Here is a 115,343-nt window from a genome sequence, read left to right on the forward strand (position 1 = left end):
TGCCGATCCGGGTCTTCAGGGTCCGGCTGCGGATGCCGTTGCGACTGTCTGTGCGTTCGTCAGAACGCTCATACGGCGCAGCCCGAAGCTGTTCCTGAGACTCCGCCTTCAGGATGCTGTTGAGACTGTTGGTGAGCAGTGTCCGGAACGCTTCATCGCGATCCACGGAAAGTAATTGTAGAATTTCCTCCTGATTCAATGTAATATTGAGTTGAGCCATCGTGTTCTCCTTCCTTGGTATTAATGGTGATTTTGGTCGATTTTCATTATACCTAAAGGTCGAGCACCTGGCTCTTTTTAATTTTTCAATTTACACCATTATACGGACGCCGCCATTGCGTAGGTGCGATTCTGCGAAAAAGTACGTTTTCGCACCCTGCCGAATCAGTTTCGAATGGATTAATCCCAGATATTTCCCTGAATCCGCATAATTATACAAAAACGCTTGACAGTATGCGTGCAACGGAGAAATCGATCTGTTTGCCGAAGACGTCGATCGGTTCCCTCTCGGCTGATCGGATAGTTATTCAATGAACGGTATATTGTTCGGAGACCGGCGGGTGCGGAAATGGCATTTTCGTTCCATTTGGCACCTGCGGCCGGGACTGAAATAGATTAATCGGGATCTTTTTTCGTTTTCGCACCCTGCCCGGCGCATTTTAGGTGCGAATCAGGGAAAATGGGGGATTTCGCACCTTCCATCAATATACAACCATGATTCGTATACAAAACGATTAATTACAGCCATTCACCAGTATTCAAATCACGACTTGTATACAGCATGCAAGCCAGCTCGTCACCCGACCGCAGAAATGTCGCCGACCGCAGCACCCGACCGCAGAAAAAAGGACTGACGCACTTAGTGCGACAGTCCCGATCACTTCCATTCAGGGCGGTTTTCCGGCCGCCCTCTTTGTTATTTTTTGTTCGATCTGCGCCAGATGCCCTGGTTCTCCGCCGCCCGGATCAGATCATCCCTGAGGTCCGGATGGGCGATACGGATCAGTTCTTCTGCCCGTTCCCAGGTGGACTTTCCGATCATGCAGGCAGCACCGTATTCTGTGACAATGTACTGAGTCTGGCTCCGGGGTGTGGTGACCACATCTCCCCCGCTGAAGTACGGCCGGATGTTTGAGTGACGCACTCCTTTTGAATCCACCCGGGAAGAGGTCATAGTGATGATGCTCTTTCCGTGCTCCGCCATGTAGGTGCCGGTGACGAAGTCCAGCTGTCCGCCGGCGCCGCTGATCTGACGGGTCCCGGCGGTCTCTGCAGACACCTGGCCGTAGAGGTCACAGGACACGCAGCCGTTGATGGACAGGAAGTCGTCGAAGGAGGCGATGACCTTCGGATTGTTCGTGTAGGACATGGAGGCGGAGTAGATGTTCCGCCGGTTATTGTCCACGAAATCATAGAGTGCCGGGGTGCCGTAGCAGATGCCGAATACACCCTTTCCATTGTCTGTTTTCTTCTTCCGGTCTGTGACGATGCCCGCTTCGTACAGCTTCAGATAGCCGTCGCTCATGAGTTCCGTGTGCATGCCCAGATCTCTGAGGTCAGAGTCGGCGATCAGCCCTCCCAGGGCATTCGGAATGCCGCCGATGCCCAGCTGCAGCGTCTGGCCGTCATGAAGGAACGGCATGATATTCTTTGCGATCGCCCGGTCCATGTCGTTCGGCTCGGAAGGAGACATGGACGCCGGTTTCTCGTGGCTTTCCACCACGGCATCCACTTCGGAAATGTGAATCCGGCCGCCGTTCAGTTCCGGTACATGGGGCAGACAGTCGTTGACCTCCAGAATGACGTACTTCGCCGCATCGATGATTTCCCGGTGTGCGCAGTTGGTCAGGGCCAGATTGAAGTATCCGTCCTCATCCGGTGTGCTGACAGCCACCATGGCCACATCGACCGGTGCCAGCCCTCTGTTGAAATAACTTCCGATGTCCCGGTAATTCATCGGAATGAAATAGGCCCGCCCCTGGTCCACGTAGTGGCGGTCGATGCCGCTGCAGTACCAGAGATTATATGTGAAACTCTCCTGCTCCGGGTCCTGCTCCACCACCTGAACCGGCTGCACGCTCAGGGAATTACGCACTTTCACATCCTTCAGCTCCCCTTTCCGGGCGGCCAGGGCCCGGTCCAGGGCAATCGGGAAGGATGCGACTTCACCGTATTCGACCCAGTCCCCGTCTTTCACGATTTTCACAGCTTCTTCCGCTGTCTTGCACTTTCTTCTGTATTCCTCTGCAAACATCCATTCCACTCCTCTCTGTATCACTCCGTGTAACAAATGATGAAAGCCGGCCGGGGTGACAGACCCCGGCCGGATGTTTCGTCCCAGAAAACTGCCCGGGCAGCGCCCGGCGTTCCGCTCCGTACTACTCCGCCAGCGCGGCAGCGATCTGATCTGCGATGCGGTTCAGTTCCTCTTCATTTTCTTCTGTCACGGAAGACTTCATGGTCAATGGCTCTTCATTCATGATTTCCATGCCGTTCATACAGCCCACCATCTCTGACATGAGTTTTCCGGAATTCGGCGCCCACGTGCCGTTCTGTGCCAGCCAGATCTTCCGGTTCTGCAGGTTGAGGCGCTTCATATCATCCAGGAAATTCTGCATCGGCGGGAAAATGTTCATGTTGTAGGTGACGGACAGCAGAACAACTGCACTGCAGCGGAACGCATCACTGATCAGGTAGGAAACATGGGTCTCCGTCGTATCACGAAGTGTGATGTCCGTGAGGCCTCTCTCATACAGTTTGCCCGCCAGAATATGGGCGGCGTTCTCCGTGTGGCCGTACATGGAGCCGTAAGCGATCAGAATGCCCTTTCCTTCCGGCGTATAGGTGGCCCACTTCGTGTACTTGTCCAGAAGCCAGTCAATATCAGATCTCCACACAACGCCGTGAAGCGGGCAGATCATCCTGATATCCAGTTTGGAGGCCTTCTTCAGGACGGCCATAACCTGCTTCCCGAATTTCCCTACAATATTCGTATAGTACCGGCGGTTTGCCTCTTCCCAGTCCCTTTCGTAGTTGACTTCATCGTTGAAGATCGCACCGTCCAGAGCCCGGAAGGATCCGAAAGCATCGGCACTGAAAAGAATGCCGTCGGTCTCATCGAAAGCCACCATCACTTCCGGCCAGTGAACCATCGGCGCCGTGTAGAATGCAATCGTGTGTCTGCCGAAATTCAGCTTATCCCCTTCTTTCACCACCAGGCTGTGTGTCACCCGGAATCCGTACTGTTCCATAAACTGGTGAGCCTTCGCCGTTCCCACCACAATGGCGTCCGGATAACGGAGCAACACTTCTCCCAGTGTCGCCGCATGATCCGGTTCCATATGATCCACCACGATATAGTCCAGCGTTCTTCCATTCAGAACATAGTCCAGATTCTCCAGGAACTGCTGCCCGATCTTCCAGTCACAGGTGTCGAACAGGACAGTCTTCTCGTCCAGCATCAGATAACTGTTGTAGGAAATCCCTTCCGGAATCGGATGAACCCCTTCGAAATATTGAAATGACTTGTCATTCCCGCCGATCCAGTACAGATCATCGGCAAGTTTGCGTGTGCAATGCATGAAATCTACTCCTCCCGGCCCGCGGCCGAAATCCCGCGGTTCACATACTCATATATGAATTATTACGCTTACATTATATTGACACCGGATAGATCCGTCAATTATAATATCATGGTTAGGTGTACGGAAGGAATTCGTATGCTGATATTTTGTTGCAAATGATGATTTTTTGAATTGGGAGAAGAGAAAATGGAAAAACAGAGCATCATCGATATCCTGACGGATGTGAAGGACGGCATTGACTATGAGAACGAGAAGAATCTGATCGACGACGAACTGCTGGATTCCTTCGATGTCGTGGCGATTGTCGGGGAACTGGACGAAACGTTCGATATTGAGATCACCATGGACGACATGATTCCGGAAAACTTCAATTCTGTCGATGCGATCTGTGCGCTGGTTCAGAAACTGCAGGAAGCGTAACCCCGCTTCCTGATCTTAAGAACACAGAGCCGCTATTTTCTATATAAATTACTGAAACACGAACGGGAGGATCTATGTCTTTTGTCTCCATTAAGTTCCTGCTTTTTCTCCTTGTGATTGTGTTTCTTTACTATCTGACACCGAAGAAATATCAGTGGATCACTCTTCTGGCAGCAAGCTACTGCTTCTATCTGTTCGGAGGAATCACCCCACTGATTTTTATTATTTCCACCACAACGACGATCTATCTGCTCGCCCGCTGGCTGCAGAAGATTGACGATGCCAGTACGAAAGAGACACGAAAAATTGCGAAGAAGAAAAAAAAGCGCGTACTTCTGCTGGGTGTGCTGATCAATTTCGGCATCCTGTTTATGCTGAAATACTACAATTTCGCAGCGAGCCAGATCAACGATATGTTCGATCTGTTCGACTTCCGCAAGGATGCGCCTCTGATGAACCTCGTCCTGCCGATGGGTATTTCATTCTACACTTTCCAGGCAGTGGGCTATCTGATCGATGTCTACCGGAAGAAATATCCGGCGGAGAAGAATTATCTGCGATTCGCTCTGTTCATTTCTTTCTTCCCGCAGATCATCCAGGGGCCGATTTCCCGGTACGACAATCTGGGGGAGAAACTGAAGAAACCGCACTACTTCAATTACACCACCCTGCTCCACGGTGCGGAACTCATGATGTGGGGTTTTTTCAAGAAGATGGTCATTGCCGACCGGATCGGCACACTGGTCTCTAATGTTTACGGAGATTACAGCAGCTACGACGGCACCCAGGTTCTGGTGGCCATGCTCATGTATTCTATCCAGATCTACACGGACTTCTCCGGCGGAATCGATGTTGCCCGGGGTGCCGCAGAGATGCTGGACATCGAACTGATCGAAAATTTCAACCGGCCGTACTTCGCCAACTCCGTTTCCGAACAGTGGCGCAGGTGGCACATGTCTCTCACGAACTGGATGAGAGATTATGTATTCTTTCCAATCACCCTTTCCAAGACTTCCACCAGGATCGGAAAATGGGCACGAAAGAATCTGCAGGGCAATTTACGGAAACAGCTGCCGTCTTACCTGCCCACCTTCATCGTTTTCACCATCATCGGCATCTGGCACGGCGCCGGCTGGGGGTACATTGTCTACGGCCTTTATAACTCCATCATGATCATTCTGGGTATGTTCTGTACTCCGCTGTTCGAAAAGATGATCCGGATTCTGCACATCCCGACGAAACATTTCCTCTGGAAATGCTTTCAGATCATCCGGACCTATTTCATCATGGCCTACGGCAGGTGTCTAGCCAGAGCAGCCACTGTGGGTACGGCGCTGCACATGTGGAAGCGTTCGCTGCACTGCTTCAACTTCAGCGACCTTGCGCATCGGGCCATCGGCATGGGGCTGGACGGGGACGACCTGAAGGTGTTCCTCTTCGCCTTCCTGGTGCTTTTCACCGCCAGCTGTATGCAGGAACGGGGCATCCGGATCCGGCAGGACATTCTGGACCGCAGTCTCCTGCTCCGCTGGGCTGTTCTGCTCCTCGGACTGGCATGCATCTTGATTTTCGGCGTATACGGCCCGGGATTCAATGCCGGAGAATTCATTTACCGGAATTTCTAAAGACAGAGGAGATGTAAAGGTACGATATGCTAAAAAAACTTATAGAAAAACGGGATCACTTCCGGGAGGAAGTATCCCGGAATCCCAACGCCTACTGGGGCCGGCGGCTGATCATTTTTCTGCTGATTGTCGGGCTGATGCTGTTCTATCTGGTCCGTGTCTTCGATATGAATGACACGAAACACAGTGAACAGGTCTTCCAGGCGTATTACAAACTGCCGAAAAATACGGTGGATGTGGTGTATACCGGATCCAGTGCCGCTTATCGCTATTACTCACCCTACATGGCCTGGGCTGAAACCGGCATCACCAGTTTCGATCTGAATTCGGCCTCCCAGCCGATCATTCTACAGGAGCCGATCATCAACGAAGCGCTGAAGACCCAGAAGCCGAAAGTGATTGTCATAGAAGTCCGGAACATCCTGAAAATACCAGATTCTATGACGGATACCGCTATCCGCCGGGTCACCGATGCGATGCACTGGTCCCGGAACCGCAACGCGGCAATCCGCAAGGCACTGAAATACTATCGCTATTCCAACAGCTATGACGCAGAAACGCTGGATAAGGCGTCCTATTATTTCCCGTTCCTGAAATATCACGGACGCTGGAACGATGACATCCACCTGAGCGACTGGAAGGCCGTCACGAAGCAGAATGCTTACATGGGTCAGGTGGTCGACTCCGCCCTTTCCTGGGTGGTGGACGATGTTAAGGTTCGGCAGTATGACGATTACACAGAACTGAACAGTATTCAGAAGAAGACCATCCGGGATCTGCTGAACTACTGCGACAGGCTGACGAAGCGCTCCAATGTGAAAATCCTGTTCGTCTCCTCCCCGTTCTCCGGATCCAAGGAGGATTACGGCCTGATCAATTCCACGGAAAAGATGATCACCGGCCGGGGATACACCTTCCTGAATTTCAACGACAGGAAATCCGGTCTGGCCAAGGCCATCGACGTGAATCAGAATACCGACTTCTGCGACGAACGCCACGCCAACATCATCGGTATGACGAAATTTTCGAATTACATGAGCCGTTACCTTCAGCAGCACTACAACCTGAAGGACCACCGGAACGACACCGGCTCCGCCTACGACACCTGGCGCAGCAAGTCGGAATCGTTCTATACCACAATTTCCCTGTGGGCCAGATCCGCAGGCTATGATGCAGTCAACCTACTGCAGCAGCGAAAGACCGACTCCGCCGAAATCCAAAAAACAAACCGCCTGATACAGAAACTTCTTTCCCATGTCCCGGAGCCGGATATGGAAATGGACGAAGGCTGATCCTCTTTCGTCTCGGGCGCACGGCAAAAAAACGGAATGGCCGCCGGAAAGCGGCCATTCCGATTTTTTTGTCCGGGAAAACGCCTACGCCCGGCGTTCCTTCTCTCTGGCAATCAGTTTCTTTCGCTGCAGCTTGCCGTTGTAAGTCCGGGGGATGGAATCAATCAGCTCCACCTCGGCGGGCTGCTTCGTGGCATCCATCGCCGTCTTGCAGTACTTCATGAAGTCCGCCCGCCGGAATTCCGGCGCCCCTTCTTCCATCTGCAGGAAAACCTTCGGAGCCTGTCCCTTCAGCGGATCATCCACCGGAATGCAGCAGCAGTCCTTCACATTAGGATAATGCCGTACCACTTCCTCCACCTCTTCCGGGGAAATCTTCACTCCGGAGCAGTTGATGACATCGTCCTGTCTTCCCAGGTAGTAGATCAGACCGTCCTCCCCTACATAGCAGAGATCATTGGTGTAAATATATCCGTCCTTCATCACAGAGGCTGTCAGCTCCGGATTTTTGAAATACCCCTTCATGTTCATCGCACCCTTGGAAGCCAAAAGGCCCGGGTTATCCTCTGTGGCATGAATTTCCCGGCGCTGATCATCGGTGAAGACAAAGGAAGTGTTGTGGGACGGGCGGCCGATGCATTTCGGCTTATCATCCGGGCTGTTGAAATTCAGCACACAGGAACGTCCGGATTCCGAAGAACCGTAGAAATCATACAGACGAACGTCCGGCAGAAGTTCTTTCAAGTGTTCCTTGTCCTCTTCCGGAAGGGCGGCGGAACCGATCTCCACATAGTCCAGCTGATCGTTGTACTCTGCGATTTTGTCCTTCGACAAGCGGAACAGCAGGCGCAGAATACTCGGGGACATATCGAATCCCGTCACATGGTAACGGTCCATCAGATCATAGACAATCTTGACGAACATGACGCCGTTCATCAGAACCATGCCGCTGCCGTTGAGAATCGAAGCGTATGCGGTGCGAAGACCGTGGGAATGGCTGAGAGGCATCGGAATGAATTCCACATTCTGTTCCTTCATCTCCACACCGTACCGCACATTTTCCGCACAGGCCACATTGTTCCGGTGGGTCAGCACGATCCCCTTGGACTTCCCGGTGGTGCCGGTGGAATACAGGATCTGGGACACCGCTTCCGGGTCCGGATACGGCAGTTTCGTCAGGTCCACGGCTCCGAAAGCCGCAGTTTTCTCCTCCGTCAGGGTCTCCGCCGCCAGTCTCTTCAGTTCCTTCCCGTTTCTCCAGCCCGGACGGCCTTCGTATTCTTTCTGGGTGAAATACAGCTTCGCCTCAGTGTCATCAATGATATCCGTTGCCCGGGCATCCGCCGCACCGCTTTCCAGCGGAACGAAAACGCCATGGGCCAGCTCAATGGCCAGGTACAGCGCCAGATAAGCCCGGTCCTGGGTGCATTCCACCACAACCGGGTCCCCTTCCTTCACCCCTTCTGCCCGGAGCATCTCCGACAGATAGTACACCATCTGCATCATCTCCCGGTACGTGGCGCTGCCCTTCGTGTCTGCAGCACACATGACATCCGGCCGCTCCATGGCCCATCCGGCCAGAAGCTCTACAATCGAATTCTGATTCATCATCCTACCCCTTTTCTCACTTATATGTATTCTGCGCCGCATCTCCAGCGTAACAGTACAGACACAAATTAGAACCCCACGATTGTACCAAAAATAGGCCGAAATGTAAAGAAACCCGTTCCTTCCGGGCCATGAGCTTCTGTCTGTACACAAAAACAGGGCACCAGCGGTGCCCTGTATCAACAGTTTGTTTCTGTATTCTCCGTCTTCCGTCGCTCTTAATCTTCCAGCATGACAGCGCCCTGATTGGCCGGCGCCACCATCTTCGAATAACGATAGAGCCACCCGTGGCGGATCTTCGGCTCATGAGGAACGAATTTCGCTCTGCGGGCCTGGAATTCCTCTTCAGAGACTCTGGCATTCACGGACTTGTTCGGGATATCGATTTCGATGATATCTCCTTCTTCCACCAGTCCGATGTTGCCGCCCATAGCCGCTTCCGGACAGGCGTGGCCGATGGACGCACCCCGGCTGGCTCCGCTGAATCTGCCGTCCGTGATCAGCGCCACAGACTTGTCCAGATTCATGCCTGCCAGAGCACTGGTCGGGTTCAGCATTTCCCGCATGCCCGGACCACCCTTCGGTCCCTCATAGCGGATGACCACCACATCCCCCGGGTTGATCTTTCCGGCGTAGATGTCGGCGATCGCCTCTTCCTCTCCGTCATAGACTCTGGCCGGACCGGTGTGCTGCAGCATTTCCGGCGCCACTGCACTCTGTTTCACCACACAGCCTTCCTGTGCGATATTCCCCCAGAGTACCGCCAGTCCGCCGGCTTCCATGAACGGATGGTCCAGTGTGCGGATCGCATCATTCCGGATCTTCTTTCCCTCGATGTTCTCTCCCAATGTCTTTCCGTTCACTGTCATGACGGCAGTGTCCAGCAGATCCCCCTTGGCCAGTTCTGCCATCACTGCCGGGATGCCGCCCGCCTGGTCCAGATCATTCATATGAGTCGGGCCCGCCGGAGCCAGGTGGCAGAGATTCGGAGTTCTCCCGCTGACTTCGTTGAACATCTTCAAATCCAGCTCAACTCCTGCCTCATGGGCAATCGCCAGCAGATGAAGTACCGTGTTCGTGGAGCAGCCCAGAGCCATATCGCAGGTCAGTGCGTTGCGGATCGATCTCTCGTTTACGATCTGCCGGGCTGTGATATTCTTCTCCACCATCTCCATGACAGCCATGCCGGCATGCTTCGCCAGCATCATTCTTCTTCCGGTGACCGCCGGAATAGTTCCGTTCCCCGGGAGTGCAATGCCGATTGCCTCGCAGAGGCAGTTCATGCTGTTGGCGGTATACATTCCGGAACAGGAACCGCAGCCCGGACAGACATTCTGCTCGAACTCCAGCAGACCGGCATCATCGATCAGACCGGCCTTCCGGGCGCCTACCGCTTCGAACATCTTGGACAGGGAAGTCTCTTCCCCGTTCACCAGCCCGGCCATCATCGGTCCGCCGGAGCAGACCACGGTCGGGATATCCAGACGCAGCGCACCCATCAGCATGCCCGGAACAATCTTGTCACAATTCGGCACCAGCACCAGTCCGTCGAACTGATGGGCATTGGCCATGGTTTCCACACTGTCGGCGATCAGTTCCCGGCTCGGCAGAGAATACTTCATGCCGATATGCCCCATGGCGATGCCGTCACATACGCCGATGGAAGGTACCATAATCGGTGTTCCCCCTGCCATCCGCACGCCGGCCTTCACGGCTTCTGTCACCTTATCCAGGTCCGCATGTCCCGGAACGATATCACTGTGTGCGGACACGACGCCGATCAGCGGACGTTCCAGTTCTTCCTTCGTATACCCCATTGCATAGAACAGGCTTCTGCCCGGAGCCCGTTCGATTCCTTTCGTTACATTATCACTTCTTCGTGCCATATATCATCCTTTCCGAAGTCCCGGGACTCCGCTCATCTTTCCTGCGGCCCATTCTGCCGCACTGCATTTATTCTGTATTCTATCATATCCCAAATGGAAATATAGAAACAGCCGGAGGCGAAATTTCCTTCCGCCTCCGGCTGCCGCACGTTCCGGGCGGCACAGAAATCCCCCGGAACATCTATGACGCAATCCGTATTATGTGGGAATGCTGATTAGTCATTCAGCCAGCTCATCATGCTTCTCAGCTCGTCGCCGACCTTGTGCATCGGATGGGAAGCCTCTACTCTTCTCATAGCGAGGAAGTGAGCCTTCTTTCCTGCATTGAACTCCTGCTTGAATTCGGAAGCGAATGTACCGTCCTGAATATCCTTCAGAACCTGCTTCATGGCTGCTCTGGATTCCTTCGTGATGATCTTCGGTCCCGTGATGTAATCACCATACTCTGCTGTATTGGAGATGGAGTATCTCATCATGCTGAAGCCCTTCGCATAGATCAGGTCTGTCAGCATCTTCATCTCGTGAACACACTCGAAGTACGCCATTTCCGGTGCATAACCCGCTTCTACCAGCGTTTCCCAGCCGGCCTTCATCAGCTCTGCAACACCGCCGCAGAGAACGGCCTGTTCGCCGAAGAGGTCCGTCTCGGTTTCTTCCTTGAATGTTGTCTCGATGATTCCGGATCTGCCTGCACCGATGCCGGAAGCATATGCCAGTGCGATTTCCTTCGCCTTACCTGTGGCATCCTGCTGCACCGCGATCAGACACGGAACGCCGGAACCCTGTGTATACTGCTCTCTTACGATGTGGCCCGGTCCCTTCGGTGCGATCATGATGACGTCCACATCTGCCGGCGGATTGATCAGCTGATAATGAATGTTGAAGCCATGGGCGAATGCCAGAGCGTTGCCTGCATGCAGGTGCTTCGCAATCTTCTCTTCGAAGAGCTGGTCCTGCAGTTCGTCCGGCGTCAGAATCATAACGATGTCACCGGCTTCTGCCGCATCTTCAATATCCATTACTTCCAAGCCGAAATCCTTCGCCTTCTGTTCGTGCTTGGATCCCGGTCTCAGGCCGACTACAACCTTCGCACCGGACTCTGTCAGGTTCATCGCATGGGCGTGACCCTGGGAACCGAATCCGATGATCGCAATTGTCTTTCCATCGAGTACACCAAAGTTGCAATCCTGATCATAATACTTCTTGATAGCCATTCTTCTACCTCTCTCCATTTTCCTGCGGACGGCCTGCCCGCATCTAAACGACACAATATGTTACACTATGGCGGCATCTGCTCCGGGCAGCCGGGGTAGCCGTCCCTGCCTGCGGCCGGATTCAGATGCTGTCCGCGGCCGGCAGACCTCCTGCCGGAACACGGCTCCCGTCCGGTGTACCCGGGCGTTCACTGTTTTCGCGAACGATGGTTCCATTATAACCGAGGTCAACAAATTGTCAACGTGTTTTTTATGTATTTTCACAAGTTTTGTTTATCTACATTGTTAACACGGTTTAAATTTTTTCTTAAATCCAATTCCCTTCTCTATTCCACCCCGTCTTCTCCCCACTCGCCTCCCGAAAATTTGTAAAAAATTTCCCGTTGACTTTCCTTCTCCCCTGGGTTATAGTGTCATCATAGTTTCAAGGAAACAACATTTTCGAACATTTCTTGTTCCGAATCACATGTCTGTTTCCCCGAAGCGCCTGCCGGAAGCGGCGGGCCATGCGATGACGGGAATAAACCGGCTCCCGCGAGATTCCAGAGAGCAGCCAGTTGCTGAGAGGCTGTATCCGCGCACCGGTGTCTCACCCCCGAGCATGTACACGAATGAAGTGGGATTCCTGCCGGCTCCTTCCGGCGCGAGTCCAAGAAGAGTGGTACCGCGGAACGCAATAGTTTTCGTCTCTTCCCCGATTGATTGAAATCGCCGGATGAGACATTTTTTTATGTCTCTGAGGCAGGACGGTCCTCCGGACCGTCTCGAAACATGAAACAGCGCAAGGAGAATGAACTATGAAGTATGACGTATCGATGAAAAACCACATTAAGTACAGACCCCAGTATTATCCGGTTTCTTCAGAATACACGGACTGGGTGAAGAAGGATCACATCGAAAAGGCCCCGTCCTGGTGCAGCGTTGATCTGCGGGACGGAAACCAGGCTCTGATCGTGCCGATGAGTCTTCAGGAAAAACTGGACTTCTTCACTTATCTGTGCCGGCTGGGTTTCAAGGAAATTGAAGTCGGATTCCCGGCGGCCTCGGAAACGGAATACGAATTCGTCCGCACATTGATTGAGAAAGATATGATTCCGGAAGACGTGAAGATTCAGGTCCTCACCCAGTCCAGAGAACACATCATCCGGAAGACTCTGGATTCTCTGGTGGGAGCGAAGCATGCGATCGTTCATCTGTACAACTCCACATCCTTCGCCCAGCGGCAGCAGGTGTTCCGCAGAAGCAAGGAAGAGATCACGAAGATTGCCACCGACGGCGCCCAGCTGATCAAGGAGATTGCGTCAGAAGAGATATATAAAGGAACGGATTTCCAATTCGAATACTCTCCGGAGAGTTTCACCGGAACGGAAATGGATTACGCAGCGGAGATCTGCAACGCCGTCATCGACATCTGGGAACCGACCCCGGATCATCCGGTGATCATCAACCTCCCGGCGACGGTGGAACTTTCCCTGCCCCATGTCTATGCCAATCAGATCTGTTACATGGACCGGAACCTCCACAGAAGAGACTCTGTCATCCTCTCCCTGCATCCGCATAACGACCGGGGCACCGGCGTCGCCTGCGCCGAGCTGGGCATGCTGGCCGGCGCCGACCGGGTGGAAGGAACCCTCTTCGGCAACGGCGAACGCACCGGCAACGTGGACATTATCACGCTGGCCATGAACATGTTCACCCACGGCGTGGATCCGAAGCTGGACTTCACGAATATGCCGCAGACAGTGGAGAAATACGAAGAGTATACGGACATGAAGGTCAGCCCGCGCCAGCCGTACGCCGGAGAACTGGTTTTCGCCGCCTTCTCCGGTTCCCATCAGGACGCCATCGCCAAGGGAATGAAGTTCCGTGAAGAAACCGATCCGAACCGCTGGACCGTTCCGTACCTGCCGATCGATCCCCACGACGTGGGAAGAGAATACGACGGTGATGTCATCCGCATCAACAGTCAGTCCGGCAAGGGCGGCGTAGCCTACCTGATCCAGAGAGATCACGGATTCGATATTCCGAAGGCCATGCGCTCCGAAGTGGGCTACATGATGAAGGACATCTCCGACCGGAACCACGAAGAGCTTTCTTCTGACAACATCTTCGAGATTTTCCGGAAATCCTATGTGAACTACTTCGCACCGCTGGACATCACCGATGCAGAATTCACCTACGGCTCCAGCCTGAAGGATGAAGGCAACCAGCAGCGGGTGAAAGTGGACATGCGGGTGGTCGTCGGCGGCAAGGAAGACGAGAACAAGGAAATATACAATCTGACCGGCACCGGCAACGGCCGGATGGACGCCGTCAGCAACGCACTGCAGAAAACGAAATACAACTTTAACTACAAGTTCATCACTTATTCCGAGCATGCACTGAGCCAGGATTCTAATTCCAAGGCTGCCGCATACATCTGCATCGAGGATACGAATGGCCGGGATTTCTGGGGTGTCGGCACCCACGACGACATCATCCTCGCCTCGGTGAATGCGCTGGTCAGCGCCATTAACCGGATGAACGATGAAGACCGGTTCATGAACTAACCAAAGGAGAAGTACCCATGGGAATGACAATGACACAAAAAATACTGGCTGCCCACGCCGGAATGGAAACCGTTACGGCGGGACAGCTGATCCAGGCGAAACTGGATATGGTGCTGGCCAACGACATCACCGGACCGGTATCCATCCATGCCTTTGAGGGGGCCGGATTCGATCAGGTCTTCGATAAGTCCCGGATCTCCCTGGTCATGGACCACTTCGCCCCGAACAAGGACATCAAGAGCGCCGAGCAGTGCAAGACCTGCCGCACCTTTGCGAAACGCTTCAACATCGACAACTTCTACGATGCGGGAGAAATGGGCATCGAACATGCCCTTCTTCCGGAGAAGGGCCTGGTGGCTTCCGGAGAAGCCATCATCGGCGCCGATTCCCACACCTGCACCTACGGTGCGCTGGGGGCCTTCTCCACCGGGGTCGGCTCCACAGATCTGGCGGCGGGCATCGCCACAGGAGAGGCCTGGTTCAAGGTTCCTACAGCGATCCGCTTCGAACTGACCGGCGAACTGCCGGAGCATGTATGCGGCAAGGATCTGATCCTCCACATCATCGGCATGATCGGCGTGGACGGAGCGCTGTACCGTTCCATGGAGTTCACCGGACCGGGAGTCAGCTCCCTCACCATGGATGACCGGTTCACCATCTGCAACATGGCCATCGAAGCCGGTGCGAAGAACGGCATCTTCCCGGTAGACGAGAAGACCATCGCCTACATGAACGGCCGTGTCCACCGGGATTACACCATCTACGAGGCGGATCCGGATGCGGAATACGACGAGACCTATACCATCGACCTTTCCACGATCCGGCCTACCGTGGCGTTCCCTCACCTGCCGGAAAACACGAAAACCATTGACGAGGCAAAGGGTGTGGCCGTCGACCAGGTGGTCATCGGTTCCTGCACCAACGGGCGCATCAGCGACATGGCCGCCGCCGCAGAAATTCTCCGGGGACGTCACATCAAGCGGGGCCTCCGGGCCATCGTCATTCCTGCCACCCAGGCCATTTACAAGGAATGCATTCACCGGGGCTACATCGATACCTTCATCGATGCCGGCTGCGTCGTCTCCACTCCGACCTGCGGTCCGTGCCTGGGCGGCTACATGGGCATCCTGGCCGAAGGCGAACGCTGCATCTCCACCACGAACCGCAACTTCGTGGGCCGCATGGGAGCGAAATCCTCTGAAGTCTACCTGGCCAGCCCGTGGGTGGCGGCGGCTTCTGCCCTCACCGGAGAAATCACTGATCCGGCGGAGGTGCTGTAGCAGCGACAAAAAACAGGCCGGACCTCCGTTCGGCCAGCTATATATAAAGGAAAGAAAGGAATTACATATGCAGCAGGCGAAAGGAACTGTCCTGAAATACGGGGACAATGTGGATACGGATGTCATCATTCCTGCCCGGTATCTGAATTCTTCCGATCCGGCGGAACTGGCATCTCACTGCATGGCGGATATCGACCAGTCTTTTCCTCAGAAAGTGAAACCGGGAGACATCATGGTAGGCGGAGAGAACTTCGGCTGCGGATCTTCCCGGGAACATGCGCCGATCGCCATCAAGGCATCCGGCATCAGTGTTGTCATCGCCTCCACCTTCGCGCGGATTTTCTATCGGAACGCCATCAATATCGGTCTTCCGATCATGGAGTCCCCGGAAGCCAGCCGGGGGATCCACGACGGGGATGAAGTCAGTGTGGATTTCGACAGCGGCGAGATCACCGATCTGACCACCGGCGAAACCTTCCGTGCCCATCCCTTCCCTCCGTTTATTCAGGAGATGATCGCAGAGGGCGGACTGCTCCGCAGTATTCAGAACCAGAAAGAAGGAAATCAGTAAATGAATTATACCATTGCAGTGATCCCGGGGGACGGCATCGGCCCGGAGGTCATGGAAGAGACAAAAAAAGTGCTGGAAGCGGTTGGCCGGAAATTCGGCCATCAGTTCGCCTTCCAAACCGTACTGGCCGGCGGTGCCGCCATTGACGCCTTCGGCGAGTGCCTGCCGCAGAATACGATTGATGTGGCAAAATCTGCTGACGCTGTTCTGCTGGGCGCCGTGGGCGGTCCGAAGTGGGATGCCCTTCCGGGGGAACAGCGGCCGGAGAAGGCTCTGCTCCGCCTGCGGAAAGAGCTGGGACTCTACGCAAATATCCGTCCTGCGAAAGTTTTCTCTGACCTGGCGGACGCCTCCCCTCTCCGTCCGGAAATCATCGGAAAGGGTCTGGACATCGTCATCGTCCGGGAACTCACCGGGGGTATCTACTTCGGAAAGCGGGGACACGTGGAAACAGAATTCGGTGAAGCCGCCTACGATGTGGAGCAGTACAGCGTGGGGGAGATCCGGCGGATTTCCAGAACCGCCTTCGAAATGGCACGGAAACGCCGGGGGATCGTCAGCAGCGTAGACAAGGCGAACGTTCTGGAAAGCTCCCGCCTCTGGCGGAAGACCGTGAATGAAGTGGCGGAGGACTATCCGGATGTGACGCTGAACCATTTCTATGTGGACAATGCCAGCATGCAGCTGATCCGGGATCCCCGCCAGTTTGACGTCATCCTGACCAGCAATCTGTTCGGAGACATCCTTTCTGACGAGGCCAGCCAGATCACCGGTTCCATCGGCATGCTGCCCTCTGCCAGTCTGACCGACGGCAACTTCGGCATGTATGAACCGGTGCACGGTTCCGCACCGGACATTGCAGGCACCGGGAAGGCCAATCCGCTGGCTACCATCCTGTCTGCCGCAATGATGCTTCGGTACACCCTGAATCTGCCGGAGGAGGCGGATGCCATAGAAAATGCGGTGGACCGTTTCCTGGCTGCCGGCTTCCGTACGGCGGATCTGTCCGGCGGAGCTCCGGATGCGCTTTCCACGAAGGAAACCGGTGGCCGGGTTGCCGCAATGATTTAGCAATCTCCTATTATTTGTTTCATGTTTCAATACAAAGCGGGCCGTCTGCGGGCGGCTCGTTTTGTATTTTGTATTTATTCGTATACATCTTCAAATTATTTTAATTTTTTTCGTTTTCTGCAACAATTTATGTTGACAGAACTAATTCGATGTCGTATATTATTGTTACAAAATATAAATCAAGCGGTGATTTTCCCATCACTGCAGGAAAGAGAGAGAAAGGAAGAGAACCATGGAAGAAATGTATGAAGGCTACGATTATCGCGAGAAGGAAGAGTGGGAAAGACTCGCTTACATTGGTTAGCGATATGGATGTTCCCATTGTAGTCTGCTCGAAGGAGAGGACCCGAAAACACATCCGTCAGAGGGACGGTGTGTCGAACGGGTTCTTTTTATTTTTTGTCTTCCCAGCTGCTCCCCTAAAAGCCGGAATATATTGAAATTACCCATTGTTTGCGTTAGAGTAGAATTGTGTGGTGTAAAGAAACAGAAAAAACATTGAAGGAGGCAACCATGGAAACTTACGGATTGGATCAGCTCGGCCTGAAACCGGCTGCAGTATATCGCAACCTCTCCCCTGCCATTCTGACCGAGAAGGCGCTGGAGCGGAAGGAAGGTATTCTGACAGACACCGGTGCCCTGGCAGTGAAGACAGGCGCATACACCGGCCGATCTCCGAAGGATAAGTTCATCGTGGATTCTGAAGGGGTTCACGATCTGATCGACTGGGGCAAGGTCAACGTGCCGACCACCCGGGAAACGTTCCGTGCGATCAAGGCAGAAATGATTCAGTACCTGGAAGGAAAGGACATCTTCCTGTTCGACGGATTTGCGGGTGCGGATCCGAAGTATACACGGAAATTCCGGGTGATCTGTGAGCTGGCATCCCAGGCGCTGTTCATCAACAATCTGCTCATCCGTCCGACGAAAGAAGAACTGGCATCCTACGGCGCAGCCGATTTCACCATGCTGGTGGCTCCGGGCTTCAAGTGCGATCCGAAGAAGTTCGGCATTCACTCCGAGGCGGCGATCATGATTGATTACGAAGCCCACGAGGTCATCATCGCAGGTTCCCAGTATTCCGGAGAAATCAAGAAGTCCGTCTTCTCTGTCATGAACTTCGTTCTGCCGGTGGAAGACAACATTCTGCCGATGCACTGCTCCGCCAACATGGACCCGGAGACGAAGGACACTGCCGTTTTCTTCGGCCTCTCCGGCACGGGAAAGACCACCCTGTCCGCTGATCCGAACCGGAAACTGATCGGTGACGACGAGCACGGCTGGTCGGATGACGGCATCTTCAATTTTGAGGGCGGCTGCTACGCAAAGTGCATCGACCTGAAGGAAGAGAACGAACCGGAAATTTTCCACGCCATCCGCTTCGGATCGGTTACGGAGAACGTAATCTACGATCCGGAAACCCGGAAACCGGATTACACGGACAAGTCCCTGACAGAAAACACCCGGGTCGGCTATCCGATCGAATATATCTCCAATGCGCAGATCCCGGGTTACGGCGGCATTCCGAAGGTGGTCATCTTCCTGACGGCGGACTCTTTCGGCGTTCTGCCTCCGATCTCCCGTCTGACCAGAAATGCGGCAATGTACCACTTCGTCACCGGTTTCACCGCCAAGGTTGCCGGAACGGAACGGGGAATTACCGAACCGGTTCCGACCTTCTCCACCCTGTTCGGGCAGCCGTTCATGCCGCTGAATGCTGCGAAATACGCCCAAATGCTGGGAGACCGGCTGGACAAGTACGGTACCCAGGTTTATCTGGTTAATACCGGCTGGTCCGGCGGCCCGTACGGCGTCGGCAGCCGGATGAAGCTGAAATACACCAGAGCCATGGTCTCTGCAGCGCTGAACGGCACACTGAAAGACGTGGAATTCGTTCACGATGACCGCTTCAACGTGGAAATCCCGACATCCTGCCCGGATGTGCCGTCTGACATCCTGAGTCCGCGGAATACATGGGCGGACAAGGACGCATATGACGCCCAGGCGAAGAAGCTGGCAGGGATGTTCGTGAAAAACTTCGCTGAGAAGTACCCGGATATGCCGGAAGAAATCGTGGATGCCGGTCCGAAGGCTGAATAAGAAACCGGGAGAAGACGAAGAATGACAGAACAGAAGAAGGTCAGACCGATTTCAGACCTGGATCAGCTGAATGTAACCAATTATTATTACGAAACCAGTCCCATGGTGTGCAGTAATGCCATGCTGTTCGACATAAGCAGCGGCCGTCTGACGAATCTGCGCGTCCAGAGCGGCTGCAACGGCAATCTTCAGGGAATCAGCCGACTCTCCGAAGGTATGCGGGTGGACGAGGTCATCACCCGCCTGGCGGGCATTTCCTGCGCCGGCCGCCCGGACTCCTGTCCGAACCAGCTTTCGGTGGCGCTCAGACAATGTCTGGAAGAACACGGATATGCCGTTCCGGATGTTCCGGCGCCCCAGGATATCCTGTCGGATCTGCGGGACACAATCTGAACCGGCGGCGATCGGCAGCGTAAACGAGAGGATCCCGCACCCGGTGCTTAACGCACGGGTGCGGGATCCTCTTTCAATTTCTTCAGTCTGTATATTGGGCGGCATGTGCGGATAGCGATACGCCGGAAACCAGAAAGACCGAGGCAGCGAAAGATTACGCTTCCTCTTCTTCCATTTCCTTCGCCACCTCGCGCATCCATTCCGAGATGCGGATGTGCTGCGGACATACTTTCTCACAGGAGTGGCAGCGGATGCAGTCGGAGGCCTTTCCGTATCCCTGGGCCAGATAGTTTTCGTAGTACTCTGTCTCCGGCGAGAACATATCCCAGGTGGCAATCTTCTTCGTATTGAACAAGTTGAAGTAATTCGGGATCAGAATGTTCTTCGGGCAATGGCTCGCCTCAACACAGTACCGGCATCCGGTGCACGGAATCGCCACCGTCGCCCGGATCATCTCCGCAGCCTTCCGGAGCAGATCCAGTTCCGCCTGCCCCAGTGGTTCGAAATGCTCCATAAATGCGGTATTATCTTCCACCTGCTCCAGAGTGCTCATGCCGGACAGAACAACCATGACATTCTCCAGGCTGGCAGCGAAACGAATCGCCCAGGATGACGGACTCCAGTCCGGATGCATCTCTGTCATCAGATCCTTCACGGCCTGCGGCGGATCCGCCAGTGTACCGCCCTTCACTGGCTCCATGACCACCACCGGCTTTCCGTGTCTGACGCAGACTTCGTAACACTTACGTGCCTGCACCCCTTCACTCTCCCAGTCCAGATAATTGATCTGCAGCTGGACGAATTCAAAGTACGGATTCTCCTCCAGAACCCGGTCCAGAAATTCCGGTGTATCGTGACAGGAGAAGCCCAGACAGCGGATCTCGCCGCTCTCCTTCTTCTTTCGGACGAAGTCAATGGCGCCGAACTTCTTCGCCTTCTCGTAATTCACATTGTTCATGTCATGCATCAGGTAGTAATCGAAGTAGTCCACATGGAGCTTCGCCTTCTGCTTCTCGAAAATTTCCGCAGGCTCCGCCTCGGAACGAAGCATCATATCCGGCATCTTCGAGGCGATGGTAAACTTCTCCCGGGGATAACGGTCGCTCACCGCCTTTCCCACCGCAGATTCACTGGCGAAGTTGTGATACATCCAGGCCGTGTCACAGTATGTGAATCCCTTCTCCAGAAACAGATCCACCATCTGCTCCACCCGCGCCATATCAATACTGGTCTTGTCATTCTCATCCAGAACCGGGAGACGCATGAACCCGAATCCGAGCTTCTTCTCTGGTTTCCTCATTTCGATTCCTTTCTGTTTTCTGTTTTCCCACCATAAAGCAGCGGTTCATCGGCAGCGGTTCGTCCCAGGGTGAATCCCCTGCCCGAAACCGAATGAACATCACTCACCACCACGAAAGCAGTCCGGTCGATGCTCTGAATCTGCTTTCGAATCGGTTCAATCTTCCCGTAGGGTACGATCGCCATAATGACCTTCAGATCGTGCCGCTTATACCCGGACTCTGCGTTCAGGAACGTCATGCCCACATCCTGCTGAACCAGGAGGGCCATACGGATATCTTCATATTTCTCTGAAAGAATGATCATCTGAGATTCCGAACGTCCGTATGTCAGCACCTTGTTTACCAGCAAATCGCCCAGCAGGATCACTATGATGCCGTAGACGGTCTTCATGACGGACTGGCTCATGACCGCCTGAATGATAATGACCGTGCAGTCACAGATGTACATAACCAGAGAGACCGGGACCTTGAAATACTTATAACAAATCACACCCAGAATGTCGAATCCGCCGCCGGATCCGCCGCCCCGCAGAACGAGTCCGCTTCCCACGCCCAGTATCACTGCGCCGATCACTGCGCTGAGCAGCGGATCCTTCCCCATCACATCAAACAGGTGAATATGCTGATAAAACTCCAGCATCAGCGGATAAAGCAGCGTCAGGATGAACGTCTTCATAATGAATTTCCGTCCCACCAGGATCCATCCCAGGATGAACAGGATCACATTCAATATCAGCACGATCACCGATAATTTAACCGGCAGTACACTCTCCAGAATGACGGACAGTCCGGTGACACCCCCTGCCGCAAAATGCTGCGGGATCACGAAAAATCCCATACAGGCTGCGCTGAGCGCACCGCCCACCACGATTTCCAGATACGGAAGCAGCGTTCCCAGCACGCCTGCCTTCTCTTGCGATTCTGTCATAATAACCCCCAATTGTTTCTTGTATACAAACGCCTCATGTATAACATGTTGTTTCGAACAAATTTATCTGACAAAACCAAGGATAAATTGGTTCGACTAAACAATTATACCAAACCAATCGGGGAATACAAGGGAAAATCTGCCGGTCTTCCTGCTTCACCGCACGGATTCCCTACGCCTGCCGGCGGATCTCCTGCTGCAGTTTCCGGCTTCCGGCCAGACTCCGAGCCTTCTCCAGCAGATTGCCCCGGCTGTTCCGGAGCTTATGGAAGAGACATTCATCCACCAGCAGTTCCCGGACGGCCCGGATTTCCTCTTCCCGTCCGATCCCGGCTTCGTCCCGCAGTTCCTCATCGGTCACTTCCAGATCACCCGCTTCAAACGGCACACCGGCCCTGAGCAGTGCATCCACCGCCTTCCGGCTGTCTCCCCGGCGGTATTCATTCATATGGGTCACTTCCCACACGGCCTGCGCCAGGTCATCCATATAGTAGTAGTCCGCAACCGAAGAGGAGCGGATGAACTGCTTCAGTTTCTTCTCATTCCGGATATGAATGAAATCGATGTAGTGATCCAGCGCCCAGGAAATCATATTCACTGCATCATCCGTCATATTACATGCCTCCAGCGTCTCCCGGATATGTGCCGGATCGAAGGGAAAGAGGAACACATTCAGCCGGAATCCGAGGTTGCGGTCCTTCAGTTCGTTGAAATTATCGATGATGGCGTAATATGTTTTCTTGTCCATCACCTTTCGGATCGGCATCAGACGGGGAAGGCAGAATCCCACGAATCCTTTCTTCTGCATATAGCGCAGGACATCGGAAGGGTTCCACTGGTCCAGCACCATCAGGATCTGGTCCATCCGCTCCTCTTCCGTCACTTCTCCCCACCGGTCTTCATTCTCATACCAGACCGTGAGCAGTTTCTCGTCCACCTGTCCGGTGTCTATGATCGAACGGATCATGACATGAAGCATATTCGCCGGAGGCAGTGTACGAAAATATTCACTGTCAGCGGTCGCCCGCCGGATGTTCTTCTCTGTCATTTTCTCCATCAGGAATCGCTCCTTCCTGCTCCGGATTTCTCCGCCCCGGACGGATCATCCTTCCCACTGCCTGCATCCTTTCCTTCCATCTGCCTCCGGATGTCCATGATGGCATCCAGCATTTCCGACGAACAGTTCTTCTTCACGATAATCAGTCCCTGATACCGGTCCTTCATCACATAGAAATTCGTCTCCGTCTCGATAATCCGGTAGATATCATTGTACTGAAACCGGGTGTCCCCCATGCTGGACTGCTGAGAGAAGTGATCTTCATACATACAGATGTGGGCCACCGGCTCCTGTTCCTGCTCGTCGAACTTCTTCCGCAGAACCCGGCGCTGCACATACTCCAGAAGCAGGGGCAGGACGACAGCGAGGCCCACCAGAATGCTGATCGTCCGGGCATCTCCGTATCCCCTGAGCTTCATCACCGAGACGAAAATGATGACCAGCGCCACCATGCCGCCCCGCTTCAGCCACACATGACTGATCCGGTTCTCCAGCATTGTGTAGTACCGGAGATATTCTTCGTAACTGTACACCGTGTCTGTTTCGAACAGTGGACTGCCCTCTTCTCTGCGCCGTTCCCGTTCCGTCTTCCGGGAAGACGGCTCATCCTGTTCGTAGCTCTCATACTCCCATGCATCGTCCGGCAGCATCTCACTGTCTCCCGGTGCATCCTCCTGCAGACTTTCCTGCATTCTGTTCTTCTCTTCCGTCATGATCGTGATCCGTTCCTTTCATTGCAGATTCTCATATCCCATTCATTCCGGACCGGTACATGAACCGGCCGAAACGACTCATGACCATTCTATCACAATGAAGGGAAAAAATCTTCACCCGCAGGACCATCTGCCGCTTTCACCGGCAGGTCATATCTTATATAATTCCCACCGGGCATCCTTCAGCAGGTATTTCAGTACGTACCGACGCTCCTGCCCCCGGATGCGGCTCTGACACTCATACCGGAATGCGTCTGTTCCGGCCGTCTTCCGCTCCTCCACCGAAAACACGTGTTCCACCGTTACTTCCACTGTCCGGTGATGTTCGTCCAGAAAGCGGAAACGAAACGGACAGGGTCTGTCGTTTACATTGAATACCGCAATCATATTCACCGGTTTCGCCACGACTTTCAATGTCAAGCCCCCCTTTCTGCTGATATTATACCGTCCTTTTCCGCACGATGCAAACATATGTTCTTCTTTTCGCAAAAAAACAGGGGGACGAAAGGAACTTGCATTCCTCCCATCTCCCTGTCGGGGTGGCGCTATTCGTAGTATATTCCTTCCCGCTTGGCGTAGTCTTTCGTAAATTCAATCAGTTCCTCTGCGATCCGCGGCAGCCGTCTCCCGGACTTCATCAGGTATCCGACACGGAAATACACCGGTTCTTCAAACGGACGATAGATCAGGCTGTCATCCGTCAGAGAAGAGGTTTCACATCCCGGATCCGCATTGACGCAGCTGACGAAGTTGGCCATCTTCACCATGTTGAACATGCAGATAATCTGCTCATGGAAAGAGACGATATTCGGGATAATGCCATGCCGGTCGAATTCCGCATCCATCACCTGCCGGATGAACGCCGTGTCATTCAGCATGGCCATGGGAACGCCCCGGAGCATATCAAATGAAATCTTGTCATACTTCGCCAGCGGATGATCCGGAGACATAATCAGACGGATCTCCACTTTCGTAATCGGAATCACCTGGTACTTCGTGCTGTCGATCTTCTCCGGCAGTGCATTATATACCAGATCCATCATCTCCGTGTCCAGCAGCTTCATCTGCACCTTCTGGGAGCCCTCCCGGATATAGACCGAGGCCTTCGGCCATTTCGACAGAAAGGTCTGGTAGATCTGAGGCAGAAGCTGGGTCGCCAGCGTCGGTGAAACACCCAGGTGCAGCTTATTATTTCCCGCCTCCGAATAAGCCTGCATGGCGTTCTCCGCATCCTGTACGCCGTTCAGGATGCGGTCCACATAGAACATGAACTTCTCACCCTCTATGGTGAAATCCACCCGTTTCGGACTTCGATTCACCAGCTTCACATCGAGTTCCTTCTCCAGCGCAGTCACCGCAGCGGAAATCGCAGGCTGGGAGACGAAACAAACCTCACTGGCTCTGGTGAAATTCTTATATCGATATACGGCCTGAAGGTATCGGAGCTGTTTCAACTCAAGCATTGCAGTTCTCCTTCCCATAAACACAACTTATATATTCCTATTGTACCACTTATCATTAGAACAATCAAAATAAATATGCTAAATCCCGACCGATTTCCGGCTGTATTTTTGTCATTCCAGGACAAAAATGGAAATGCCGTCTCCCGGCGCTGCCGAAAGGGACAAAACAAAACGGCAGCCTCACGAAGCGGTATTCCGCTTCACAAAGCTGCCGTCTGTCATAAAACGTTCGGAATTACTGCCCGATCCGCTCCACACGGAGAACATTCTCGATGGATTTCACATAACTGCTTTCCCGGATCTCCCGGATCGCCTCATCCAGCACGGTCTTCTCCACATCATAGGTGATGAAGATAATCGGCATGGATTCCCGGCTGCTGGACGGATTCGCCCGCTGGGTCATGGTTTCAATGCTGATGCGGTGGGCACCCAGGGTGGTGGCGATACTGCCCAGAACCCCCGGACGGTCGATCACGTTCATGCGGACGTAATACTGGTTCGCCCCCTCGCCGTCGAAGACAGCCCCGGCATCATAGCGCAGGTGCGGCTGAAGATCATAGGCTCCGCCCTTCTCGATCTTCCGGGCGATGCTGATCACATCCCCCATGACTGCGCTGCCGGTAGGAAGCGGGCCGGCGCCTTTTCCGTAGAACATCAGACTGTCCACGGCGCTGCCGGTGACATAGACTGCGTTGAATTCATTGTTGACACTGGCCAGCGGATGCTCCTGGGAGACCAGAGACGGCTCGACGTTGCAGGTCACGTGACCGTTCACGTTCTTCGCAGAGGCCAGAAGTTTCACCTTGTAGCCGAATTCCTTCGCGAATTCGATATCCACCTTGTCCACAGTGGTGATGCCCTTCGTCGGGATCTCCTCCGGACTGACGCCCACGCCAAACAGCAGGGAGATCAGAATGGACAGCTTATTCGCGGCATCCAGCCCCTCCACATCTGCCGTCGGGTCCGCTTCTGCGAAGCCCATCCGCTGGGCCTCCTTCAATACATCTTCATAGGAGGCGCCATTTTCGGCCATCTGTGTCAGGATGTAATTCGTAGTGCCGTTCAGGATGCCCAGCACCTCTGTGAATTCGTTGGAAACGAGGGCTGTGGTGATGGCGTTCAGAATCGGAATGCCGCCGCCCACACTGGCTTCGAAACGAAGAAGCACCTGGTTCTCCTGGGCCAGCTGCTGAAGCATCCGGCCATTCGCTGCGACTGCGGCCTTGTTCGCCGTCACCACATGCTTTCCGGCCCGGAGCGCATCCGCCATATAGGTCGTGGCAGGCTCGATGCCGCCGATCAGTTCAATCATGATATCGATATCCGGATCATCGATGATATCGTAGGCGTCGGTGACATATTTCTCCCGGGGAATGTCAATTCCTCTGTCCCGGTCCGGATGACGATTGAGGATTTTCACAATTTCGATGGAAAGTCCGGTGGTGTCTTCGATCTTCTTCCGGCCCATTTCCAGTGTCCGGTATGTTCCCTTCCCGATATTTCCGATGCCGAGCATGCCGACCTTGATTTTCCTCATTTCATTCCTCCCATCTATGTTATTCATACAAATCATAGTAAATACATTTGTTATTCTACCATAACATTCCCGGCCTCACAATAACGAAAAACCCGGCGCATCCGCACCGGGTCTGATTTTCTGTTCCGTTTTCTGATGCTCTGATCATCTGACCAGCGGCGCCACTGTGAAAACCTTGTGGCAGTTGCTGCAGCACCACGCACTCTCCATGGTTCCGACCAGATATTCTCCCTTCTTCTTCAGGCGGCTCTTCGGCTCCACTTCCGTTCCGTCCGGCACATCCAGTTTGAAGAATCCGCCGGAATTCGCTCCGGTTACATCGAGGCCCTTGAAACGGCCCTTCTTCATTTCCTCACCGCATAACGGACATTTCATAATATCTGCACCTCCCTGCTCTGTTCTGTTTTCCAATGACGACCGCAGCCGGAACACTCCGGCCCGCAAGGATATTATATCATGATTTTGGTTAGAAACCCATGAGTTTATCGATGATAGACTGCTTGTAATTCTCTCCCTGGGCCACTCTGTCCCAGATCTTCACATAGGCTGCCATATTCGTCGGCTTCACGCCGTTCTGCTCCAGCTGTTTCATGAACATCTTCTTCGGAATACCCATCTCCTGGTATTTGGCAAAAAGTTCCTTCTGCTTCCCGTTCATGTAACGCATGTAGATCACCAGGTAGACGAACCCGCCCAGGATCACGATCAGGCCGGCCCACCAGCCCAGGAACTTGATGCCCAGAACGAAGAGAACGACGACGATGACCGCCGCAGTGATATTAATAGCCAGCGTCTTCTTCCGGGACGGCATTTCCGGCATCTGCATGCGCGGATCGTTCTTCGCAATGTTCTGCTGGAACGCCTTCGTCGGTCTCCGGTAGAGCTGCTGGTTTCTTGGCATACGCTGTTTCTTCGACATTTATCATAACCTCCCTGTAGCCATATCTCTATGCCGGAACACGATTCCGGCTTTGCATCCATACCTTACAAGGATACCATACTTCCGGCCCCTCCCGCAATGAAAAAAAGCATATTCCCGGCTGCCGGGAATATGCGGAATTGCATTACAGCTCCGGTAAATACGGAAGCGGATCCACCAGCGTCCGGCCGCTGAACAGCCCGAAATGCAGGTGCGGACAGGTGGCAGTTCCGGTCTGGCCGCTCTTCCCGATCACCGTCCCCTGGGTGACCTTCTGTCCCTTCTTCACGCCGATAAGGCTCAGGTGCGCATACAGCGTGGACGTTCCGCCGTCGTGACGAATGACGACGCAGTATCCGTATCCGCCGCTCCAGCCGGCGGAAGTGACCACACCATCCTTCGCCGCAGCGATCGGCGTACCCATCCTGCAGTTGATATCGATTCCCTGGTGATAATGGGATCCGGCGCCGGTACGATAACCGAAGCGGGAGAGGATCCGGCCCGATACCGGCCAGATATATTCCTCGGAGCGGGTCTTCATATTCGCGGAGGCGGATGCGGTCACCCCGCCGTCCTCCGCAGCGGCAGTCACAGTCACCGTGTATTTCGTTGCCGGCTTCAGTCCGGTGAGTTTCACACTTGTCTTCCTGGAGGACTGCTCCGCCGCCAGTTCACCTTTCGAATCCACCGCCGTAACGGAATACCCCGTGCTGCCGGTGACAGAATTCCACTTCACAGACAGTGTGCTGCCGGTGGCAGCGGATTTCTTCACATAGCCGGTGGAAATATACCCGGACTCGGTCTCCTCTCCGTAGACTCTCCGGCCGTTCTTCACGGTATACGCCCGGACAGAGAACTTATACTTTCTGTTTAACGGTAATTCATTATAGTTAACTTCATGGCCGTCTTCTACTGTGATTTTCTCCTGCTCCGACGTCTGCTTCTGCGTCGCCGTAACCTCGTAGCCGTCGGCCTGCTTCGCCGGTTTCCAGGCAACACCGATCGCTTCGAACGAGATCCGGTCCGTCTCCACCGGGGAAACGTTCATCCCCTGCGCCGAAGACTCTGCGAAAGCCGGAGATGCCGAGACCAGCAGCACCGCAAATGTCAGGGCCGCCGCAGTGACCAGTGCGGATACGGCCCATTTCATAATGGAACCCATAGAACTAAATAACTCCCCTCCGCCCTGCACCACCGGGGCGATTGCACAAATCTTTTATTTCCTCACGATTTCTGAATCAGGAATTAAATTATCTTAATATTTATTATGATTCTATCACTTCGCCTCCAGGGAGTCAACAATAATTGAGGTAAGTGAACAGGCCTGCCGGCGATGCCGGCAGGCCTGTTTTCTTCATTTACCGGTTCCTTCCCGGTCTATTCCACATCCATATTATCCATCCTGCGGATTTTCCGTGTCGTTGTACGGACGAAATCCTCCCGGCGGACGATCACCTTCCGGATCCGCTTGTATACCGCCAGGCCCTGATTCAGGCTGCTGATCTGTTCTTCCATGAACCGATCCAGTTCTTCCTCCGACGGTTCATGGCCCAGCGCCTCCGCCACTGCTTCCTTCACCGGCAGCAGCTGAACACCCACAATTTCCTCTCCGTTTTCCTTATACGGGAAAACCATAGACTCGTCGATGTACGGGCTCTCGTTGATATAATCCTCAATCTCCTCCGGGTAAACATTCTCACCGGTTTTCGTGACAATGACATTCTTCTTCCGGCCGGTCAGATACAGCCAGCCCTGCGGATCCTGAAATCCCAGATCTCCGGTGTGCATCCATCCGTCCGGTTCCATGACCGCCGCCGTTTCCTCCGGCATATTGTAGTATCCCAGCATGACATTCGGTCCCCGGTACAGAATTTCACCGATTCCGCTTTCGTCCTGATCTACGATTTTCACTTCGCCGGTTTCCACCGGAACACCTACAGAACCGGCCTTGCGGTACCTTTCCCGTTTTGCACTCATAGGTGTCCCCGCAATCAGCGGCGTGCACTCCGTCATGCCGTACCCCTGCAGAACAGTAATGCCCCAGTCCTCGAACATCCGGAGCACATTCGGCGACAGGGCGGCAGCACCGGTGATGACGAGCCGGAGTTTTCCGCCCAGTCCGTTCAGAACCTGACGGAAAATCCGGCGGCTGAGATCGATGCCCACGGACTTCAGCCCCCGGTTCAGTTTGACGATGCGGGCGAACGCCTTCTCCTTGCCTTTCTTCCGGATACCGTGTTCCACCCGGTGATAAATCATCTCCAGAACCCGCGGCACCACAATCACCACGGTATTCTGTGCTTCCTTCATATTCTGGGAGATGTACTTCATTCCCTCACAGAACGCAGTGCTGGCTCCCCGGTACAGAACCAGCAGCATACCCAGTGTACATTCATAGGTGTGATGGATCGGAAGAATGGATAACGTTTTGTCTGATTCCAGAATGTAGGCGATCCGGCAGACATCCATGATATTCACCGTGATGTTCCGGTGACTCAGCATAACCCCCTTCGGATTCCCGGTGGTTCCAGAGGTAAACAGAATGACCGCCAGACCGTCCGGATCGACAGCCGCATCCCGGAAAGACCGGTCGCCGTTTTCCAGCAGCTTCTCTCCCTCCGCCAGCAGCGCTCTCCAGCTGTACACCGCCGCCCCGCCGTCCGTCCTGCCGGCATTCACTTTCTCTGCCAGGGCATCTGGATGAAGACGGGACACCGGGACTTCCGAAGGATCCAGACGATCACCGTAGAACTCCGTCACAATGACATTTCGGATGCCGTCCAGACCCGCCAGTTTCCCGCAATCCGCCTGATCACAGATGATTGTGCCGCATTCAGCGGTCCTGAGGAGGTTCCCGATCTCCGGTCCGGTCAGTTCCTTATCAATCGGCACCACGACGCCGGTGCCGTTGACCACCGCCAGGTAAGAAGCGATCCATTCATAGGCACCTCTCCCCATAACCGCAATCCGCTGTCCGCTGAGTCCCATTTCCCACAGTTTCGTGCCCAGAGCATCCACGTCATGGGCCAGCAGCGTGTAGGTAATCGCTTCATAGGCGGCACCCCGCTTCTGCTTCACCCAGAACGCAGGATTCTTTCCGTAGAGACGAACGCTGCCTTCCAGCATGTCCTTCAGCGTGGTGATTTCCCGGATATCCTTGTACCAGTAATGTTCAAACCGACTGCTCATTCTCTTCTATTCTCCCTCCCGCTCGATGCCATGGATTCTGGCATATTCATCCTGAATATAATTATGATGGAATTCGCCGATCATGAAATGACAGAGCGCCATGGCCGTGTCCATCACCTTATCCCCTGTGAGATCAAAGTCATAGGACTGTTCTGTATTCCGGAAAGTCTCTCCGTATGCCGCCAGCGCATGGTCCAGCGTGCCGAGGGCTTCATAGGTCTTCCGTTCTTTCCGGCTCAGCCCCTGTCTCCACAGTTTCTCCGCTGTGCGGATCGAAAGCACCAGGCAGATGGCAGCCGTCTGATCCTCCCGCAGCATCTCGCCGTACCGCTCTTCCCGGTAAAATTCCCTGAGCAGCTCGGTATATTCACTCTGCAGGCCGGCATAGCGCTCCAGAATTCCCTCCGCCCGTTCCCGACGGTGTTTCCCGAATACGTACCGTGTATACCACTGCATCCCCGCCATCTCGTAGGTGAATGCGATCCAGCTGAAGTACTCTGTCATGGCAAAAAGATAAATCTCCTTCCGTTCCAGTGAATCCTCACAGGTTTCCGGAAAGTCTTCCGACCGGACGAAATCTCTCACCCCTTCCAGCAGTCTGTGAAAAAAAGGTGCGAAGTCATGCTCCGTCTCCGCCTTTCGTGCTGTCATCTCTCTTTCCTCTGTCATACGCTGATCCTCTCCGGCCCGCAGCCTTCCGGCGATACACGGCCTTCCGGCGATACACGAAAAAAATCCACCGGTATACGGCGATACCGATGGACCTCTGATGCCTGATCTTTCGACTCTACATCCCTGTACCGTCTCAAATTATAGAATATTATTCTGACGGTTTCAACTACCGATTCAAAATAACGATCTGCTCGCAGATATCTGTCGTGATATTTTAACATCCGCCGCCCGACAACGTCAACTTGTGTTATAATGGGGCCCATGGAAAAAAAGCGACTTGGAACAACCGATCTGTACGTCACCCCTGTGGGTATGGGAACCCTGACCATGGGCTTCTCCCAGAAGAACCTCCCGGAGGAAGATGGAGCGGCCGTCATCGTCCATGCGGCGGCCCGGGGCATCAATTTCTTCGACACGGCCCAGTACTACGACACCTACCGCTACCTGGCCCCGGCGCTCCGGGAAATCCGCCGCCGGGGCATCCCGGAGCCTGTGATTTCATCCAAGACACTGGCGGAGGACTACGAGGGCACCAGAGATGCAGTGGAGGAATGTCTCCAGTCCCTGGACCGCTCCGCCGTTGACATCTTCCTGCTCCACGAAGTACGGGGGATGGATGATTTCCGGCGGCGTGAAGGCGCCTGGAAAGCCCTCCTGGATATGAAAGCGGAAGGGCTGATCCGGGCGGCGGGAATCTCAACCCATCACGTTGACGCCTGCCGGGGCATGGCCGAAGCAGCGGGCTGCGATGTCGTCTTCCCGCTGATCAACCTGACCGGCCTGGGCATCCGGACCCTGGATCCGGACGGCAGTGACCGGCCGGCGTCCCGGGAAGAAATGGAGGAGGCCATCCGTATCTGCCATGCCTGGGGCCGGGGCATTTTCACCATGAAGGCCTTCGGCGGCGGAAATCTCATCGAAGATTATGTCCGCTGTCTGGACTATGCCTCCGGCATACCGGGGAATCAGTCCGTTATGATCGGCATGGCGGATACAGCCCAGGTGGACACAGCACTCCGCTACTTCCAGGGAGAACTGGACCGGACCTACGTTCCGGATATCACCGGAAAACGTCTGATGGTGGATCAGTCCGACTGCGAAGGCTGCGGCACCTGCAAGGCCCGGTGCGTGAGCCACGCCATTCACTGGAATGAAAACGGACTGGCGGAAATCGATCAGAAGAAATGTGTTCACTGCGGCTACTGTGCGCCGGTCTGCCCGGTGCGGGCGATCATTTTCCTGTAAAACTGCGAGGTAATCATGTACATATTTATCCTGAACAGCGCCCTGCTGGGCATCGGCCTGGCCATGGACGCTTTCTCTGTCTCCCTGGCCAACGGACTGAACGAGCCAGGAATGAGGAAACGCCGCATGGCGGCCATCGCCGGTGTATACGCCTGGTTTCAGTTCATGATGCCCATGGCCGGCTGGTTCTGTGTCCGCCGCCTGGTGGCCTATTTCCGGATCTTCGAACACTGGATTCCCTGGATCGCACTGATCCTGCTGCTCTATATCGGCGGCAAAATGTTATGGACCGGCGTTCGTCACCGGGCCGGGGCCGAGGCGGAAGCCGAAGCCGCCGGAGGTCTCGGCGCCCTCACCCTTCTGATGCAGGGAATCGCCACCTCTATTGACGCCCTTTCCGTGGGATTCACCATCTCGAAATACGACGGCAGTACGGCATTTTCGGCTTCCGTGATCATCGCAGCCGTCACCTTCGCTGTCTGCATGGCAGGACTGTACCTGGGTAAGAAGATCGGCACTCGGCTTTCCGACAAAGCCTCCATGCTGGGCGGAATCATTCTGATCGCCATAGGGCTGGAAATTTTCATCCGGGGGATCTGATCCCGTCAGCCTTCGATGATCTTCCGGGTCTCCTCCTTCAGCGCTTCTGACGCCTCCCGGATATGTTCCTGGGCGAAAATGGCAGAAATGACGGAGATGCCGCAGATCCCGCTTCCCGCCAGTTCCCGCACGTTGTCCCTGGTGATTCCGCCGATGGCCACCACCGGAATTTTCACCGCAGCGCAGATTGCCCGGAGCGTCTCGAAATCCACCGACTCCGCATCCTTTTTCGATCCTGTAGGGAATACGGCGCCGACACCCAGATAATCGGCTCCTCTCTTTTCTGCCAGCAGCGCTTCTTCCACAGTGTGAGCCGAAACACCCAGAATCCGGTCTTCCCCGATGGCCTCACGGACTGCTCCCGCTTCCATATCACTCTGCCCTACATGAACGCCGTCAGCACCGGCGGCAAGGGCGATCTCCACATTGTCATCAATCACAAACGGAACCTGATACTTCCGGCAGAGTGCACCGATTTCCTTTGCCTCCGCCAGGAAATCATCGTACGCCATGGCCATGTCATCCTTCTCCCGGAGCTGGACGAAGGTCACGCCGCCTTTCAGTGCTTCCTCCACATCATCATACAGCCTTCTCCCGTTCAGCCAGTGCCGGTCAGTCACCGCATAGAGCAGCAGCGGATTCTCGACTCCTGTCTGATTCAGAATTGCCTTGTCCATCGTTATTACCTCCCGTAAACGTCAGAAAAGCGCAGTCCGATCCGGACTGCGCAGAAAATATTAATCTTCCCCGTTCCAGAAATCGGTATGATCTTTCAAACCGATGCTCGCCGCCAGGAAATGCGGGTTCTTGCCTTCCTTCTTCTGTCTCTGATAGTCGTTCAGACACTTTACAGATGTTCCTCCCAGAATCAGGATGGTCGGCATATTCGTTACAACCATGAGGCCCTGCATCATATCCGCCGTATCCCACACCAAGCCGGCACTGGCAACAGAACCAATGAAGACCAGTACCGTGGCGATCAGCCGGAACACCAGCAGTCCGCCGGCACTCATATCCCGGTTCAGGATGAAGTGAAGGCAGCCTTCACAGTATGAATAGTTGCCGATCAGCGTTGTAAATGCAAACAATGACATGGAGATCGCAATAAAAACCGGTCCGAAGGCTCCCAGCGTGGATGCGATGGAGGACTGTACATAGCCCGCCGCATCGGCCGTTCCGTCCGCTGCCAGGAACTTCGCCGCAGAAACATTCGTGCTCATGCACATGAAGGCTGTGGCGGTACAGATCAGCAGGGTATCAATAAAGACCGAAAGCATCTGGACCAGCCCCTGCTTCACCGGATGGGATACGTCGGCTGTGGCAGCCGCATTCGGAGCGGAACCCATACCGGCTTCGTTGGAATACAGACCTCTCTTCAGACCGAACATAAGGCAGGATCCGGTGAATCCGCCGAAAATCGCCTTGAAATCGAAGGCGTTGCGGAAAATAGACCCGAACATATGCGGGATATTTCCATAATTCATGAAAATCACGATCAGAGAAACCAGTACATAGGAAATACCCATGACCGGCACCAGGACCTTCGTCACATTCGTCAGCCGCTTCGCACCGCCGATAATGATCAGACCGAACAGCAGTGCCAGAACCACCCCGATGATCTTCGGCGTATTCTTGCCGTAGAACGAAAATACGGCGAACGTGGACTGCAGGTTGTAAGCCGCCAGCATGTTATATCCCACTGCATAAGTGCAGATGATCAGAACAGAAAACACCACGCCCAGCCATCTGGCGTGCAGCCCGTCCCGCATGTAATAAGCCGGGCCGCCGTAGCTGCTGCCGTCCTTGTTTCTGCGCTTATAGACCTGCGCCAGTGTGGACTCGATGAACGCACTGGACCCGCCGATAAAAGCAGTGACCCACATCCAGAAAATAGCCCCCGGGCCACCGCTGATCACCGCCGTCGCCACACCGATAATATTTCCGGTACCGACACGGGACGCTGTGGAAACCATCAGCGCACCGAAGGATGAAATGCCGTTTTCCGTCTTCGGCTTCTCCGCCACCACCCGGATGGTCTCTGCAAACATCCGGGCCTGCATCAGCCGGGTACGGATCGTGAAATAAAGCCCGCCGGCAATCAGAATCAGCGGCACCAGCCACGGCTGATACAGAAAACCGCTGATCGCCAGAATCACACTGTGAATTCCATTCATAATAATAAACTCCCTCTCGTTTTCGATGCGCAGGCAAAAGCATGCCGCATCTCTGAATAACATCAACCGCTTTATTCTACCATTCCGATAAAGTAATTGTCTACATACACTGAATTATTTATGGAAATATTAAAAAAAAACCGGCTGCTGCCCGAACAATGGGACCGGGGCGGCGGATTTGCTCAAGCGGGCGTATTTGGGCAGCGGGGAATGAACGGGATGGCTGCCCGTAGGTGCGGTCTGGACGAAATGCACAATTTCCCACTTGATAAACTCAAATTATCATCCGTCTTTCCGAATAAAAATTCAACCCCATCGGAATGACCGCCTCCACTTATCCATCGTGCGGATTATGACTGCAGGCATCTGTATATTATTCAACGTTATTGCATTATTATTCATCCTCCCGATAATGATCCTTGATTATTCAATTCAGTCCCCAACCGGCCGGGTGCGAAAACGGGATTTTTTGGCTTTCCGCACCCCTCACTGACACGCCTCCCCGCATCATTAACCAGAAACCGAAAAAAAGTGCGAAATCCGAAAAAAATCGAATTTCGCACCCGCCATGTATCCCGGCACCGTGTTACGGCACTGGCAGTATCCGGCACTAAGAGCCGGCGCATCCGTTCGACTGCACCCCCCCGGCCGTATCCGTCCGATTATTCGTCCCGGCCTGCCGTCCGCTTGGCTTCTGCCTTTCCCAGGAATTTTTCATTATCGATGATGAACCGCTCGTGGGTTCCCCGGCCGATGATCCCGGCTTCATCATATGCCTTCACGTCGAAGACCAGCTTCCGCCGGTCCACTTCCACCAGCTCCGATTCCACCCGGACTTTCATTCCCACCGGTGTGGCGGACAGATGGTCCACATTCATTTTCGTTCCCACCGTCCCCTGTCCTTCTTCCAGATACGGCTCCACGCTGGTGCTGGCTGCCTTCTCCATCTGTGCGATCATCTCCGGCGTGGCATAGACCGGAAGCAGCCCGCTTCCCACCCGATCTGCCGTCATTTCCTCAGTCACAGTCAGTTCAATTTCATTTTTAATTCCCGTTTCCATCAGAATCTTCCTTTCTGAAACCCGTCTAATAGTTCCTCCACCAGCGGACGAGCAGCCTCCGTCAGAGAATAACGTTCCCGCTTCAGGAGCCAGTTATAGATGGCGCCCCGCTCCAGATCGGCGAACAGCGCAATCAGTTCTTCCGCGGTCCGGTTCGTGCGGAACTCTCCGCTGGCAAGTCCCCGCTCGATCTGTTCCCGCACGAATTGAAAATACATCCGGTTCCGGTCCTGCAGACACTGATAGTGATCCGTCCGGATCTGTTCCGCAAACAACGATGCCATCAGGTTCGCCGGTACCTCCTCTTCAATCAGCCGGAACAGATACTGATTCGACCCCAGAAGAGCTTCCGAAGCGCTCATGTCCGGTGTCATCTCTGCCTGATATTCTTCATACGCATCGTCGAAAAGAACCGACAGCGTATTCAGCAGATCCGCCTTCCCGTCGAAATAGTGATAAAACGTGCCTTTCGAAACGCGGGACTCCTTCAAAATGTCCTCCACCGTGGTATTCTCATATCCGTTCTTCTGAAAAAGCCGCCACGCAGCATGTGAAAGTTTTGCTTTTTTTGATAATCTTCTGCGTCCCATGGGTATCCCTGCAATCTTGTCTGAAACTTAATTGAAACATCACATTGTAGATAATATCACAATCCAGAACGCAGTTCAAACTCGATTTTGTCCACAGACACAGAATTATGCCGGGTCCGCCTCCCCCTCGTGGAGGGTGTCAATGGTCGCCTGGATCCGGTCCTGCGGCAGGGGCTCTTCCATCAGGTCCCGCACCACTTCCGAGGCGATGATCAGCCCGACGACGCTGGGCACAAAAGCCGTGCTGCCCGGAGAAAGCCGAAGGCTTCCGGTTTCCCTGGCCTGCTCGGTCAGGTCCCCGCCCCGGCCCTGCTCCGTCAGATAGGCAGCTGTCAGTGGTTTTGCCGGCATCTCCTGGGAATAGACCACCTTCAGATGCTTCACGCCCCGTTTCCGGAGCTGCTGGCGCATCACCTTTGCCAGCGGGTCCACAGAGGTCCTGCTGATGTCCGCCACCTGGAACCGGGTGGGATCCAGCTTGTTCCCCGCCCCCATGGCGCTGATGATCGGGGTGCCTGCCGCCTTGCAGCGCATGACCAGTTCCAGCTTCGCCTGCACCGTATCCACGGCATCGATGACATAGTCATACTGGGTGAAATCGAAACGATCCGCCGTTTCCGGCAAAAAGAAACACTGATATTTCCGGACCGCACAGTCCGGATTGATGGACCGGATGCGTTCCTCCGCCACATCCACCTTCGCTCTTCCGATGGTGTCATGGGTGGCGATGATCTGGCGGTTCAGATTCGTCAGGGATACGGTGTCGTTGTCAATCAGGTCTATGGCGCCGATCCCGCTTCGGACCAGCGCTTCCATGGCGAATCCCCCCACGCCTCCAACACCGAACAGGGCCACCCGGGCGCCCTGAAAGCGCCGGATATTCTTCTCTCCGGCCACCAACTCCGTTCTCGTAAACTGATTCAGCATATTACTCTCCGAAATAACCTTTCATTATAGTATGTTTTCCGGACCATTATATCATGACTCCGGCTTTCTGAGCAGGATTTTTCGCACAACGCCGATGCCGATCCGGTACGGCAGCGGCCGCAGCGCCCGGTCCGCCTTCCGGAGCAGATCCCGGATGGGCAGTACCTGGGGACAGAGCTTCTCACACCTGCCGCAGCGGACGCAGCGGGATCCGAATCCCGGCTCCGCCGCCAGACCGATGGTCTGGGCATATTCATGCCGCCCTTCTTTCCGGCTCTCTGTGTACATGTGATTGTAACAGCGGAAAACCCCGGGGATGTCCACCCCCGAAGGACATGGCATGCAGTACCGGCATCCGGTGCACCCCACCTTCACATAAGCCCGGATCTCTTCCTTCAGTTTTTCGATAAATGCCTGATCCGATTCCGTGAAAAGCCCCGCCTCCGCTTCTGATGCCAGGCGGCAGTTCTCTTCCACCATCTCCACTGAATTCATGCCCGAAAGCACACAGGTGACCCCGGGCTGATCCCACAGCCAGAGCAGACCCCAGGCGGCGGCGCTTCTGCCGGAGGGGTGATTCCGTACCATTTCCCTGGCCTTCTCCGGCATCAGATTCACCAGTTTTCCGCCCCGGAGCGGTTCCATGATGATGACGGGAATACCCTTTGCCGCCGCCGCTTCCAGCCCTGCCCGGCCCGCCTGGGTGTGTTCGTCCAGGTAGTTGTACTGGATCTGACAAAAATCCCAGTCGTAGGCGTTCAAAATCCGGAGAAACATGTCCGTATTCCCGTGGAACGAAAACCCGATGTGGCGGATCTCGCCGGACTGCTTCTTCTCCTGAATCCATTCCTCGATACCGAAACGCCGGAGATTCTCCCACTGAGAATAGTCCGTCATCATGTGCATGAGATAATAATCGATGTGATCCGTCCGGAGCCGCTTCAGTTCCTCCCGGAAATCCTTCTCGATGGCGGCGCTGCTGCGGATCAGATACTGGGGCAGCTTGGTGGCGATATTCACCCGGTCCCGGATCCCCGTCTGTTCCAGAATGAGACCCAGTGCCTCTTCATTGCCCGGATAGACGTAGGCGGTATCGAAATAATTAACGCCCCGCTCTACGGCGCTCAGAATCTCCCGCCTGGCCTTGGCCAGGTCAATGGTCCCTCCGGTTTTCGTGAAACGCATACAGCCGTATCCCAGAACCGACAGCTTCTCTCCATCCCGGTTATATCGGTACTTCATCAGTTTTCGTTCTCTCCTTTCCTCAGGCGGTACAGCACCTTTCCATCCCGGCTCTCTTCTTTGACCCGCCCCGTATCCTCCAGATAGCGCACCAGACAGAAGACATTCCGCTGAAAAATCCGGATTTTCAGTTCCTGCTTCGTGCGGAGCTCCAGGGCACGCCACAGTGTATTCTGAATTTCTTCCAGCGTCAGCTCCCTCCCCCGGCGGGCCAGAACATCGTATAACTCCTCCGCCCGCCGGTGACGGTCACGGATGTTTTCCCGGGAGAGACGCAGGATCTCCGGACCCTGCACACACCCCCGGTGGGCCAGAATAACGGCAGGATAATTTCCCGCCGGAATACCCGCCTTCGTTTCCAGATCCACTGTCCAGCTGCGGGCCGTGGGCAGCTTCGCATGGGCCAGGAAATCCCGTTCCAGCATCGCATCGGCGGCGTAAAGCACCCCGTCGGGGGTGACATATCCCACCTGGTCCATGGTGTGGCCCGGCAAAGGGATCACCCGGAAGTCCGCTCCCCCGGCCCGGATAACGCTTCCGTTTTCTGCAGAGCCGGCACATTCATCAATCCCGGTGCATCCATCGTTTCCGTCAAACACACGGTCCGGCCGGATCTTCATGAATCCCAGATGTTCCCGGACCCATACCGGATTCATCTGCCAGTACGTCATAGCGATAATTTCCGGTTCCTCCAGCACCCCGGCAGTCTTCCTGCTCATAATGAGTTCGGTGCCGTATTTTTCCCGGAGCGCCAGATGATTTCCCACATGATCCGGATGATAGTGGGAGGTCAGTACCGCCAGAGGCTTCAGCCCGTTGGCATCCAGCATCTCCATCAGAGGCTCTGTGGACTTTCCATAGTACCCGGAATCCAGAAGAACCGCCTGTCCCGGTCCGGTGAGAACAACCGGCACAGACACATCCCCCTCCAGGTACCAGGTATTTCCCTTCACATGCCGCAGGGTGCCGGTTACGTTGCTGCACGAAAATTCTTCCACTGTCAGTCTCCTGTCTTTTTCCTGTCCCTCGTACTTCATTCCACAACGCCTTCTCCGGTTTTTATGCAGTACAGGTCCCTGCGGCGGGCAGAAAGAATCGGGAGCTGTCTGCGGATCTGATCTGCCATAGACAGATCGATGTCATGAATCATATACCCTTCCTGTTCTTCCATCTGGCCGACCACCCTGCCCCAGGGATCTGTCAGAATGCTGTGTCCCCAGGAAGTGTACCCGCTATCCGGGTTTCTGGCGTCTGAAGTGCCGATCATGAACACCTGATTGTCCACCGCCCGCATGCGGAAGGAAAGTTCCCAGTGAGCCGGCCCGGTAGTCATATTGAAAGCGCCGGGAACCAGAATCGCCTTCGCCCCGCAGTCCGCCTCGATCCGGGCCGCCTCCGCAAACCGGATGTCGAAGCAGATCAGCACGCCGATCCTGCCGAATTCCGTGTCAAACACCGTGAAATGATCCCCGGGAGTCAGAGTGGCGGATTCCCGGTATCCGTCCCCGTTTTCCAGGTAGATGTCAAACAGGTGGACCTTCCTGTGCTTCGCAATCTGCCGGCCCTCCCGATCGAAAACATAGGCGGTGTTATAGATCCGGCCGGCTTCATCCCGCTCCGGGACACTGCCCGCCGCCAGATACACATGATGGGCGGCGGCCAGGGCGCTGAGGCGCTGCCATGTCCTGCCGCCTTCCGGCTCCGCATAGGCCGGAAATTTCTCCGTCACATAGGGACAGGTGAACATCTCCCCCGCCGTCACCAGGTCCGGCTTCTCGGAAGCAGCCTGCTCCATCATCCTCTCCAGCCCGTCCAGGTTCTTTTCCGTTTCTTCCTGTACACTGAGCTGCAGCTGCGCTATTCTCATCGATCTTCACTCCTCTCCCATTATCGGAACATATCCGGCTTTTCTACCACTCATCATAGCATATCCCGGAATCGAAAGACCAGAAAACGGTCCGAACCGGAAAAATATCTTCCGGTCCGGACCGCTCTCGTGCCCTGTCCTCTCCATCTTATTTCGTAAACGCCAGAACGGCTTCTGCTGTTATCTCCTGCTGCTTCCGGGAAGAAATCCCGGCAGTGCCGTCCCCCTTCTGATGACCGTAATCCCCATATTCCCCGTGGTTTCCGCCCGGAATCACGATTTCTTTTGTCCTCTGGGGACGGTATTTCCCGGCCTTCTGGTACGCCGACATCCGCAGCACGCCGTCCCGGTTTCCCCGGATCGTGAGCAGCGGGCAGCGGATCGGCTTCGTCGGATAGGATGCCAGCAGAATCAGGCCCTTCACCTCCCGTTCATGGGATGCAGTGTATCCTGCTGCCACCACCCCGCCCAGGGAATGGCCCATCAGATACCAGTTCTGATAGCTGCGGGTTCTCCGGAACCGGTCCGCCGCATTCCGGTCGAAGAATGCAAGGCGCAGAGGCACATCGGCCAGGAAGCAGTCGGTTCCGCCCTTTGCAATGCGCTGAAGTAAGGGAGCGTAGGATGCGGCCTCCACCTTGGCACCGGGATAAAACACAACGGCATTTTCCTTCCCCGGGCCGTCGAAGAGCCATCCCCCTTTCGTCCGAGTGACGGTCACTTCTTCACCGCTCTTCATGGCACGTTTCGCCGCAGCACCGGCATGATAGTAACACTGCAGGTAACCCGCCGCACCAGCGGTCAGCACGGCGATCAGAATCAGTATGGCGATGCCGATCCGGTGTTTTTTCTTCATAAGTCGCCCTTTCCTTTCCCGTGGATCATATAGCTGCGGATCCGGACGCTTTTCGACTGCGGAAAATTATATGTTAAGAAAATGTGTAAACGATCAACGTATCTTTGACAGAATAATAATCAAAGTGTATACTGGACCACGGTGTTGATTTCGCTCCGTCAGATTCCTTTCGAGGCGAACCAAAGCCGAAAATCATACAGAATAGCCCTGGAGCTTATGGATACTTTCTTTACTATTTCATGTCATGCCATATGCCCCAGGGTTATTTTCTTTTCCGGCAGAGACGAAAATCCCCGGATCCGCCTGGGCGGATCCGGGGAACCGGTCAGTTCAATTATCGCTTCGGCTGAGAATTACTTCTCTGCCGCTGCCGCCTGCTGAGCCGCAACTTCCGCCGCGAAGTCATCCTGTCTCTTCTCGATGCCTTCACCGACTTCGTAACGAACCATCTCTGTCAGCTGGATTTCCTTGCCCAGGCCCTTCGCAGCCTCAGCGACATACTCCGCCACAGTCTGGTCACTGTTCTTCACGAACTTCTGGTCAACCAGGCAGACATCCTTCAGGACTGCCTTCATCTTGCCCGGGATGATTCTCTCAATCAGGTTCTCCGGCTTACCCTCGTTCAGGAGCTGCTGGATAGCGATTTCCTTCTCGTTCGCCAGCCATTCCGGATCAGCCTCATCCTCTGTCACATATCTCGGGCTCATGGAAGCAACCTGCATCGCCACGTCCTTACCGACAGTCTCGATCTCTGCTGCGGAAGCCTCAGTTTTCATGCCGACCAGAACACCGATCTGTCCGTGGTTGTGCAGGTAACCGGTGTACACAGTTCCCGGTGCAGCGCATCTCACGAATCTTCTGATGCTCAGCTTCTCACCGATCTTCGCGATCTTCTGAACCAGAGTCTCGCTGACGGTTTCGCCGTTTTCATACGGCAGCGCCATGAACGCATCCATGGACGGATCTTCGCATGTCAGAGCCAGCTCAGCCAGCTTCTCTACGAATTCAACGAATTCCGGGTTCTTCGCAACGAAGTCTGTCTCGGAGTTGACTTCCACTGCCGCTGCAACAGAGTGATCGTCGTTGAATGCAACTCTGACCAGACCTTCTGCCGCAATTCTGTCTGCCTTCTTCGTAGCCTTGGAGAGACCCTTCTCCCGGAGAACGTCCATCGCCTTATCGATGTCGCCGTCAGCCTCCTGCAGAGCCTTCTTGCAGTCCATCATGCCTGCACCGGTCTTGTCTCTCAGTTCCTTAACCTGTTTCGCTGAAATAGCCATTCTATTCCCTCCTGTGTTATGAAAAAAGAATATATTTCCGGATTTCAGAATTACTGCTCGTCTGCAGCAATTTCTTCGATGCTCTTCGGCGCTTCTGTGTCAGCCGCAGCCGCATTCGCATCTGCCTCGTCGAAGCTCTCGCCCTGGTTTCCTTCGATCACAGCGTCTGCCATCTTGGAAGCAATCAGCTTCACGGCTCTGATCGCATCATCGTTGGCCGGAATTGCGTAATCCACGTCATCCGGATCACAGTTCGTATCTACCATTCCCACAATTGGAATGCCCAGAATACGCGCTTCATGAACAGCAATCTTCTCCTTCTTCGGGTCAACGATGAACATTGCACCCGGCATGCCCTTCATGTCTCTGATGCCGCCCAGGTTCTTCTCCAGCTTATCATGCTCTTCCACGAGCTTCGTTACTTCCTTCTTGGAGAGCTTGTCGAAGGTACCGTTTTCCTTCATTTCTTCGATTTCCTTCAGACGGGCGATTCTCGTTGCAATCGTCTTATGATTCGTCAGCATACCGCCCAGCCATCTCTGGCTCACGTAATACTCACCGCATCTCTTCGCTTCGTCTTCGATCGCATGCTGAGCCTGCTTCTTCGTTCCTACGAACAGAATCGGCTTTCCGGCTTCCGCTGTCTCTCTCAGGAAGTTGTATGCCTCATCAATCATCTTCACTGTCTTCTGCAGGTCGATGATATAGATTCCGTTTCTCTCTGTGAAGATGTACTTCGCCATCTTCGGGTTCCATCTTCTCGTCTGGTGACCGAAATGTACACCGGCTTCCAGCAACTGCTTCATGGATACTACTGCCATAATTGATTCCTCCTGGTTTTCACTTCCACCCGGCCCCTGTCCGCATCAAACCGTCCTCCGACGGCACCTACTGCGAAACAGCCGGATGTGCTGTTTAGATCATGCTTCGTCTGCCCCATGCAAACGAACAGAGTTATTATACAGAAAACACCTGCGAAACGCAAGTGTTTTCTGTACTTCCCGGGATGATTTCAGGAACGGGAAAGTCCCCTGTCCGAAAGGACAGCGGAACCGGGTCCGCTGAGGAACTGTCCGGTCCGCTGGGGGACCCCTGTATATTCCCGGATATAGATGTTGAACCGCTGCCGGGTGCGGATATATGCATCCCGGCCCGGTACGGCCAGGGAACCGTCCCGGAACCAGACTGTCCCCTGTTCCATATGACTCACCTGGCCGAAATTGATGTACCATCCTGCCACCATCAGACAGAACCGGTCATCCAGATACCGTTCCAGTTCTTCCCTGCGGCAGTACATTCTGTACTCCCGGTTCTCCAGGATAATCCGGAAACAGTGTCCGTCCCGCCGGATCATAATGATGTCCGGCAGAGCGATCAGTCCGCTGAACCTGCGGGTGATCACCGGCAGATACCGCTCTTCTTCCGCCGGAACGAATCCGGGGAGGCCGCCGGATAATCCGCCGGTTCCCGCCCCCGACCTGCTTCTTTCTGTCCGTTCTGCTGCCGTCAATCTTCTCACCTCCGGTTTCCTGTCCTACTCCATTGTAGTCGCTGGGATCTGAAGATTGCAACAGAAAGCGTTCGTTGATTTCCCATGCTTCCGGGCGCTTTCCGGCGCCCTTCGCCGTTTTCCCGCCCGGGCCGGTCCCTTCCGACGGGACTTATCTGCAGGCCTTCAGAACGTTCTTCAGATACTCCCATGTGCGGGCAGTGGAAGAAATGGAAAGGTATTCGTTAAACGTGTGTACGTTCCGCATGTCCGGCCCCAGGGAAACTGCATCAATCTCTCCCAGTTTCTCCGCCCATTTGCCGCATTCCACGCCTGCATGGACGGCGCCGGATACCGGCTTCTCACCGTACTGCTTTTCGTAAACCTCGGTGCAGATGTCCAGCAGTCTGGAATTCGGATTGAACTCCCAGGCGCCGTATTCACCCTTCCGCTCCAGTGTGCCGCCAACCAGCTCTGTCATCAGCTGGATCTGATCGGCCAGGTGATCTCTCCTGGAATTCACCATGGAACGGGCCATGGAACCGGAATAGAACTCTTTCCCTTCCAGACGGAGGATTCCCATGGACACGGAGGTCTCCGGCATACCGCCCAGATCCAGGCTGGTCTGCTGTACCCCCAGCGGCAGAATGTTGAGGTAGGACAGAACCGTTTTCTGACTTTCCTCTGTCAGCGCTTCTTCCGTCACCTCTCCCTTCTTCTCCGTCAGGAAGACCATATCCGGATCAGCGGTACGGTATTCCGCACGTACCGTCTCCGTGATCTCCGCCACCGCCTGTTCGAACGCCTGCTCTTCTCCCTTCTTCACAACCAGTTCACCCACAACCTTGTTCATAATCGCATTGGTCACTTCACCGCCGGACAGGGTGACAATCCGGAACGCCGCTTTCCGGCCGGCTTCCATCAGAACCCGTGCGGTCAGATTCGCCGCATGGGCCCGCTCCATATGGATATCACTGCCGGAATGACCGCCCAGAAGTCCCTTCACTTCATAATGATAGCCGGTTCCGCTGACCGTTTCCCGGGCCGTCGGAATATGCGCATAGAGATCCACTGCGCCGGCACAGCCTACGGTCAGAATGCCTTCCTCTTCCGAATCCAGATTCAGGATCTTCTTCGTCTTCAGCTTGGATCCGTCCAGTCCTTCCGCACCCAGCATGCCGATCTCCTCATCCACGGTGAACACACATTCCAGCGGCGGATGCGGAATATCCTTTCCGTCCAGCACCGCCAGCATCATGGCCACTGCGATGCCGTCGTCCGCGCCCAGGGTAGTATTCTTCGCCCGGATCAGATCTCCGTCCACATAGAGCTCCAGCGGATCCTTCGTGAAATCATGATCCGAATCCTCCGTCTTCGCCGCAACCATGTCGATATGACCCTGCAGCATGACCGCATCCGCATCCTCATAGCCTTCCGTGCCATCGGCATAGATGATGACATTGTTGAGATCATCCTGATCGTACGTAAGACCGTGTTCCTTCGCGAAATTCACAATGTAATCGCTGATTTCCTTCGTGTGACGGGCGCACCTCGGAATATCACTGATCTCCTGGAAATACCGGAACACTTCCTGCGGTGCCTGCATGCTCACTTCACTCATGATTTTTCCTCCTGTAACTAATCTCCCGCAAGTCTCTCTGCATCTCTCAATTTGCGAGAGCACCCAAAAAAAACAACAACTTTTGAATATTGCGATATCTCTGCCTGCAATTCCACACCGGCAGGGATTCGCCGAAAAAAAACGAAATACCGGACGGGGCCGTTTCCGGCCCGCACCTGCATTCCGCTGTTTCGCCGATTTTCACAATCGATCGGATTTCTTCGGATTACTCCTCTGTTTCTGTGTCTTCTTCCGCCGCTTCTTCGATCACTTCCGCCGCATCCGCTTCCGGTTCTGCTGCTTCCGCCTTCGCCTTCTCGGCTTCCGCCCGCTCCGCATAAACCTGCTCCGCCGACTTATAGGAAATCAGATCTTCGCTGAGTTCCTGAGCCGCCATAGAGACCGGCCGCGGGGAAGGAATATGGGATGTCAGAAGCGGTTTCCCGTCGATCAGATCTCTGGAGCGCTTCGCTGCCAGAATGCACAGGGTGTACCGGCTGTCGACTTTCTTTCTCAGTTCGTTAATGGATGGATATAACATGAAATCGTCCCTTTCTATATCAATTCGTCGGTAAACGCACTACGGCCCCGGAAGCTCTCTATGCTTCCCCGTACTTCTCCCGGATCAGTGTGTGGAGATTCTCATCCACTCGGGCATGTTCCGCCCGCATGATCGCCCGAACCGTTTCCACGGCCTCTTCCAGGTCATCATTCACCACGCCGTAGTCATAGCGGTCAATGAACGTGAGCTCTCCCCGGGTCTTCGAAAGCCGCCTTTCGATGACTTCCGGTGCATCGGTGCCCCGGCCCGTCAGACGGCTTCTGAGCACCTCCATGGACGGCGGCAGAATGAAAATCAGCACCCCTTCCGGAAAAGCCTTCTTCACATTCAGGGCTCCCTGGATATCGATTTCCAGAATCACATCCTTTCCCTGGTTCAGCTTCTCCATGACCTTCGACTTCGGCGTGCCGTAGTAGTGATCATACACTTCGGCATATTCCAGGAAGCCTCCCGCTTCGATCTGCCGGCGGAACTCTTCCTTCGTGACAAAGAAATAATTCACACCGTCCTCTTCACCCGGTCTCGGCTCTCTGGTCGTCATGGAAATGGAAAGTGCCGTCCCCGACGGATCTGCCTGATCCATCACGGCGTTCACAATCGTGCCCTTTCCTGCGCCGGAAGGCCCGGAGATCACGAATAATTTTCCATTCTGCTTCTGCATGTCTGCCTGCTCCCGTATCAAATACACTCTTTCTCTGCTGCATCTTCCCGTCTCCGGACCAAATGCAGTCAACATTATACACCAACGAAATGTGACAGGCAACTATTCAATATTCTGCACCTGTTCCCGGATTTTCTCCACTTCCGCCTTCACCCGGAGCATCAGCTCCGTGATCGTCAGATCATTCGCCTTGGAACCGATGGTGTTGGCCTCCCGGTTCATCTCCTGCACCAGGAAATCCAGTTTCTTCCCTTCCGCTTCCGTCCCGCTTTCGATGATCGCCTTCATCTGATCCATATGACTCTTCAGCCGGGTCAGCTCCTCTGTGATATTACACTTATCCGCAAAGAAGGCGACTTCCACCGCCACCCGGTCCTCCGGCACCTCGATTTCGCTGTTTTCCATGAGATCCCGGATTCGTTCCGTGAGCCGCTCCCGGTATTCCTTCGGCACACTGTCGGAGCGCTTCTCGATCCGGGCCACCAGATCCTTCACCAGTTCTCCCCTGGCCAGAAGATCCTTCGCCAGCTTCCCGCCTTCCACGCCCCGCATCTCCTCCAGATGCCGTCCGGCCTCGTCCGCCGCATTCACCATAGCCCGGGTGATAGCCTCTTCATCCTCCACCTCCGGCACCTGCTGCATTACATCCGGGAAGCCTGCCAGAAGGTCCAGCGTGACCTCTCCGGACACACCGAATTCATCCTTCAGCGCAGTAAGATTCTCGATATACTGGGCCGCCGCCGGCCGGTTCAGCCGGATCTTCACGTCACTTTCCGTCAGATTCTCCACCGTCACGGAACAGTCCACCTTCCCCCGGCGGACATACTTCTTCAGCGCCTTCTTCATGGCCTCTTCCGCAAAAAGATACCGGCGCGGCATCTTCACGTTAATGTCGCAGTACCGGTGGTTCACCGATTTCACCTCGATGATCACATTCCGCTTTCCGTCACTGTATTCGCCCCGGCCGAATCCGGTCATACTTCTGATCATTCTGCTACTCCCATTCTTCTATCTCCGGCGGAGTTCCGGCTCCGCCCGGCATTTCCAAGGACACCGGGCCAATACCCGGAATTCACTCACTATTCTAACACATGAAACGGCCCTTTACAATTGACTGCCCCCGTTCCCATGGTATAATTATCTATCTGACAAAAAGCGACGGCACCGGCGGTCGGCCGTGCGCCCCGTTATTTTTTGTCGATCATGAAAGAAAAGGGGTATTATTATGGCTTTCGACGGAATCGTAACGGCCGCGGCCGCCCGGGAACTCCGGGACCGCATCCTGTACGGCCGCATCAGCAAGGTCTACCAGCCGGAATCAGACGAGCTGGTGCTGAACATATACACACAGAAAGGAAATGTCCGGGTCTACGCCACGGTGGACAGCGCCGCCGCCTGCATCCGGATCATTGACCAGAACCCGGTGAACCCGCCCCAGCCCCTGCCATTCTGCATGCTGCTCCGGAAGCACCTCCAGGGGGGCCGCATTGTGGCGGTGGAGCAGAAGGACTCGGAGCGGATCATCGAGATCACCCTGGAAACGCTGAATGAACTGGGATTCACGGTCTCGAAGAAATTGATTTTTGAGATCATGGGGAAGTACAGCAACATCATTCTGACGGATCTCGCCACGGGAAAAGTCGTGGACAGCATGAAACGGATCTCCATTGATATGGACCGGGCCCGGCAGATACTTCCGGGAAAGATCTATACCTATCCGCCGGCCCAGAACAAGATTCCGTTCCGGCAGGTCACCCCGGAGGAAGCCCGGGATTCCGGGGAAACCTGGAAGGCGGTTCTGTCCCGGATCGGCGGGATTTCCCCGGGTTTTGCCCGGGAACTGGTGTCCGCCGGGGACCGCTTCGAGAGACTGCAGGAAGCGGTGACTGCCGCAGACAGCGGCGACCTCGCGCCGGTGGTGTATGTGGACGACGAAGATACGCCGAAGGAGTTCTATTTCCAGCCGCTCCGGGAATATGAGGAAAGCTGCCGCCGCCTGGATTTCCCTACTCTGTCGGAGGCGGCAGGATACTATTTCGAACATAAGCGCAGCTCCAACCGGGCCCGGCAGAAGTCCCACGACCTGGTGCGGTCCGTGAGCACCAGGCTGGACAAGCTGTATCTGAAGAAGCAGCGTCTGGAGGAGGATCTTCTGCGGGCGGAGAATTCGGAGGATCTCCGTCTGTTCGGAGAACTATTGACAGCCAACATGCACCTGATGCATTCCGGCATGAAGGAAATCACCGTGACGAATTATTATAACGGGGAGGAAGTCACCATTCCGCTGGATCCCCGCTGGACGCCGAACAAGAACGCCCAGTCCTACTTCAAGCGCTACGGCAAGGCGAAGACGGCCATTCACGAGAAGAAGGCCCAGCTCACGGAGAATCAGGAAAACATCGATTATCTGGAATCGGTGCTCACCTACCTGAACAACACCAATGAGATCACGGACATCGAGGATCTCCGGACGGAGCTGGAGGACACCGGTTTCGTCCGGGCACGGAAGCAGTCCCACCGCCCGAAGAAGAAAAAATTCCGGGCGGACCCGCTGCATTACACCACCTCCGACGGCTTCCCGGTACTGGTGGGCCGGAATAACCGGGAGAACGACCAGCTGACCCTGCACACGGCATCCAGAACAGACTACTGGTTCCACACGAAGGATATCCCCGGTTCCCATGTCATTGTCCAGACCCAGGGACGGGAGATCACGGAAACTGCCATTTTCGAAGCGGCGGCACTGGCTGCCTACCATTCCAAGGCCCGGACTTCCGAGAATGTGCCGGTGGACTATGTGCAGGTGAAGCACGTGAAGAAGCCGAACGGGGCCAAGCCGGGGATGGTGATTTTCACAGATAACCGGACGGTGTATGTGAATCCGAAAGAACTGCCGGAGATGCCCCGTCCTTAGAAAACGTCCTGATCAGAACCTCCCGGCAGAACACGAAAAAAACAGGCACAACGCACCGCATCGTTCCGGATTTTCTGCGCAGCTCCCCTGGGGGCTGCGCAGGAAAACGGTCCGCCGGCAGTTGTGCCTGCTTTTTTATATTGTTTCAGTCATTTCCGGATCAGTTGAAAGCCTGCAGGGTCTGAACGTTGTCCGGCCGTTCGTTGTAAGCCTGCTGCTTCTTCGTGATTTCGTTGTATTTCTCCAGTTCGTTGATCCGGTCCCGGATGCCCATCATGCGCATGTCGGTGCCGGAGATGGTGGCGGCACATTCCGCCAGATCATCGGTGATGGCCTGAATCACTTCTTCCGAGAGACCTTTCTTGTACTTCATCTTGTGTTCCAGGCTGGCCCAGAAATCCATAGCGACGGTGCGGATCTGCACTTCCACCCGCATCGGCTTCTTCTCACTGGAGAAGAATACCGGAACCTGAACGATCATATGATAGCTGCGGTATCCGTTGGACTTCGGATTCCGGATATAATCCTTCACCCGGATCAGCGTGATGTCATCCTGCTGAACCAGCATTTTCGCCACCTTATAGATGTCATCGATGAACGGACAGATGACCCGGACGCCGGCCACATCGTTCAGATTCTCTTCGATGGAAGCCAGACTGATCTCATTCTCCTGCTTCAGCAGTTTCTGATAGATGCTCATCGGTTTCTTGCGGCGGGAAATAATGGATGAAATCGGGCTGTAATCCCTGGTCAGGGACAGCTCGTCATTCAGAATCTCCAGTTTCGTCCGGACTTCCCGGATCGCCGAATCGTACCGCATCATCAGCAGGTCGAAATTCTCCAGTTCCAGCAGGGCGTCTTCCGGATGCTTGGAAATAGTCTCCACCAGTCCCTCTGTTGCCTTCAGAACGGCATCCGGGTACGTCCCGGGTCCGGGTTTCTGTTCATCCCGGCGTGATGTTGTTTCGTTCATACTCAATCCTCTTTCCCTTCTGCCCGGCAGACGCACTCTGCGAAAAACCACGGAAATCCGGCTGTAATCTGCGGATTATTGCAGTCAGTCCGCTTCACCGCTTGCGTTCTGCCCACCTGTGTTTTATGCTCATCCATACAGCCGGGGCATCCCGCCCCGGTGCTGTAATCCTTTCCGAAGGAGGTCTGTTCATGAAGCGAAGATGTACTTTCTGCGGGAGCAGTGAAAACTGTACTCCCTTTCATCGGGGTGCCGTGTGCGCCCGGTGCCGGGCGGACATACTGCGCACGCCGCTCTGTGCCCTGCCCGACGCATCATCCCTTTTTTGTTCAGAAGTGCACAGCGTGCAGTCGGCCTACACAGATCATCAGACACATGAACCGGTCACCGCATCTCATGACGGGCCTTCTCCGGAGATCTGACCGGGAAAATCCGGGGATTTCCCCTCCCAGGGACCCGCCTATCGGACGCCGTATTTCATCCGGAGAAGGTCCAGTTCATGAAGGAACAGTTCCGGGGGATCTGCCCGGAATTCCAGATACTGTCCCGTCACCGGGTGCCGGAACCCCAGCACTGCGGCGTGAAGGAACTGTCCCTCCGCCCCGCTTCGGGTCTTCCGGGGCCCGTAGAGGGGGTCCCCCAGCAGCGGATGCCCGATATACGCCATGTGCACCCGGATCTGATGGGTTCTGCCCGTCTCCAGACGGCATTCCACCAGGGTGACCGGACCATACCGCTCCAGAACACGGAAATGGGTCACGGCACGCTTCGGGTTCTCTCCGTTCACCGCTCTTCTGAGCCGGTTCTTCGGATCTCTTCCCAGCGGCTGGTCCACGGTTCCTTCCTCCTCCCGGATGTTGTCCCTAACCAGGGCCAGATATCTTCGGGTGGTGGAGTGTTCCGCCAGCTGCCGGGCCAGAGATGCGTGGGCCTCATTCGTCTTCGCAGCCATCAGGAGTCCGCTGGTGTCCTTATCAATCCGGTGCACGATGCCCGGCCGGACCGGACCGTTGAGATCCGACAGCCGGTCTCCGCAGTGAAACAGAAGTGCATTCACCAGCGTACCGGTCATATTCCCGGCCCCCGGATGAACCACCATCCCACGAGGCTTGTTCACCACGATGACATCCTCATCTTCGTAATAGATGTCCAGCGGGATGTCCTCCGGCAGAACTGCCGCTTCTTCATAGGCCGGGACCGAAAGTTCCACCAGGTCATCCGGCTCCGCCTTCCGGTTTTTCTTCCACTCCACCTGACCGTTGACCCTGACCCGCCCGTCCCCCAGAAGGTTCTGGGCCATGGACCGGCTGACTCCCTCTGCCTGCTTCGGAATGATGACATCCAGTCTCTTTCCGGCGTTTTCCCCGTCCACACGGAAAGAAATCATTCTGTCCGCCCTTGCATTATCTTCCATGCTTCGGTCTGCCCTTCCCCGCACCGGCGGCTCTGTGATCCATCCGTTCGCCGAACAGTGCATAGATCAGGATCAGAATACAGCCTACCGTCACTGCGATGTCCGCCACGTTGAAGATCGGCGGGAAGATCCGGAATGAAAACATGTCCGTCACCTGGCCGAAGAGCGTCCGGTCAATCAGATTGCCGAAGCCCCCCGCCGCCACCAGGGTCAGGGCGTACTTCACCATCGGGTGCGTGTACCTGTGCAGAAATACGAACAGCATGATGCTGATGATGATCACCACCGGCACCGCCAGCAGCATCTTGTTGTTAGATGCGAACATGCCCAGCGCCGCCCCCCGGTTATTGATATAGGTAATCCGGAAGAAATCCCCGATCACGGAAACGGAGTCCCCCTGAACCATGGTGGAGCGGACCAGAATTTTCACTGCCTGGTCTGCCATGACCACGAGAATTGCAATAATCAGATAAACCATGATTATCCTTTCTTTTCGACGAAAGTGCGGGGTCCAAGGGCCCCGCACCGTTCCGCTTTTCGTCGTCGTTCTTATTTCAATCTGGAAAGGATCTCTTTCTCATCCACAACGATAGTCTTCGCCTTGTCGTCGAACGCCGGTTCCTTCCGCGGCGTTTCGGTCTGAGAAGGACGATAGGTTCCCACCTCTTCATCGATCTTCTTCAGGAAATCTTCCTCTTCGGATGCCGGCTCTTCACGCCGGCCGGCCGGTTCCTCGCCCCGGAAATCGAAATCCGTATGGCTCAGAGTGCTTCTGTCCATAACAATCGTGCGGGACAGGTCTTCCGGAATCTCCTCCGGTTCCCGGACACGGTTCATCACCTTCGTCCGGTCCATATCCTTTTTCGGATTCTCCGATTCCAGAGCCTTCTGCTCCGCCTTCGCCAGGATGTCCTCGGCATCCGGCAGATCTTTCAGCTCCCGCTCAAGAGAATCCAGAGAGTTGCTCTGTCCGCTGACAACGCCGCTGTGATTCAGCTCGCCCTCCAGATCACTGAAGAGATCATCCACATTGTCTTCCACCTTCTGCTGTTCCTTCTGCATGAAGTCCCGGAAATCCGCCTTAAATGTGCTGATCTTCCGCTGCAGCATTTCCGCTTCCCGGGTGAAGCTCTCTACCGAATCCTTCGCATTCCGGGTGATCGTCTGTGCGTCCAGCCGGGCGTTCTTGATAATGACCTCCGCCCGCTTCTCCGCACTTTCGGAGATGTCGCTCATCAGACGCTTCGCCTGTTCCAGTGTATTGGCCACAGACTGCTGGGTCTTCTTCGACTCCTCAATCTGCGCATTCAGCTGCTTGATCTCCGCAGCCATCTTCGCATTCTCATCCAGCTGTTTCTGGAAGTCGATCGTGATTTCATCCAGAAACTCATCCACTTCCCGCTTATTATAGCCGCGCATCGCATTGGAGAAGACCTTGTTCTGAATATCATTCGGTGTAACCATAGTACTGACCGATCCTTTCCCTCATCTCAACATTCGCTACAACGGCAGGAGCCAGATCAGACGGATCAAGACGCTCCGGATGAACTCGATTGCGATCATGGCCACCAGCAGGCTGAAATCGAACATGCCCGTGTTGATTCCCAGACGGCTCATCAGCTGCCGGAAGGGATTGATGATCGGTTCCGTAAGCTGTGCAATCAGATCCTTCGCCTTACCGACCGTGCTGTAATACGGCACGTTGACCCATGACAGAATCGCTCTGATGAAGAGCAGATAGACCAGAATCCGCGCAATCCACGCTACTGCCAATGTTAGTATACTTGCCAAAAAATATTACCTCCAAGGGTTGTCGTTTCCGTTCTTTGCCGGAACTTCTTCTCTGGCGAACTCGAAGTTTGCCTTTTCCGGCTGCTGACCGCCTGCAATGTCCACATTCTCCGGCGCAAAGATAAAGATGTTATTCGCAACCTTCTGGACATTGCCGTTCAGGGCGTAAGTCGCACCGCTGAGGAAATCGAAAATCTTCCGGGCCACTTCCGTCTCCAGACGTTCCAGGTTGATGATGACCGGCCTTCTGCTCTTCAGGCTGTCCACCAGTTTCGGGCACTCTTCAAACGTCTTCGGCTCAATCAGCAGAAGCTTGAAGGAACTGCTGTTCGTGGCGCCGAACCGTCTCTCCTGGGGCTTCGAAGAAGGCATGCCGCCCAGAGGACGTTTCTTCTCCGGTGCCGGAGCCGGACTTTCCGCCCGCCGTTCTTCCTTCTGGAGCTTCGTTTTCGCAGCGTTCACTTCATCTTCCGTTATTTCATCGTCATCGTAATCTTCGATCCCGATCAGCTTCTTCATGGATTCTCCAATGCTCATACATTTCCTCCCGGTATCACACGCTGGAATCTCGGTGATATTCTCTTCTGTGCTATAATTCCTCACGCCGGTAATCCCGGCTTCCGAAGATGGCCGTTCCCACGCGAACCATGTTGGAGCCCTCTTCTATTGCTACTTCGAAGTCATTCGTCATGCCCATACTGAGCCATCTGAAATCAATGCGGTCGGACGGCCCCTTCGCCTGCCAGCGGTCGAAAATCTCTTTCGCCGCCCGGAAGAACGGTCTCGTTTCTTCCGGTTCCGCTTCAAAAGGCGCGATGCACATCAGCCCCCTGACCCGGACATGGGGACAGGTTTCTGCGATTTCTTCAATCAGTCCGTCCACCTCCTGCGGATCCACGCCGAACTTACTGTCTTCATGGGCGGTATTCACCTGGATCAGAATATCCATCACCAGATCATTCTGTGCGGCCCGCTTATCGATTTCCCTGGCCAGATGAAGACTGTCCACCGAATGAATCAGCGCAACCTTCGTGATAATCTGACGCACCTTGTTCGTCTGCAGATGTCCGATCAGGTGCCAGGTTGCCGGCTTCACGTCATCATACTTCCGCAGAACCTCCTGCACCTTGTTTTCGGCAATATCCGTAATGCCGCAGTCAATCGCCTCGTTCATCTCCTCCGCTTCATGCAGCTTGGTTACGGCAATCAGCGTAACATCCTCCGGATCCCTGCCGCACCGTTCACAGGCGGCCCGGATCCGGGCTCTGACCTCTTCGATATTCGATTCTATTGACATACTGAAACTTCACACTCCCTGTAACTGATCTATGTTCACAGCAGACCGGCTCACGCCCGTCTCCTGATCTCATCATATGTTCCGATCGTCGGCACATAGTTCCCCTTCTCGTCCGAAAACGCCGAATTGGAAACCACCGACGTGGTGCCGTCCGTTGCGATGACATTCACCCGGACGAACTTGAAACTCCCGGTCTTCTGCTTCACATACACACCGGTATGGCCGTTCTTCTTCGCAATACTCCGGTTCTCCACCAGGAGTCCCGCAGAATCCGACGTGACGGCATTCACCTGCACTTTCCGTTTCGAAGCGAAGTCCGGATAGTAGTAATTCGTCCGCACAATCAGACGGGCATAGGAGCCGCTGCTCCGGATGCTGTACACTGTACCGCGCACCACATCCTCCCCGTCCAGATTCAGCTTGATCGCCTTCCCGGTCTGATACCGGTCCCGGTGATCCTCTGGCACGAAGCAGACTACATACCATTCCCCCCGGCTGCACAATTTGAAAACCGGGTCTCCCTTCTTCACATCTTTCGGGGAAAGTTTCGTAACATCGTCATTCGAAAGTCCCTCGTAGAAGGAACGGCTCTTCTTCGTCATGTTCTCCGGCGTCAGCACATACTCGTAACCGTCGGCGGTATAGCTGACCACTCCTTCCGTATCGGTGCGGTAGGAATCGGTCTCCTTCGCCTTCCCGTTCAGCCGGTCCAGGAGATCCTCGTAGGCGCTGTCCCGGTCCTCCGAACTGCTCCCGCTGCCGGTCATCTCCAAAATCTTCGTCCCCTTCCGGATCAGTTTCCCGTCCCGGATATACCGGTTTTCGGTGCCGCCGGACCCGGCCCGGTACACTTCCTCCGTCCGGACGATATATCCGTCCGCACTGTCGTAAATGCGGAGCCTTCCATATTTAACTGTATATGTGGAAGTCAGCGCTCCCGTCACCTGCGGCAGACCGTAAATCAGCACGATCAGCACGGCAACCGCCGCAACGTACAGAAACAACAGCTCTCTGCGTTTTTTCTTCATGGAAACCTCTCGAATAATTTTACATCATCTCTATTACTTTTTCCATGACTTTCTGTTCATCTTTATCCAATCCCCTGTGATTCTTCACAAATTCGTCAAACAGGTCCGGACGCTCCCGTTTCGTGAGCTTCAGAGACTCTTCGAACTTCCACAGATGAATCAGCCGGTGATTTCCGCTGACCAGAACTTCCGGTACTGCCATCCCCTCATATTCCCGGGGCTGGGTGTACTGGGGGTATTCCAGCAGTCCGGAGTACACGGATTCTTCCACGGCAGCCCCTTCCTTGGACAGTACCCCCGGCAGCAGACGGCTCACGGAATCGATCAGCACCATGGCCGCCGTTTCCCCGCCGGTGAGCACATAGTCACCGATGGACACCTCTTCGATGGGCCAGTGATCCAGAATCCGCTGGTCGATGCCCTCGTAATGACCGCACAGAATCACCAGTTCCTCCTCCTCTGCCAGTGAACGCACCAGCGCCGGGTCCAGTTTCCGACCCCGGGGAGACATATACAAAATCCGTTTCGATTCCGCATCCACGGACCTTAAGGCGTCGAAAACCGGCTGGGCCTGCATCAGCATGCCCTTTCCGCCGCCGAAGGGCGTATCGTCCACCCGCCGGCGCTTATCCGCGCTGTAATCCCGGATATTCACATAGTGAAACGAGAGGATCCCGCTTCGCTCCGCCCGGCCCAGAATACTGGCTCCCAGAACCGGCGGAAACATCTCCGGAAACAACGTCAGCACATGAAACTTCATTCCATCATCCCCTCTATCAGCGTCACCCGGATTTCCCGCTTTTCACCGTCGATGGAGCGGATGAACTCCTTCACCGCCGGCACCATGATCTCTCTTCCGCCGGCTAACTTCACCACATAAATATCCTGGGCCCGGTCTGTCAGTACATTGGACAGTGTGCCCAACACTTCCCCGTCCTCCTCATTCAGAACCGTCATTCCCAGCAGATCCCGGATATAGAAGGACCCGTCGGTAAGTTCCGGCAGTTCGGATGCCGGCATTTCCACCACGGCGCCCCGGAGATGCTCCGCCGCCGTCCGGTCATCCACGCCGCCCAGCTTCAGGACCGCCATATTCTTCTGATAACGCACATGTTCCAGGGGATAGGATTTCCCGGCGACCAGAATGGTCGAACGGTTTTCGAAAGTGCCCTTTGTCCCGGAATAACGGAAAACCCGGACCTCACCTCTAAGGCCCACCGCCGCCGTAACCTTCCCGAGCTCCACCATGTCCCCCCCATGCTCCGGGGAGCGCTTTCCTGTCAGATGCTCTCTCATATTCAAACTCCCGGGCCGTCGCCCTGCGGGGCAGACCTTCGCCCCGCCTTTGAAAAAAGAAAGGGTGCAGCTCGCCGCACCCCTCCATTCGTTATTCATGACCGTTATTCTTCCGATCCTTCGTACTGCTCGAACTCGTCCTCAGAAACGATCTCCACAGATACGGACTTCTTCTGCTTCGTCGCAGCGGCTTTGACCACCGTCCTCAGGGCCTTCGCGATCCTGCCCTTTTTGCCGATGACCTTGCCCATGTCATTACCTGCGACCTGAAGCTGAAGCACCTCTCCGTGACGGTCTCTTCCTTCTGTGACCCGGACGCTGTCCGGATCGTCCACGAGAGCCTTCGCAATGGTCTCAACTAATTCTGTCATCAACGTCACCGCCTTGGCTGCTTATTCGATCACGCCGGTCTTCTTGAAGATGGATCTGACTCTCTCTGTCGGCTGCGCACCCTTGGACAGCCATTCCTTCGCTTTCTCTGCATCTACCTTGATGTCGTTCGGCTCCACCATCGGGTTGAAGTATCCCAGCTCCTCGATGAATCTGCCGTTTCCGGCTGTTCTGGAATCTGCCACGATGATTCTGTAAAACGGCTTCTTGTGTGCACCCATTCTTCTCAGTCTGATCTTAACCATGATTATTTCCTCCTGTTACCTGTTCTGAATAAATTGTGAGTGATTCGTTTCGATTAAAACAGTCCCCGCAGCAGGCGGTTCTTCTTCATCGCCCCCGGCTTGGTAAACTGCTTGATCATTTTCCGCATTTCATTATATCTCTTGATCAGGTTATTCACCTGACTCACGGACTGTCCTGAGCCCGCTGCGATTCGTTTCCGCCTGCTGGCGTTCAGAATCGACGGGTCTTCCCGTTCAGCCTTGGTCATGGAATGAATGATGGCTTCCATCCTGACGAATTCCTGCTCGCCCTTCTCCACATCCTCGTCGCTGAACTGACCGGCCTGCACCCCCGGAAGCATTCCGATAATCTTCCCGATGCCGCCCATCTTCTTCACCTGATGCATCTGTTTCAGGAAGTCGTCCAGGGTGAACTGATTCTTCTTCAGTTTCCGGGCCAGTTCCTCAGCTTCCTTCTCGTCATAGGATCGCTCCGTCTCTTCGATGAGACTCAGCATGTCCCCCATGCCCAGGATTCTGCTGGCCATCCGGTCCGGGTGGAACGGCTCCAGTGCATCATATTTCTCTCCGGTACCCATGAACAGGATCGGTTTCCCGGTCACCTTCTTCGCCGAAAGGGCCGCGCCGCCCCGGGCGTCGCCGTCCATCTTCGTCATGATGATGCCGTCAATGCCAAGGCGCTCATTGAATCCCTTGGCTGCATTCACCGCGTCCTGACCGGTCAGAGCATCCACCGCCAGCAAAATCTGGTGCGGCTTCACGGCCTTCCGCATATCCGCCAGTTCCTGCATCAGCGTGTCATCGATCTGCAGCCGGCCGGCCGTATCGATGATCAGGATATTGCATCCCTTCCGCTCCGCCTCTTCCCGGGCTTTCACCGCAATGTCCACCGGATCCGGATTCTCCCGGTCGATATAGACCGGTGTCTTCACGGCCTTCGCCACCACTTCCAGCTGGTCGATCGCCGCCGGACGGTACACGTCACAGGCCGCCAGATACGGCTTCTTCCCGTTCTGCTTCAGCCAGTTCGCCAGCTTGCCGCAGGATGTGGTCTTACCGGTACCCTGCAGACCCACCATCATAATCGTGGTGAAACCGCTGGGTGAGTAGGTCAGCTTCGCACCGGCACCGCCCATGAGATCCACGAGCTGCTGGTTCACGATCTTGATAACCTGCTGTTCCGGCGTGAGGGATTTCGTGACTTCCTCCCCCATGCACTTCTCCTTCAGGTCTGCGACGAATTCCTTCACGACCTTGAAGTTTACATCCGCCTCCAGAAGGGCCAGTTTCACTTCCCGAAGAGCCTGGTCAATGTCCTTCTCCTCGAGAATTCCCTTCCCCTTCAATCCGCCGAATACACTCTGCAGTTTTTCGGATAAGCTTTCGAATGCCATTTCGTTCTCCTGCTCCGTCTTCTTCTCCGGCCACCTAACCGCTGATGACCGCCACCAGTTCCCGGATCTCCCGGAGCTTCTCATTCAGATCCGGATCATCTGTGCGTTCCCGCCCGATCTCCTCCGTCAGCGCCGCAATCCGCATCGCCGCCCTGCCGTTCTCCATGAAACGGGCCACCAGACCCAGCTTCGATTCATAGGCTTCCAGTTTCAGCTGTGCCTTCTGCAGCCTGTCATGCACCGCCGCCCGGGAGATGCCCTCCTGCTCGGCGATTTCCGCCAGGGACAGATTATCCTCGTTGTAGAGTTCTGTCACCCGCCGCATTTTCTCCGTGAGAAGATTTCCGTAGAAGTCGAACAGCAGACTTTCCTTCACGATGTCTTCCATCCTGCTGCTCCTTCCTTCTGACTGACAAAAAAAGACTGCACGTGCGTTCAGCGCACATCGGTTACTATACAAGAAAAGATGCGGGGTGTCAAGTAAATTTACTTAACACCCCGCAAAATCTTTCGGTTATCTTCTGCTGCTCTCCGGGCAGTCCTTTACTTCCGGATGTCCGACAGATAGGAAAGTGTGTAACTTCCGTTCTCTTCCAGCAGTTTCTCCAGAAGCGCCGCCTCGCTGCTCTTCTCATTTTCGCCGGAAACCCGGGATTTTCCGTCCTTCGTGACCTCCGCCTTTCCGGTGAGGTAATCTAGAATCCCGTAACTCACCGTCGGATGCAGGATCTCCATGGTTCTGACCCCCACCAGACCTCCGTTCTTCTTCATCTGCTTCTCCGCATCATCGTAGCTCAGAACGATGCCGTCCACCAGACCGTTGGCCTTCGCCTGTTTGGCGGTATAAACCCGGCCGTCCGCCAGTTTCCGGACATCACTGACCGGCATGCTGCGGCCGTCCGCCACGATCTGAACGAACTGATCATACGCATCATCCACCAGCCCCTGCAGAATCTTCCGCTGCTGGCCGGTCAGTTTCTCTGTGACGCTGCCCATGTTCTTGTTCTTGCCGGCATGGATGGTCTCCGCCTTCACCCCCAGTTTCTTCATCAGACCGGTCACGTCGTAGATCGTAGACAGTCTGACGCCGATGGATCCGGTCCAGCAGTTCCGGTTCACATAGATCCGGTCGCTGGCAGCAGCGATATAGTAGGCGCCGGAAGCCCCTTCATCGGCCATGTACGTGTACACCGGCCGCTTGGTTTCCTCCTTGTAATCCTTCACCTTCAGGTACAGCTCATCAGTGGCGTTGGTGCTTCCGCCCGGCGAATTGACATACAGAATCAACCCCCGGTTGTTCGGGTCGTTCTTCATCTGGTCGATCATGTCCAGCAGCCAGTTCTGGTCATAAGTAGTGTAATCCGCAGACTGAGGCGTGCCCGAAGCGATCTCCCCTTCTATGTGCAGTTCCCCCACATACGGACTCTTCTGGGCGATGGAATTGCCGCTCTTCGCAATCAGCTGTCCGGATGAAGTCATCTGATTGCCGTTCGCCCGGTGGGAAATCACACTTGCGGCGATGAAAATCAGAAGCAGAATGACCAGGAAGATGATTCCGTTCCGCACACCTCTTCGGTGACTGCGAACGAAGCCGGAAACTCTGCCGCCGCTTCCGCCGTTTCCGCTGTTTCCGCCGCCCCTGCCGGACGGGCGGCTCTTCCTTTCGGCTGCCGCCGCATAAGCCGCCTTCCGGGTCGGATCCACATGCTCGTAGAAAATATTTCCTGCGCTCTTCCGGGACGATGCCTGGGCGGTTTTCGGTTCCGGTTTCTGCTCGGTCCTCGGGGCGGTTTTCGGTTCCGGTTTCTGCTCGGTCTTCGGGGCGGTTTTCGGTTCCGACTTCTGCTCGGTCCACGGGGCGGTTTTCGTCTCCGGCTTCGGTGCGGTTTTCGGTTCAGCCTTCGGTGCCGTAACTTCTTCGTCCACTTCCGGTTCCTCCGGCAGTCCCAGCGCCCGCCGTCTCCTTCTCTCGGCTTCTTCCGCCTCCCGGGCCCGCTGCGCGCGGTTCGCCTGAATGCGGGTCACAATCGTCGGTTCCTCTTCTTCCGACGCCCGGCGTCCCGGCTCAGATCCGGCATCCCGAACTGTATCCCGGCGTCCCGGCTCAGATCCCGCATCCCCGTTCATATCCCGGTGCGCTGTATCGAATTTCTCCCATTCCATGGTAAATGATTTCCAGTCCGTCGCCTCCGGCTTTCCTTCGAATTCCGGGTCCACGCTGTCCAGCACGTCCCAGTCCTCCCCTTTCTTCTGAACGAAGGCACCGATCCGCCGCTTCGCATCTTCCAGCTTCTCCTGAGCTGCCTCCAGACGGGAGGTTCTGTTTCCGCCAGTCTTCGGTTCCGTCCCGGAAGATTCTATGTGATTCGTCCTGTTCTTCTCTTCCATTATTCTCTAATCCTCCTCTGTTCCCGGCACATCGTCACGCATACAATCATCCAGATCCACCGGCACGATGATGTTCTTCGCATCCTCCAGACATTCCTGGGGCACATAGATTTCAATGTCTCCGACCACATTCTTGCCGAATGCGATCTCCAGAAAATGAGAAGAGCCCACATATTTCTTCTCACTCGGAATTCCTTCCGCATCCAGCTTCGATACCAGAATATCCGCCTGCAGACTGTCGTTTACCGTTGTCAGGTATACGCCATCCCGCCAGGTATATTCCTCCTCACCGTTTCCGGCGGCAGTGCCGTCCCTTCTTCCGAAAATCTTCATCGTCGCTCTTCTCCGTTTCCTGCGGGACTTACCCGCAAAAAAGTCCCGATGCGCGGATTCTGTTCATCTGCCGCGCATCAGTTCTGGTTTCTGTATTATTCTCCTTCTGCAGCGCCAGTACTTTCTCCCGCAGTCTGGCCCGCGGCCGAGGCACCCCCCGCCGCACCGGCGCCGGCATTTCCGGAAGTGCCCTGGGAACTGGTTCCGGCGCCCGCCGAAGCAGCTCCGCCGGTTCCAGCGGCACTGCCGGCGGCGGAACCGGTTCCGCCGGAATAGGAACGCCGGGGCGTGTACGTCTGGCTCCGGGATGTGGAAGTGCTTCCCCGGTACGGTGTATACGTTGACCGGCTGGTGTTGACACTGTACATGCTGGTGCCACTGGCAACCGCCGAAGCAATGGCGTCCGACTGGGTCTTCACCCGGGTGCTCACTTGATAATTCTTCTGTCCGAACATTTCCCGATGAAGGCGCTTCGTGTTCGCCTCCAGGTTCACCGGGAACACGTAGGACACCTGCCCCAGGAATCCGGTGGTCACATTATACGGCCATCCCACGGATTTCTGGATTTCCAGACCGGACAGCCTCTGGGCGAGTCCGATCATGTCGTTGTTGGACAGATTCGTCTGACACTGTTTCAGGCAAACATCCATGATGTCGGAAAGCTCTGAGAAACTGCTGTGTTTCAGCTTGTCCAGCACCAGTTTGATCACGAGACGCATCCGGCTGGTCCGCTTGAAGTCGTCGCCGACCCCTTTCCGGATCCGTCCGTAGGAAACGGCCTGAACACCTTCCAGTTTCTGACGGCCGGCTTTCTTCACCAGCTTGTACTTCTTCTGTCCCACATTGCGGGCGGTCTGCCGGGTGTACTTGTTCAGCTGGTATATTTCATTCTGATGCACGTTCACTGTAATGCCGCCCACCTGGTTGACCAGGTCGGAGACCATCTTGAAATTGAACAGCACATAGGAATCGATGTCCAGATCCATAGCCTGGTTCAAGGTATTCAGACAACCGTTAATGCCGGTGGTCGGGAACGCGCTGTTCACCTTCTCATAAGTGGAAGTACCGTTAATCCGGAGATACGTATCCCGGTAGACGGAGATCAGATTCACTTTCTTCGTCTTCGTGTTCATGCTCACGATGATGATACAGTCGGTGTTGGAATTCTTCAGGTTTTTCTTGTTCATTCCCCGGCTGTCCACACCCAGAAGGGCAATATTGACGTACCCTTTCACGTCCACGATACTGAGCTTGTTCTTGTCCACCTTCACCCGGTGCACCTGATTCAGTTTCTTGTTCATGAAATGGCGCGCATAGGCGTAGGCACCGCCGGCGCCGGCGATCAGAAGAATCAGCACCACGGCCAGTACCTTCGGCCATTTTTTCTTTTTCTTCTTCGCCGGGGAAACCGGTTTCGCCTCTGCAATCGGCACCGGTCCCGCAGGCTTCGCTTCCGGCTTTGAATCCGGATTCGGCTTCGAATTCACTTCCGGCTTTGAATTCAGATTCGGCTTCGGCTCCGGCTTATGAGCCGGTTCGGCCGGACGATTTGTGACAGGGCGCTCCGCAGCAGGCTTCTGCGCTTTTCCCTCCGTCTTCTGATAGAGATCGCTGTATTTCTTACTTCGCATTCTTTCCTCCGCCCAGCACGCTGTACTCTTTCTTCTGCTGCGCCTTCTTCTTCCGCTTCTCTTCGTCTTCCTTCTGCAGCATATCCTCGTAGAATTCCACGGCGTCATCAATCGGTGCGTCGTAGATGGCATGCCCCTTCTTCAGCACCAGTCCCCGCTCGCAGAAATCCGCTGCAACCCCCGTGCTGTGGGTCACCAGCAGGAATGTGATATTCTGGTCGTCCATCAGTTCATGAACTTTCGCAGTACACTTCTTTCGGAAGGAGGCGTCTCCCACAGAGAGTGCTTCGTCCACAATCAGAATCTCCGGCTCCGCATTGACATTGATGGCGAATCCCAGACGGGCCTTCATTCCCGAGGAGTAGGTCCGCACCGGCTGATCCATATAATCCCCGATATCGGCAAACTCAATGATATTCGGGAGAATGCGGTCCACTTCCTCCCGCTTCATTCCCAGGAGCTGCCCCCGGAAATAGATATTCTCCAGTCCCGTGAATTCCGGGTCGAATCCGGCGGTCAGTTCCAGCAGTGCGCTGACTCTGCCGTTCACTTCAATTTCACCCTTTGTCGGAAAGGCAACCTCCGTGATCATCTTCAGCATGGTGGACTTGCCGGCGCCGTTACGCCCCAGCAGAGCCACCGACTCCCCCTTCCGAACACGGAAGGACATATTGTTGATGGCATTCACCTGCTTATACGGCACGTTTTTCCGGAAGATAGCCTTGAAGCGCTGCTTGTCGTTCTTGAAAAGCTTGTAGGACTTGGTGACGTGATGGAATCCCACCATCACCGGCTGGTCCTGATACTTCCGGTCCAGTGCTTCCTTCCGGGCCGCCCGGTCCGGATCACCGGCGAATTCCTTCGCCGCTTTCTTCGCCCGGCTGACGGCGGAAGGTTTCTTCTTCGGTTTCTTATCTTCTGTCATTTCGTTCTCCATCGTTTCCGGTGCCCGGTTACAGGACATCCGGAATCTCCTTCTTCAGTTTCCGGTACGCCCATACGGCCAGAAGTGCCATAATCACCGTGACGATACAGTAGTTCCGAAGTTCCACAGGGGTTTCCCAGAACCAGCGATGATATACCAGAGAATTCCGGAAGCCGTTGGCAATCTGGGTCACCGGATTGAACAGCAGAATTTCCCGGATCCAGTTGTAATGGATGCGGGATGCATCGTATACAATACCGGACAGCCAGAACAACGGCTGGGTCATGGATTTCACCAGATTCAGAAAGTCCTTCGAGATGCAGGAAAGCATGGAGGAGAACAGACCCCACCAGGTGAAGAATACCACCATCATCAGCCAGTACAGCGGAAGCTGCAGGTAGTAGATGGTAGGCCGGTACCCGAATCCGATGAAAATGGCGATCATGATCACCTGCAGCACCAGGTTCGTCAGGAAATTCCCCAGGCTGACGAATGTAGGAATCGTGTCCACCGGGAACTTGATCCGTTTCACCAGGAAATGATACCGCCTGATGGCGCCGGCGCCATTGGTCAGTGTGTCTCTCATATAAAACCACGGGGTGAATCCGGCGATCAGCCACAAAAAAAACGGATATCCATTGATGGGTTTCCCGCCCCGGAGTCCCACTGTGAAAGCGAACCAGAAGACGAAGATGGTGGTAGCCGGCCGGATGACCGCCCAGGCCCATCCCAGGGCCGCTCCCCGGTACGTCTTCACGATGTCCGACTTCGCCAGCTTCAGGATCTGCCCCCGGAAGGCGATGTGATCGTGTATGATTTCTTTGAATGTATTCAAAACTGCTCCTCGCTCTCGTTGAAGATCCGCGCCAGCACACGCTCCGTAGCGTGCCCGTCGTCGAGCGCATTGAACTTCTCATTGAATGCCCGGTACTTCTCATCGAAGACGAAATGCTCCGCCTGATCCCGGACGGCGTCCGCCAGTTCCTTCTCGGTGCGGACGATCGGTCCCGGAAGAATATCCGGAGAGAAATACAGCCCCCGGACACTGTCCCGGTAATCCTCCAGGTCATACATGTAGAACACCATCGGTCTCTTCAGGTTGGCGTAATCGAAGAAGCTGGAGGAATAATCCGTGATCAGCATGTCCGCCATCAGATACAGGTCGTTGATGTCATCATGATCCGACACATTATAAATAAATCCCTTGTATTTGTCAAAATCAAATGCCCGGGCGGCCAGGTAATGAACCCGGAACAGGATAACATAATCCTCCCCCAGTTCCCTCTGCAGAATGTCATAATCCACATCGGAATGGAAGGCGTAGGTCCCCATGGAACGGTCGAACTGATTGTCCCGCCAGGTCGGTGCGTAGAGCAGAATCTTCCGGTTTCCGATGGAAGCAGGATCCAGACCCATCTTCTCCTTCAGCGCCCGGATATAGGAGTCGTCTGCATTCAGCAGAATGTCATTCCGGGGATATCCCTCCTCGATAACGCAGTCTTCCTTCCCGAACTTCTTCAGATTCCAGGCCGATGTAAACACCCGGGTGGCGAAGGGGGACTGGGAAAGAATGTACTTCATCCGCACCGTATCCCGGTCGTATTTCTGAAAGATTTCTTCCAGGGAATTCATGGCATTGTCACTGGCCATCATATCATAGCCCAGCCGTTTGAAAGGCGTGCCGTGCCAGCATTCCACGTAGGTCTGGTCCTCCTTCGGCACATACTGCTCCAGCATCCGGTAATTGGTGATCCAGTACCCGGCTTCCCGGAGCGTCTCCACTTCTTCCCGGGAATTGAATCCCACCACTTTCGTGTCCCGGTTCTGTTCCAGCCACCGGTACTTCTCCGGTTCCCGGAACATCCAGACGAACCGGAATCCGCTGTACCGATCGTCCCGGAGCATGTATTCATACATCGCCTTCGGCGCATCGGAGTACGAACGGCCGTTGAAGCTGTTCAGATAAACCAGCTTCCGATCCGTCCGGACCCGGTCCGCCCCCTTCCGGAATTCCCGGTACAGATATTTCGTTCTGGTCTCCCTGGCCCACTTCCGGAATCCCTCATGATTCCGGGCATAGTCCTTCACCAGTATCACCAGTTTCTTCTTCAGTCCCATTAATCCTGCTTCTCCTGTTCCCGGATCTTCTCCAGAATGAAATCCGCCATGCGGTCCGCCGCTCCGTGAAGCGGCACTTCGATATATTTCTCCCGGAACGCCCGGAGCGCCCGGAAGTCATACGGCTCTTCGAACGCCTTCACCATCTCCCCGGCATCCCGGAACTGGTACTTCCCGATGGCTTCCTTCTCGTATTCCATGTTGATCCCCGTGGTGCGCCGGTATTCCTCCAGATCGTAAGTGTAGAGGTACAGCGGCTTCTCCCGCAGCGTGGACTCCAGCACGAAGGCGGAGTAGTCACTCACCACGATGTCCGCCGCTTCCAGCCAGTCATAACTGCTGAACCGGCTGTCCATGATCACATGAGATTCCCGGATCGTCCCCGCTGCCGCCCGGTCCAGGGGGTGCAGCTTCACAATCAGGTTATACCGCTCCGGATCCACCGCGTCGATCAGCGGCCACAGGTCGATGGCTGCGTGCTTGCGGATGGTGGGAACATACAGCACATTCTTCTTCCCGTTCTGAATCTGCGGATATGCCTCCCGGAGCGCCCGGAGCCTTTCCGGGTCCTCCTTCGTGATATAGTCAATCCGGGGCAGTCCCAGCAGCACCGCCCTGGAAAGATCCTGCCCGAATCCTTCTGCAAAAAACGCCGCCGTTGCCCGGCTGGCGCAGGCGAACCAGTCATATCCCCGGTGCATCTGCATCACTTCCGCCACCGTTTCCGATGCGCCGTCCCGGCGCCCCACCGTCTGCCAGCCGAACTGCTTCACGGCGGCGATGGCGTGCCAGATCTGCATCTTCCGCAGGCTTTCCCGGTGATGCAGCACGCTGAGCAGAATGCAGTAGGTGTCGGTGACGACAAAACGGGACCGGGCGAACGCTCCCATCTGCCGGAACATATGAAAGAAGTAGCCCACTGCCCTTTCCTTCTTCAGCATCTTCGGAAGTACAACCACCACAAGCTCCGGATCCTTCCGCTGCAGCGCTTCCCGGAGCAGCCGGAAATCTATGGATTCCCGGTCACTCTGCCGGCTCACCAGCGTCACCTGATGCCGGGGCTTCACGAAAAGCCGGATCACCCGGTAGCAGAGATTCATGAAAGCGATGAAAACCTTCAGCACAGCCCTCTTCATGTTACCGTTTCCCCAGATCCGCCTTGATCTGCGTGGTGGAAATCTCCGGTGTCCGGGGCAGATAGACAACTTCGCAGTAATCCTTCAGGAAATCGAATTTCCCCCTCCAGTCATCTCCCATGACGAAAACGTCGATGTCATACTTCTTCACGTCCTGAACTTTCTGTTCCCAGCTCTGTTCCGGGATCACCAGGTCCACATAGCGGATGGCCTCCACCAGCTGCTTTCTCTTCTCATAATCGAAGTAGCACTTCTTCCGTTTCTGGTTCCAGTTAAATTCATCCGTGGACAGGGCGACGATCAGATAGTCGCCGTATTCCTTCGCTCTGCGCAGCAGATTCACATGACCGTAGTGCAGCAGGTCGAATGTTCCATATGTAATAACCCGTTTCATCCTGCAGTATTCTCCTGTTTTCTCTCCCCGTCTATCCTAGAACCGTGACATTCTTTCCCGCATAATAGGCTTCCATGACCCCTGCGATCTCCTCGCTGACACTGCGGTCCACGTAGAAGTTCTTCTTTCCGCCGGAGATGGACTTCACGAAATCCACCAGCTCGTAACGGATGCCTTCTCCGTCCAGCTGATAGAAATACCGCTTGTTTTTCGCCTGGTCCTCGAACCGCATCTCATAGTAATCGGTTTTCCACCACGGCGCCGGCACATAGACATATCCCTGGGTGCCGGAAATCACCAGCTCGCCTTCCGACTTGGCACCCAGGCCCACCTTCACGGTAGCAACGGCGCCCTTGTAACGGAAGGACAGCCGGGTGAAGCCGTCGAACCGGGATTCCTCGTCCACATACATGGTGTCCATGCTCAGGTCTTCGTAATCCGTACCCAGAATCTGGAATACCGGCAGCATGGCCGTCGGTCCCCATGTGGTGATGCTGTTCCAGTAGCGGGCATTCCGCTTATCCGGATCATAGATCTGCTCCCGGAGACTGGTGCAGGTGGAATCAATGGAAACCACCCGGCCGATCCGGCCGGACTTGATCAGCAGCATCAGCCGGTCATAGGCCGTGGCGTAGGCGGTCTTCAGCGCCTCCGAGAGAACCAGTCCCTTCTGGTCTGCCAGCTCGAACAGTTCCCGGCACTGGGCGCGGGTTTCCGCAATCGGCGATTCACAGATGACGTGTTTCCCGCTCTCCAAGGCCTTCTTCACCTGCTCGTAATGATCATCCGGATGGGAAGAGATGTAGACGGCATCACAGTTGTTCAGCAGTGCATCGAAACTGTTCACCAGCGGCACATCCTCCTTCGCCGCTTCGATCCGGACCCCCTCGTCCTGGGACCAGATGGCGGATACCTCGGCACCGTTGACGAAATCACATTCCTTCCAGTACTTCGTCAGCGCAACCGGCTTCCCGCCGCCTGCCAGTCCCATCTGAACCGTGCGGTCCTTCGTCCGGAGCTGGGTACTGGAAATGCCCTTCGTCCGGTCCAGGTAAACCACGTGACAGTACTCGTTCAGGTAGTCGAACTTACCTTTCCAGTCAGAACCGATGGCGAAAATATCCACATCGTAACGCCGGATGTCATCGATCTTCTGACCCACATATTCTTCCACGATCACCCGGTCCGCCAGACCGGTTTCCCGGATCGCGTCCACTCTCTCGGTCAGAGACTGCTGAACATTGATCTTGCCTCTGCTCCTGTCGAAATCCTCTGATGTGACACCGACGATCAGGTAGTCACCTAACGCCTTCGCCCGTTCCAGCAGCCGGATATGGCCTCTGTGCAGCAGATCGAAGGATCCGTATGTAATCACTGTTTTCATAATGATAAACCTTCGTTTCTTTCTATTAAATCTGTCATATTTACGACATAACTCCTAATAGTATAGTCACTTTCAGCGGTGCTGTCCATTATTTCTTCCGGAGCGCTGGTCTTCCCCCCGATTTTGGGATATGATAAATTAGATGTAGTTATATGCAAACAATCAGAAAGAGGTTTTCTATGACAGAACATGAAATCATTCTGGCATCCCAGTCTCCCCGCCGCGTGGAAATTCTGCGGTCCCATGGTCACAATCCGGTGATCCGGCCCGCCGACGTGGACGAGAGCCTTCCGGAGGGCATCGGTCCCCGGGATGCGGTGATGTTCCTGTCCCTGAAGAAAGCCCGGGCCGTTGAGCTGGACTATCTCAGGGAGAAGGGACTGCCGGATCCGGCCTCCCTGTCCTTCGGAGATGCACCGGAAGAAGAACATACAGATTCTGCCCGGCCCATTATTCTCGCCGCAGACACGGTGGTATATAAGGAAGAGATTATGGGTAAGCCGAAGGACCGGGAAGAAGCATTCCGCATGCTGGCGAAGATCCGGAACGATGTTCACTATGTGGCTACCGGCGTCACCCTGATCGAAGCAGGCACCCTCAGGCGCCGCACCTTCTGCGAAGTGACGAAAGTATGGTGCCGGGATTACACCGACCGGGAAATTCTGGATTATATCGACCGGGAGCAGCCCTATGACAAGGCGGGGGCCTATGCCATCCAGGGACCGTTCCAGGAACACATTCACCACATTGAAGGATATTACGATAACGTGGTGGGGCTGCCTTACGAGCCCGTAGCCCGGCTTCTTTCCGGCTGGGATGAAGAGGAATAGTGAGAATTACAGGGGGTATGAGAATGAAGAGATGGAAAACAGGGGTGAAATTCCGCCGCCGGGGCCGGAAGCTGCTGACGATGGCCGTGATTGCGGCGGTAGCCGTAACAGCGGCGCCGGCCATGCCGGGAAACATCGGCGGGTTCCGGGCATCGGCGGATACCAAGGAACCTGCCGCATTTGAACAGGGAACCTCCGAGCGGACAGCAGCCCGAGCAGACCATGACAATACAGTCCGCATCGGCGGCCGGTTCCATGCCGGCGGATTCCGGGGCATTCCGGAAGGAAAGGCCATCGAAACCGCCACGAAGAAGGAAACGAAGAAAGTCGAAGGGGTGAGACTGATCCGGCCTCTGACAGAAAACGGCCGCCTCACCCGGGAAACCGCAGGTTCCGGCACCGGCCGGAGCATCCGGACGAAGAACTCGATTCTGGACGACCTGAAGAACCTCATTGGCAGCGCCGCCGACAGAACCGCCTCGAAGCAGACTACGGAGACCGAATCCGCTGCCGCAGTGAGCGCTCCGGACAACGGAACATCGAAGTACTACTACTCGAAGCTCACGGCGAAGGAAAAGATTCTGTACAACGCCATCCTCACCTGTGCAGCGGACCCATACAAACTGCAGCGGGTTGTTTTCAACACTAACAGTTCTTCGAAACAGTCCGGTTTCACGGAAGACCAGGTGGAATTCGTATATTACGGTCTCTGCTACGACCATCCGGAACTGTTCTGGCTCTGGATGGCGGACTCCCCGGTGAAGCAGGGAGTGGAAGAAGTGAACAACGCTGACGGTTCCAGCACGAAAATCACGAACACCGGCAAGGGAAAATACAACTGGTACGTCTGGATCGACTACAATTCCACCTACGATTCCGGAATGCACCGGGACGCCTACGACCAGACCGGTTACTACTTCACCAAGTCCCGGCTGCAGAAGATGGCACAGCAACTGGACCGGGCAGCGAATAATTTTTTGTCCGACATCAACCTGAACCAGCCGAAAGCCGTGGTGGCCCTGGAAATTCACGACAAATATCTCAAGACGGTATCCTATAACAGCAGCGCCGCACAGGCAGACGCCTCCTTCTACCACCGGGCCCACACCGCCTACGGAGCGCTGGTGGATCACACCGCCGTGTGTGACGGCTATTCGCTGGGACTGAAGTATCTGCTCTCCCGGGCAGGCATCCCTTCCGTCATGGTGCCGGGAATTGTGGGAACCGGTTCGGATCGGAGCAATTACGGCGGCCATGCCTGGAACCTGGTGCAGCTAAGCAGCAAATGGTACGAGGTAGATTCCACCTGGGATGATGACGGCGCAGCCGGTCACGAACACACCTACTTCAACCTGACCACGAAGAATATGACCACCATGAAGGATCCGGTCATCCGGAAGACCGTCCACCACTACCGGGACGAAAACATCATGAACCCGAACAATGGGTACTGGTTCGGCACCGGCGTCCGGAAAGCCCTTCCGACTGCCGCATCCTCCCATTTCCAGTACAGTTATGTGTCCCAGCACGGAAAGACCCTGCCGGACAACACGGATCCGCTGGGAAGAACGGTTTCCTTCGGCACATCGGTGAACGGCGCATTCCGGTCCTTCGGCACATCGAAGGACGAAGCCCGCTGGACGGTACGGGTTCTGACCGGCTCCGGCACCGGTCTCAAGCGGAACGGAACCCTGTGGAGCACTGCCGTGACCGTACCGTCGGACAGTGCGCTGACGGTGCAGAAAGACTTCACAACGGCCTCCCAGGCTTTCACCCTGTCCCGTTCCGGCAGGGACAGCGGCTCCCGCCAGGTTTCTGCCCGGGTGACCTATGATAACGGCACCACCGGCATTGTGCAGGACACGCTGGGCATCCGGACCGAAGCGGCCCTGCGCCCGGCATCCTTCACCTACAGCGGCACGCCGAAATCCCCGGCCCTGCTGCTGACCTCCTACGGAGATGCCCTGGCGGCGGCGGAATACAGCGCAGTATTCGCGGGCAAAAATTCCCCGGAGGACCCGGCCGGAAGTCCGGACACAGCTGGAAGTGCCATCGGACGGTATGCCGTTCGGGTTCAGTTCAGCGGATTCCTGCAGCAGCAGAAACCGACGGTTCTGTACTATTCCATCCTGCCGGCAGCCCCGTCCCTCCGGACCCTGAAGTCCCTGACGCCGGCTGCAAAGAAAAAAGTAAAGAACCGGAAAGCCGTGAAGGGCCCTCAGAGTATGAAGGTATCCTGGAAGACCCTGAAATCCGCCTCCGGCGCATCGGGATACGAAATCCAGTACAGTACAACGAAGAAATTCTCCGCCGGCCGCACAACGACGAAAACGGTCCGGAAGCTGTCCACCGGAGAACTGACGCTGCGGAAGCTGAAGTCCGGGGTCCGGTACTACGTGCGGATCCGGAGCTTTGCCACCGGCCCGGTATTCGATGTTGCTGAAGGCAGCAGTTCGGCGAGCCCAGAGAATCCTTCGAAGACCATCCGCCTCCGTTCGGCCTGGTCTCGCACACTGACCAGAACGGCTTAACGAAAAAAACCGGCGCATCCCGCTCTTCAGACTGCTGAAGCGGGTGCGCCGGTTTATTTTTTTGTCTTTCCCGCCGGGATCCGGCATTGACGCCTCTCCCCTTCAGAATACAGAACCCGCCGGAACAGAATTCATCATTTCTCTTCCGGATTCATCATCATCTCAACCACACGGAAAGTTACATCCGCATACCATTCCCGGGAAGCATTCTCCGGATTCAAGTAGGAAATCCGGAGATTCTGGGTACAGGCGCACTGCAGATTTCCGACAATCTGGATCCCCCCTGTCCGTTCCCGGATCTGCGCTGCGATTTCCGCAACCTCTTCCGGGTCCTGATACTGAACCAGCATGCAGAAAACACTTCCGGACAGCCGGCCGATGACACAGCTTCTTCCGGCGATGTCCCGGAGAATGTCAGCGACGTGACGGAGAATCCGGTTTCCCGCTTCCTCGCCGTAATTCTTCCGGAAAAGAGGGAATTCAATGTTTTCCACCTGAATCACTGCAAACTCCGTTCCACTGTTCCACAATTCCTCCAGATAGCTGTGAAAACCGTCCACCAGCCCGCGATTGTTGGACAGACCGGTAACCGGGTCCACGAACACTGCAGAATTCTTTTGTTCCAGAATATTCCGCAGCTGTTCCGCATCCGAAAACTTCCCCACCAGTCCTACGATCCTGCCGTTACGGTAGATCGGAATCTTGCTGGCCAGAATGGTGCGCTGTTTTCCATGAACGATACATTTCCCCAGGGCGAGACGTACCCGGTCTCCTTTCTGCAGAACCCGCAATTCATCCCGGCGGAACGGATCCACTTCCTTGTGCCAGCCCATATCCTCATCGGCCTTCCCCCGGATCTCCTCCAGGGAATCCAGTCCGTAGAAATCCAGGAAGCTATTGGTAGCTCCGAGGAAGCGGCGGCTCTGGTCTTTCCAGAAATACATATCGTCCCCGAAACGTTCCACATTCTCCCAGAGCAGCGAGCTGCTGATTCCTCCGTCGTCCTCTTCACCGGTTTCTGCGCCCTGCACTGCGAGACAGGAAACCAGCTCACAGAGCGTTTCCGGAGACAGATCCGGCGCCAGGGAAATACTCATAACCTGCTTTCCGTCGGTCTTCGGAACCGGCAGCAGCAAAATAAGTTTCCAACGATACTCGCCCCGGTCATCCCGAATCCGGAGCAACTCGGAAAGCATATGTCTCCGGTTTTCCAGAATCCGTCTCCTGAGCGAACCCACTTCCGTGAACCGGCGGTACCGCTCCAGGTCCGGACCGTAGATGAAATCCGCTCCGTATACTTCCAGGGCATCATGCAGATTCACCTCAACATTTCCACTGCCGATCGGCTGGTCGGAATTGGAAGATTTCAGACCGTACGCTGTGCTCCGCTCCAGATCGATCAAAATAATATCTTCACAGAAGTAGTACAGGTTCGACAGATTATCTGCCAGCTTCTGTTCCTGTTGATTTGAATTCAGAGAAATATACCGGATCCTGAAGGTATAGATGTAATCGTTTTCATGCTGTGCGATGGTTTTTCCCACCAGCTCCATGTAATGATCTCCGGAGGGATACAGAATCCGGTGTTCCCCCGGCTTTTTCCGGAGCTGCTCGTTGACATACGCCCGGTGGAAGGCGTGGCTCGGATTATTCGGGATATTAATCGTATCGATCCATCCTTCTCCGTCGAGGACGCCGTCCCGTGCCAGAACCCTTCGGTACGCATCATTCATGAAAATCAGCTTGAAATTGATTCCGTCATCCTCCAGCACACACAGGGTATGTTCTGTCTGATAATCCACCCGTCCCAGTGCAGCGTAATAAGATCCCAGGCGCAGAGATTCCGGTTTCAAATCCCCCTTCCGCACGCAGCGCTCGAATTCTTCCGGCTTCATCGGATGGCCGAAGTAATATCCCTGGATCTTCTCACAGCCGATCTTCCGCAGAAACCGATACTGTTTTTCCGTCTCCACGCCCTCCGCCAGCGTACTGATACCGATGGTCTTCGCCATACGAATGACGGAAGAGATGATCGTCCTCGCTTTCTCCGTTCCGGTGGACAGGAAATTCATATCCAGCTTCAGCTCGTCGAACGGGAGATCTTTCAACGCAGCCAGGGAAGAATACGCCGTACCGAAATCATCCAGCCATACCCGGAATCCCTTCTCGTGGAACCGGCAGATGAACCGGCCCAGTTCCTCCGTTTGATTCAGGAACGCACTTTCAGTGATTTCAATATTCAGAATTTCCCGGGGGACCTGATACTGCCTCGCCAGCGCATCAATCCGCTCCACCAGATCCGGATGCCGGAAATCCACCCGGGACAGATTCACCGATACCGGAATCAACGGAGCATTCCGTTTCACCAGATCCCGGTACCTTCTGCAGACCTGCTCGACCACATACAGATCCAGCGTATAGATGAGTCCCTGTTCCTCCAGCACGGGAATGAACTGATCCGGCGTAATCATACCCCGGTCCGGATCGATCCAGCGGCACAGCGCCTCCGCTCCGCACATCATCCCCGTCACAGAGCGAATCACCGGCTGGAAGTACACCTGTATCCAGCCTTCCTCCATGGCCCGATGAAAATTCTGCAGTACGTACTGCCGTGATCTCATTGCTGCTGCAAGCGGCTGCTTCATGCAGAGATCTCCCTGCGTCCCGTCCGTCAGATCCCCCAGCAGCTTTTTTTCATCCGGTTGTAACTCCAAGATTGTCCTCTTCATCTGGACTGCCTCCCCGCAAGCGATGAATGCATTTTCCGGGCTCGGATTGACCAGCGACCGACCCCCCAGATTTTTTGATGCTTTTCCCTTAAGGAAATATTATACATAACGTTCTACATTCTAACAACAGAAAATACCGGGGCGATGCCCTTTCATCCGTGTTGCATCAATTTAACAGCACCTTAATCCAATCGTTCTTCATACTATATCTTCACCAATACTCAGCTCCCCTGCCTGATGCTAAGCCGCATCTGCACATGCAGAACTCCGGCCTCAATAAAATCCTCGGAAGTAACCTTGAATCCAGCCTTCGCATAGAACCCTTCTGCATATTTCTGCGACTCGACATAGATCTCTCTCGCATCCATCCATTCCCCTGCCGCCTGTATTCCGGCATTCAGGAGTTTCATTCCGAGCCCTGTTCCATGATCCCTCGTGAGCACCCGTCCCATCTGAACCGTTCCTGGCTCATTTTCCTTCAGAAACATCCGCAGGTAAGCTGTGACTTGACCCGCAGCATCGACAGAAAACACATGAAGGCTATTATAGTCAATTCCATCCGTGTCCGGGAAGAGAATCTTCTGCTCCCCCACAAACACATCTGCTCTTGCCCTGAGCATTTCGTATAGTTCACGGGTGGTCAATGCGTCAAATGAGCGGACATAAAAGCCCAGAAGCTCTGTGTGTAAATAATCAGTCATGTAATTGCTCTCCCGGATTATAATTCTGTCCTGCGTTTATTCTGATACATGACCTCATCCGCACGCTGATAGAGCTCCTCGTTCGACTCTCCCGGCTGTCGAACGACAAGTCCATATGCAAAATCCATGGGGAAATTCCCAAATGCGGGATCACATGCGTCCAGCTTCTGAAGATCATCCAGTGCCTTCTGTACCTGAGCCGAATCCGAGAACGAAGTGAGACAGAACTCGTCTCCTCCCACACGGTAAAGTTTTCCGTAAGGACTTAAATGTTTCAGCGTCGTCTGTGCAAATGCACGCAGATACCGATCACCCGACTGGTGTCCCTCCGAATCATTGACATGCTTCAGATGATTCAGATCGAAGGAAACAAGAACGGGAGCCGGCCTTCTCTTCTGCCGAAAATAGGACACCGTAAAAGCATTTCGGTTTGGCAGACCGGTCACCTGGTCTGTCTTTGCAAACAGCCTCACCAATGCCACATAGAGAAGCAGAAAAGAAATGGAATAGCATCCCCAGACAGCCGGCACATTGCCATCGTAATAGAGGCCAACCATTCCAAGCGCCGCAATCACCAGGTTAAACAAAATCAAAACTCTGTTTTCCTGATCAAGCTTCTCGACGGTCACAAAATCATGAACGAGGATGCAGCCAAAAAGGAAAAGTGTTCCCAGATATACGGCTGCGGTTCCCCGCACATTCGCAACCGCCGCATATTTATCCAGGCGAAAGAACACGGGGAACCTAACATTCAGTATGCACAGAACAATCAGCACAATGTCCGCCGCAAGCAACAGGCTGTCTGCCCGATCCCACACGTGCCGGTGGTACATCAGCAGAAAGAAGAATGCGGCCGGCACGCAGAGAAACTCCACGCTGGCGAGCGCCGTCAGTGTATGCATTGGAAGTCCGGACTCATAGGTACTCTCATAGATATATTCCCAGACATGATCCAGAATCACCGTTACAATCATCGTGATGCCCATGTTCCGAAACAGGATAACCGCTCTTCGTTCCAGCATCGGATCCAGATACATCCGGGTCCACACATAAAGGACAATTGCCACACATGTTAAATCAAAAAAAATAACCGGAAAAAAACTCATCGTATCGAATCACCTTTCTCTCCAGGCATTGTGCAGCTCCTGCGTTATGACGCTGAAACCGGCCAATAATTCTCTTTGAAAGAGTATGATATCTCCTTTAGCGCAACAGCTGATAAAGTGCCGTCAGAATCATACGTAAAGTCCATCTCATAAATTCCCGGACGAACCGCAGTATTGACAGTCAGAACGTCCTTGCAGGCCAGATTGCTGTTCGCAATATATGTTCGCATCGAAGCCGCATCTTTCTTGCTCTCAATCTGAACGAAGGCATCAATAATCACCCTGCCACCACTATGGTACGTGACAAATATATGTCTTCTGCCATTTACCCAATAATTCTTGCCTGCCGGATGATCCTGATCCATATATTCAGTCTGTACTTCAGAATATACATTTCGTAAATTAGCCAGGGTTGCCGCATCCCTTGCTTTCTCCAGCTGCTTATTGAAAATCGGAATACTGACCGCCACGAGCACAGCGATGATGGCCACCACGATCAGAAGTTCTGCCAGGGTGAAGCCCTTCTGGTTCTGTTTCATTGAGCATCGCTCCCTTCCGTTCCTTCAGTAGAACAATCCATTTACTTCCATTATACACCCATTTCACCGATTTGATTCTCCCTTTCGAACTGCCGGCGGAATTACTCCAGATATCCAGAAAGCCCGTGCAATGCACGGGCTTTCTGCCTTGAGAAAGAACGAACTGCATATCACGCTCAACCCTGACGCACCTCCTGAATGAGGCTGCAGTTCGGTAATTTCATATAATGATTACTTATTATCTACTTTAATCTTGTCCCCCTCAGAGGTACCGCTGACAGTCCACTGTCCACCAACTGTAGCAGGGGCAACTTCAATGCCGCCGATTTTAATCTTAGTATTCTCATCTGCTGCTCCGCTCCATCCGGCTTTCTGACCCGTTGCTTTTACAATCATAGTATAGGTACCATCTTTATATGTCACATCGCCATTACCGCTGTCTTTCTTATCATCACTCAGCACCGCCGCCGTAACCTCTGCGATGGCGGATCTGACATTCGCTTCATCCGTCGCATCTCTGGACTTCTCCAGCTGGCTCGTAAAAATAGGAATAGAAATCGCCACCAGCACTGCGATAATCGCCACAACAATCAGCAGTTCGGCCAGGGTGAATCCCTTCTTGTTAACCTTCGTTTTCATCAGATTTTTCATGTCTTTAGTCCTTTCTCTAAAACATCTTACATCGGTCATCATCGGGATGAAATGGGTTGGATTATTGACGATCACCGAATGTGTCTTTCCTTACAAGTTCATTATATGCACGGCAGTGTCGTTGCGCAAGTGTATTTTTTACATACGTCTTGACTTTTGTTTTATTTTCAAGATTTAATTTTACCCGAGTACAACACAGTCACTTTTGTCCTTCATTGCATCTCCGAAAAATGCTGTTACAATGGAGGCAGAAGCCCCTGCCCGGTCCTGCGGCAGGGAGAACAGGAGTTGATTATGAGAAAAATTTCACTGAAGAAGGAATACAGCACCCCCACGAAAGTGTGCTTCGGCGTGATAGACCCGGAGGGCCGGAAGCGCTGCACGATGGACATCGATTTCTCTCCCTACGATCTCGGAGAGCTGAAGGCGAAGGGGATGGATGCCGTGGCAGCCGCAGCCCGTTTCGAAGATGAACTGAAGGAGATGATCTCCGGCCTGATCGGGAAGGAATGGGAATGCTCCGGCGGATGGGAAGACATCATGGGCCCGGTGCGGGAGGCCGTCACCTCCTATTTCGGCAGATAGACGGAGTATCAAAAAAAAAACGAGCCGTCCCCCCTCGCTTCCGGCTTCGATCCTTCCACCGGGGGACGCCTGCACGGCACAGGTATCCGCACATGCATCGTTCAGCAATCCCGGTATCCGTCTGTCTCAGTCCGGTTAAGCCCCCGAACTGAGAGGAAGCACAGTCTGCAAAGAAGGTGCAGCCCATTCGTCGATGCAGTTCCCCGCGCCCGCCGGCCGGCGGACAGCTCTCCACTGCGAAGTTCCGCATCAAAAACCGGGCCTTCCGGCCCGGTTCCGGTGCATTTATAATAACATCATTTTCCGGAAATTCAAAGATATATCCGCAGAAAAGTCCGGAATATTCATCCGTTTTTTTCCATATGATTTCCACCCCGATTATTTCTTCTTCCGGCACGCATATCCCAGGGCGATGATGCGCTCGATCTGCCGCGGAAGGGACACGCCGGCCTCCTTCCAGAGAAGCGGGAACATGCTGTATTTCGTGAATCCCGGTATCGTGTTGATCTCATTCACATAGACCTTCCCGGTGTCCAGATCTTTCATCATGTCCACCCGGGCGAATCCCTGACAGTCCGCGGCGATGTAAGCGCTTCGTCCCAGCTCCCGGACCTCCGCCAGCTCCTCATCCGTCAGCGGAGCTGGAATGTAAATGTTCGTGCCCACGCCGTCGGTATACTTCGCTTCATAATCATAGAAGACATTACCGGATGTGATTTCCCCTGCGCCGCTGACCCGGGGCTCCTCGTTCCCGATGACGCCCACCTCAAGCTCTCTGCAGTGGATGCCCTGCTCGATGATCACCCGGCGGTCAATCACGGCGGCCCGTTTCAGTGCCTCCGGCAGCTCCTCCGGCCCTTCCACCCGGGAGATGCCGATGCTGGACCCGGTGTTGGCCGGTTTCACGAACAAAGGGTAACCGCCCAGCCGTTCGCACCGCCTGACCACCCCGTCCGTGTCTTCTGCGATTTCTCTCCGGTCAGTGACCTCATACCCGCATACCGGAAGGCCGGCGGCTTCGAAAACCTGCTTCGACGCCACCTTGTCCAGGTTCAGGGCAGAACTCATAATGCCGCAGCCCGCATACGGAATCTGGAGAATCTGCAGCAGCCCCTGGATGGAGCCGTCCTCGCCGTACCGGCCGTGGATGACCGGGAATCCGAAATCGATCATATCCCCCAGGTCGCTGACCCGGATTTCCTCCCCGTGCGTCTGCCAGGTATCCTGCTCGATTTCCGAAACATCTCCCGTGAAATGGACGAAAGCCCCTTCCCTCGTAATGCCGATCATGACGACCTCATGCTGATTCCGGTCGATCGCCCTGAGTACTGTCCCGGCAGACATCAATGAAATCTCGTATTCATCCGATACGCCGCCGAAGAAAATTCCTATCCGATCCTTCATTCTATTACTCCGATCTGTACACCTCTGTTTTCCGCGCCGCCGGGTCCCTCCGGCAGTGCATTTACAGTTCATTATACGAAATCGGGGGATCGTAATCAAGTTAATTTTTTGTCCTTAGAAAGTCAGACGCATCTGATACCAGGTGACCCCGCCGTGCACCGAAGGGGATACCCCCTCGTTCTGAAATCCGAACTTTCCATAGTAGTGGATCAGCGGTTCCTTGCAGGTCAGCACCACTCCCCGGCGGCCCGCGTCCCGGGCATCTTCAATCATTTTCTCCATCAGCATGGCGCCGCATCCCTGTCTGCGGCAGGACGGAATCACATCCAGTCCGAAAATCATCTGCCATGCCCCGGATTCATCCCCCATTTCCGCATGATCATACATTTCATCGGTCAGATCCCGGGCATCGGTGGCGAACCCGTTGATGAATCCCACAATTTTCTGGTGATCCGTCAGTACCCAGAAGTGCTTCTGATTCCACTTGATTCTCCGGACGAACTCTGCCTCAGGCGCCGCCTCCAGCAGCGGGAAGCATTCCGCCTCCACCTCCGCGATCGCATTGAGATCCCGCAGCGTTGCATTTCTGATTTCCATTCCTCATATCCCTTCTGAACCCCTTCCGAATTCTTCGACTCCTACAAACGCCTCTCTATCTTACATTAATACTAACATTCCGCAGACTAACATCAAGCATTTGAGAAAGAACGTTGATTAATAATCCTGAGTTATTTTTTTCGGGCATTTTTTTGAAGAATTTCTTCATAGTTGCTTCTGCAACATTAATACTGTTTCAATTCCACTATGATGACAGCATAGAAACAGGAGGTAATGATATATGGCGAAGAAAATTGATCTCAATCATTCAGTATACGAACTGGTCATGCAGTACCCGGAGCTGACCGATATTATGAAAGAACTGGGTTTTTCGGAAATCACGAAGAGTGCCATGCTCTACTCGGTGGGAAAGGTCACCACAATTCCGAAGGGGGCGAAGCGGAAGGGAATCCCGATGACCGAGGTGGTTTCGTCGCTGCTGCGTCACGGATTCGAAATCACCGGCACCATGCCGCTGGATGCGACGGGCGGTTCTTCCGTGCAGGCGGCTGAAAAGGCCTCGTCCGGTGACGCTGTGAAGGCTGGTGGTGCTGTGAATACCGGCCGTTCTGCGAAACCGGATGCAGACGGGATTCGTCAGGAATCCGGGGATAATCCGGGCCGCAGGGCACTGCTGAAATCCTATCTCGCCCGGCTGGGTTCCGGAGAGGACCTGGCATCCGTGCAGGCGGATTTCAAATCCGCCTTCCATGACGTGGATGCGGCGGAAATCATGGCGGCCGAGCAGGAGATGATGGCGGAGGGAACCCCGCTCACCGAAGTGCAAAAACTCTGCGACCTGCACTCTGCACTGTTCCACGGGGCCACGAAGGAAGAGAAGATTCTCCGGGCGGAAGAAACGCCTGCGGCCGGGTCGGGAAATTATGCGAACCGGGAAGGCCAGGCGAAGGCACTGGAACAGATCCCGGGCCACCCCCTGGAAACATTCTCCCGGGAAAACCGGGCGCTGGAGGTACTTCTTTCCCAGGCGAAAGAGGCAGACCGGAATGAACTGGCCTCCCTTCTTCCGAAGATCCGGGAGTTAGCTGTTCACTATGCAAAAAAAGGCGACCTGCTCTACCCTCTTCTGAAGGTGAACTATGATATTTCCGGTCCGTCGGATGTGATGTGGACTGTGGATGACGAAATCCGGGATGAACTGGCCGAACTGACCCGGGACGCCGGTTCCCCGACGGACATGTGGGAAGAACGGGTGCGGGCCGTACTGACCCGGGCAGAGGAAATGATATATAAGGAGGAGAACATTCTGTTCCCGATCTGCGCCGTCAATTTCCAGGAAGAGGAGTGGATGCAGATCTATGAAGACGGGAAAGATTACGCTCCATGCCTTTCCACAGAGCCGGGAACCTGGAAAGCGGCGGAGCAGCGCCCGGAAAGCGGAAGAACCGGCTCCGGCTGCGGTTCTTCCGGAACCCCTTCCCTCGGAATGGGTCTGGATCTTTCGAAAGCGGAAGTCGTCATGCCGGGAGGCCACATGTCCGTGGAGCAGATCACGGCCCTGCTGAACACGATTCCGATGGAAATCACCTTCATCGATGATCAGAATATCAACCGCTATTTCAATGAAAGCGAAGGGCCGAAAGCCTTCAAACGGCCGAAGGCCGCCCTGGACCGGGAGGTCTTCAGCTGCCATCCGCCGAAGATCGAGCCGCTGGTCCGCTCCATCATCGAAGATTTCCGTTCCGGCGCCCGGGACAGCGTTCCTGTATGGATGGAAAAGAACGGCCATGCCTTCCTGGTAAAGTACATGGCCGTCCGGGATTCCAGGGGCCGGTATCTGGGCACCATGGAACTGGTTCAGGATATGGAATTTGCGAAGGAGCATTTCACGAAGTAAGCGGGAGGGAAATGCGAAGTAAGCTCCGCTTACTTCGTGACCGGCCGGCGGCCCGGGGCTTCCTCCCGGGCCCACCGGGCGATGGAGCGGATGTCTGTCGGTTTTGTCCGGCAGCAGCCCCCCAGCATAACCGCACCGTCATCGTACCAGATTTTCGCCCGGTCCAGGAAAGTCTCCCCGGCCCCCAGGCCGCTCCACTTCTTCAGCAGCCCGTCATACACCTCCCCGCTGTTCGGGTATGCCGCTGTCGGCAGGTCGGATACGGCGCGGAAATTCTGCAGAATGTCATGCACCAGCTCCGGCGGCGTGCAGTTCACGCTGACCGCCTGAAGATGGGGATAATCCCGGAGCGCATCTGCCACATCCCGGATCTTCGTGCCGTCGCTGATCTCATCAGCACTGCGGAAGGTGAAGCTGATCCAGTAATCCGCTTCCATGTCTTCCAGCAGCTCTGCGCAGGCGACGGCTTCTTCCAGTCTGGGACAGGTTTCCACGGCAAAAATCTCCGCCCCCTCCTCCCGGAGGAGTTCCATGCGGCGCAGGTGAAAGTCCTGATAATCTTTTTTTGTCATATGATACCCGCCGGTATACTCACTGCCGTCCGCCAGATATGCACCGTAAGGACCGATATCGCCGGCAGCCATGGGGAACGGCCTGCCGGATGTACTGCCCCCGTCTTCCTGCCACCACAGATCCCTTGCCTCCCGCACCAGTTTCATGGATTTCCGGATCAGCGCCTCGGCCTGCTCCTTCGTATAGCCGGCTTTCATGAACCCGGGAACGGTAGCCTGATAGCTGGCGCAGGTGCCGATGTCCGCCCCGGCCCGGAAGTAATCCCGGTGAATCTGCAGGATCGCATCCGGATTTTTCTCCAGGAAGCGGGCACTCCACAGAAGGTCGTTCACATCATATCCCCGGCGTTCCAGCTCGGTTCCCATGGGACCGTCCAGAACGATCAGATTCTTCTTCTCCCGCAGTTCTCGAAATGTTGTCATTAGTATTCTCCCCTCTTCCGGCCCCGGCCGGCATGCATTGTTTCATCGTTCTGGTCTGTCCTGCCGGCAGTCATTCAGTCTGCCCTGCGGCCTCTTCCGGATCTTCTTCCGCACAGTCGAAGACCACGTACGGCGGGTTCTCGCCCCGTTCTTTCGCCGGAAGGTAGCGCTTCCAAAAGTCGTCAAACAGCCGGAAGATCTCCCGGTGTTTGGCAATGATGATGAAGATGGTGATCGCCACGTACATCGCCGACAGAATATCGGTGAATGCCCAGAGTGTGTCCGCCTTCACACGGTACAGCACCACGCTGGGGATCATGTAGTAAATCATGTAGACCGGCATCATCCGCCGGTTTGCCTCAGAATCCCCGAACACATAGTTGACGCTCTTCTCACAGGTATAGTACATGCCGATGATCGTGGTCCAGGCAAACACGGCGATGGCAACCGCCGTCATCTTCCCCCCCGCCGGGCCGTACGCTTCCGTGAAGGCGACGGTGGTCAGCGCCCCGGAAGTGACCGAACTCCTGTGGTAGGCGCCGGTGAAAATAATGGTGAATGCGGTGATGGAGCAGATCACGATGGTGTCCAGGAAAATCTCTCCCCAGCCCCACACGGACTGCCGCACCGGGTGGTCTGTCCGGGCCGGCGCATGGGCAATCATGCCGTATCCCGTCCCCGCATCATTGGAGTAGATGCCCCGGGCTACGCCGAACCGAACCGCATCCCGGACGGAGGCACCGGCAAAACCACCAAGGGGGGCGGCCGGCGTAACCGCACTTTTCAGGATCAGCATAATCACATCCGGCACCTCCCGGAGATTCACCAGAATAACCCCTAGTCCCATGAGAATATACAGCGCTGCCATGATCGGCACTGCTTTCGACATCACCCCGGAGATGCGCCGGAGTCCGCCCCAGATTGTGAGAAGACAGGTGAGTCCGATGGCGGCAGCCGCATAGACCGGGGGAAGGCCGAAAGCCTGGCGCATGGACCCGGTCACCGCCTCTGTCTGCACGGAGCAGGTCCAGGGCCCGAACAGGAAGCAGAACACCGCCAGCACTGCGGCGCCCCGTTTCCATCCCAGCGCATTCTTCAGCACGAAAGACCGGTCGCACACATATTCATCCATACTTTTCCGGTAGTGTTCCCGGTACCGCTGTCCGATGATGATCTCACAGGCTTTCGTGGACATCCCGAAGAACGCCGACACCCACATCCACACCAGGGCTCCCGGTCCGCCGCTGACGATCGCTGTGGCTACACCGCTGATATTCCCTGTTCCTACGGTATTGGCCAGGGCCGTACACGCCGCCCGGAATCCGGAAACCGTGCCTTCTCCCTCCCCTTTTCCAAACATACTCCCGAACGTATTCCGGAAGTTGAAGCGGATCTTCCGCTGATACCGGAAGCCAAAGCGAATCGACAGGATCATCCCCGTCATCAGGACAATCACAGTCATCGGTGTGCCCCAAACGAAATCATCGATGGCAAATAACGCTTTACTGATACTCTCCATGTCACCTCATCTGTTCTTTCTCATGTTCTTTCTAATTTCCCGACTGGGGCAGGAACGGCGCCACCGCATCAGCCAGGCTGTGTACATTTCTCGTCTGAATCCAGATCCGGCCGTTCCCCATGAACCGGTTGACCAGACCCTCCCCTGTGGTAAATCCGAATGTGCCGGATGCAATCTCAATCCGGTAGTCCAGCGTCCGGTCCCAGGCCACAACATGATCATTGTCCACGGTAATCGGCCGGTCCGGCGTCACCTCCAGCTCCAGCAGATCCCCGAAGGCGTTGATCAGCACGTCTCCCGTTCCTTCCGTTTCCATCACGAAGAGACCGCCGGTGCCGCCGAAGAACGCCTTCCCCACATCCTGGGCTGCCATGCGGTAGCCCACACCGGCGTCACAGGCCAGAAAAGCCCCGGTGTTCAGACGGTACTGCCTGGAACCTGCGGCAAGCCGGACGATCTTCCCCGGAATGGACGGCGCAATCCCCAGAAGACCGGCATCACTCTCCCCCACGGCTTCCGTAATGAACATACTCTCCCCGCTGGTCAGGCTGCGGCCGATCGCACCGAACAGACCGCCCAGGCCGCCGGAACGGGAATTCATCTTTCCTGTGAGCCGCACATCCTGCATATATGCCATGGCCCCTCTTTCAATGCGAACGGATTCTCCTCTTCCCAGCCGGATCTCCACCAGCGGACAATCGTTGTCTCCCAAGATCTGATATCTCATCTTTCTCTCCTTTATAAAACTACCAAACCGATTTGTTTTACCATTATACCATACCATTTCGGCCAATCCCACAGGATTTCGCAGAAAAAATTGTACAAAAACCCATGGGATCATGCCAAAAAGGCAGCTGCACGAAGCGCCGTTTTTCGGCTTCGTGCAGCTGCCTGCATCATGTTTTCTGCCGGAATCAGATTCGATATGCCCCGAATCCCGGATAGAGGCCGGCATCACCCAGTTCCTCTTCAATCCGCAGAAGCTGGTTGTACTTCGCCACACGCTCGGAGCGGGACGGCGCACCGGTCTTGATCTGACCCGCATTCGTTCCCACGGCCAGGTCAGCAATGGTGGTGTCTTCTGTCTCGCCGGAGCGGTGGGAAACCACTGCGGCATAACCGGCTTCCTGGGCCATCTTGATCGCTTCCAGAGTTTCAGAAACGGAACCGATCTGATTCAGCTTGATCAGGATCGCATTGGCGGCCCCCATCTCGATGCCCTTCCGGAGCCGCTCTGTGTTGGTGACGAACAGGTCATCCCCCACCAGCTGCACCTTCCGGCCCAGCCGCTCCGTCATGCGCTTCCAGCCATCCCAGTCCTCTTCATCCAGTCCGTCCTCGATGGAAATGATCGGATACTTGTCCACCAGGCTCTCCCAGTGACTGATCAGTTCATCGGAGGTGAATTCCCGTCCGGACTTCGGCTGACGGTAGAAACCGGCACCCCGGTCCGATTTCCATTCCGATGCCGCCGCATCGATGGCGATGACGAAGTCCTTCCCCGGTTCGAAGCCGGCGTTGCGGATCGCCTGCAGGATATGCTCGATGGTATCCTCATCAGAAGAAAGGTCCGGGGCGAATCCGCCCTCATCACCGACCGCTGTGGTCAGGCCTTCCGACTTCAGCAGCGCCGCCAGCTGATGGAACACTTCCGCGCACCAGCGCAGAGCCTCATGAAAGTTCGGCGCCCCAGCCGGCATGATCATGAATTCCTGGGTGTCCACGGAATTTCCCGCATGGGCACCGCCGTTCAGAATGTTCATCATCGGTACCGGCAGCCGGTTTCCGTTCACGCCGCCGAAATACCGGTACAGAGAAACACCCAGAGACTCCGCCGCCGCCCGGGAAGCAGCCAGGGATACGGCCAGAATTCCGTTCGCTCCCAGCCGGGACTTGTCTTTCGTGCCGTCCGCTGCGATCATGGCCCGGTCTACCGCATAAATATCCGAGGCGTCCAGTCCGGTCACCGCTTCGGCGATCACGGTGTTCACATTTTCCACCGCCTTCGTCACACCCTTGCCTCCGAACCGGCTTCCGTCCCCGTCCCGGAGTTCCAGCGCCTCGAACTCGCCGGTGGAAGCCCCGCTCGGAGAGGCACCTCTCCCGACGGTGCCGTCCGCCAGTGTGACCTCTGCCTCCACCGTCGGATTTCCCCGGGAGTCCAGAATTTCTCTGCCCACAACTTTCTCAATGATCTGATATTCCATGGTTAGCTCCTTTCTTTCATGCTGATCAAACGGAATACCTGCTCCGCCGTATCGGCCATATTTTTCTTCGCCTGCGCCGGATCCATCGCTTCCTCCAGTGTGACAATGCTGCGCAGCACCGGAAAGAAGGCAGTGATGCCGTGGTCATTGCAATATCCGGCGTCTTCCGTCACACTGCCCGAGAAGGCGATGACAGGAATCCCGTATTTCCGCCCCAGACCTGCGATGCCGGAAGGTGCCTTTCCCATCACCGTCTGTCGGTCGATGCGGCCCTCTCCGGTCACCAGAATGTCCGCATCTTTCACCGCATCCTCCATACGGGTGAACTCCAGAACCAGTTTCACCCCCGGCTCCAGGGATGCCCCCAGAAAATTCCGGAGAGCGAACCCCAGTCCGCCGGCGGCGCCGCTTCCCGGGTAATCCGGATCGGCAGCGGGCTTTCCCTGTTTCACCAGATAGTCTGATGAGATCCGGGCAAAATGCCCCAGCCACCGGTCCAGAAGCGCCACCGTTTCCGAGTCCGCCCCCTTCTGAGGGCCGAACACAGCGCTGGCCCCCCGTTCTCCGGTCAGGGGATTGTTCACATCACAGACCACACGGAAAGTGCAGGATGCCAGTTCCCGCCGGACCTGTTCATCTGTGATCTGGCTGAGGGATGCCAGTCCCGCCGCTCCATTCGGAATCGGGGCACCGTTCCCGTCCAGCAGTCCGTATCCCAGGGCCCGGAGCATGCCGGCGCCGCCGTCGTTGGTGGCACTTCCTCCGATTCCCAGCACGAAGGAGCGCACCCCCCGGTCCAGCGCATCGATGATCATCTCCCCGACACCGAAGGTGGTCGCCCGCCGGGGATCTAAATTCTGCCGGGGAACCATCGTAATGCCGGCGGCCCGGGACATCTCCATCACGGCGATGCTGCCGTCCAGAATCACATACTGCGCTTCTGCCGGCATACCCAGAGGCCCGGTCACGTGCGCAGTGATGCGCTGCAGGGTACGGCCCGCCGCCAGCGCATCCACAGTGCCTTCTCCGCCGTCCGCCATGGGACGGACGATCACTTCCGCCTCCGGGATCGCCCGCAGAATTCCCTCTTTCGCAGCATTTCCCGCTTCTTCCGAGGTCAGACTTCCCTTAAATGAATCGATTGCAACGACTACCTTCACGTGCAGCGACCTCCCCGTTCTGTCTTCAGGCCTTCTGCCCCACCGGCAGGTAGTGTTCCTTCGGCGCCAGGCGTTCCAGCTCCGCCGCCTCCTCTTCCATACCGTTATGCCGCAGAATAGCGCACAGAATATCCATGTATTCCTTGCTCACGCACAGCCCCAGACCTTCGGAAAGGTAGGACAGCGCCTTCTTCTCGTACACCAGAAATACTTCTTCCAGCTGCTCGTAGTCCCCTGCGTTGTACAGATTGTAGATAACATCCCGGCGGGCCTGGAAGTACTCATACAGATCCAGACGATCTCCGGACCGGCGCAGCAATTTCACCGCTTCGTTGTACTTCCCGAAATTCTTCAGGAAGAAAACTTTGGAGAACTTGTTCCGCATATTCAGGCTGTGAATCTGCTGAATCCGCTGGGCATAGCGGGACTGCTTCAGCACTTCCTCATACGGCGTGACAGAGGATACGATGACATTCGTATACACCCTGGCCCGCTCCTCCGTCCGCTCTCTCCATTCCGGCCCCAGATATTCCTCCAGGAATCCGGCCGGGTCATTCGGACCGCAGATGGTGATGCCCTCGAAGGCAATGCCCTCGCCGCCGTTGAAGTGACTGCCCGCCACCTCCCGGGTCTCCCCCCGGTGCCGCTTGATCAGCACGATCTCGCTCATGCCGCTGTACACCTTCGTGAACCGGCGGAACATCCGGCGGGACATGGCGGCTCTGCCGAAGATCGAGTGCAGATAGACCAGGAGAACAGACAAAACGTTCTTTCCGCTGATCTTCCGGAAAGCCCGGTAGCCGGTGCGCTCCATCCCCGACTCCAGCACGCCGTTATAGGTGTGCCGGAACCCGGTCACATTCCGCCGGATCGGCCGGATGATGATGCGGGCGCCCGGGCAGGCCACGTCCCAGCCCTCCTTCACATTCAGGAATGTGGTGGTCGTATCCACATAATTAATCTCGAACAGGCTGAAATACTTGTTATTCCCCATGTATTCCACGGCCCGGCCGCTCTTCATGGTCTTCCGGGCGGCTTCCACGAATTTCATCATGTCCTCCGCCGGAATCAGAATATCCAGGTTAACGGATTCGCTGCTGTGACCGCCGAATACCATGGCCAGACGCAGCGTCTCCGACCCCGCATAGTACCGGATGCCGGAGGATTCACAGATGGTAATGACTTCCTTCAGCAGTGTGAAGGTCTTTTCCTGTATATGATTCATCGGTCCAGACCCCCTTTCATGGTATCTGCCTTCTCCTGGGCCTCCTTCGCCTCAGAGATCAGGCCCAGGTAATTGTCCACATCCCGCAGGATGATGTACCCGTGAACATCCGGCTCACGGGACAGGATCTCCCGCACTTCTTCCCGGATCTCCTTGAACGCATCGATTTCTTCTGTGATCACCAGACGGACTTTCAGCTCCGCCAGTTCTTCGCTGATGCCGAAGGTACGGTAGAGCGTTTTCAGAGCCTGAAGGATCTCCGGATCCCGGTCGAAACTTTCCAGTTCTTCCTTGATCCTGCCCTCCAGTTCCTCCGGATCCGCATTCTTCTGCTGCATCAGCAGTTCGTCACAGACCCGGGCCAGTGTCGGATCCCCCGGAGACAGTTTCCGCAGCAGGGAGGCCCGTCCGATGTCCCCGGAACGCTTCACATCTCCGATCAGCTGCTCCCGGTTCCGGCTCACCCGGTCCGTGATATCCAGCATGATCAGACCGTTGGCAGTGCAGTCCAGCGCTTCGCCGTAGATCTCCAGAGCTTTCCACATGTCCTTCTCGAAGACACAGTCTCCCCGGTATTTGGTGTATACACCGTTCTCCGGGAAGATTTCCAGTTCCTTCTCCGCCAGTTCTCCCAGTTTTTCGAAATTCTTTTCTTCCGCCAGCAGGCTCAGATAGAACATACTGATGTTGTCGTTGTCCGGATGGGCTTCGTAGAGCTTCTCCGCCGCTTCCCGGGCTGCTTCATGGCGTCCCAGATCCTCGTCGGACACCGCCCGGCGGAAGGTCTTCACCAGCGTGCGGACTCCCTCCAGTTCGTCGTTCAGCGGCCCCTTCGCCATCTCCCGGAGATCCAGGAGACGCATGGCCTTTGCAATCCGGTTCGTGTTCACCATCAGCATGACAACCACATACAGCGCATCGTCGCCAATATCGCAGAACGCCGGATGGAAGAAGCGGTTCGCCCCCTTATAGTCCTCCCGGCCGATCAGACGGCGGCTCATCTGCTTGTCGATGTACTGGCCGAAGAAGCGGTTCAGTTTTCCGAACTCCCGGTCCGCCAGCGCCTGCCGGAGGTCGAACGGACAATCCTTTAATTTTTGACTGTAATCCGCCTCTACCGCCGCCCGGATCAGATCCACTTCCAGATCTGCGGCCCGGTGCCGTTCATCCATATTCTTGAAGAAGAACATCTTCCGCTTATACAGCGCCTTCCGTACCGCCGGCACATCCACATAATCCAGGTAGTCGTTCTGGATGGTCTTGTAATCCGTGGTGAAGCTGAAAATCGCATCGTGGGATTCCTGCTCGTTATGCGGCGGGATGTACATCCAGTCATCCCCGTAGTGCCAGACCAGGTAATCGCTGGTACGGTCCGGAATCCGGGCCCGGATTCCTTCGAATTCGCCCCACCGGGAGTGGCCGTACATGTCCTTCTCGAACAGGAAAGGAATGCCGCCCCAGCGCATGGCGTAGTAATCGCAGTCCTCTTCCCGGTACTTGAACATGCCTTCTTCCACTTCGGACAGAACCTTTTCCGGTCCTTCCTTCTGCATCCGCTTATACGCCTTCCTGTACCGGTCCCGGTTCTCCTTCAGCCGGTACCGGTAGCTGTAGTTGAAGAACGGGTTCACCAGATCGGAATACAGCATCATATCGCTGAGATACTGATCATACTCCTTCCCCGGACCCGGCACCGGGTCCAGTACCAGGATATCCACCACGTACCCCGCAATGCCGTCTCCCAGCACCTGGTTCTTGTGAATCGCCGCCGACGTGGTGTCCGTGTATCTTCCCAGTGTGTTCGGATACGTCCGGTCCACTTCCTGGCATTCCACGGTACGGTTCTCCGGGATATCCCCGTTTCTGGTGACTTCCAGGAACTTCAGCCAGTTGTCCCGGGTCATCAGGATATCCATGTCATCGTCCCAGGGAATGAATCCTCTGTGACGGACTGCGCCGATCAGCGTGCCCCCCGCCAGATAATACACGATATCATGGCGGTTGCAGATATCATTGATCTCCCGGAAGAGACTGAGTAATTTCTTTTGTGATGGTGTCATGAAGACCTCCCATGATTGAAATATCTTTGCGGCGGGACATTTCCTGCCCCGCCGCTTTCTATCTGTTAGAAATAGTCGTAGCCGCCGGTCACCTCATAGACACTGCCGTTCAGGTAATCGTTGGACAGTACCGCGAAGCAGAGGGATGCCACTTCTTCCGGTGTGCCGAAACGGTGGGCCGCAATCTTCCTGTTGATGCGTTCGTAGCTCTCATCCGTTCTGTCCTTCTGCCAGCGGGTCTCGATGAATCCCGGGGCAATCGCATTCACCGACACACGCCGGTCATCGAAGAACTTCACCAGGCATTTCGCCATGTGAAGAACCCCCGCCTTGGAAACGCTGTAAACCAGCGAGGAAGAATACGGCTGCTGACCGGCCTGGGAACCCATGAAGAGGATATTTCCGTACTCCGCCATATGCGGCTTCAGTTCCCGTACCAGGAAGGCCGGAATGCTCAGATTCGTGTTGATGATGTGATTCCACAGTTCGAAGGTGTATTCGTCGTAAGGAACGTAAGTGCCGATGCCGGTGTTCAGAACCAGCCAGTCAATGTGATCGGTCATCTCCTTCACTTTGCCGGCGAATTCCATCATGGCGTCATAGTCCGATAGATCCGCCTTCACCAGGGTCAGCCGTTCCCGCTGCTTCTCCGGCAGTTCGTTCTTCAGATCCTCCGCCGCCTGATCACTGTGGCCGTAGTTCACAATAACCCGGTCCCCTTCCGCCGATTCGGCCAGAATCTTCTTCACAATCGCCCGTCCGATTCCGGAGGTGCCGGATGTAATCACGCTGATATTGCTCATTTCTCTTCCTCCCGTTTCTGTCCGCCGGCGTTACAGCGCCAGCAGCTCCTTCATCAGTTCTGCCGGCATGTACGGCTGCTGATTCTGCATTTCTTCCCCGAAGGATGTCTTCGGATAGGCTCTGGAATGGACATCCAGCTGCACATCGATGACATTCGGCTTCCCCAGATCCAGGTCTTTCAGGATCTGTTCCAGTTCCTCCCGGTTCTCCGCCCGGGCAGAGTGAATCCCGTAGGCCGCCGCCACTTTCGCGAAATCCGGCGCCGTGTATCCGCCCTCGGCCACAGAAGAATAGTATCTTCCCTGGAAAATGGAATCCTGCTGCTGCTGGATCAGTCCCAGAGAATGGTTATTCATAACGAATACGGTGATCGGCAGCTGCTCCCGGTGCATCCACTCCAGTTCCTGGATATTCATCTGCATGGAACCGTCTCCGGTCAGTGTGATCACCGGACCGCCGGTGCTGATGGCTGCGCCGATGGCCGCCGGCAGGGAGAATCCCATGGCGCCGTGGCCGCCGGAGCAGATCATCCGCTGGTCGCCCCGGAGCGCATAGGACTGGGAGCCCCACATCATATGCTGTCCCACGTCCAGGCAGACGGTCTTCGCATCCTTCGTATATTCGCTGATCAGCTTCGTGATCTGATTCGGTTCTCTCTCCGGCCGGGAATCATCGAACGCCGTCAGCTCCTCCCGGATCCTGCGGCATACCGCCAGCCAGGCAGGATCGGTTACAGCCCCCTCCGCCTTGGCGGCCAGCGCCGTCATAACGTCCGACGCATCCTGCAGATAGGACTTTTCGTGTTCGTGAATCCGCCGGGACAGCTCCGTCGGATCGATATCCACCCGGATAATCTGGGCATCCCTGGCAAAATTCTCGGTCTTCATTCCGGTCTGCCTCTTGCAGAGGCTCACCCCCAGCGCCACGATCAGATCCGTTTTCTTGTTCACGATCATGTTCACCGCCCGGTGGCCGTAGCCGGACCCCATGTGGCCGAAATTCAGCGGATCGTCATATTCCAGCAGATCCCGGGCCGGCATGGAGGTGACCGTAGGAATCTCCAGTGTGCGGACCAGATCCCGCAGCGTCTTCCGGAGCGCCGGGTCGATGCCCTTTCCCACCGCCAGCACCGGCCGCTTCGCCGCTCGAAGTGCCTCCAGAATCTCATCGGCGCAGGCCTCCGGCGTCATCTCGAACACCGGTTCCGCCTGACCGGAAGAGGAAGCGAAACAGTAATCCTCCGGATCGATTTCCATACGCTGCATATCCATCGGCAGGTCGATCAGCACCGGTCCCGGCCGGCCGCTGACAGCAGTCTCATACGCCTCATGCAGAATCCGGGGCAGGTCATGGGCATTTCTCACCTGAACGCAGTACTTCGTCACCGGCTTCGCCATGTCCACCACGTCCATCTCCTGGAAGCCGTGCTGCTTCAGCTCCGGCAGATCATAGTATTCATAGGAATTCAGCTGCCCTGTGATGAAAAGAACCGGGACACTGTCGTAATAGGCATCCGCCACACCGTTCAGGAGGTTTGCCGCCCCCGGACCGCTGGTGGAGTATGCGAATGCACACCGTCCGGTCACCTTCGCTTCTCCCACCGCTGCGAATGCTGCGCCCTGCTCGTTCAGGCACACATGATTCGTCAGGCGCGGGTGACGACAAAGGGAATCCACCAGATGGGCGATCATCGTTCCCTGGTACCCATAGCAGTGACGGATGCCGTGATCCGCCAGAAATTCGGCAATATAGTCGCTTGTCTTCATATCATTCACCTTCTGTTTTCCAACGCCTCGCCCGGCCTTCTGCCGGGCAGAACTAACTAAGAATTATACCTCACAATGTAGTGTAATTCAATCGATGCGGCGAAGATGATGACCGGGTGAAGAATTTTTTCTTTCTGCTACCTGATTGATTCGGAAACTGCTATACTGTAATCGTGATCATATTTCGCTGTATCACTGTGCAGTTATAATGTGATAAACCAACCGATTTTCATCATTCATCCATCAGAGATAAAGGAGAGAGAAATGATCGAAAAAATCACCATTGCGGGGGCCGGCACCATGGGCCACTCCATGGCGCTGATCTTCGCCCGCTACGGATACCAGGTGACCCTGTGGAATCACCGGGCGCCGAAACTTACGGCTGCGAAGGCGGCCATCGCCGAAACCAATCCGGAAATTGCAGAAAAAATCTGCTACGCCGCCTCGGATGACGCCTTCCGGGACTGCGATCTGGTTGTGGAATCGGTGTCCGAGGACATGGAAATCAAGAAAGGGTTCTACCAGTATCTGACCACCGTGATTTCGCCGGAGGCAATCATCGCCACCAATACCTCCGGGCTTTCCATCAACACCCTGTCCGGCTTCGTGGACCATCCGGACCGCTTCCTGGGCATGCACTGGTTCAATCCGCCGACCCTGGTTCCGCTGATTGAAATTATCCGGGCAGATGTCACCAGGCAGGATGTGGTGGACACAATCTACGATCTGGCCCTGGCGATTGACAAAAAGCCGGCCATCGTCAACCAGGATGTGTACGGATTCGCCGCCAACCGCCTCCAGATGGCAGTTCTCCGGGAAGCCTGCGCACTGGTGAAGCGGGGTGTCATCAGCGCAGAGGGCATCGACGCAGTGATGAAATACGCGCTGGGCTTCCGCTGGGCCTGCCTCGGTCCGCTGGAAACCATCGACCTGGGCGGCATCGACATCTTCCAGCACCTGGCGGAATATCTGGTTCCGGATCTGGAAGATTCCCACGAGGTGCCGGCCCTGATTCAGGAGCATTACGACCGGGGAGAATACGGACTGAAAACCGGCCGGGGCATCTACGATTACTCCGACGGAAAGGGGCAGGAGGCTGTCAGGTGCCGGGATCAGAAGATGATCGCCATTTACAATGCACTGTACGGAAACGAAAAGGAAGCCGGTCCGGCGCAGTAATGCGCCGGCGCCGGCTTCCCGCCGTTATGAAGAGGTCTTGTCTGCAATGCTTCGCCCGGTTTTCTGATACGCCCGGCGATCCGCTGCTACAGAGCACTCCGGTGACCGGCGATCCGCCGGTCCAGAAGATCGATCACCGCCATACCGGCAATCGTCACGAGGCACAGCACCAGAATCGGTGCGAACACCCCGGGCCCGTCCATATGGGTGACCATCCGCTTGCTGAAATAGCCCAGTCCCCGGGTAGCGCCCAGCCACTCGGCCACGGCGGAATCCACTACAGCCCAGGGCAGGGTCATCTTCAGGCCGGTGAGAAACCGGGGAAGCGCCGACGGCACTTCCAGCCGGAGAAAGATCTGCAGCCGGCCGGCGCCGAAGGATTCCATCAGCTCCATCCGGCCCCGGTCCACCTCCCGGAAACCGTCGAAGGTATTCAGGGCAATGCCGAAGAAGGTAGACAAAACAATCACCAGAATCCGACCGGATGCGGTGTAGCCGAACCACAGCACGAACAGCGGTGCGATGCACATGACGGGAACGGTCTGGATCACCAGCAGCACCGGATAGATCATGTCCTCCAGCAAAGAACTCCGGCTCATGAGAACGGCCAGCAGGACGGCGAAGAGAATCGCCAGTCCCCATCCCGCCAGCACGGAGAAAAACGTATAGGGCAGCTGCACCAGAAAAAGCGTGCGCCGAAGCGCCCAGGTTTTCGCAATGATGGCGGAAGGTCCCGGCAGAATGTGGGGAATGCGGATGATGTCCGCCGCGATCTGCCAGATGACCAGAACGGCCAGCAGGAGAAAGGCGGCGGGCACCCGGTCCTTCCAATATTGTCTGAACGATTGTGCATTCATTTTTTTGTCCTTCACCCCGGATCTACCGGAAATCCGGCTTGATCATCACGTCAGACGGCTTGCAGAGTTCCTTCGTGACGCCCTGCTGCTTCATCCATTTAATAAAGGCGTTCCAAGTGGCATCGTTCATGGTCAGGAAATTGCCGTCTTTCGTCTCCATGTACGGCAGAAGTGTCTCGTAGCTTCCCTTCTGCTGCTTCCGGTTCAGCGGGTTGCTGTCGGAGCTCATGCGCTTCATGATCAGATCCAGTGTTCCGTTTTCGTCGGATTTCATATCCCGGAACCCCTTCCGGCAGGCCCGGAGGAATCCTTTGTACATTTCCGGATCCTTTTCATAAGCCTCGCTGTTGACATCCAGCACCAGCCCGTAACATTCCGGAACGCCGTAGTCGGTGTACGGAAAGACGTTAATCTTGTATCCCTTGTTCCGCAGCGTGATGACTTCGTCGTTGATCATCGGGCCCCCCACAATGTCCACCTTCTTCGACGTCAGCGCCGTGGTCAGATCGAAGCCCACATCCACCAGTTCGTAATCCTCCGGCTTCAGTCCGGCATAGGATGCGGCCGCCTGAATCTGGACCTTGGAATCATTGGTTCCGTCATAGCCGATCTTCTTTCCCTTCAGGGTCTTGAAATCCTTCGTGATGCTGTTGGACTGCAGGGAGATCATGACCACCATCTGCTTCTGGGTGACGGCGCCGATGGCCTTCACCGGCATGTGCTTATTCACCACCGCATTGATGGTGTCAATCGGGTAGGAGATGCCCACCTGGGCCTTGCCGGAAGCGACAAAGTTAATGGCGTCCACGCTCTCCGCCGGGCTGATGATCTTCACTTTCAGTCCTTCTTTCCGGAAATATCCCTTCTCCTGGGCCCAGTACAGGAAGGAGTGCACCGCATTCGGGTACCAGTCCAGCACCACATCCACTTCCTTCAGTCCGTCCTTCGTCTTCTTCCCGCTGCTGCCGCTGCCGGTGCCGGCGCCGCAGCCGGACAGTCCGAAGGCCAGGACGGCTGCCAGAAGAACCGCCCATACCTTACTCCATTTCGAAAATCTTTTCGTTTTCATTGGTTCCTTCCTTTCCACTACGATTACGATTATTTTCTCATTTCTCCCGTCTTCTTCTCCCGTCTTCTGCAGCGCCGGCCGCCGGTCACTGTCCCCGCCAGCTGACGATGCGGCGCTCCAGAACTTTCAGAATGCCGTTCAGAAGAAGGGCAATGACGGTCAGCACCAGGAGAGGCGCCAGAAGACCCGGCGCATCCATGTCCATCATGCAGTACCGGCTGTAGAATCCCAGTCCCGCCGGGGCCCCCAGCCACTCCGCCACCGCTGCGGCAATCACAGACCAGGGCACGGCGATCCGAAGCGCCGTAAACAGATACGGCAGGGAAGACGGGAACCGGAGCAGCCGGAAGATCTGTCCTTTCGTCGCACCCCAGGTTTTCATCAGTTCCATCCGTTCCGGCCGTGCCGATCGGAGCCCGTCATAGAGGTTGATGGTCACCGGAAAAAAATTCGTCAGGATGACCACCACCACCCGCATGGCAGTGGTATACCCGAACCAGAGCACGAACACCGGCGCCAGGCACATGACCGGAATCGCCTGGGACAGGGTGAGAAGCGGATACAGCGCCTTCCTGACCGGTCCGAAGAGATCCATCATCACGGCGAACAGTGCCCCCACCAGAATGGAAAGCGCGCCTCCCACTGCCACCACTTCCATGGTCGCCGGCAGATGCACCAAAAAGATCTCTTTCCGGTTCAGCAGCAGCGAACGGATCACGTCTGCCGGCCCCGGCAGCAGATACACCCGGTCTACCGACACCGCCGCAATTTCCCAAAGAGCGATCAGCGCCGCACCGAAAAGCCAGGCCGAAAGCTTCCTCACAGTCTTTCCCCTCATCGTCCCGCCTCCTCCCGGAGCTCACGGATCAGCCGGTTCTTCAGATCCGTGACCTCCGGCGTGAGCAGCATTTCCCGGGTCCTGTCCGGGCCCGCCGGCACCGTTACCGAATCCATGTGCGTCGCCGGCCGGCCCCGCAGCACCAGAATGCGTCCGGAGAGAAACAGCGCCTCTTCCACATCGTGAGTGATGAAGACGATCGTCTTTCCCAGGGTACGCCACTGTTCCCGAAGCCACTCCTGCATGGAAATCCGGGTGATGGAGTCCAGGGCGCTGAAGGGCTCGTCCAGAAGCAGCAGATCCGATCCCGTGGCCAGGGTCCTGGCGAAGGCGACCCGCTGCCGCATGCCCCCCGAGAGCTCTGCCGGTTTCCGGTCATCCATCCCGCCGAGGCCGACCCGCTCCAGCAGAGCCGATGCCTCTTTCTTCTGCCGGTCCTTCGGCACCCCGTGCACCTGCATGGGCAGCATCACATTCCGGGCTGCGGTCCGCCAGGGAAACAGCATGTCCTGCTGGGGCATATATCCGACGGACACGGTCCCTTCCGCCACATCCCGGTCCCGGACCAGAATCCGTCCCCCGTCCGGGATCAGAAAATGATTGATGAGCCGGAAAATAGTGGTTTTCCCGCTGCCCGAAGCCCCGATGATGGAAACGAATTCTCCCTCTTCCACCCGGAAGGACAGATCCCGGAACATGGCCTCCCGGTCTGTTTCATATTGAAAGCTCACATGATCGAATGTCAGCATGAAATATACCCTTCTTTCCTGTCTTCCTGCGGCGCCACGAAAAAAGCGCAGGGCCCGTGCAGGTCTGCGCTGATTCCTCTTCGGTGTGCCGTCGATAAACGTCAAGCAAACACATGGAAGCCATGGCGGAGCCGGACACTATTTCCGTCCGCCGGGCCAAAGCCGCTTGATGAATCGATGGTTCCGTAAACAGATCAGCGCCTGCATGCATGAATCCGCACGCTCCGGACCGCCATCCCTCCCGCCGAAGCGGATGGAGAAGTCCGGTTTTCTACCGCGGCGGAAGGTGGTGCCCCCGATCTGCCGCTGTCCATATATCGGGAAACGGGCTGCCTGCATCCTTTCATGGCAGGAGTGCCGGCGAAACAGGCTGCTCCGCCGCCGGTTCCGGCACAGGTTCACCGGAACCCGGAAATCCACGAAAAGAAAACAGGCTCTTCCCGGAAGAGCCTGCTGCACGCGAAACCAAATTATCTTCCTACGCTGGCATTACCCAGATCAGGTCAATCGGTCACGGCGCCTACGCCGACTCTCAGCCCGCTTCTTGCGAGCTCCCCTTTCCCTGCAGTTTCCTGCAGTTCACATATGACAATTTTCAGTATAGCCGCACCAGTCTGTCATGTCAACCCCTGCAATTCGCTTCCGGCTGTGCTATGATGGGGACGGTGCGGCATACGCACGGTCAGAATAACGGTCAGGAGGAATACTATGATTTCAAACGAAAACGCTGTGACAGTTTCTTCGGAACTGCTCGCCATCGGCCGGCCGATGTGGGAACAGTCTCTGGCCTGTCCTTTCCTGCAGGGCATCCGGGACGGCTCTCTGCCGAAGGAAAAATTTATGTTTTATATGGTGCAGGACTATCTCTATCTGAAAGAGTATGTGAAACTCTTCGCCCTGGGCGTGGTGAAATCCGGGGACATTCCCACAATGCGGTATTTCCAGGCCTATGAGGCGCAGATTCTGAATACCGAAATGGAAACCCACCGGTCCTACATGGCCCGCATCGGCATCACGCCGGAGGAGGCGGAGAATGCGGAAACCGCCCCGGAAAACCAGGCTTACACAGATTTCATGCTGGCCCGGGCCTGGGAGGGCAGCGCCGCCGATGCCGCTGTGACGGTGCTCGCCTGCGCCGAAAGTTATGAGTACATCGCCCGGCGGATCATCGAAGAAGACCCATCCGCCGCAGAACATCCGTTCTACGGTGAATGGGTCAGAAGTTACGGGGATCCGGATTATGCGGCATCCAACCGGGAGCTGGAGAAACTGCTGGACTCTCTCACCCCTTCCGCTTCAGAAGCGGACCGCCGCAGATTCCGGGACATCTTCGTGAAATGTACCCGCTGCGAGGACGCCTTCTGGGCCATGGGCTGGCGGGGATCGGTGTAGCAACGCTCCTTTCCGGCAGGCATAATTCGAAAGACCCGGCGCTTACCCCCTCTTTCCGGGGTAAGTGCCGGGATCAGAGCGCCGGGGTACAGTATCGGATTACAACGCCGGCGTCACAGTGCCGGTGCCGTTGACGCAGCTGCGGGCTCCGGAAGCGGAGAAGCATCCTGTTCCCGGACCGCCGCCTCTGTACCGGCGGCCTCCCCTACGATCCGGTCGATTTCCGGCTCGTAAATCGTGTTTTCTTCCAGCAGCGCCCGGGCCAGCTTCTCCAGCAGGTCTCCGTGGCGCTCCATCATCCGGACAGTGCGTTCCTGGAGCTTCCGGGACATTTCTGTAATATATTCGGTGGACTTCTCGGAAGTCTCTCTGCTCAGCATGTTCAGATTGACCATACCGTTTCCGCCCATCCCGTAAGCGTCCACCATGTCCTTCAGCAGCTGGGTGGCCTTCTGAATATCGTTGGAACAGCCCTGGGTCGTGTTGTCCCAGTTCCGTCCCGAAATCAGATACTCCGCCACTTTCCCGCCGTACATTTCACAGATCTTGTTTTCCATCATCCGCTTCGTGTACAGTTTCCGTTCCGAAGGCTTCACGAAAGTGACCCCGCCGGCACCGGAAGTGGATCCCAGAATGGTGATCTTGCTGACCCGGCTGCCGCACAGCCTGGCCACCAGGGCATGTCCCGCCTCGTGATAGGCAATCAGCTTCAGATCCCGCTCATCCGTCTCCGCATTGTCCGTCTGGTGGCCGTGCAGCAGCCGCTTATAAAACGCCGTTTCGATGCACTCCTTCGTGATGGCAGCAAGCCCCTTCTGTACCGAAAGGATTGCCGCCTCATTCAGAACGTCCCGGATTTCCGCCGGAGAACGGCCCATCATCTCTTCTGCGAACGCCCGCCGGTCGAAGGATTCTTCGAACGTCTTTCCCTTCGCGTAGATATCAATGATTTCCAGCCGGTCCTCGATGGTTTCCGGCACCGGCACTGCGAAGATATCCGAGAAACGGCCCGGCCGGAGCACTGCCTCATCCATGTCGTCCATCCGGTTGGTGGCGCCGATCACCAGAATGTTGTCGCTCTTCCGGAAGCCGTCCATCTCTGTCAGCAGCGCCGTCAGAGCCTTCCGGTCCTCCGAGTTCATGTCCGAACTCCGCTTGCTGGCGATGGTGTCGATCTCGTCGATAAACACGATACACGGCGCCTCCTTCCGGGCCCGCTTGAACAGATCCCGGATCCGGGCGGCGCCGGTGCCCACGTACTTTTCCACAAAATCCGAGGCGTTGGCGTACACGAACCCCACCTGCGCCTCACTGGCCATGACCTTCGCAATCAGGGTCTTGCCGGTGCCCGGCGGCCCGTAGAGCAGAATGCCCCGGGGCAGATCCGCTCCGGCATTCCGGTACTTCTCCGGATTCTGCAGGAAGTCCACGACGACCTTCAGGTCCTTCTTCAGCGGATGCAGTCCGCCGATCTGATCGAAGCTCTTCGGCTCCGCATCCTTATTCTCTCCGGATGCATCCTCCCGGCGGCTGTTCTCCATCTGCCGCATCCGCTCCCGGCGAAGCCAGAGAGACAGGAACAGGAAGAACAGGGCGATCGCCGTCAGCGGCACCAGGAAACTGATCCGGGAGAAATTGCGCACCACTTCCGGTTTCACCGTAGTGACCTCCGGATTCTGGTTGAACACTTCCGCCTTCGGCTGAACGTCCGCCCCTTTCTGAAGCAGCCGTTCCTTGAAATCCGGTGAATCGGGATTGGCCGTGCGGTACAGTTTATCTTTGTCCTTCCGCAGGGTGTAATACATGGTCTGACTGTACTCTCCCATGTCAAACTCCGCAAAAACCCGCTTCACCCTGCCCGCGTCCAGTTCCCGGGTAAACCGGGCATAGCTCTCCGGCACCGCCGCATCGTCCACCTGGCTCCAGTTGCTGATTTCGCTCACTCTGTAATGGTAGACCATGTCCTCCGCACCGTTTCGCTCCCGGGCGTGGCGCACCGCCTGAACCGCCAGAGAGGTCAGCATCACCGCCGACACAATCACGGCGATCACGATGGTGATCGTGTTCCGCCGGCGCTCCTTCGGCTCCCGCAGATCCTTCCGTTCCTCGTTCCCCGGCCTTCCGTCCGCCCGGATGTACGGCTGATAATCCGGAAACAGCTGCAGAATAATGCTGTATGCCAGATCCGATTCCTCTTCCTGAACGCGAATGGTGTAAATCTTCGTGTCCAGCATGCGGCCATTCTCGAAGTGCTTCGCATCCATCGGATACGGGCTCGGCACGTCCGCATCATCCCAGACACTGCTCTTCATACTGCGGATCCCCGCAGCCTTCAGCGCTTTCTTCGCCTTTTTCCAGTTTTCTTTCTCACCGCGCCGCTCGAACACGATGACGTAACGTCCCACTGCCATATACTCCTCCCGGAGATGCTGCCTTTCCCGTCCCCTTCGGCACGGGCAAAAAAAGATCAGCAGCCCTTTCCATCCAGCCGGCATGCCGTTCCCGTTTCCGGGCGCGGCGTGAGGCCCGCATCCGCAGGATCCAGCGTAACACGCCCGTCCTCCAGCACAATGCACGGAATCCCCACACTGCCGGTTCCTCTCACTTCATCAAATGCCGGATCCACATCCCGGATCCGGAGAAACTCCTTCAGATTCTTCACATCCTCGCCGATATCCACTGTCCGGAACCGCTCATCCCCTTCAATCTGCGGTTCCAGATACGTGCAGTCCGGACAGGTCTTCATACCAAAAATCGTGATCATATTATGCCCTTTCTCTCCCCCGGAGAAACATGAAAAAACGAATGCACCCTTTTCCAACCAAAGAATGCATCGTCAGCAGATAACTTATTTGACTAATACCCGTTTCCCCCGAAAATACACGCCGTAATCCGCTTCTTTCCATGCGACCGGGCACTGATGGGGCCGGCGGGCGGCTGACTGGGCCGGCGGTCGACTGACTGGGCTGGCGGTCGACTGACTGGGCTGGCGGTCGACTGGTTAGGCCGCCAAATCGTATACAATTAGGCCATCCGGGCGGTTGGGCAGACGGATGACTTGCGATTTTCGTGTATACTGTATGGAAAATGTGCGGAATCGGCCAATTGGTCCGGATCCGCACCCGAATGACCAGATGCCGGGGTGCGATTTTAACAGAAAAGCTTGATTAATCTATTCCGACAGCTCGGGAGGGTGCGATTCTGAAAAAAAATGGATTTCCGCACTTGATCCGGCAGGCAGAATATATACGTTCCGGACGTGTTAGACAAAAAATAACCCGGCTGCCGATCGACCATCCCGGAAAGTCCGGTGGTAGAACTGTCGAACGGACAGAGCAGCCGGGAATTACCTACGATAAATATGTATTGGGAAAAATAACTACAATGTAGAAATTTCGTATCCAGAAAGCTTGGTGCGAAAATGAAGATTTCCGCAGATCCGCACCCCTCGAAATCGTGTCGCCCCGGATTATCGGCTGATCCGGTCGGAACCGGGTGCGAAATCTGAAAAAATGGGATTTTCGCACCCGACCGGCCGACTGCACTCCCATCACCCGACCGGCCGTCCGCACTCCCATCACCCGACCGTCTGTGCCTCGGCCGACCGCACCGACCGCCCCGTCAGCTCAGCATCACGTTCTCCGGTTCGAAGTCGGCGATGTCGAAGAAATCCTCTCCCGGGCCGATCTCCCAGACGCCTTCTCCGGGATTGTATGCCTCCCACTCCCGGTTGCCTTCCATGTAATCCCGAAGACGGAACAGGATCGTCATGACATCGAACGCCCCGGGATTCTGGGGGTCGTGCCAGCAGAGACTGATCTCCACCCGGTACAGCGCATCATCCGCAATGTACTCGAAATACGGTCCGATCGTTCTGCCGTCCGGACCGCTTTCGGTCAGCGGTTTCTTCAGGAAGTTCTCCACCGACTTCCGGTTGAAATGGAACTGCCCGGCGCCGAAGCCGGCATCTTCCACCGTTTCGAAGACCACAGGGCGGATGACATTTTCCATCAGCTCTGTCTTGCTCCAGTTATCGCCCCAGGGATCGGGACGGCCGTCGTTCTCCCGTTGAAATCCACTCATACCGCACATCCTTTCTGATCACTTCTGTTCTGCCTGCTGCGTCAGCCGAAAATGATGTCAGCTGCAGTGCGCCTCTTTTTTTGTTGGCTATACCATAGTGTAAATGAAAGGAAAAATCAATAGCAAAATCGCAATTTGTATACGATTTACATGGAATCAAGATTGGGAAAACGGAAAACTTCTTATTCAGCACATTATTTCTCGTCCCGGGCCGCCAGCTTCGGGATTTCCCCGACGCCGCTCAGGATGACCGACGGCCGGAAGGCGAAGGAATCCAGTGTGCTCCGGTCCGAAACGCCGGAAAGCACCAGCACCGTGGACATGCCGCTCTCCAGTCCGGAGATCACATCCGTGTCCATCCGGTCTCCGATCATCACCGCCTCGTTGGAGTGACAGCCCAGTTTCTTCAGTCCGGTTCGCATCATCAGCGGGTTCGGCTTCCCGCAGAAATAGGCTTTCGTCCCCGTGGTCATTTCAATCGGGGACACCAGAGAGCCGCATGCCGGCATGATGCCGTTCTCGATCGGTCCGGAAATATCCGAATTCGCACCGATCAGTTTCGCCCCCTTCAGTACCAGATTGCAGGCCTTTGTCAGGGTATCCAGGGAGTAGTTCTTTCCCTCCCCCACAACCACATAGTCCGGATCCACATCGTTCATGACGATGCCGACGTCATACAGTGCATTCAGCAGCCCCGCCTCCCCGATGACATAGGCAGAGCAGCCCGGCGCCTGATCAGCCAGGAACGCCGCCGTCGCCAGAGCACTAGTGTAGAAATGTTCTTCCGGAACATTCAGTCCCATGCGGCAGAGTTTCTGATTCAGCTCCCGGGGCGTGTATCCGCTGTTGTTAGTGAGAAACAGATAATCCTTCTTCTCATTCTGCATCCAGCGGATGAACTCCCGTACCCCCGGAAGAATCGTATTTCCGTGATAAATCACACCGTCCATATCGCAGATAAAACCGCGTTTTTTCTTGAAATCAATCGCCATATTCCCCTGCCTCCTTAATGATTCATCCATCTCTTCATACATCTGAAATGATAGCACAGTCCGGCGCCGTCCACTGTAAAATCTTCATCAATTCCGCCTTTTGCCACCGGTCCCGGGAAGAAACCCGGGACCGGAAAACCGAATCAGGAAATCGAATCAGAACACCGGATCACAGAGCACCGGATCACAGAACCGGCACCTCCGCCGATACCGTGCTGCGATCGATCTGAACCGAATACACTTTGTGAATCAGACAGTACACCGGATCCTCCGTGCCGATCACCACCGCCAGCCGGTGCCCCGGCGCCGCAGTATAACGGGCGGCATTCAGATAGACATGGTAATCATGGAATTCTCCCTTTTCCAGCCGGATGCCCGCCGCTGCCGTCTCCGGTTCATATCCGGAGTCCGGATTGCACAGATCGATGTACGCCCGGGTGATGACGCTGTAGTTCTTCTCTTCCGTGCGGAATTCCACTTCATCCAGCGGCTTCAGTCCGCCGCCGATTTCGAAGGCGCCCTGCCGGACCACATCTGTCGGGATGACGTTCCGCTGCGGGTCTTCGGCAAAAATCGACGGGAACGGCTCGTCCGCCAGATCTACCAGAAGAACGGTCAGCTTCAGGTCATCCTGCTGACCAGAGGAGGTGCCCAGAGAAAATGTGAGGGAATCCGCATCGTGGGCATTCACGGCGTGATATCCGCCGGATGGATCTCCGCCGGCCAGGGCGGCCCGAAAGTCCACCCGCACGGTGCCCTGAATGGTACACGCCTCCTCCAGCGGCGCAGTGATATACCGCCGGTTCATATTGGAAGAACAGAGACTCATACGCTCATCGAAATTCTCCTGACAGATGCCGGCCGCATCCCAGTCGGTATCGATGGTCTCAATGTTTTTTTCGGCCTTCTCCCCGGCAGCGTCGTCTGAAGCGTCGGCGTCTTCGAAGTGAAGCTGAACCGACCGGCCGGTCTCCCAGTCCGCCGCCTGCTCCCAGACATGCTGATCCAGGTTGCTCTGAACCAGCACCGCCGGCATATCCTCGGCATCATTCTCCACACCGAACAGATAGTGGGAGAACCACCGGTTCACGATATCCTCGTAGAATGCCCCGTTCACCCGGATTCCGAACCCCTTGTCCGGCATGGCCGGCGTCATATGATAACCCTGATGCAGGATCAGCTTCACGGTCTGTCCCGCCTTCCGGAAGGAACGCAGCATCATCTCGAACTGTTTGGTGGAAACATTTTCATCATGCAGCCCGTGGACGATGAGGGCGGAGCAGTTCAGCCGGTCGGCGTGCAGCGTGTAATTTCCGTCTTCCCAGAACGGGCTGTAGTCCGTGCCGGTTTTCAGCTGCTCCATACTCAGGGCGTGATGGAACGCATCCATCCTGGAGCGCTGCTCCTCCGTCAGGTCGTCGCTGTACCGGCTGCTGCAGTAGTAGGAAAGGAAGCTGTTCAGCATTTCTTCCGGCCAGTAGCGCTGAGCGCCCTGCTGATTCTGCTGGCTGTACCAATCTGCAATGCCGGCTACCGGAACGATGGTCCTGAGACCTTTTGTCCCTGCCGAAGCCACCGCGAACGGCATCGTCCCCGCATAGGACCGCCCCGTCATGCCCACATTGCCATTGCACCAGTCCGCCCGGATCGCTGCCGTCCCCGCCCGGTCCGCGAAAGCCTGCCGGTCACCGTGAAGCCACTCCACCACAGCACAGAAGGCGTCCCGCTCATAGCGGGAACCTACGAACTCCAGCCCGTCGGAACCCTTGGAACCGAATCCGGCGCTGACCACCACCGCAAAACCCCGGACCAGGTAGTAGTTGAAATTATCGATGTTCTCGTAAACCATGTTTCCGCCGTTGCCCCGGTCCGGGTAATACCAGCCGGCAGGGTCTGCGGCCAGTGCCGCCTCCATGGCGGTGATCTCTGAAGCAGGTTTCCGGGCCGGCGCCGGGTGATCCAGATCCCGGGACAGATCGAAATCCGCATAATTTCCCGCCGCCGTCTCCTTCATATGATCATATCCGTCCGCATTGATTCCGGCGCAGTACGGCCGGGCTTCGAAAACCACCGGCGCCTTGTAGTGCCCCATCACGGCACTCCGGGGCACCTGTACGAAAGCTTTGACCAGGTCCCGTCGGCCATCTCCGTCCATGTCATAATCCGTCTCCACATAGACGCAGAACCGTACAACCGCCGATGTTTCCGGGTCATACGCCGCTCCGGTCTTCCCATCTGTAAACGGAAAGACCGGCATCGCCCTGCCGTTTTCGAAAATCGGCTGTTCACTAAACTCCCTCACGGATTCCTCCTTTGTTTTCTATTTCTATTCTCTTTCACGGACTCTATACGTTTATTGAGAACCCCAGGTCCCGGGCCGCCGGATATCCGTACGCCCGCTCCGCCGAAGTGACCCCCCGCACAATCGCCCGGCTCATCACTTCCGCTCCCAGCGCACCCACCAGATCCATGTCCGCCGGCACAATGCCCAGAGACACCGCATAGATACTGTCTCCGTCCATGGACAGATGCACCGGCCGGATCGCCCGGGCATATCCGTCGTGGGCCATCCCCGCCAGCTTGCAGAGCGCCGCCTTCTCGAACCGTCCGTTCGTCATCAGCACGGAAATGGTGGTGTTCTCCGCCGGCCGCCCGGGTTCGCCCTTCCCTTCTGCGCTTTCCGCCATGAGATCCAGGGTGGACAAAAAACCATCGTTCTCCCCGTTCCGCACCCCTGCAATCTGCACACCGGTATCCGGATCCCGGATTTCCCCGAGGGCGTTCACCACCGCAACGGCGCCGATCATCAGATCTCCCAGCTGAATGGCGAAGCTGCCGATGCCGCTTTTCATACAATGCTCCATGCCGGCGGTCTTTCCCACCGTCGCCCCGCATCCTGCGCCGAAATTCCCGTCCCGGTAATTCGGCGCCTCCATGGCCTGCCGCGCCGCCTCATATCCCATGGCCGGGTCCGGCCGCACATTTCCGTCCCCTACCGTCAGATCGAAAATGTCCGACTGACAGACCAGGGGCACGATCATATCCCCCACCGCAAGTCCGATCCGTTTCTCCTCCAGATACCGCATCACACCATCGGATGCGCCCAGTCCGTAGGCACTGCCGCCGCCCAGCAGAATGCCGTGTATCCGCTCCGCTGCCATCAGCGGATTCAGCAGCTGACTGTCCCGGGATGCCGGCCCGCCGCCCCGCACGTCCAGGCCGGCCCGCATCCCTTCCGGGCTCAGGAAGGCAGTGCATCCGGTTCCGGCCTCGGCGTTTTCCACCTGTCCGATCCGGATGCCCGGAAAGGCAGTAATCGGAATTTCCTTCATCAATTCCTGTCTGATGTGCTCTTGCATTGAAATTCTTCCTCCTAAATCCGCTGCCGGGAAACTACCTGGGGATCCCGTAGGAACACGGCAGATCCACATTGCATTTTCCGCAGACATCCTTGTCCGCCCCGTACCGGGCGGCGTTCCGGACAGTAACTTTGTAGCAGCGCTTCCGGTCGAAGCCCGCCGTGGTCAGAGCACCGGAGAAGCAGCGCTTCGCACAGACTCCGCAGGAACCGTTCCGCCGGAACAGACAGCGCTCCTCCGTCAGAACCGGATCTGCCGGGAACGGCGCATCGGTAACGACCGAGTGAAACCGTCCGCAGCAGCCCTGCTCCGTGATCAGCAGATTGTTCAGACCGAAGGTCCCCAGCCCCGCCGCATAGGCAATGTGGCGCTGGGACCAGGGACTCATGATCGTCTTCGGGTCCAGGCCGATATCATGGGGAACAGCTCCGTGATACCCGGCGTCCCGCAGACGGGAAACCAGCATCTCGTCCAGCGCCTCCATCATCCGGTTCGTTTCCGCATAGGCATCCGCCCAGGCACGGGAGGCATACGGCTCATCGTCGGACTGTCCCGGACCCGGCTCTCCCGCCCCCGGACATTCGCTCCGGTTTGTATGCCCCAGCGCTTCCGTAAACGGAATGAAGTAACTGATCACCGCTTCGGCGCCCGGCAGGAAATCTTCCGGCAGCCGGTGGTCCGGTGTGACGATTTCCGGGAGATTCCGAATATACGGGCTGCCCGCTGCCGCGAAACCGACCAGGGGCTCCCGCCACAGTGCTTCGTCACCGTGGTTTCCGGCGTATTCCCGGACGAATGCCGATACCAGCTCCCGAACAGATTCCTTGGTGAACTCTTCCATGACACTCCCTCCTGCCATAACACAGCGCCGGACCCAACGGCAAAAAAAATCATTCCGTGCGCCCGACGCAAATATTCATGTCTGTTTTGTATTACATGTCTGTTTCGAATGATCGGTCTTTCTACTGCGCATTCAGCACGGCAGCCGCCTCGGATCCGGTCATGCCTTCCCGGACACCGGCTTCCTTCGCAGCTGTGGTCATGCCCTTAATCGGATTCGTCAGAACCGCCTCGAAGTCAGCTCCGCCCACCAGTACCGCCGCATCGCCGAACTTCTCCGCCGCATCCAGATTCAGATATCCGCACATCAGATACCCCTTCCGGCATGTCACAACGATCATGTTCGGGTGACCTTCTCCTCCCGGCGCAACCAGCATAACCCCCTGCGCATTCGTACCATTCACATCCAGCTGTTCGATTTTCATCATCGTGATATCCTCCTGTAACATAAGACATGTCATAAGACATTTTTTTGAATTCTCTGCCTTACAGTATACCACTTTCCCAACGTCTGTGCACTGCCGGAACATCTGTACATCTTCGGACATCTGTGCGCCCGCCATGGCAATATACTGAAAAACGCCGGCACAATGCCGATAAAAAAATCGTCATCATGCCGGCATTGTGCCGCTCTACAGCTCCGAAATAATCCGCCGCTTGTAGGCAAGGAAGGATTCAGACAGATTGAATTCCGGGGATCTGGGCTTCGGCTCCGTCACCGGTATCTCACAGGTGATCCGCCCCGGCCGGCCCTTCAGAATATAGATGCGGTCGGACAGCAGAATCGCCTCGTCGATGTCATGGGTGATGAAAATGGTGGACAGATCAATCTGGTTCATAATGTCCAGATACCAGCGGTGCATGCTGCTTTTTGTCAACGTATCCAGCGCACTGAACGGCTCGTCCAGGAGAGCCACCCCCTCCGAGGCCATGTAGGTGCGCAGCAGCGCCGCCCGCTGCCGCATGCCGCCGGAAAGCTGGGAAGGGTAACGCATCTGAGTTCCGTCCAGTCCGAACTCGGCGAACAGTGCGTCCGCCTTCTTCCTGGCCTCCGCCTTCTTCATTCCCCCCAGCACCAGAGGAAGGGAGACATTGTCAATGATCTTCTTGTGCTGCAGCAGCAGATCCTTCTGCAGCATGTAACTGATCTTCCCCGGTGATCCGGTGATATCTTCGCCATCCAGGAAAACCCGGCCCGACTCCGGCATCACCAACCCGGAAATGATATTGAAAAGCGTGGTCTTTCCGGCGCCGCTGACCCCCAGGAGAGAAACGATCTCTCCGTGATGAAGTTCAATGCTGATCCCGTCCAGGATCCGCTGCCCGCCGTACTCTTTCACTACATTCTCTGTGCGCAATAATTCCATCTGTACTCCGTCCGTACTCCATTTCTTCCGCCTGCCGTTTTTCCGGCCGCCTGCAGTTCCTCCCGAAGAACTTTCCTACTTCGACAGGTACTTCGTGTTATATCCCTTTCCTGTCAGATCCGTCTTCGAAAGCTTGTTCTGGTACAGCCACTTGTAGAAGGCATTCCAGCGCTTCGGATCGATCTGTCCCCAGTAATCCGCATCCTTCGCATATTGCTTCGCCATCCATTCCTGGCTCTCGGTCACCAGCTTCTCCGATCCCTTCAGCGAACCGGTATCGTCTCCTGCGATCAGGATCTTCGCCGCCTCGTCCGGGTGCTTTATGGCATATTCATATCCCTTCTGCGTCGCTTTCAGGAACGCCTTCGCCGTCTCCGGATCCTTCTTCAGGAAGTCGTTGTTCGCGATGATCACCGGCGTGTAGTAGTCCATCACCTTATTGATGTCAGCGAAACGCCAGAAGTCCACCGGAACGTTCTCTACCTTCGCGTTGATGCCGCCCCAGCCCTGGAATACCCAGATCGCATCGGTCTGCTTCGCCTTCAGCGCCGCCGGTTCATCTGTGATATTGTTCGGGATCTTCTTGATGGACTTATAGCTTCCGCCGTCCCCGTTGACCACGTTCCGGATCATCGCCAGTTCAATCGGCGACTCCCATGTGGAGTAGGTCTTCCCGGAAAGTCCCTTCGGCCGGTCGATGCCGTCCCCCTTCCGGGACATGATGCCGGACGTGTTGTGCTGAATAATGGCTGCCACAGCGCTAATGCCCAGAGGCGCATCCGAATCCAGCGCTGCCGCCATGGTGTCCTGGGCCTCCACGGCGAACTGTGCCTTCCCTGAGGCACACATGGTGGCCGCACCGTCCTCCGGCGGCTGCACGATCTTCACGTCAATGCCGGCGTCCTTGTAATATCCCAGTTTCTTCGCCACGTAGATGCCGGTGTGATTGGTGTTCGGGGTCCAGTCGAGACAAAAAGTGACCTTCTTCGCCGCTCCCTTCCCGGATTTCTTCGCCGGTGCGGAACTGGTTTTCCCGCATCCTGCGGTGAAAACCACCGCCAGTGCCACGGCCAGTGCAGCAGAAATGATTTTCCGACAGTTCTTCATTTCAATTTCCTTTCTTTTTCATAACGATTTTCCGGCGCCGCCCACGGCATGGAGATCTTCGCGATCAACCGGACCAGAAGGAGCAGCAGAAGACTGATGATGACGATGAAAATAATCACCGCGAACATTTTGTCAAAGGCATACGCCTTCTTCACCCGGGTCATGTATACACCCAGACCCTCGAAGCCGCCCAGCCACTCCGCCACCACGGCGCCCACCACAGCGTAGGACGCAGAAATCTGCAGTCCGGAAAAGAACGCCGGCAGCGCTCCCGGGAATTTCACATGCCGGAAGATCTGCAGCTCGCTGGCACCCATGGAACGCAGGAGATTCAGTGCATCCCGGTCCGCCCCCTTGTATCCGTTCAGCAGCCCGATGGAGATCGGGAAAAACGTGGTGATCACCACCAGCGTGATCTTCGGCGCCATGCCAAATCCCATCCAGAGAACCAGAAGCGGTGCAATGGCGATGGTAGGGATCGTCTGGGAAATGATGATCAGCGGATAACAGGCCTTGTCCAGCACCGTGAACCGATCCATGACAGTGGCCATCACGAAGGCCAGCAGAATGCCCAGTCCCAGTCCGTACAGGGTTTCCTGCATCGTGACCTTCCCATGGGACAGCAGCGTCGGCATGTCCGTCACAAAAGTCCGGGCCACATCCACCGGCGAGGGCAGCATATATGCCGGCACAATGCCGCTCTCACTCAGAGCGTACCATCCAAGAATGATGATCATCAGTGCGACAACAGCCGGAAGTTTATCGGTAATACTCTTTCTCATCGGTCCGCCGTTACTTCTGATGGTGCTTGGTCACTTTCTTGTCGATGGTCAGCACATCCCCCTCCGGCTTATAGGCGATCTTCACGTACGTGCTCATGGCCGGGCAGCCCGCCTTCGCCGCCACCAGCTGGCAGTTCTTCACGATCTCCATCAGCCCGTCATAATCCCCCTCGATGGTGGTTTCGAACGGTCCCACATAGTAGTTGTATCCCGTGGACTTGATATAGTCGATGACTGTATCCACAATGCGGATGACTTCCTCTTCATCCGTAGTGGTCGGCAGCACCTGAATCGCAACACTTGTATTCATAATCATTCCTCCTTCTGAAATCCGTTTACGGACTCCTATAACGAAAAAAAACGTTCCTGCCGGAGCACGAACGTATCAGTCAATCTTCCTACGTCGGCATTATCCAACAGGTTCCAGGGTCTAAGCACACGCTTACTCTCAGCCTCTTCAGCTCCCCCGATTCATATGATGAAATTCACGGTTACTATAATATACCTTGCGGCCGGCGATTGCAAGGGTGAAGCGGACGAAATACCAGCACAGCCCATTCCGTCCGCCACCCCGGGATTCACATTCCGCACTGCCTGAGTACCTCATACACTGTGAGGCTCTCCCCCGATCCATCCCCCATGGCCTTCGACGGGTACATCCGTTCGAAATCCAGAAGAATCGCCATGAGATCATGATCCAGAAACGGCACCGTCCGCCGGATCAGATCCGCCGGCACGCCGTAATACGCCTCCGCCACCGATCCCGCCATGGCGGCGATGGTATCGCTGTCCCCGCCCAGAGAAACCGCCGTGCGGACTGCGTCCTCGAAATCCGAAGACTCGAAGAAGGCCTCCAGCGCTTCC

At 55.7% G+C, this 115,343-nt stretch carries 108 protein-coding genes (1 of these 108 running past the window's edge); 18 read left to right on the forward strand and 90 right to left on the reverse strand.

All coding sequences use genetic code 11. From position 1 onward, the window contains the following. From BLQ24_RS01650 to BLQ24_RS01660, 3 genes are all read right to left on the reverse strand, one after another. The coding region (locus BLQ24_RS01650) for a transposase (RefSeq protein ID WP_176755839.1) at positions 1 to 220 on the reverse strand (220 nt) is incomplete at its 3' end. Between the two features lie 696 nt (positions 221 to 916). Then, positions 917 to 2,254 (reverse strand): acetyl-CoA hydrolase/transferase family protein, encoded by a 1,338-nt coding sequence (locus BLQ24_RS01655; RefSeq protein WP_090162009.1) that lies wholly within the window; start codon positions 2,252 to 2,254, stop codon positions 917 to 919. A gap of 124 nt (positions 2,255 to 2,378) precedes the next feature. After that, positions 2,379 to 3,581 (reverse strand): FprA family A-type flavoprotein, encoded by a 1,203-nt coding sequence (locus BLQ24_RS01660; RefSeq protein ID WP_090162011.1) that lies wholly within the window; start codon positions 3,579 to 3,581, stop codon positions 2,379 to 2,381. Between the two features lie 189 nt (positions 3,582 to 3,770). On the opposite strand from BLQ24_RS01660, the gene BLQ24_RS01665 reads away from it, so the two are divergent. The 3 genes from BLQ24_RS01665 (at position 3,771) to BLQ24_RS01675 (ending at position 6,921) form a co-directional block, all read left to right on the forward strand. Next, a complete protein-coding gene (locus tag BLQ24_RS01665) occupies positions 3,771 to 4,004 on the forward strand; it encodes an acyl carrier protein (protein WP_090162013.1) in 234 nt (77 codons plus the stop codon). Between the two features lie 74 nt (positions 4,005 to 4,078). After that, entirely contained in the window at positions 4,079 to 5,629 is a 1,551-nt protein-coding gene (locus BLQ24_RS01670; protein WP_090162015.1) for an MBOAT family O-acyltransferase, read from the forward strand. Positions 5,630 to 5,655: 26 nt separating this feature from the next. Then, positions 5,656 to 6,921 (forward strand): hypothetical protein, encoded by a 1,266-nt coding sequence (locus tag BLQ24_RS01675; RefSeq protein WP_090162017.1) that lies wholly within the window; start codon positions 5,656 to 5,658, stop codon positions 6,919 to 6,921. 84 nt (positions 6,922 to 7,005) lie between these two features. Here the strand turns inward: BLQ24_RS01675 and BLQ24_RS01680 are convergent, their stop codons facing one another. The 3 genes from BLQ24_RS01680 to ilvC form a co-directional block, all read right to left on the reverse strand. Further along, complete coding sequence (locus tag BLQ24_RS01680; RefSeq protein WP_173558773.1) at positions 7,006 to 8,532, reverse strand: class I adenylate-forming enzyme family protein; 1,527 nt, start codon at positions 8,530 to 8,532, stop codon at positions 7,006 to 7,008. 215 nt (positions 8,533 to 8,747) lie between these two features. After that, the gene (gene ilvD, locus BLQ24_RS01685; RefSeq protein ID WP_090162021.1) at positions 8,748 to 10,415 is read right to left on the reverse strand and encodes a dihydroxy-acid dehydratase; all 1,668 of its coding nucleotides are present in this window, start codon (positions 10,413 to 10,415) and stop codon (positions 8,748 to 8,750) included. Between the two features lie 215 nt (positions 10,416 to 10,630). After that, on the reverse strand, positions 10,631 to 11,647 hold the full coding sequence (ilvC, locus tag BLQ24_RS01690; protein ID WP_090162022.1) for a ketol-acid reductoisomerase: 1,017 nt from the start codon (positions 11,645 to 11,647) through the stop codon (positions 10,631 to 10,633). 779 nt (positions 11,648 to 12,426) lie between these two features. Here ilvC and BLQ24_RS01695 point away from each other — a divergent pair. The 6 genes from BLQ24_RS01695 to BLQ24_RS01725 all read left to right on the forward strand — a co-directional run bounded on the left by BLQ24_RS01695 (position 12,427) and on the right by BLQ24_RS01725 (position 19,593). Continuing rightward, positions 12,427 to 14,178 carry a 2-isopropylmalate synthase gene (locus tag BLQ24_RS01695; protein WP_419185492.1) on the forward strand — a complete coding sequence of 584 codons (1,752 nt, stop codon included), beginning with the start codon at positions 12,427 to 12,429 and terminating at the stop codon, positions 14,176 to 14,178. 17 nt (positions 14,179 to 14,195) lie between these two features. Further along, on the forward strand, positions 14,196 to 15,458 hold the full coding sequence (gene leuC, locus BLQ24_RS01700) for a 3-isopropylmalate dehydratase large subunit (protein WP_090162023.1): 1,263 nt from the start codon (positions 14,196 to 14,198) through the stop codon (positions 15,456 to 15,458). A 67-nt stretch (positions 15,459 to 15,525) separates the two neighbouring features. After that, positions 15,526 to 16,029, forward strand: coding sequence for a 3-isopropylmalate dehydratase small subunit (leuD, locus tag BLQ24_RS01705; protein ID WP_090162025.1), 504 nt, complete (start codon positions 15,526 to 15,528; stop codon positions 16,027 to 16,029). Further along, complete coding sequence (leuB, locus tag BLQ24_RS01710; protein WP_090162027.1) at positions 16,030 to 17,100, forward strand: 3-isopropylmalate dehydrogenase; 1,071 nt, start codon at positions 16,030 to 16,032, stop codon at positions 17,098 to 17,100. Between the two features lie 513 nt (positions 17,101 to 17,613). Further along, on the forward strand, positions 17,614 to 19,200 hold the full coding sequence (gene pckA / locus BLQ24_RS01720) for a phosphoenolpyruvate carboxykinase (ATP) (RefSeq protein WP_090162030.1): 1,587 nt from the start codon (positions 17,614 to 17,616) through the stop codon (positions 19,198 to 19,200). A gap of 21 nt (positions 19,201 to 19,221) precedes the next feature. Beyond that, on the forward strand, positions 19,222 to 19,593 hold the full coding sequence (locus BLQ24_RS01725; RefSeq protein ID WP_090162032.1) for a TIGR03905 family TSCPD domain-containing protein: 372 nt from the start codon (positions 19,222 to 19,224) through the stop codon (positions 19,591 to 19,593). 154 nt (positions 19,594 to 19,747) lie between these two features. Here BLQ24_RS01725 and BLQ24_RS01730 read toward each other — a convergent pair whose 3' ends face one another. The 12 genes from BLQ24_RS01730 to BLQ24_RS01785 all read right to left on the reverse strand — a co-directional run bounded on the left by BLQ24_RS01730 (position 19,748) and on the right by BLQ24_RS01785 (position 31,369). Further along, positions 19,748 to 20,893: an aldo/keto reductase gene (locus BLQ24_RS01730; protein WP_090162034.1), complete on the reverse strand. Its 1,146-nt coding sequence runs from the start codon at positions 20,891 to 20,893 to the stop codon at positions 19,748 to 19,750. Next, positions 20,890 to 21,822, reverse strand: a complete 933-nt coding sequence (locus BLQ24_RS01735) for a YitT family protein (RefSeq protein WP_090162036.1) — start codon at positions 21,820 to 21,822, stop codon at positions 20,890 to 20,892. Before BLQ24_RS01735 ends, BLQ24_RS01730 begins: the two co-directional genes overlap by 4 nt. A gap of 172 nt (positions 21,823 to 21,994) precedes the next feature. Beyond that, positions 21,995 to 22,879, reverse strand: a complete 885-nt coding sequence (locus BLQ24_RS01740; RefSeq protein WP_090162038.1) for a hypothetical protein — start codon at positions 22,877 to 22,879, stop codon at positions 21,995 to 21,997. Next, on the reverse strand, positions 22,879 to 23,592 hold the full coding sequence (locus BLQ24_RS01745) for a YcxB family protein (protein WP_090162040.1): 714 nt from the start codon (positions 23,590 to 23,592) through the stop codon (positions 22,879 to 22,881). Before BLQ24_RS01745 ends, BLQ24_RS01740 begins: the two co-directional genes overlap by 1 nt. Before the next feature lie 150 nt (positions 23,593 to 23,742). After that, positions 23,743 to 24,012, reverse strand: coding sequence for a hypothetical protein (locus BLQ24_RS01750; protein ID WP_143004221.1), 270 nt, complete (start codon positions 24,010 to 24,012; stop codon positions 23,743 to 23,745). Between the two features lie 125 nt (positions 24,013 to 24,137). Further along, positions 24,138 to 25,055, reverse strand: a complete 918-nt coding sequence (locus BLQ24_RS01755; RefSeq protein WP_163426976.1) for a LysR family transcriptional regulator — start codon at positions 25,053 to 25,055, stop codon at positions 24,138 to 24,140. Positions 25,056 to 25,290: 235 nt separating this feature from the next. Beyond that, on the reverse strand, positions 25,291 to 26,592 hold the full coding sequence (locus tag BLQ24_RS01760) for a homoserine dehydrogenase (protein ID WP_090162045.1): 1,302 nt from the start codon (positions 26,590 to 26,592) through the stop codon (positions 25,291 to 25,293). Positions 26,593 to 26,736: 144 nt separating this feature from the next. Next, the gene (locus BLQ24_RS01765; protein ID WP_090162047.1) at positions 26,737 to 26,967 is read right to left on the reverse strand and encodes a PF20097 family protein; all 231 of its coding nucleotides are present in this window, start codon (positions 26,965 to 26,967) and stop codon (positions 26,737 to 26,739) included. Between the two features lie 91 nt (positions 26,968 to 27,058). Beyond that, a complete protein-coding gene (locus BLQ24_RS01770; protein WP_090162049.1) occupies positions 27,059 to 27,511 on the reverse strand; it encodes a DUF485 domain-containing protein in 453 nt (150 codons plus the stop codon). A 145-nt stretch (positions 27,512 to 27,656) separates the two neighbouring features. Then, on the reverse strand, positions 27,657 to 28,673 hold the full coding sequence (locus tag BLQ24_RS01775; protein ID WP_090162051.1) for a M23 family metallopeptidase: 1,017 nt from the start codon (positions 28,671 to 28,673) through the stop codon (positions 27,657 to 27,659). A gap of 215 nt (positions 28,674 to 28,888) precedes the next feature. Then, positions 28,889 to 30,700, reverse strand: a complete 1,812-nt coding sequence (locus BLQ24_RS01780; protein WP_090162053.1) for an AMP-dependent synthetase/ligase — start codon at positions 30,698 to 30,700, stop codon at positions 28,889 to 28,891. 6 nt (positions 30,701 to 30,706) lie between these two features. Next, positions 30,707 to 31,369 carry a hypothetical protein gene (locus tag BLQ24_RS01785; protein ID WP_090162055.1) on the reverse strand — a complete coding sequence of 221 codons (663 nt, stop codon included), beginning with the start codon at positions 31,367 to 31,369 and terminating at the stop codon, positions 30,707 to 30,709. A 264-nt stretch (positions 31,370 to 31,633) separates the two neighbouring features. Between BLQ24_RS01785 and BLQ24_RS01790 the strand changes: the two genes are divergently transcribed. Further along, positions 31,634 to 32,617: an aldo/keto reductase gene (locus tag BLQ24_RS01790; protein ID WP_173327496.1), complete on the forward strand. Its 984-nt coding sequence runs from the start codon at positions 31,634 to 31,636 to the stop codon at positions 32,615 to 32,617. Between the two features lie 15 nt (positions 32,618 to 32,632). Then, entirely contained in the window at positions 32,633 to 33,217 is a 585-nt protein-coding gene (locus BLQ24_RS01795; protein ID WP_090162059.1) for a manganese efflux pump MntP, read from the forward strand. A 5-nt stretch (positions 33,218 to 33,222) separates the two neighbouring features. Here BLQ24_RS01795 and thiE read toward each other — a convergent pair whose 3' ends face one another. The 16 genes from thiE to BLQ24_RS01875 all read right to left on the reverse strand — a co-directional run bounded on the left by thiE (position 33,223) and on the right by BLQ24_RS01875 (position 48,537). Then, positions 33,223 to 33,894: a thiamine phosphate synthase gene (thiE, locus tag BLQ24_RS01800; RefSeq protein ID WP_090162062.1), complete on the reverse strand. Its 672-nt coding sequence runs from the start codon at positions 33,892 to 33,894 to the stop codon at positions 33,223 to 33,225. A gap of 60 nt (positions 33,895 to 33,954) precedes the next feature. Continuing rightward, a complete protein-coding gene (locus BLQ24_RS01805; RefSeq protein WP_173327498.1) occupies positions 33,955 to 35,391 on the reverse strand; it encodes an alanine/glycine:cation symporter family protein in 1,437 nt (478 codons plus the stop codon). Positions 35,392 to 36,053: 662 nt separating this feature from the next. Continuing rightward, positions 36,054 to 36,452, reverse strand: coding sequence for a thioesterase family protein (locus BLQ24_RS01810; RefSeq protein ID WP_090162064.1), 399 nt, complete (start codon positions 36,450 to 36,452; stop codon positions 36,054 to 36,056). Further along, entirely contained in the window at positions 36,452 to 37,042 is a 591-nt protein-coding gene (locus tag BLQ24_RS01815; protein WP_090162066.1) for a TetR/AcrR family transcriptional regulator, read from the reverse strand. The genes BLQ24_RS01810 and BLQ24_RS01815 overlap by 1 nt, the downstream gene beginning before the upstream one ends. 105 nt (positions 37,043 to 37,147) lie before the next feature. Next, positions 37,148 to 37,969: a tRNA threonylcarbamoyladenosine dehydratase gene (locus BLQ24_RS01820; protein ID WP_090162068.1), complete on the reverse strand. Its 822-nt coding sequence runs from the start codon at positions 37,967 to 37,969 to the stop codon at positions 37,148 to 37,150. Positions 37,970 to 38,020: 51 nt separating this feature from the next. Beyond that, positions 38,021 to 39,211, reverse strand: coding sequence for an aldo/keto reductase (locus BLQ24_RS01825; protein ID WP_090162070.1), 1,191 nt, complete (start codon positions 39,209 to 39,211; stop codon positions 38,021 to 38,023). Then, on the reverse strand, positions 39,211 to 40,248 hold the full coding sequence (locus BLQ24_RS01830) for an MBL fold metallo-hydrolase (protein ID WP_090162072.1): 1,038 nt from the start codon (positions 40,246 to 40,248) through the stop codon (positions 39,211 to 39,213). The genes BLQ24_RS01825 and BLQ24_RS01830 overlap by 1 nt, the downstream gene beginning before the upstream one ends. Beyond that, a complete protein-coding gene (locus tag BLQ24_RS01835; protein ID WP_090162074.1) occupies positions 40,245 to 41,078 on the reverse strand; it encodes a carbon-nitrogen hydrolase family protein in 834 nt (277 codons plus the stop codon). Before BLQ24_RS01835 ends, BLQ24_RS01830 begins: the two co-directional genes overlap by 4 nt. A gap of 148 nt (positions 41,079 to 41,226) precedes the next feature. After that, positions 41,227 to 41,934 carry an alpha/beta fold hydrolase gene (locus tag BLQ24_RS01840; protein WP_090162075.1) on the reverse strand — a complete coding sequence of 236 codons (708 nt, stop codon included), beginning with the start codon at positions 41,932 to 41,934 and terminating at the stop codon, positions 41,227 to 41,229. Between the two features lie 353 nt (positions 41,935 to 42,287). Continuing rightward, on the reverse strand, positions 42,288 to 43,214 hold the full coding sequence (gene tsf / locus BLQ24_RS01845; protein WP_090162077.1) for a translation elongation factor Ts: 927 nt from the start codon (positions 43,212 to 43,214) through the stop codon (positions 42,288 to 42,290). 50 nt (positions 43,215 to 43,264) lie between these two features. Beyond that, positions 43,265 to 44,035, reverse strand: coding sequence for a 30S ribosomal protein S2 (rpsB, locus tag BLQ24_RS01850; RefSeq protein WP_090162079.1), 771 nt, complete (start codon positions 44,033 to 44,035; stop codon positions 43,265 to 43,267). 191 nt (positions 44,036 to 44,226) lie between these two features. After that, positions 44,227 to 44,724: a hypothetical protein gene (locus BLQ24_RS01855; RefSeq protein ID WP_090162081.1), complete on the reverse strand. Its 498-nt coding sequence runs from the start codon at positions 44,722 to 44,724 to the stop codon at positions 44,227 to 44,229. A 151-nt stretch (positions 44,725 to 44,875) separates the two neighbouring features. Further along, positions 44,876 to 46,324: an aminoacyl-histidine dipeptidase gene (locus BLQ24_RS01860; protein ID WP_090162083.1), complete on the reverse strand. Its 1,449-nt coding sequence runs from the start codon at positions 46,322 to 46,324 to the stop codon at positions 44,876 to 44,878. A gap of 226 nt (positions 46,325 to 46,550) precedes the next feature. After that, a complete protein-coding gene (gene rpoZ / locus BLQ24_RS10420) occupies positions 46,551 to 46,865 on the reverse strand; it encodes a DNA-directed RNA polymerase subunit omega (protein WP_090162084.1) in 315 nt (104 codons plus the stop codon). Between the two features lie 58 nt (positions 46,866 to 46,923). Next, positions 46,924 to 47,547: a guanylate kinase gene (gene gmk, locus BLQ24_RS01870; RefSeq protein WP_090162231.1), complete on the reverse strand. Its 624-nt coding sequence runs from the start codon at positions 47,545 to 47,547 to the stop codon at positions 46,924 to 46,926. A gap of 102 nt (positions 47,548 to 47,649) precedes the next feature. Continuing rightward, entirely contained in the window at positions 47,650 to 48,537 is an 888-nt protein-coding gene (locus BLQ24_RS01875; RefSeq protein ID WP_090162086.1) for a YicC/YloC family endoribonuclease, read from the reverse strand. 235 nt (positions 48,538 to 48,772) lie between these two features. Between BLQ24_RS01875 and BLQ24_RS01880 the strand changes: the two genes are divergently transcribed. After that, positions 48,773 to 50,461, forward strand: a complete 1,689-nt coding sequence (locus BLQ24_RS01880) for an Rqc2 family fibronectin-binding protein (protein ID WP_090162088.1) — start codon at positions 48,773 to 48,775, stop codon at positions 50,459 to 50,461. Between the two features lie 160 nt (positions 50,462 to 50,621). Here BLQ24_RS01880 and BLQ24_RS01885 read toward each other — a convergent pair whose 3' ends face one another. From BLQ24_RS01885 to BLQ24_RS01995, 23 genes are all read right to left on the reverse strand, one after another. Then, positions 50,622 to 51,434: a GTP pyrophosphokinase gene (locus BLQ24_RS01885; protein ID WP_090162090.1), complete on the reverse strand. Its 813-nt coding sequence runs from the start codon at positions 51,432 to 51,434 to the stop codon at positions 50,622 to 50,624. Positions 51,435 to 51,894: 460 nt separating this feature from the next. Beyond that, a complete protein-coding gene (locus tag BLQ24_RS01890; protein WP_242869552.1) occupies positions 51,895 to 52,848 on the reverse strand; it encodes an RluA family pseudouridine synthase in 954 nt (317 codons plus the stop codon). Next, a complete protein-coding gene (lspA, locus tag BLQ24_RS01895; protein WP_090162092.1) occupies positions 52,838 to 53,326 on the reverse strand; it encodes a signal peptidase II in 489 nt (162 codons plus the stop codon). Before lspA ends, BLQ24_RS01890 begins: the two co-directional genes overlap by 11 nt. Before the next feature lie 71 nt (positions 53,327 to 53,397). Next, positions 53,398 to 54,312 carry a DivIVA domain-containing protein gene (locus BLQ24_RS01900; protein WP_090162094.1) on the reverse strand — a complete coding sequence of 305 codons (915 nt, stop codon included), beginning with the start codon at positions 54,310 to 54,312 and terminating at the stop codon, positions 53,398 to 53,400. 36 nt (positions 54,313 to 54,348) lie between these two features. Then, positions 54,349 to 54,639 carry a YggT family protein gene (locus BLQ24_RS01905; RefSeq protein WP_090162096.1) on the reverse strand — a complete coding sequence of 97 codons (291 nt, stop codon included), beginning with the start codon at positions 54,637 to 54,639 and terminating at the stop codon, positions 54,349 to 54,351. 6 nt (positions 54,640 to 54,645) lie between these two features. Further along, positions 54,646 to 55,176: a cell division protein SepF gene (locus BLQ24_RS01910; RefSeq protein ID WP_090162099.1), complete on the reverse strand. Its 531-nt coding sequence runs from the start codon at positions 55,174 to 55,176 to the stop codon at positions 54,646 to 54,648. 52 nt (positions 55,177 to 55,228) lie between these two features. After that, entirely contained in the window at positions 55,229 to 55,936 is a 708-nt protein-coding gene (locus BLQ24_RS01915; RefSeq protein ID WP_090162101.1) for a YggS family pyridoxal phosphate-dependent enzyme, read from the reverse strand. Between the two features lie 50 nt (positions 55,937 to 55,986). Then, positions 55,987 to 56,964 carry a biotin/lipoyl attachment domain-containing protein gene (locus tag BLQ24_RS01920; protein ID WP_090162102.1) on the reverse strand — a complete coding sequence of 326 codons (978 nt, stop codon included), beginning with the start codon at positions 56,962 to 56,964 and terminating at the stop codon, positions 55,987 to 55,989. A gap of 19 nt (positions 56,965 to 56,983) precedes the next feature. Next, complete coding sequence (trmD, locus tag BLQ24_RS01925; protein WP_090162104.1) at positions 56,984 to 57,724, reverse strand: tRNA (guanosine(37)-N1)-methyltransferase TrmD; 741 nt, start codon at positions 57,722 to 57,724, stop codon at positions 56,984 to 56,986. Further along, positions 57,721 to 58,260 (reverse strand): ribosome maturation factor RimM, encoded by a 540-nt coding sequence (gene rimM, locus BLQ24_RS01930; protein WP_163439854.1) that lies wholly within the window; start codon positions 58,258 to 58,260, stop codon positions 57,721 to 57,723. The genes trmD and rimM overlap by 4 nt, the downstream gene beginning before the upstream one ends. 104 nt (positions 58,261 to 58,364) lie before the next feature. Continuing rightward, complete coding sequence (locus BLQ24_RS01935; protein ID WP_090162108.1) at positions 58,365 to 58,631, reverse strand: KH domain-containing protein; 267 nt, start codon at positions 58,629 to 58,631, stop codon at positions 58,365 to 58,367. Between the two features lie 21 nt (positions 58,632 to 58,652). Then, positions 58,653 to 58,898 carry a 30S ribosomal protein S16 gene (gene rpsP, locus BLQ24_RS01940; RefSeq protein ID WP_173327528.1) on the reverse strand — a complete coding sequence of 82 codons (246 nt, stop codon included), beginning with the start codon at positions 58,896 to 58,898 and terminating at the stop codon, positions 58,653 to 58,655. Between the two features lie 50 nt (positions 58,899 to 58,948). Continuing rightward, entirely contained in the window at positions 58,949 to 60,289 is a 1,341-nt protein-coding gene (gene ffh, locus BLQ24_RS01945; RefSeq protein WP_090162112.1) for a signal recognition particle protein, read from the reverse strand. A 34-nt stretch (positions 60,290 to 60,323) separates the two neighbouring features. Next, a complete protein-coding gene (ylxM, locus tag BLQ24_RS01950) occupies positions 60,324 to 60,677 on the reverse strand; it encodes a YlxM family DNA-binding protein (RefSeq protein ID WP_090162115.1) in 354 nt (117 codons plus the stop codon). 155 nt (positions 60,678 to 60,832) lie between these two features. Next, positions 60,833 to 62,677, reverse strand: coding sequence for a signal peptide peptidase SppA (gene sppA, locus BLQ24_RS01955; RefSeq protein WP_090162117.1), 1,845 nt, complete (start codon positions 62,675 to 62,677; stop codon positions 60,833 to 60,835). 6 nt (positions 62,678 to 62,683) lie between these two features. Continuing rightward, the gene (locus BLQ24_RS01960; protein WP_090162119.1) at positions 62,684 to 63,010 is read right to left on the reverse strand and encodes a putative signal transducing protein; all 327 of its coding nucleotides are present in this window, start codon (positions 63,008 to 63,010) and stop codon (positions 62,684 to 62,686) included. Positions 63,011 to 63,105: 95 nt separating this feature from the next. Beyond that, complete coding sequence (locus tag BLQ24_RS01965; RefSeq protein ID WP_143004223.1) at positions 63,106 to 64,641, reverse strand: LCP family protein; 1,536 nt, start codon at positions 64,639 to 64,641, stop codon at positions 63,106 to 63,108. Then, positions 64,631 to 65,566, reverse strand: a complete 936-nt coding sequence (locus tag BLQ24_RS01970; RefSeq protein WP_242869553.1) for an ABC transporter ATP-binding protein — start codon at positions 65,564 to 65,566, stop codon at positions 64,631 to 64,633. The genes BLQ24_RS01965 and BLQ24_RS01970 overlap by 11 nt, the downstream gene beginning before the upstream one ends. A 28-nt stretch (positions 65,567 to 65,594) precedes the next feature. Continuing rightward, positions 65,595 to 66,401, reverse strand: a complete 807-nt coding sequence (locus tag BLQ24_RS01975; protein WP_090162122.1) for an ABC transporter permease — start codon at positions 66,399 to 66,401, stop codon at positions 65,595 to 65,597. Further along, positions 66,398 to 67,684 carry a CDP-glycerol glycerophosphotransferase family protein gene (locus tag BLQ24_RS01980; RefSeq protein ID WP_090162124.1) on the reverse strand — a complete coding sequence of 429 codons (1,287 nt, stop codon included), beginning with the start codon at positions 67,682 to 67,684 and terminating at the stop codon, positions 66,398 to 66,400. Before BLQ24_RS01980 ends, BLQ24_RS01975 begins: the two co-directional genes overlap by 4 nt. Then, positions 67,684 to 68,820 carry a CDP-glycerol glycerophosphotransferase family protein gene (locus BLQ24_RS01985; protein ID WP_090162126.1) on the reverse strand — a complete coding sequence of 379 codons (1,137 nt, stop codon included), beginning with the start codon at positions 68,818 to 68,820 and terminating at the stop codon, positions 67,684 to 67,686. The genes BLQ24_RS01980 and BLQ24_RS01985 overlap by 1 nt, the downstream gene beginning before the upstream one ends. A gap of 1 nt (position 68,821) precedes the next feature. After that, positions 68,822 to 69,214 carry a glycerol-3-phosphate cytidylyltransferase gene (gene tagD, locus BLQ24_RS01990; RefSeq protein ID WP_090162128.1) on the reverse strand — a complete coding sequence of 131 codons (393 nt, stop codon included), beginning with the start codon at positions 69,212 to 69,214 and terminating at the stop codon, positions 68,822 to 68,824. A gap of 31 nt (positions 69,215 to 69,245) precedes the next feature. Next, on the reverse strand, positions 69,246 to 70,598 hold the full coding sequence (locus BLQ24_RS01995) for a Gfo/Idh/MocA family oxidoreductase (protein ID WP_090162129.1): 1,353 nt from the start codon (positions 70,596 to 70,598) through the stop codon (positions 69,246 to 69,248). A gap of 179 nt (positions 70,599 to 70,777) precedes the next feature. Between BLQ24_RS01995 and BLQ24_RS02000 the strand changes: the two genes are divergently transcribed. Continuing rightward, positions 70,778 to 71,428, forward strand: coding sequence for a Maf family protein (locus tag BLQ24_RS02000; RefSeq protein WP_163440002.1), 651 nt, complete (start codon positions 70,778 to 70,780; stop codon positions 71,426 to 71,428). A 23-nt stretch (positions 71,429 to 71,451) separates the two neighbouring features. After that, positions 71,452 to 73,959: a fibronectin type III domain-containing protein gene (locus BLQ24_RS02005; RefSeq protein WP_176755840.1), complete on the forward strand. Its 2,508-nt coding sequence runs from the start codon at positions 71,452 to 71,454 to the stop codon at positions 73,957 to 73,959. A gap of 134 nt (positions 73,960 to 74,093) precedes the next feature. On the opposite strand, the gene BLQ24_RS02010 is transcribed toward BLQ24_RS02005, so the two are convergent. From BLQ24_RS02010 to BLQ24_RS02030, 5 genes are all read right to left on the reverse strand, one after another. Continuing rightward, positions 74,094 to 76,673, reverse strand: a complete 2,580-nt coding sequence (locus BLQ24_RS02010; RefSeq protein ID WP_176755841.1) for an EAL domain-containing protein — start codon at positions 76,671 to 76,673, stop codon at positions 74,094 to 74,096. A gap of 236 nt (positions 76,674 to 76,909) precedes the next feature. Next, positions 76,910 to 77,389 (reverse strand): GNAT family N-acetyltransferase, encoded by a 480-nt coding sequence (locus BLQ24_RS02015; RefSeq protein ID WP_242869554.1) that lies wholly within the window; start codon positions 77,387 to 77,389, stop codon positions 76,910 to 76,912. Positions 77,390 to 77,406: 17 nt separating this feature from the next. Beyond that, on the reverse strand, positions 77,407 to 78,291 hold the full coding sequence (locus BLQ24_RS02020) for a GGDEF domain-containing protein (RefSeq protein WP_173327522.1): 885 nt from the start codon (positions 78,289 to 78,291) through the stop codon (positions 77,407 to 77,409). A 248-nt stretch (positions 78,292 to 78,539) separates the two neighbouring features. Then, entirely contained in the window at positions 78,540 to 79,034 is a 495-nt protein-coding gene (locus BLQ24_RS02025; protein WP_090162139.1) for a pilin, read from the reverse strand. 231 nt (positions 79,035 to 79,265) lie between these two features. Further along, positions 79,266 to 79,760, reverse strand: a complete 495-nt coding sequence (locus tag BLQ24_RS02030) for a type IV pilin protein (protein ID WP_242869555.1) — start codon at positions 79,758 to 79,760, stop codon at positions 79,266 to 79,268. 219 nt (positions 79,761 to 79,979) lie between these two features. Between BLQ24_RS02030 and BLQ24_RS02035 the strand changes: the two genes are divergently transcribed. Then, positions 79,980 to 80,270 carry a hypothetical protein gene (locus BLQ24_RS02035; RefSeq protein WP_090162141.1) on the forward strand — a complete coding sequence of 97 codons (291 nt, stop codon included), beginning with the start codon at positions 79,980 to 79,982 and terminating at the stop codon, positions 80,268 to 80,270. Between the two features lie 378 nt (positions 80,271 to 80,648). Here BLQ24_RS02035 and BLQ24_RS02040 read toward each other — a convergent pair whose 3' ends face one another. Then, entirely contained in the window at positions 80,649 to 81,674 is a 1,026-nt protein-coding gene (locus BLQ24_RS02040) for a D-alanine--D-alanine ligase family protein (RefSeq protein WP_173328319.1), read from the reverse strand. Between the two features lie 114 nt (positions 81,675 to 81,788). Then, on the reverse strand, positions 81,789 to 82,271 hold the full coding sequence (locus tag BLQ24_RS02045; RefSeq protein ID WP_090162145.1) for a GNAT family N-acetyltransferase: 483 nt from the start codon (positions 82,269 to 82,271) through the stop codon (positions 81,789 to 81,791). Positions 82,272 to 82,512: 241 nt separating this feature from the next. Here BLQ24_RS02045 and BLQ24_RS02050 point away from each other — a divergent pair, with 241 nt between their 5' ends. After that, positions 82,513 to 84,129, forward strand: a complete 1,617-nt coding sequence (locus BLQ24_RS02050; protein WP_090162147.1) for a DUF438 domain-containing protein — start codon at positions 82,513 to 82,515, stop codon at positions 84,127 to 84,129. 29 nt (positions 84,130 to 84,158) lie between these two features. On the opposite strand, the gene mmuM is transcribed toward BLQ24_RS02050, so the two are convergent. The 9 genes from mmuM to BLQ24_RS02095 all read right to left on the reverse strand — a co-directional run bounded on the left by mmuM (position 84,159) and on the right by BLQ24_RS02095 (position 95,865). Continuing rightward, positions 84,159 to 85,124, reverse strand: a complete 966-nt coding sequence (gene mmuM, locus BLQ24_RS02055) for a homocysteine S-methyltransferase (protein ID WP_090162149.1) — start codon at positions 85,122 to 85,124, stop codon at positions 84,159 to 84,161. Positions 85,125 to 85,194: 70 nt separating this feature from the next. Continuing rightward, the gene (locus tag BLQ24_RS02060) at positions 85,195 to 86,643 is read right to left on the reverse strand and encodes an alanine/glycine:cation symporter family protein (protein WP_090162152.1); all 1,449 of its coding nucleotides are present in this window, start codon (positions 86,641 to 86,643) and stop codon (positions 85,195 to 85,197) included. 31 nt (positions 86,644 to 86,674) lie between these two features. After that, positions 86,675 to 87,370: a TIGR00266 family protein gene (locus BLQ24_RS02065; protein WP_090162153.1), complete on the reverse strand. Its 696-nt coding sequence runs from the start codon at positions 87,368 to 87,370 to the stop codon at positions 86,675 to 86,677. A 187-nt stretch (positions 87,371 to 87,557) separates the two neighbouring features. Further along, positions 87,558 to 88,850: a phosphopyruvate hydratase gene (gene eno / locus BLQ24_RS02070; RefSeq protein WP_090162155.1), complete on the reverse strand. Its 1,293-nt coding sequence runs from the start codon at positions 88,848 to 88,850 to the stop codon at positions 87,558 to 87,560. Between the two features lie 2 nt (positions 88,851 to 88,852). Then, complete coding sequence (locus tag BLQ24_RS02075; RefSeq protein ID WP_090162157.1) at positions 88,853 to 90,010, reverse strand: glycerate kinase; 1,158 nt, start codon at positions 90,008 to 90,010, stop codon at positions 88,853 to 88,855. A 25-nt stretch (positions 90,011 to 90,035) separates the two neighbouring features. After that, positions 90,036 to 91,235 carry a LicD family protein gene (locus tag BLQ24_RS02080; RefSeq protein ID WP_090162159.1) on the reverse strand — a complete coding sequence of 400 codons (1,200 nt, stop codon included), beginning with the start codon at positions 91,233 to 91,235 and terminating at the stop codon, positions 90,036 to 90,038. Next, positions 91,232 to 93,295, reverse strand: a complete 2,064-nt coding sequence (locus tag BLQ24_RS02085) for a LicD family protein (RefSeq protein ID WP_090162161.1) — start codon at positions 93,293 to 93,295, stop codon at positions 91,232 to 91,234. Before BLQ24_RS02085 ends, BLQ24_RS02080 begins: the two co-directional genes overlap by 4 nt. Before the next feature lie 65 nt (positions 93,296 to 93,360). Further along, complete coding sequence (locus BLQ24_RS02090) at positions 93,361 to 94,098, reverse strand: SDR family NAD(P)-dependent oxidoreductase (protein ID WP_090162163.1); 738 nt, start codon at positions 94,096 to 94,098, stop codon at positions 93,361 to 93,363. A gap of 30 nt (positions 94,099 to 94,128) precedes the next feature. Further along, the gene (locus BLQ24_RS02095) at positions 94,129 to 95,865 is read right to left on the reverse strand and encodes a thiamine pyrophosphate-binding protein (protein WP_090162166.1); all 1,737 of its coding nucleotides are present in this window, start codon (positions 95,863 to 95,865) and stop codon (positions 94,129 to 94,131) included. Positions 95,866 to 96,129: 264 nt separating this feature from the next. Here BLQ24_RS02095 and BLQ24_RS02100 point away from each other — a divergent pair, with 264 nt between their 5' ends. Next, entirely contained in the window at positions 96,130 to 97,044 is a 915-nt protein-coding gene (locus BLQ24_RS02100) for a 3-hydroxyacyl-CoA dehydrogenase family protein (protein ID WP_090162168.1), read from the forward strand. Positions 97,045 to 97,130: 86 nt separating this feature from the next. On the opposite strand, the gene BLQ24_RS02105 is transcribed toward BLQ24_RS02100, so the two are convergent. The 4 genes from BLQ24_RS02105 to BLQ24_RS02120 form a co-directional block, all read right to left on the reverse strand. After that, positions 97,131 to 97,901, reverse strand: coding sequence for an ABC transporter permease (locus tag BLQ24_RS02105; RefSeq protein WP_090162170.1), 771 nt, complete (start codon positions 97,899 to 97,901; stop codon positions 97,131 to 97,133). Positions 97,902 to 97,923: 22 nt separating this feature from the next. Further along, positions 97,924 to 98,970, reverse strand: a complete 1,047-nt coding sequence (locus tag BLQ24_RS02110; protein WP_090162171.1) for an ABC transporter substrate-binding protein — start codon at positions 98,968 to 98,970, stop codon at positions 97,924 to 97,926. A gap of 85 nt (positions 98,971 to 99,055) precedes the next feature. Continuing rightward, positions 99,056 to 99,808, reverse strand: coding sequence for an ABC transporter permease (locus tag BLQ24_RS02115; RefSeq protein ID WP_090162173.1), 753 nt, complete (start codon positions 99,806 to 99,808; stop codon positions 99,056 to 99,058). Beyond that, positions 99,805 to 100,557, reverse strand: a complete 753-nt coding sequence (locus tag BLQ24_RS02120; RefSeq protein ID WP_090162175.1) for an ABC transporter ATP-binding protein — start codon at positions 100,555 to 100,557, stop codon at positions 99,805 to 99,807. The genes BLQ24_RS02115 and BLQ24_RS02120 overlap by 4 nt, the downstream gene beginning before the upstream one ends. Before the next feature lie 708 nt (positions 100,558 to 101,265). Between BLQ24_RS02120 and tenA the strand changes: the two genes are divergently transcribed. Next, a complete protein-coding gene (gene tenA / locus BLQ24_RS02130; protein ID WP_090162179.1) occupies positions 101,266 to 101,949 on the forward strand; it encodes a thiaminase II in 684 nt (227 codons plus the stop codon). A gap of 113 nt (positions 101,950 to 102,062) precedes the next feature. On the opposite strand, the gene BLQ24_RS02135 is transcribed toward tenA, so the two are convergent. The 13 genes from BLQ24_RS02135 to BLQ24_RS02195 form a co-directional block, all read right to left on the reverse strand. Then, complete coding sequence (locus tag BLQ24_RS02135; RefSeq protein WP_176755842.1) at positions 102,063 to 104,360, reverse strand: AAA family ATPase; 2,298 nt, start codon at positions 104,358 to 104,360, stop codon at positions 102,063 to 102,065. A 56-nt stretch (positions 104,361 to 104,416) separates the two neighbouring features. After that, positions 104,417 to 104,713 carry a glutaredoxin-related protein gene (locus tag BLQ24_RS02140; RefSeq protein ID WP_090162183.1) on the reverse strand — a complete coding sequence of 99 codons (297 nt, stop codon included), beginning with the start codon at positions 104,711 to 104,713 and terminating at the stop codon, positions 104,417 to 104,419. Between the two features lie 857 nt (positions 104,714 to 105,570). Further along, positions 105,571 to 106,032, reverse strand: coding sequence for a hypothetical protein (locus tag BLQ24_RS02145; RefSeq protein WP_090162185.1), 462 nt, complete (start codon positions 106,030 to 106,032; stop codon positions 105,571 to 105,573). Positions 106,033 to 106,226: 194 nt separating this feature from the next. Next, positions 106,227 to 107,024 carry an HAD-IIA family hydrolase gene (locus tag BLQ24_RS02150; protein ID WP_242869556.1) on the reverse strand — a complete coding sequence of 266 codons (798 nt, stop codon included), beginning with the start codon at positions 107,022 to 107,024 and terminating at the stop codon, positions 106,227 to 106,229. 184 nt (positions 107,025 to 107,208) lie between these two features. Continuing rightward, positions 107,209 to 109,326 carry a CocE/NonD family hydrolase gene (locus BLQ24_RS02155; protein ID WP_242869557.1) on the reverse strand — a complete coding sequence of 706 codons (2,118 nt, stop codon included), beginning with the start codon at positions 109,324 to 109,326 and terminating at the stop codon, positions 107,209 to 107,211. A gap of 43 nt (positions 109,327 to 109,369) precedes the next feature. Beyond that, a complete protein-coding gene (locus tag BLQ24_RS02160) occupies positions 109,370 to 110,383 on the reverse strand; it encodes a P1 family peptidase (RefSeq protein ID WP_242869558.1) in 1,014 nt (337 codons plus the stop codon). A gap of 34 nt (positions 110,384 to 110,417) precedes the next feature. Continuing rightward, entirely contained in the window at positions 110,418 to 111,224 is an 807-nt protein-coding gene (locus BLQ24_RS02165; protein ID WP_090162187.1) for an epoxyqueuosine reductase, read from the reverse strand. Between the two features lie 121 nt (positions 111,225 to 111,345). After that, entirely contained in the window at positions 111,346 to 111,651 is a 306-nt protein-coding gene (locus BLQ24_RS02170) for a DUF1805 domain-containing protein (protein WP_163427949.1), read from the reverse strand. A gap of 204 nt (positions 111,652 to 111,855) precedes the next feature. Continuing rightward, positions 111,856 to 112,590, reverse strand: coding sequence for an ABC transporter ATP-binding protein (locus BLQ24_RS02175; RefSeq protein ID WP_090162190.1), 735 nt, complete (start codon positions 112,588 to 112,590; stop codon positions 111,856 to 111,858). 75 nt (positions 112,591 to 112,665) lie between these two features. Next, positions 112,666 to 113,697 (reverse strand): ABC transporter substrate-binding protein, encoded by a 1,032-nt coding sequence (locus BLQ24_RS02180; protein WP_090162192.1) that lies wholly within the window; start codon positions 113,695 to 113,697, stop codon positions 112,666 to 112,668. Further along, positions 113,694 to 114,479 carry an ABC transporter permease gene (locus tag BLQ24_RS02185; protein WP_090162194.1) on the reverse strand — a complete coding sequence of 262 codons (786 nt, stop codon included), beginning with the start codon at positions 114,477 to 114,479 and terminating at the stop codon, positions 113,694 to 113,696. The genes BLQ24_RS02180 and BLQ24_RS02185 overlap by 4 nt, the downstream gene beginning before the upstream one ends. 10 nt (positions 114,480 to 114,489) lie before the next feature. After that, entirely contained in the window at positions 114,490 to 114,789 is a 300-nt protein-coding gene (locus tag BLQ24_RS02190) for a thiamine-binding protein (protein ID WP_090162196.1), read from the reverse strand. Between the two features lie 268 nt (positions 114,790 to 115,057). After that, on the reverse strand, positions 115,058 to 115,343 hold the 3' portion of the coding sequence (locus BLQ24_RS02195; protein ID WP_090162249.1) for an ADP-ribosylglycohydrolase family protein. 569 nt of this gene lie beyond the right edge of the window; the window shows 286 of its 855 coding nt (coding positions 570-855); its start codon lies off the right edge, out of view; it ends in the stop codon at positions 115,058 to 115,060.

The sequence above is a fragment of the Eubacterium pyruvativorans genome (assembly GCF_900102225.1).
GTDB lineage: Bacteria > Bacillota > Clostridia > Peptostreptococcales > Anaerovoracaceae > Aminicella > Aminicella pyruvativorans.

Excerpts from the sequence above, each read along its gene's own strand:
- BLQ24_RS01655 (WP_090162009.1), bottom strand. The coding sequence starts at position 2,254 with ATGTTTGCAGAGGAATACAGAAGAAAGTGCAAGACAGCGGAAGAAGCT.
- BLQ24_RS01660 (WP_090162011.1), bottom strand. The coding sequence starts at position 3,581 with ATGCATTGCACACGCAAACTTGCCGATGATCTGTACTGGATCGGCGGG.
- BLQ24_RS01665 (WP_090162013.1), top strand. The coding sequence starts at position 3,771 with ATGGAAAAACAGAGCATCATCGATATCCTGACGGATGTGAAGGACGGC.
- BLQ24_RS01670 (WP_090162015.1), top strand. The coding sequence starts at position 4,079 with ATGTCTTTTGTCTCCATTAAGTTCCTGCTTTTTCTCCTTGTGATTGTG.
- BLQ24_RS01675 (WP_090162017.1), top strand. The coding sequence starts at position 5,656 with ATGCTAAAAAAACTTATAGAAAAACGGGATCACTTCCGGGAGGAAGTA.
- BLQ24_RS01680 (WP_173558773.1), bottom strand. The coding sequence starts at position 8,532 with ATGATGAATCAGAATTCGATTGTAGAGCTTCTGGCCGGATGGGCCATG.
- ilvD (WP_090162021.1), bottom strand. The coding sequence starts at position 10,415 with ATGGCACGAAGAAGTGATAATGTAACGAAAGGAATCGAACGGGCTCCG.
- ilvC (WP_090162022.1), bottom strand. The coding sequence starts at position 11,647 with ATGGAGAGAGGTAGAAGAATGGCTATCAAGAAGTATTATGATCAGGAT.
- BLQ24_RS01695 (WP_419185492.1), top strand. The coding sequence starts at position 12,427 with ATGAAGTATGACGTATCGATGAAAAACCACATTAAGTACAGACCCCAG.
- leuC (WP_090162023.1), top strand. The coding sequence starts at position 14,196 with ATGGGAATGACAATGACACAAAAAATACTGGCTGCCCACGCCGGAATG.
- leuD (WP_090162025.1), top strand. The coding sequence starts at position 15,526 with ATGCAGCAGGCGAAAGGAACTGTCCTGAAATACGGGGACAATGTGGAT.
- leuB (WP_090162027.1), top strand. The coding sequence starts at position 16,030 with ATGAATTATACCATTGCAGTGATCCCGGGGGACGGCATCGGCCCGGAG.
- pckA (WP_090162030.1), top strand. The coding sequence starts at position 17,614 with ATGGAAACTTACGGATTGGATCAGCTCGGCCTGAAACCGGCTGCAGTA.
- BLQ24_RS01725 (WP_090162032.1), top strand. The coding sequence starts at position 19,222 with ATGACAGAACAGAAGAAGGTCAGACCGATTTCAGACCTGGATCAGCTG.
- BLQ24_RS01730 (WP_090162034.1), bottom strand. The coding sequence starts at position 20,893 with ATGAGGAAACCAGAGAAGAAGCTCGGATTCGGGTTCATGCGTCTCCCG.
- BLQ24_RS01735 (WP_090162036.1), bottom strand. The coding sequence starts at position 21,822 with ATGACAGAATCGCAAGAGAAGGCAGGCGTGCTGGGAACGCTGCTTCCG.
- BLQ24_RS01740 (WP_090162038.1), bottom strand. The coding sequence starts at position 22,879 with ATGGAGAAAATGACAGAGAAGAACATCCGGCGGGCGACCGCTGACAGT.
- BLQ24_RS01745 (WP_090162040.1), bottom strand. The coding sequence starts at position 23,592 with ATGACGGAAGAGAAGAACAGAATGCAGGAAAGTCTGCAGGAGGATGCA.
- BLQ24_RS01755 (WP_163426976.1), bottom strand. The coding sequence starts at position 25,055 with ATGCTTGAGTTGAAACAGCTCCGATACCTTCAGGCCGTATATCGATAT.
- BLQ24_RS01760 (WP_090162045.1), bottom strand. The coding sequence starts at position 26,592 with ATGAGGAAAATCAAGGTCGGCATGCTCGGCATCGGAAATATCGGGAAG.
- BLQ24_RS01765 (WP_090162047.1), bottom strand. The coding sequence starts at position 26,967 with ATGAAATGTCCGTTATGCGGTGAGGAAATGAAGAAGGGCCGTTTCAAG.
- BLQ24_RS01770 (WP_090162049.1), bottom strand. The coding sequence starts at position 27,511 with ATGTCGAAGAAACAGCGTATGCCAAGAAACCAGCAGCTCTACCGGAGA.
- BLQ24_RS01775 (WP_090162051.1), bottom strand. The coding sequence starts at position 28,673 with ATGGGTTCCATTATGAAATGGGCCGTATCCGCACTGGTCACTGCGGCG.
- BLQ24_RS01780 (WP_090162053.1), bottom strand. The coding sequence starts at position 30,700 with ATGAGCAGTCGGTTTGAACATTACTGGTACAAGGATATCCGGGAAATC.
- BLQ24_RS01785 (WP_090162055.1), bottom strand. The coding sequence starts at position 31,369 with ATGACAGAGGAAAGAGAGATGACAGCACGAAAGGCGGAGACGGAGCAT.
- BLQ24_RS01790 (WP_173327496.1), top strand. The coding sequence starts at position 31,634 with ATGGAAAAAAAGCGACTTGGAACAACCGATCTGTACGTCACCCCTGTG.
- BLQ24_RS01795 (WP_090162059.1), top strand. The coding sequence starts at position 32,633 with ATGTACATATTTATCCTGAACAGCGCCCTGCTGGGCATCGGCCTGGCC.
- thiE (WP_090162062.1), bottom strand. The coding sequence starts at position 33,894 with ATGGACAAGGCAATTCTGAATCAGACAGGAGTCGAGAATCCGCTGCTG.
- BLQ24_RS01805 (WP_173327498.1), bottom strand. The coding sequence starts at position 35,391 with ATGAATGGAATTCACAGTGTGATTCTGGCGATCAGCGGTTTTCTGTAT.
- BLQ24_RS01810 (WP_090162064.1), bottom strand. The coding sequence starts at position 36,452 with ATGGAAACGGGAATTAAAAATGAAATTGAACTGACTGTGACTGAGGAA.
- BLQ24_RS01815 (WP_090162066.1), bottom strand. The coding sequence starts at position 37,042 with ATGGGACGCAGAAGATTATCAAAAAAAGCAAAACTTTCACATGCTGCG.
- BLQ24_RS01820 (WP_090162068.1), bottom strand. The coding sequence starts at position 37,969 with ATGCTGAATCAGTTTACGAGAACGGAGTTGGTGGCCGGAGAGAAGAAT.
- BLQ24_RS01825 (WP_090162070.1), bottom strand. The coding sequence starts at position 39,211 with ATGAAGTACCGATATAACCGGGATGGAGAGAAGCTGTCGGTTCTGGGA.
- BLQ24_RS01830 (WP_090162072.1), bottom strand. The coding sequence starts at position 40,248 with ATGAAGTACGAGGGACAGGAAAAAGACAGGAGACTGACAGTGGAAGAA.
- BLQ24_RS01835 (WP_090162074.1), bottom strand. The coding sequence starts at position 41,078 with ATGAGAATAGCGCAGCTGCAGCTCAGTGTACAGGAAGAAACGGAAAAG.
- BLQ24_RS01840 (WP_090162075.1), bottom strand. The coding sequence starts at position 41,934 with ATGAAGAAAAAACACCGGATCGGCATCGCCATACTGATTCTGATCGCC.
- tsf (WP_090162077.1), bottom strand. The coding sequence starts at position 43,214 with ATGGCTATTTCAGCGAAACAGGTTAAGGAACTGAGAGACAAGACCGGT.
- rpsB (WP_090162079.1), bottom strand. The coding sequence starts at position 44,035 with ATGGCAGTAGTATCCATGAAGCAGTTGCTGGAAGCCGGTGTACATTTC.
- BLQ24_RS01860 (WP_090162083.1), bottom strand. The coding sequence starts at position 46,324 with ATGAGTGAAGTGAGCATGCAGGCACCGCAGGAAGTGTTCCGGTATTTC.
- rpoZ (WP_090162084.1), bottom strand. The coding sequence starts at position 46,865 with ATGTTATATCCATCCATTAACGAACTGAGAAAGAAAGTCGACAGCCGG.
- gmk (WP_090162231.1), bottom strand. The coding sequence starts at position 47,547 with ATGCAGAAGCAGAATGGAAAATTATTCGTGATCTCCGGGCCTTCCGGC.
- BLQ24_RS01875 (WP_090162086.1), bottom strand. The coding sequence starts at position 48,537 with ATGATCAGAAGTATGACCGGATTCGGCCGGGGCGAATACAGTGACGGA.
- BLQ24_RS01880 (WP_090162088.1), top strand. The coding sequence starts at position 48,773 with ATGGCTTTCGACGGAATCGTAACGGCCGCGGCCGCCCGGGAACTCCGG.
- BLQ24_RS01885 (WP_090162090.1), bottom strand. The coding sequence starts at position 51,434 with ATGAACGAAACAACATCACGCCGGGATGAACAGAAACCCGGACCCGGG.
- BLQ24_RS01890 (WP_242869552.1), bottom strand. The coding sequence starts at position 52,848 with ATGGAAGATAATGCAAGGGCGGACAGAATGATTTCTTTCCGTGTGGAC.
- lspA (WP_090162092.1), bottom strand. The coding sequence starts at position 53,326 with ATGGTTTATCTGATTATTGCAATTCTCGTGGTCATGGCAGACCAGGCA.
- BLQ24_RS01900 (WP_090162094.1), bottom strand. The coding sequence starts at position 54,312 with ATGGTTACACCGAATGATATTCAGAACAAGGTCTTCTCCAATGCGATG.
- BLQ24_RS01910 (WP_090162099.1), bottom strand. The coding sequence starts at position 55,176 with ATGAGCATTGGAGAATCCATGAAGAAGCTGATCGGGATCGAAGATTAC.
- BLQ24_RS01915 (WP_090162101.1), bottom strand. The coding sequence starts at position 55,936 with ATGTCAATAGAATCGAATATCGAAGAGGTCAGAGCCCGGATCCGGGCC.
- BLQ24_RS01920 (WP_090162102.1), bottom strand. The coding sequence starts at position 56,964 with ATGAAGAAAAAACGCAGAGAGCTGTTGTTTCTGTACGTTGCGGCGGTT.
- trmD (WP_090162104.1), bottom strand. The coding sequence starts at position 57,724 with ATGAAGTTTCATGTGCTGACGTTGTTTCCGGAGATGTTTCCGCCGGTT.
- rimM (WP_163439854.1), bottom strand. The coding sequence starts at position 58,260 with ATGAGAGAGCATCTGACAGGAAAGCGCTCCCCGGAGCATGGGGGGGAC.
- BLQ24_RS01935 (WP_090162108.1), bottom strand. The coding sequence starts at position 58,631 with ATGACAGAATTAGTTGAGACCATTGCGAAGGCTCTCGTGGACGATCCG.
- ffh (WP_090162112.1), bottom strand. The coding sequence starts at position 60,289 with ATGGCATTCGAAAGCTTATCCGAAAAACTGCAGAGTGTATTCGGCGGA.
- ylxM (WP_090162115.1), bottom strand. The coding sequence starts at position 60,677 with ATGGAAGACATCGTGAAGGAAAGTCTGCTGTTCGACTTCTACGGAAAT.
- sppA (WP_090162117.1), bottom strand. The coding sequence starts at position 62,677 with ATGGAAGAGAAGAACAGGACGAATCACATAGAATCTTCCGGGACGGAA.
- BLQ24_RS01960 (WP_090162119.1), bottom strand. The coding sequence starts at position 63,010 with ATGAAGATTTTCGGAAGAAGGGACGGCACTGCCGCCGGAAACGGTGAG.
- BLQ24_RS01965 (WP_143004223.1), bottom strand. The coding sequence starts at position 64,641 with ATGCGAAGTAAGAAATACAGCGATCTCTATCAGAAGACGGAGGGAAAA.
- BLQ24_RS01970 (WP_242869553.1), bottom strand. The coding sequence starts at position 65,566 with ATGACAGAAGATAAGAAACCGAAGAAGAAACCTTCCGCCGTCAGCCGG.
- BLQ24_RS01980 (WP_090162124.1), bottom strand. The coding sequence starts at position 67,684 with ATGGGACTGAAGAAGAAACTGGTGATACTGGTGAAGGACTATGCCCGG.
- BLQ24_RS01985 (WP_090162126.1), bottom strand. The coding sequence starts at position 68,820 with ATGAAGAGGGCTGTGCTGAAGGTTTTCATCGCTTTCATGAATCTCTGC.
- tagD (WP_090162128.1), bottom strand. The coding sequence starts at position 69,214 with ATGAAACGGGTTATTACATATGGAACATTCGACCTGCTGCACTACGGT.
- BLQ24_RS01995 (WP_090162129.1), bottom strand. The coding sequence starts at position 70,598 with ATGAAAACAGTGATTACATACGGATCCTTCGATCTGCTGCACAGAGGC.
- BLQ24_RS02000 (WP_163440002.1), top strand. The coding sequence starts at position 70,778 with ATGACAGAACATGAAATCATTCTGGCATCCCAGTCTCCCCGCCGCGTG.
- BLQ24_RS02005 (WP_176755840.1), top strand. The coding sequence starts at position 71,452 with ATGAAGAGATGGAAAACAGGGGTGAAATTCCGCCGCCGGGGCCGGAAG.
- BLQ24_RS02015 (WP_242869554.1), bottom strand. The coding sequence starts at position 77,389 with ATGACTGATTATTTACACACAGAGCTTCTGGGCTTTTATGTCCGCTCA.
- BLQ24_RS02020 (WP_173327522.1), bottom strand. The coding sequence starts at position 78,291 with ATGCATACACTGACGGCGCTCGCCAGCGTGGAGTTTCTCTGCGTGCCG.
- BLQ24_RS02025 (WP_090162139.1), bottom strand. The coding sequence starts at position 79,034 with ATGAAACAGAACCAGAAGGGCTTCACCCTGGCAGAACTTCTGATCGTG.
- BLQ24_RS02035 (WP_090162141.1), top strand. The coding sequence starts at position 79,980 with ATGAGAAAAATTTCACTGAAGAAGGAATACAGCACCCCCACGAAAGTG.
- BLQ24_RS02040 (WP_173328319.1), bottom strand. The coding sequence starts at position 81,674 with ATGAAGGATCGGATAGGAATTTTCTTCGGCGGCGTATCGGATGAATAC.
- BLQ24_RS02045 (WP_090162145.1), bottom strand. The coding sequence starts at position 82,271 with ATGGAAATCAGAAATGCAACGCTGCGGGATCTCAATGCGATCGCGGAG.
- BLQ24_RS02050 (WP_090162147.1), top strand. The coding sequence starts at position 82,513 with ATGGCGAAGAAAATTGATCTCAATCATTCAGTATACGAACTGGTCATG.
- mmuM (WP_090162149.1), bottom strand. The coding sequence starts at position 85,124 with ATGACAACATTTCGAGAACTGCGGGAGAAGAAGAATCTGATCGTTCTG.
- BLQ24_RS02060 (WP_090162152.1), bottom strand. The coding sequence starts at position 86,643 with ATGGAGAGTATCAGTAAAGCGTTATTTGCCATCGATGATTTCGTTTGG.
- BLQ24_RS02065 (WP_090162153.1), bottom strand. The coding sequence starts at position 87,370 with ATGAGATATCAGATCTTGGGAGACAACGATTGTCCGCTGGTGGAGATC.
- eno (WP_090162155.1), bottom strand. The coding sequence starts at position 88,850 with ATGGAATATCAGATCATTGAGAAAGTTGTGGGCAGAGAAATTCTGGAC.
- BLQ24_RS02080 (WP_090162159.1), bottom strand. The coding sequence starts at position 91,235 with ATGAATCATATACAGGAAAAGACCTTCACACTGCTGAAGGAAGTCATT.
- BLQ24_RS02085 (WP_090162161.1), bottom strand. The coding sequence starts at position 93,295 with ATGACACCATCACAAAAGAAATTACTCAGTCTCTTCCGGGAGATCAAT.
- BLQ24_RS02090 (WP_090162163.1), bottom strand. The coding sequence starts at position 94,098 with ATGAGCAATATCAGCGTGATTACATCCGGCACCTCCGGAATCGGACGG.
- BLQ24_RS02095 (WP_090162166.1), bottom strand. The coding sequence starts at position 95,865 with ATGAAGACAAGCGACTATATTGCCGAATTTCTGGCGGATCACGGCATC.
- BLQ24_RS02100 (WP_090162168.1), top strand. The coding sequence starts at position 96,130 with ATGATCGAAAAAATCACCATTGCGGGGGCCGGCACCATGGGCCACTCC.
- BLQ24_RS02105 (WP_090162170.1), bottom strand. The coding sequence starts at position 97,901 with ATGAATGCACAATCGTTCAGACAATATTGGAAGGACCGGGTGCCCGCC.
- BLQ24_RS02110 (WP_090162171.1), bottom strand. The coding sequence starts at position 98,970 with ATGAAAACGAAAAGATTTTCGAAATGGAGTAAGGTATGGGCGGTTCTT.
- BLQ24_RS02115 (WP_090162173.1), bottom strand. The coding sequence starts at position 99,808 with ATGAGGGGAAAGACTGTGAGGAAGCTTTCGGCCTGGCTTTTCGGTGCG.
- BLQ24_RS02120 (WP_090162175.1), bottom strand. The coding sequence starts at position 100,557 with ATGCTGACATTCGATCATGTGAGCTTTCAATATGAAACAGACCGGGAG.
- tenA (WP_090162179.1), top strand. The coding sequence starts at position 101,266 with ATGATTTCAAACGAAAACGCTGTGACAGTTTCTTCGGAACTGCTCGCC.
- BLQ24_RS02135 (WP_176755842.1), bottom strand. The coding sequence starts at position 104,360 with ATGGCAGTGGGACGTTACGTCATCGTGTTCGAGCGGCGCGGTGAGAAA.
- BLQ24_RS02140 (WP_090162183.1), bottom strand. The coding sequence starts at position 104,713 with ATGATCACGATTTTTGGTATGAAGACCTGTCCGGACTGCACGTATCTG.
- BLQ24_RS02145 (WP_090162185.1), bottom strand. The coding sequence starts at position 106,032 with ATGAGTGGATTTCAACGGGAGAACGACGGCCGTCCCGATCCCTGGGGC.
- BLQ24_RS02150 (WP_242869556.1), bottom strand. The coding sequence starts at position 107,024 with ATGGCGATTGATTTCAAGAAAAAACGCGGTTTTATCTGCGATATGGAC.
- BLQ24_RS02160 (WP_242869558.1), bottom strand. The coding sequence starts at position 110,383 with ATGCAAGAGCACATCAGACAGGAATTGATGAAGGAAATTCCGATTACT.
- BLQ24_RS02165 (WP_090162187.1), bottom strand. The coding sequence starts at position 111,224 with ATGGAAGAGTTCACCAAGGAATCTGTTCGGGAGCTGGTATCGGCATTC.
- BLQ24_RS02170 (WP_163427949.1), bottom strand. The coding sequence starts at position 111,651 with ATGATGAAAATCGAACAGCTGGATGTGAATGGTACGAATGCGCAGGGG.
- BLQ24_RS02175 (WP_090162190.1), bottom strand. The coding sequence starts at position 112,590 with ATGGAATTATTGCGCACAGAGAATGTAGTGAAAGAGTACGGCGGGCAG.
- BLQ24_RS02180 (WP_090162192.1), bottom strand. The coding sequence starts at position 113,697 with ATGAAGAACTGTCGGAAAATCATTTCTGCTGCACTGGCCGTGGCACTG.
- BLQ24_RS02185 (WP_090162194.1), bottom strand. The coding sequence starts at position 114,479 with ATGAGAAAGAGTATTACCGATAAACTTCCGGCTGTTGTCGCACTGATG.
- BLQ24_RS02190 (WP_090162196.1), bottom strand. The coding sequence starts at position 114,789 with ATGAATACAAGTGTTGCGATTCAGGTGCTGCCGACCACTACGGATGAA.